The sequence below is a fragment of the Variovorax sp. 3319 genome (assembly GCF_031456585.1).
Taxonomy (GTDB): Bacteria; Pseudomonadota; Gammaproteobacteria; order Burkholderiales; family Burkholderiaceae_C; genus Variovorax; species Variovorax paradoxus_P.
On the sequence record NZ_JAVDUZ010000001.1, the window covers coordinates 225,283 to 335,843 of the forward strand.

Annotated in this window: 111 protein-coding genes and 1 tRNA gene (2 of these 112 only partly in view); 64 read left to right on the forward strand and 48 right to left on the reverse strand. The window is 64.4% G+C overall.

Annotated features, from left to right (window positions below):
• From hisC to J2X67_RS01075, 5 genes are all read left to right on the forward strand, one after another.
• A protein-coding gene (gene hisC, locus J2X67_RS01055; RefSeq protein ID WP_309949713.1) for a histidinol-phosphate transaminase crosses the window boundary here: on the forward strand, window positions 1-687 show its 3' portion. The gene continues 402 nt to the left of window position 1, outside the view; the window shows 687 of its 1,089 coding nt (coding positions 403-1,089); the start codon falls outside the window, past its left edge; it ends in the stop codon at window positions 685-687.
• Window positions 684-1,313 carry an imidazoleglycerol-phosphate dehydratase HisB gene (hisB, locus tag J2X67_RS01060; RefSeq protein WP_309949716.1) on the forward strand — a complete coding sequence of 210 codons (630 nt, stop codon included), beginning with the start codon at window positions 684-686 and terminating at the stop codon, window positions 1,311-1,313. The genes hisC and hisB overlap by 4 nt, the downstream gene beginning before the upstream one ends.
• Window positions 1,314-1,332: 19 nt before the next feature.
• Window positions 1,333-1,989, forward strand: coding sequence for an imidazole glycerol phosphate synthase subunit HisH (gene hisH / locus J2X67_RS01065; protein WP_309949719.1), 657 nt, complete (start codon window positions 1,333-1,335; stop codon window positions 1,987-1,989).
• 63 nt (window positions 1,990-2,052) lie between these two features.
• Entirely contained in the window at window positions 2,053-2,796 is a 744-nt protein-coding gene (gene hisA / locus J2X67_RS01070) for a 1-(5-phosphoribosyl)-5-[(5-phosphoribosylamino)methylideneamino]imidazole-4-carboxamide isomerase (RefSeq protein WP_126745541.1), read from the forward strand.
• Window positions 2,797-2,815: 19 nt separating this feature from the next.
• Window positions 2,816-3,994, forward strand: coding sequence for an AAA family ATPase (locus tag J2X67_RS01075; protein ID WP_309949720.1), 1,179 nt, complete (start codon window positions 2,816-2,818; stop codon window positions 3,992-3,994).
• 12 nt (window positions 3,995-4,006) lie between these two features.
• Here J2X67_RS01075 and J2X67_RS01080 read toward each other — a convergent pair whose 3' ends face one another.
• Both J2X67_RS01080 and J2X67_RS01085 read right to left on the reverse strand, forming a co-directional pair.
• Entirely contained in the window at window positions 4,007-4,924 is a 918-nt protein-coding gene (locus J2X67_RS01080; protein ID WP_309949722.1) for an amino acid ABC transporter substrate-binding protein, read from the reverse strand.
• An 8-nt stretch (window positions 4,925-4,932) separates the two neighbouring features.
• Window positions 4,933-6,240: a dicarboxylate/amino acid:cation symporter gene (locus J2X67_RS01085; RefSeq protein WP_309949724.1), complete on the reverse strand. Its 1,308-nt coding sequence runs from the start codon at window positions 6,238-6,240 to the stop codon at window positions 4,933-4,935.
• A 190-nt stretch (window positions 6,241-6,430) separates the two neighbouring features.
• Between J2X67_RS01085 and J2X67_RS01090 the strand changes: the two genes are divergently transcribed.
• The 9 genes from J2X67_RS01090 (at window position 6,431) to tatC (ending at window position 11,297) form a co-directional block, all read left to right on the forward strand.
• Window positions 6,431-7,267: a D-hexose-6-phosphate mutarotase gene (locus J2X67_RS01090; protein ID WP_309949725.1), complete on the forward strand. Its 837-nt coding sequence runs from the start codon at window positions 6,431-6,433 to the stop codon at window positions 7,265-7,267.
• Between the two features lie 20 nt (window positions 7,268-7,287).
• On the forward strand, window positions 7,288-8,067 hold the full coding sequence (hisF, locus tag J2X67_RS01095; RefSeq protein WP_309949726.1) for an imidazole glycerol phosphate synthase subunit HisF: 780 nt from the start codon (window positions 7,288-7,290) through the stop codon (window positions 8,065-8,067).
• A gap of 28 nt (window positions 8,068-8,095) precedes the next feature.
• A complete protein-coding gene (gene hisI / locus J2X67_RS01100; RefSeq protein ID WP_309950812.1) occupies window positions 8,096-8,494 on the forward strand; it encodes a phosphoribosyl-AMP cyclohydrolase in 399 nt (132 codons plus the stop codon).
• Entirely contained in the window at window positions 8,491-8,871 is a 381-nt protein-coding gene (locus J2X67_RS01105; RefSeq protein ID WP_309949728.1) for a phosphoribosyl-ATP diphosphatase, read from the forward strand. The genes hisI and J2X67_RS01105 overlap by 4 nt, the downstream gene beginning before the upstream one ends.
• A gap of 13 nt (window positions 8,872-8,884) precedes the next feature.
• Window positions 8,885-9,274 carry a hypothetical protein gene (locus J2X67_RS01110; RefSeq protein WP_309949730.1) on the forward strand — a complete coding sequence of 130 codons (390 nt, stop codon included), beginning with the start codon at window positions 8,885-8,887 and terminating at the stop codon, window positions 9,272-9,274.
• Window positions 9,264-9,623 carry a histidine triad nucleotide-binding protein gene (locus J2X67_RS01115; protein WP_281149347.1) on the forward strand — a complete coding sequence of 120 codons (360 nt, stop codon included), beginning with the start codon at window positions 9,264-9,266 and terminating at the stop codon, window positions 9,621-9,623. The genes J2X67_RS01110 and J2X67_RS01115 overlap by 11 nt, the downstream gene beginning before the upstream one ends.
• Before the next feature lie 62 nt (window positions 9,624-9,685).
• Window positions 9,686-9,934 carry a Sec-independent protein translocase subunit TatA gene (tatA, locus tag J2X67_RS01120; protein ID WP_157612539.1) on the forward strand — a complete coding sequence of 83 codons (249 nt, stop codon included), beginning with the start codon at window positions 9,686-9,688 and terminating at the stop codon, window positions 9,932-9,934.
• Between the two features lie 13 nt (window positions 9,935-9,947).
• Window positions 9,948-10,406 carry a Sec-independent protein translocase protein TatB gene (gene tatB, locus J2X67_RS01125; protein WP_157612541.1) on the forward strand — a complete coding sequence of 153 codons (459 nt, stop codon included), beginning with the start codon at window positions 9,948-9,950 and terminating at the stop codon, window positions 10,404-10,406.
• A gap of 75 nt (window positions 10,407-10,481) precedes the next feature.
• The gene (gene tatC / locus J2X67_RS01130) at window positions 10,482-11,297 is read left to right on the forward strand and encodes a twin-arginine translocase subunit TatC (RefSeq protein ID WP_309949732.1); all 816 of its coding nucleotides are present in this window, start codon (window positions 10,482-10,484) and stop codon (window positions 11,295-11,297) included.
• 35 nt (window positions 11,298-11,332) lie between these two features.
• Here the strand turns inward: tatC and J2X67_RS01135 are convergent, their stop codons facing one another.
• A complete protein-coding gene (locus tag J2X67_RS01135; RefSeq protein WP_309949733.1) occupies window positions 11,333-12,493 on the reverse strand; it encodes a trypsin-like peptidase domain-containing protein in 1,161 nt (386 codons plus the stop codon).
• Window positions 12,494-12,779: 286 nt separating this feature from the next.
• On the opposite strand from J2X67_RS01135, the gene J2X67_RS01140 reads away from it, so the two are divergent.
• The 3 genes from J2X67_RS01140 to pdxA are packed head-to-tail and all read left to right on the forward strand — an operon-like array spanning window position 12,780 to window position 15,957.
• Window positions 12,780-14,123: an MFS transporter gene (locus J2X67_RS01140; RefSeq protein ID WP_309949734.1), complete on the forward strand. Its 1,344-nt coding sequence runs from the start codon at window positions 12,780-12,782 to the stop codon at window positions 14,121-14,123.
• Window positions 14,120-14,893 (forward strand): Nif3-like dinuclear metal center hexameric protein, encoded by a 774-nt coding sequence (locus tag J2X67_RS01145; protein ID WP_309949736.1) that lies wholly within the window; start codon window positions 14,120-14,122, stop codon window positions 14,891-14,893. The genes J2X67_RS01140 and J2X67_RS01145 overlap by 4 nt, the downstream gene beginning before the upstream one ends.
• Window positions 14,890-15,957, forward strand: a complete 1,068-nt coding sequence (pdxA, locus tag J2X67_RS01150; RefSeq protein ID WP_309949737.1) for a 4-hydroxythreonine-4-phosphate dehydrogenase PdxA — start codon at window positions 14,890-14,892, stop codon at window positions 15,955-15,957. Before J2X67_RS01145 ends, pdxA begins: the two co-directional genes overlap by 4 nt.
• Here the strand turns inward: pdxA and mscL are convergent.
• On the reverse strand, window positions 15,954-16,388 hold the full coding sequence (mscL, locus tag J2X67_RS01155; RefSeq protein ID WP_309949738.1) for a large conductance mechanosensitive channel protein MscL: 435 nt from the start codon (window positions 16,386-16,388) through the stop codon (window positions 15,954-15,956). The genes pdxA and mscL overlap by 4 nt on opposite strands.
• 188 nt (window positions 16,389-16,576) lie before the next feature.
• Here mscL and J2X67_RS01160 point away from each other — a divergent pair, with 188 nt between their 5' ends.
• The 9 genes from J2X67_RS01160 to J2X67_RS01200 all read left to right on the forward strand — a co-directional run bounded on the left by J2X67_RS01160 (window position 16,577) and on the right by J2X67_RS01200 (window position 27,304).
• Window positions 16,577-17,266, forward strand: coding sequence for a phosphatase PAP2 family protein (locus J2X67_RS01160; protein WP_309949739.1), 690 nt, complete (start codon window positions 16,577-16,579; stop codon window positions 17,264-17,266).
• A gap of 384 nt (window positions 17,267-17,650) precedes the next feature.
• Complete coding sequence (locus tag J2X67_RS01165; protein ID WP_309949740.1) at window positions 17,651-18,814, forward strand: polysaccharide biosynthesis/export family protein; 1,164 nt, start codon at window positions 17,651-17,653, stop codon at window positions 18,812-18,814.
• Entirely contained in the window at window positions 18,811-19,266 is a 456-nt protein-coding gene (locus tag J2X67_RS01170) for a low molecular weight protein-tyrosine-phosphatase (protein ID WP_309949741.1), read from the forward strand. Before J2X67_RS01165 ends, J2X67_RS01170 begins: the two co-directional genes overlap by 4 nt.
• The gene (locus J2X67_RS01175) at window positions 19,263-21,515 is read left to right on the forward strand and encodes a polysaccharide biosynthesis tyrosine autokinase (protein ID WP_309949742.1); all 2,253 of its coding nucleotides are present in this window, start codon (window positions 19,263-19,265) and stop codon (window positions 21,513-21,515) included. The genes J2X67_RS01170 and J2X67_RS01175 overlap by 4 nt, the downstream gene beginning before the upstream one ends.
• 342 nt (window positions 21,516-21,857) lie before the next feature.
• The gene (locus J2X67_RS01180) at window positions 21,858-22,568 is read left to right on the forward strand and encodes a sugar transferase (protein WP_309949743.1); all 711 of its coding nucleotides are present in this window, start codon (window positions 21,858-21,860) and stop codon (window positions 22,566-22,568) included.
• Window positions 22,543-23,730: a polysaccharide pyruvyl transferase family protein gene (locus J2X67_RS01185; RefSeq protein WP_309949744.1), complete on the forward strand. Its 1,188-nt coding sequence runs from the start codon at window positions 22,543-22,545 to the stop codon at window positions 23,728-23,730. The genes J2X67_RS01180 and J2X67_RS01185 overlap by 26 nt, the downstream gene beginning before the upstream one ends.
• An 11-nt stretch (window positions 23,731-23,741) precedes the next feature.
• Window positions 23,742-24,812 (forward strand): glycosyltransferase, encoded by a 1,071-nt coding sequence (locus J2X67_RS01190; protein WP_309949746.1) that lies wholly within the window; start codon window positions 23,742-23,744, stop codon window positions 24,810-24,812.
• The gene (locus J2X67_RS01195) at window positions 24,812-26,074 is read left to right on the forward strand and encodes a hypothetical protein (RefSeq protein ID WP_309949749.1); all 1,263 of its coding nucleotides are present in this window, start codon (window positions 24,812-24,814) and stop codon (window positions 26,072-26,074) included. Before J2X67_RS01190 ends, J2X67_RS01195 begins: the two co-directional genes overlap by 1 nt.
• Window positions 26,075-27,304, forward strand: coding sequence for an oligosaccharide flippase family protein (locus J2X67_RS01200; protein ID WP_309949750.1), 1,230 nt, complete (start codon window positions 26,075-26,077; stop codon window positions 27,302-27,304).
• Window positions 27,305-27,359: 55 nt separating this feature from the next.
• On the opposite strand, the gene J2X67_RS01205 is transcribed toward J2X67_RS01200, so the two are convergent.
• Entirely contained in the window at window positions 27,360-30,407 is a 3,048-nt protein-coding gene (locus J2X67_RS01205; protein ID WP_409050458.1) for a YjbH domain-containing protein, read from the reverse strand.
• Window positions 30,404-31,027 carry a YjbF family lipoprotein gene (locus J2X67_RS01210; RefSeq protein ID WP_309949755.1) on the reverse strand — a complete coding sequence of 208 codons (624 nt, stop codon included), beginning with the start codon at window positions 31,025-31,027 and terminating at the stop codon, window positions 30,404-30,406. The genes J2X67_RS01205 and J2X67_RS01210 overlap by 4 nt, the downstream gene beginning before the upstream one ends.
• 732 nt (window positions 31,028-31,759) lie before the next feature.
• On the opposite strand from J2X67_RS01210, the gene petA reads away from it, so the two are divergent.
• From petA to J2X67_RS01240, 6 genes are all read left to right on the forward strand, one after another.
• Window positions 31,760-32,374, forward strand: coding sequence for a ubiquinol-cytochrome c reductase iron-sulfur subunit (gene petA / locus J2X67_RS01215; RefSeq protein WP_309949757.1), 615 nt, complete (start codon window positions 31,760-31,762; stop codon window positions 32,372-32,374).
• 14 nt (window positions 32,375-32,388) lie between these two features.
• Window positions 32,389-33,825 (forward strand): cytochrome bc complex cytochrome b subunit, encoded by a 1,437-nt coding sequence (locus J2X67_RS01220; RefSeq protein ID WP_309949759.1) that lies wholly within the window; start codon window positions 32,389-32,391, stop codon window positions 33,823-33,825.
• A 29-nt stretch (window positions 33,826-33,854) separates the two neighbouring features.
• Window positions 33,855-34,628, forward strand: a complete 774-nt coding sequence (locus J2X67_RS01225) for a cytochrome c1 (RefSeq protein ID WP_309949761.1) — start codon at window positions 33,855-33,857, stop codon at window positions 34,626-34,628.
• A gap of 95 nt (window positions 34,629-34,723) precedes the next feature.
• Window positions 34,724-35,335 (forward strand): glutathione S-transferase N-terminal domain-containing protein, encoded by a 612-nt coding sequence (locus J2X67_RS01230; RefSeq protein WP_062473683.1) that lies wholly within the window; start codon window positions 34,724-34,726, stop codon window positions 35,333-35,335.
• 41 nt (window positions 35,336-35,376) lie between these two features.
• Window positions 35,377-35,952 carry a ClpXP protease specificity-enhancing factor gene (locus tag J2X67_RS01235; RefSeq protein WP_309949767.1) on the forward strand — a complete coding sequence of 192 codons (576 nt, stop codon included), beginning with the start codon at window positions 35,377-35,379 and terminating at the stop codon, window positions 35,950-35,952.
• A 47-nt stretch (window positions 35,953-35,999) separates the two neighbouring features.
• Window positions 36,000-36,075, forward strand: a tRNA-Thr gene (locus J2X67_RS01240).
• A gap of 94 nt (window positions 36,076-36,169) precedes the next feature.
• Here J2X67_RS01240 and J2X67_RS01245 read toward each other — a convergent pair.
• The gene (locus tag J2X67_RS01245) at window positions 36,170-36,571 is read right to left on the reverse strand and encodes a YXWGXW repeat-containing protein (protein WP_309949768.1); all 402 of its coding nucleotides are present in this window, start codon (window positions 36,569-36,571) and stop codon (window positions 36,170-36,172) included.
• Window positions 36,572-36,728: 157 nt separating this feature from the next.
• Between J2X67_RS01245 and J2X67_RS01250 the strand changes: the two genes are divergently transcribed.
• Window positions 36,729-37,517 carry a YoaK family protein gene (locus tag J2X67_RS01250; protein ID WP_309949769.1) on the forward strand — a complete coding sequence of 263 codons (789 nt, stop codon included), beginning with the start codon at window positions 36,729-36,731 and terminating at the stop codon, window positions 37,515-37,517.
• Here J2X67_RS01250 and J2X67_RS01255 read toward each other — a convergent pair.
• From J2X67_RS01255 to J2X67_RS01265, 3 genes are all read right to left on the reverse strand, one after another.
• Window positions 37,492-38,517, reverse strand: coding sequence for an SDR family oxidoreductase (locus J2X67_RS01255; RefSeq protein WP_309949771.1), 1,026 nt, complete (start codon window positions 38,515-38,517; stop codon window positions 37,492-37,494). The two genes, J2X67_RS01250 and J2X67_RS01255, sit on opposite strands and share 26 nt — an antisense overlap.
• A 127-nt stretch (window positions 38,518-38,644) precedes the next feature.
• The gene (gene recJ, locus J2X67_RS01260) at window positions 38,645-40,366 is read right to left on the reverse strand and encodes a single-stranded-DNA-specific exonuclease RecJ (RefSeq protein ID WP_309949773.1); all 1,722 of its coding nucleotides are present in this window, start codon (window positions 40,364-40,366) and stop codon (window positions 38,645-38,647) included.
• Window positions 40,363-41,340 (reverse strand): hypothetical protein, encoded by a 978-nt coding sequence (locus J2X67_RS01265; protein WP_309949775.1) that lies wholly within the window; start codon window positions 41,338-41,340, stop codon window positions 40,363-40,365. Before J2X67_RS01265 ends, recJ begins: the two co-directional genes overlap by 4 nt.
• An 88-nt stretch (window positions 41,341-41,428) precedes the next feature.
• On the opposite strand from J2X67_RS01265, the gene J2X67_RS01270 reads away from it, so the two are divergent.
• The 3 genes from J2X67_RS01270 to J2X67_RS01280 all read left to right on the forward strand — a co-directional run bounded on the left by J2X67_RS01270 (window position 41,429) and on the right by J2X67_RS01280 (window position 44,053).
• Window positions 41,429-42,685 (forward strand): lipoprotein-releasing ABC transporter permease subunit, encoded by a 1,257-nt coding sequence (locus tag J2X67_RS01270; RefSeq protein WP_309949777.1) that lies wholly within the window; start codon window positions 41,429-41,431, stop codon window positions 42,683-42,685.
• The gene (lolD, locus tag J2X67_RS01275) at window positions 42,678-43,355 is read left to right on the forward strand and encodes a lipoprotein-releasing ABC transporter ATP-binding protein LolD (RefSeq protein ID WP_309949779.1); all 678 of its coding nucleotides are present in this window, start codon (window positions 42,678-42,680) and stop codon (window positions 43,353-43,355) included. The genes J2X67_RS01270 and lolD overlap by 8 nt, the downstream gene beginning before the upstream one ends.
• 104 nt (window positions 43,356-43,459) lie before the next feature.
• Window positions 43,460-44,053, forward strand: coding sequence for an ATP-dependent Clp protease proteolytic subunit (locus J2X67_RS01280; protein WP_309949780.1), 594 nt, complete (start codon window positions 43,460-43,462; stop codon window positions 44,051-44,053).
• A gap of 18 nt (window positions 44,054-44,071) precedes the next feature.
• On the opposite strand, the gene J2X67_RS01285 is transcribed toward J2X67_RS01280, so the two are convergent.
• Window positions 44,072-44,458 carry a RidA family protein gene (locus J2X67_RS01285; RefSeq protein WP_281149377.1) on the reverse strand — a complete coding sequence of 129 codons (387 nt, stop codon included), beginning with the start codon at window positions 44,456-44,458 and terminating at the stop codon, window positions 44,072-44,074.
• A gap of 186 nt (window positions 44,459-44,644) precedes the next feature.
• On the opposite strand from J2X67_RS01285, the gene J2X67_RS01290 reads away from it, so the two are divergent.
• From J2X67_RS01290 to J2X67_RS01330, 9 genes are all read left to right on the forward strand, one after another.
• Complete coding sequence (locus tag J2X67_RS01290) at window positions 44,645-46,219, forward strand: ABC transporter substrate-binding protein (RefSeq protein ID WP_309949781.1); 1,575 nt, start codon at window positions 44,645-44,647, stop codon at window positions 46,217-46,219.
• 43 nt (window positions 46,220-46,262) lie between these two features.
• Window positions 46,263-47,204, forward strand: coding sequence for an ABC transporter permease (locus J2X67_RS01295; RefSeq protein ID WP_309949782.1), 942 nt, complete (start codon window positions 46,263-46,265; stop codon window positions 47,202-47,204).
• Window positions 47,205-47,216: 12 nt separating this feature from the next.
• Complete coding sequence (locus J2X67_RS01300) at window positions 47,217-48,056, forward strand: ABC transporter permease (protein WP_126745583.1); 840 nt, start codon at window positions 47,217-47,219, stop codon at window positions 48,054-48,056.
• Window positions 48,056-49,093 (forward strand): ABC transporter ATP-binding protein, encoded by a 1,038-nt coding sequence (locus tag J2X67_RS01305; RefSeq protein ID WP_309949783.1) that lies wholly within the window; start codon window positions 48,056-48,058, stop codon window positions 49,091-49,093. The genes J2X67_RS01300 and J2X67_RS01305 overlap by 1 nt, the downstream gene beginning before the upstream one ends.
• 79 nt (window positions 49,094-49,172) lie before the next feature.
• Window positions 49,173-50,147: an ABC transporter ATP-binding protein gene (locus tag J2X67_RS01310; RefSeq protein ID WP_309949784.1), complete on the forward strand. Its 975-nt coding sequence runs from the start codon at window positions 49,173-49,175 to the stop codon at window positions 50,145-50,147.
• On the forward strand, window positions 50,144-51,457 hold the full coding sequence (locus J2X67_RS01315) for an amino acid deaminase (RefSeq protein ID WP_309949786.1): 1,314 nt from the start codon (window positions 50,144-50,146) through the stop codon (window positions 51,455-51,457). Before J2X67_RS01310 ends, J2X67_RS01315 begins: the two co-directional genes overlap by 4 nt.
• 14 nt (window positions 51,458-51,471) lie before the next feature.
• Complete coding sequence (locus J2X67_RS01320) at window positions 51,472-52,383, forward strand: MurR/RpiR family transcriptional regulator (protein ID WP_309949788.1); 912 nt, start codon at window positions 51,472-51,474, stop codon at window positions 52,381-52,383.
• Entirely contained in the window at window positions 52,380-53,852 is a 1,473-nt protein-coding gene (locus J2X67_RS01325; RefSeq protein WP_309949790.1) for a D-aminoacylase, read from the forward strand. The genes J2X67_RS01320 and J2X67_RS01325 overlap by 4 nt, the downstream gene beginning before the upstream one ends.
• 94 nt (window positions 53,853-53,946) lie before the next feature.
• Window positions 53,947-54,588 (forward strand): flavin reductase family protein, encoded by a 642-nt coding sequence (locus tag J2X67_RS01330; protein ID WP_309949791.1) that lies wholly within the window; start codon window positions 53,947-53,949, stop codon window positions 54,586-54,588.
• An 18-nt stretch (window positions 54,589-54,606) separates the two neighbouring features.
• On the opposite strand, the gene J2X67_RS01335 is transcribed toward J2X67_RS01330, so the two are convergent.
• The 16 genes from J2X67_RS01335 to J2X67_RS01410 all read right to left on the reverse strand — a co-directional run bounded on the left by J2X67_RS01335 (window position 54,607) and on the right by J2X67_RS01410 (window position 70,233).
• Entirely contained in the window at window positions 54,607-55,404 is a 798-nt protein-coding gene (locus J2X67_RS01335; RefSeq protein ID WP_309949793.1) for a CPBP family intramembrane glutamic endopeptidase, read from the reverse strand.
• Entirely contained in the window at window positions 55,401-55,964 is a 564-nt protein-coding gene (locus tag J2X67_RS01340; protein ID WP_309949795.1) for an isoprenylcysteine carboxylmethyltransferase family protein, read from the reverse strand. The genes J2X67_RS01335 and J2X67_RS01340 overlap by 4 nt, the downstream gene beginning before the upstream one ends.
• A 30-nt stretch (window positions 55,965-55,994) precedes the next feature.
• Window positions 55,995-56,753 carry a glucose 1-dehydrogenase gene (locus J2X67_RS01345; RefSeq protein WP_309949797.1) on the reverse strand — a complete coding sequence of 253 codons (759 nt, stop codon included), beginning with the start codon at window positions 56,751-56,753 and terminating at the stop codon, window positions 55,995-55,997.
• The gene (paaZ, locus tag J2X67_RS01350) at window positions 56,753-58,804 is read right to left on the reverse strand and encodes a phenylacetic acid degradation bifunctional protein PaaZ (protein ID WP_309949799.1); all 2,052 of its coding nucleotides are present in this window, start codon (window positions 58,802-58,804) and stop codon (window positions 56,753-56,755) included. Before paaZ ends, J2X67_RS01345 begins: the two co-directional genes overlap by 1 nt.
• 152 nt (window positions 58,805-58,956) lie before the next feature.
• Window positions 58,957-59,688: an ABC transporter ATP-binding protein gene (locus tag J2X67_RS01355; protein WP_309949801.1), complete on the reverse strand. Its 732-nt coding sequence runs from the start codon at window positions 59,686-59,688 to the stop codon at window positions 58,957-58,959.
• A complete protein-coding gene (locus J2X67_RS01360; protein WP_309949802.1) occupies window positions 59,685-61,598 on the reverse strand; it encodes a branched-chain amino acid ABC transporter ATP-binding protein/permease in 1,914 nt (637 codons plus the stop codon). The genes J2X67_RS01355 and J2X67_RS01360 overlap by 4 nt, the downstream gene beginning before the upstream one ends.
• Entirely contained in the window at window positions 61,595-62,623 is a 1,029-nt protein-coding gene (locus J2X67_RS01365; protein ID WP_309949803.1) for a branched-chain amino acid ABC transporter permease, read from the reverse strand. The genes J2X67_RS01360 and J2X67_RS01365 overlap by 4 nt, the downstream gene beginning before the upstream one ends.
• Window positions 62,624-62,705: 82 nt before the next feature.
• Window positions 62,706-63,851 (reverse strand): ABC transporter substrate-binding protein, encoded by a 1,146-nt coding sequence (locus tag J2X67_RS01370; protein WP_309949805.1) that lies wholly within the window; start codon window positions 63,849-63,851, stop codon window positions 62,706-62,708.
• A 35-nt stretch (window positions 63,852-63,886) separates the two neighbouring features.
• Window positions 63,887-64,981, reverse strand: a complete 1,095-nt coding sequence (gene paaE / locus J2X67_RS01375) for a 1,2-phenylacetyl-CoA epoxidase subunit PaaE (protein WP_309949807.1) — start codon at window positions 64,979-64,981, stop codon at window positions 63,887-63,889.
• Window positions 64,982-64,988: 7 nt separating this feature from the next.
• Window positions 64,989-65,516, reverse strand: a complete 528-nt coding sequence (paaD, locus tag J2X67_RS01380; protein ID WP_409050453.1) for a 1,2-phenylacetyl-CoA epoxidase subunit PaaD — start codon at window positions 65,514-65,516, stop codon at window positions 64,989-64,991.
• Window positions 65,513-66,292, reverse strand: coding sequence for a 1,2-phenylacetyl-CoA epoxidase subunit PaaC (paaC, locus tag J2X67_RS01385; RefSeq protein WP_309949810.1), 780 nt, complete (start codon window positions 66,290-66,292; stop codon window positions 65,513-65,515). The genes paaD and paaC overlap by 4 nt, the downstream gene beginning before the upstream one ends.
• Before the next feature lie 10 nt (window positions 66,293-66,302).
• On the reverse strand, window positions 66,303-66,599 hold the full coding sequence (gene paaB, locus J2X67_RS01390) for a 1,2-phenylacetyl-CoA epoxidase subunit PaaB (RefSeq protein WP_157612645.1): 297 nt from the start codon (window positions 66,597-66,599) through the stop codon (window positions 66,303-66,305).
• On the reverse strand, window positions 66,596-67,609 hold the full coding sequence (paaA, locus tag J2X67_RS01395) for a 1,2-phenylacetyl-CoA epoxidase subunit PaaA (RefSeq protein WP_309949811.1): 1,014 nt from the start codon (window positions 67,607-67,609) through the stop codon (window positions 66,596-66,598). Before paaA ends, paaB begins: the two co-directional genes overlap by 4 nt.
• A gap of 43 nt (window positions 67,610-67,652) precedes the next feature.
• Window positions 67,653-68,969 carry a phenylacetate--CoA ligase PaaK gene (gene paaK / locus J2X67_RS01400; RefSeq protein WP_309949812.1) on the reverse strand — a complete coding sequence of 439 codons (1,317 nt, stop codon included), beginning with the start codon at window positions 68,967-68,969 and terminating at the stop codon, window positions 67,653-67,655.
• 15 nt (window positions 68,970-68,984) lie between these two features.
• Window positions 68,985-69,428 carry a hydroxyphenylacetyl-CoA thioesterase PaaI gene (gene paaI, locus J2X67_RS01405; protein ID WP_309949813.1) on the reverse strand — a complete coding sequence of 148 codons (444 nt, stop codon included), beginning with the start codon at window positions 69,426-69,428 and terminating at the stop codon, window positions 68,985-68,987.
• A 1-nt stretch (window position 69,429) separates the two neighbouring features.
• The gene (locus J2X67_RS01410; protein WP_309949815.1) at window positions 69,430-70,233 is read right to left on the reverse strand and encodes an enoyl-CoA hydratase-related protein; all 804 of its coding nucleotides are present in this window, start codon (window positions 70,231-70,233) and stop codon (window positions 69,430-69,432) included.
• A gap of 149 nt (window positions 70,234-70,382) precedes the next feature.
• Between J2X67_RS01410 and J2X67_RS01415 the strand changes: the two genes are divergently transcribed.
• Window positions 70,383-70,985: a phenylacetic acid degradation protein PaaY gene (locus tag J2X67_RS01415; RefSeq protein WP_309949816.1), complete on the forward strand. Its 603-nt coding sequence runs from the start codon at window positions 70,383-70,385 to the stop codon at window positions 70,983-70,985.
• Between the two features lie 64 nt (window positions 70,986-71,049).
• Window positions 71,050-71,691 (forward strand): TetR/AcrR family transcriptional regulator, encoded by a 642-nt coding sequence (locus J2X67_RS01420; protein WP_309949818.1) that lies wholly within the window; start codon window positions 71,050-71,052, stop codon window positions 71,689-71,691.
• Here J2X67_RS01420 and J2X67_RS01425 read toward each other — a convergent pair.
• Window positions 71,673-72,476: an SDR family NAD(P)-dependent oxidoreductase gene (locus J2X67_RS01425; RefSeq protein ID WP_309949820.1), complete on the reverse strand. Its 804-nt coding sequence runs from the start codon at window positions 72,474-72,476 to the stop codon at window positions 71,673-71,675. The two genes, J2X67_RS01420 and J2X67_RS01425, sit on opposite strands and share 19 nt — an antisense overlap.
• Window positions 72,477-72,618: 142 nt before the next feature.
• On the opposite strand from J2X67_RS01425, the gene J2X67_RS01430 reads away from it, so the two are divergent.
• Entirely contained in the window at window positions 72,619-73,215 is a 597-nt protein-coding gene (locus J2X67_RS01430) for a TetR/AcrR family transcriptional regulator (protein ID WP_309949821.1), read from the forward strand.
• On the opposite strand, the gene J2X67_RS01435 is transcribed toward J2X67_RS01430, so the two are convergent.
• Genes J2X67_RS01435 through J2X67_RS01450 form a run of 4 tightly spaced genes read right to left on the reverse strand, consistent with a single transcriptional unit; the run spans window position 73,199 to window position 77,278 of the window.
• Window positions 73,199-74,236: a VWA domain-containing protein gene (locus tag J2X67_RS01435; protein WP_309949823.1), complete on the reverse strand. Its 1,038-nt coding sequence runs from the start codon at window positions 74,234-74,236 to the stop codon at window positions 73,199-73,201. The genes J2X67_RS01430 and J2X67_RS01435 overlap by 17 nt on opposite strands.
• Window positions 74,233-75,222: a DUF58 domain-containing protein gene (locus J2X67_RS01440; protein ID WP_309949824.1), complete on the reverse strand. Its 990-nt coding sequence runs from the start codon at window positions 75,220-75,222 to the stop codon at window positions 74,233-74,235. Before J2X67_RS01440 ends, J2X67_RS01435 begins: the two co-directional genes overlap by 4 nt.
• On the reverse strand, window positions 75,203-76,216 hold the full coding sequence (locus J2X67_RS01445) for a MoxR family ATPase (RefSeq protein WP_309949826.1): 1,014 nt from the start codon (window positions 76,214-76,216) through the stop codon (window positions 75,203-75,205). Before J2X67_RS01445 ends, J2X67_RS01440 begins: the two co-directional genes overlap by 20 nt.
• A 57-nt stretch (window positions 76,217-76,273) precedes the next feature.
• Window positions 76,274-77,278, reverse strand: a complete 1,005-nt coding sequence (locus tag J2X67_RS01450) for a trypsin-like peptidase domain-containing protein (RefSeq protein ID WP_309949827.1) — start codon at window positions 77,276-77,278, stop codon at window positions 76,274-76,276.
• Window positions 77,279-77,366: 88 nt separating this feature from the next.
• On the opposite strand from J2X67_RS01450, the gene J2X67_RS01455 reads away from it, so the two are divergent.
• From J2X67_RS01455 to J2X67_RS01485, 7 genes are all read left to right on the forward strand, one after another.
• Window positions 77,367-78,227 (forward strand): TatD family hydrolase, encoded by an 861-nt coding sequence (locus J2X67_RS01455; protein ID WP_309949829.1) that lies wholly within the window; start codon window positions 77,367-77,369, stop codon window positions 78,225-78,227.
• Between the two features lie 132 nt (window positions 78,228-78,359).
• Complete coding sequence (locus J2X67_RS01460) at window positions 78,360-78,767, forward strand: hypothetical protein (protein ID WP_309949830.1); 408 nt, start codon at window positions 78,360-78,362, stop codon at window positions 78,765-78,767.
• Window positions 78,768-78,854: 87 nt separating this feature from the next.
• Complete coding sequence (locus J2X67_RS01465; protein WP_309949832.1) at window positions 78,855-79,382, forward strand: DNA-deoxyinosine glycosylase; 528 nt, start codon at window positions 78,855-78,857, stop codon at window positions 79,380-79,382.
• A complete protein-coding gene (locus J2X67_RS01470; RefSeq protein WP_309949834.1) occupies window positions 79,382-80,164 on the forward strand; it encodes a spermidine synthase in 783 nt (260 codons plus the stop codon). Before J2X67_RS01465 ends, J2X67_RS01470 begins: the two co-directional genes overlap by 1 nt.
• Window positions 80,161-81,957, forward strand: coding sequence for an ATPase, T2SS/T4P/T4SS family (locus J2X67_RS01475; protein WP_309949836.1), 1,797 nt, complete (start codon window positions 80,161-80,163; stop codon window positions 81,955-81,957). The genes J2X67_RS01470 and J2X67_RS01475 overlap by 4 nt, the downstream gene beginning before the upstream one ends.
• A gap of 120 nt (window positions 81,958-82,077) precedes the next feature.
• A complete protein-coding gene (locus J2X67_RS01480; protein ID WP_309949838.1) occupies window positions 82,078-82,566 on the forward strand; it encodes a tripartite tricarboxylate transporter TctB family protein in 489 nt (162 codons plus the stop codon).
• A 16-nt stretch (window positions 82,567-82,582) separates the two neighbouring features.
• Window positions 82,583-84,094, forward strand: coding sequence for a tripartite tricarboxylate transporter permease (locus J2X67_RS01485; RefSeq protein WP_309949840.1), 1,512 nt, complete (start codon window positions 82,583-82,585; stop codon window positions 84,092-84,094).
• Window positions 84,095-84,175: 81 nt separating this feature from the next.
• Here the strand turns inward: J2X67_RS01485 and J2X67_RS01490 are convergent, their stop codons facing one another.
• Complete coding sequence (locus J2X67_RS01490) at window positions 84,176-85,102, reverse strand: LysR family transcriptional regulator (protein WP_309949842.1); 927 nt, start codon at window positions 85,100-85,102, stop codon at window positions 84,176-84,178.
• A gap of 97 nt (window positions 85,103-85,199) precedes the next feature.
• On the opposite strand from J2X67_RS01490, the gene J2X67_RS01495 reads away from it, so the two are divergent.
• Genes J2X67_RS01495 through J2X67_RS01510 form a run of 4 tightly spaced genes read left to right on the forward strand, consistent with a single transcriptional unit; the run spans window position 85,200 to window position 89,597 of the window.
• Entirely contained in the window at window positions 85,200-86,177 is a 978-nt protein-coding gene (locus tag J2X67_RS01495) for a tripartite tricarboxylate transporter substrate binding protein (protein ID WP_309949844.1), read from the forward strand.
• Window positions 86,178-86,194: 17 nt separating this feature from the next.
• Window positions 86,195-87,808, forward strand: a complete 1,614-nt coding sequence (locus J2X67_RS01500) for a gamma-glutamyltransferase family protein (RefSeq protein WP_309949846.1) — start codon at window positions 86,195-86,197, stop codon at window positions 87,806-87,808.
• A 21-nt stretch (window positions 87,809-87,829) separates the two neighbouring features.
• Window positions 87,830-88,777, forward strand: a complete 948-nt coding sequence (locus J2X67_RS01505; RefSeq protein ID WP_309949848.1) for a DMT family transporter — start codon at window positions 87,830-87,832, stop codon at window positions 88,775-88,777.
• Between the two features lie 25 nt (window positions 88,778-88,802).
• Window positions 88,803-89,597, forward strand: coding sequence for an SDR family oxidoreductase (locus J2X67_RS01510; RefSeq protein ID WP_309949849.1), 795 nt, complete (start codon window positions 88,803-88,805; stop codon window positions 89,595-89,597).
• Window positions 89,598-89,612: 15 nt separating this feature from the next.
• On the opposite strand, the gene J2X67_RS01515 is transcribed toward J2X67_RS01510, so the two are convergent.
• Window positions 89,613-90,524 (reverse strand): DMT family transporter, encoded by a 912-nt coding sequence (locus J2X67_RS01515; protein ID WP_309949851.1) that lies wholly within the window; start codon window positions 90,522-90,524, stop codon window positions 89,613-89,615.
• Window positions 90,525-90,625: 101 nt separating this feature from the next.
• Between J2X67_RS01515 and J2X67_RS01520 the strand changes: the two genes are divergently transcribed.
• The gene (locus J2X67_RS01520; protein ID WP_309949853.1) at window positions 90,626-91,609 is read left to right on the forward strand and encodes a quinone oxidoreductase; all 984 of its coding nucleotides are present in this window, start codon (window positions 90,626-90,628) and stop codon (window positions 91,607-91,609) included.
• A 129-nt stretch (window positions 91,610-91,738) separates the two neighbouring features.
• Window positions 91,739-92,149, forward strand: a complete 411-nt coding sequence (locus tag J2X67_RS01525; RefSeq protein WP_309949855.1) for a response regulator — start codon at window positions 91,739-91,741, stop codon at window positions 92,147-92,149.
• A 41-nt stretch (window positions 92,150-92,190) separates the two neighbouring features.
• Here J2X67_RS01525 and J2X67_RS01530 read toward each other — a convergent pair whose 3' ends face one another.
• The 10 genes from J2X67_RS01530 to J2X67_RS01575 form a co-directional block, all read right to left on the reverse strand.
• Window positions 92,191-93,852: a Na/Pi cotransporter family protein gene (locus tag J2X67_RS01530; protein ID WP_309949857.1), complete on the reverse strand. Its 1,662-nt coding sequence runs from the start codon at window positions 93,850-93,852 to the stop codon at window positions 92,191-92,193.
• A 63-nt stretch (window positions 93,853-93,915) separates the two neighbouring features.
• On the reverse strand, window positions 93,916-94,776 hold the full coding sequence (locus J2X67_RS01535; RefSeq protein WP_309949859.1) for a phosphodiesterase: 861 nt from the start codon (window positions 94,774-94,776) through the stop codon (window positions 93,916-93,918).
• Window positions 94,773-95,834, reverse strand: coding sequence for an ABC transporter ATP-binding protein (locus tag J2X67_RS01540; RefSeq protein ID WP_309949861.1), 1,062 nt, complete (start codon window positions 95,832-95,834; stop codon window positions 94,773-94,775). Before J2X67_RS01540 ends, J2X67_RS01535 begins: the two co-directional genes overlap by 4 nt.
• Entirely contained in the window at window positions 95,824-96,624 is an 801-nt protein-coding gene (locus tag J2X67_RS01545; RefSeq protein ID WP_309949863.1) for an ABC transporter permease subunit, read from the reverse strand. The genes J2X67_RS01540 and J2X67_RS01545 overlap by 11 nt, the downstream gene beginning before the upstream one ends.
• A gap of 16 nt (window positions 96,625-96,640) precedes the next feature.
• Window positions 96,641-97,462: an ABC transporter permease gene (locus J2X67_RS01550; protein WP_309949865.1), complete on the reverse strand. Its 822-nt coding sequence runs from the start codon at window positions 97,460-97,462 to the stop codon at window positions 96,641-96,643.
• Between the two features lie 117 nt (window positions 97,463-97,579).
• A complete protein-coding gene (locus J2X67_RS01555) occupies window positions 97,580-98,593 on the reverse strand; it encodes an ABC transporter substrate-binding protein (protein ID WP_309949868.1) in 1,014 nt (337 codons plus the stop codon).
• 48 nt (window positions 98,594-98,641) lie between these two features.
• A complete protein-coding gene (locus tag J2X67_RS01560; protein WP_309949870.1) occupies window positions 98,642-99,652 on the reverse strand; it encodes a LacI family DNA-binding transcriptional regulator in 1,011 nt (336 codons plus the stop codon).
• Window positions 99,653-99,809: 157 nt separating this feature from the next.
• Window positions 99,810-100,322 carry a signal peptidase II gene (lspA, locus tag J2X67_RS01565; RefSeq protein WP_309949872.1) on the reverse strand — a complete coding sequence of 171 codons (513 nt, stop codon included), beginning with the start codon at window positions 100,320-100,322 and terminating at the stop codon, window positions 99,810-99,812.
• Entirely contained in the window at window positions 100,322-103,171 is a 2,850-nt protein-coding gene (gene ileS / locus J2X67_RS01570; protein WP_309949873.1) for an isoleucine--tRNA ligase, read from the reverse strand. The genes lspA and ileS overlap by 1 nt, the downstream gene beginning before the upstream one ends.
• A 121-nt stretch (window positions 103,172-103,292) precedes the next feature.
• Complete coding sequence (locus J2X67_RS01575; protein WP_309949875.1) at window positions 103,293-104,330, reverse strand: bifunctional riboflavin kinase/FAD synthetase; 1,038 nt, start codon at window positions 104,328-104,330, stop codon at window positions 103,293-103,295.
• Between the two features lie 166 nt (window positions 104,331-104,496).
• On the opposite strand from J2X67_RS01575, the gene J2X67_RS01580 reads away from it, so the two are divergent.
• Entirely contained in the window at window positions 104,497-105,057 is a 561-nt protein-coding gene (locus tag J2X67_RS01580) for an HNH endonuclease (RefSeq protein ID WP_055804374.1), read from the forward strand.
• An 8-nt stretch (window positions 105,058-105,065) separates the two neighbouring features.
• Here the strand turns inward: J2X67_RS01580 and J2X67_RS01585 are convergent, their stop codons facing one another.
• The 4 genes from J2X67_RS01585 to J2X67_RS01600 form a co-directional block, all read right to left on the reverse strand.
• Window positions 105,066-105,857: an enoyl-CoA hydratase gene (locus tag J2X67_RS01585; RefSeq protein ID WP_309949879.1), complete on the reverse strand. Its 792-nt coding sequence runs from the start codon at window positions 105,855-105,857 to the stop codon at window positions 105,066-105,068.
• Window positions 105,858-105,868: 11 nt separating this feature from the next.
• On the reverse strand, window positions 105,869-107,221 hold the full coding sequence (locus J2X67_RS01590) for an alpha/beta fold hydrolase (protein WP_309949881.1): 1,353 nt from the start codon (window positions 107,219-107,221) through the stop codon (window positions 105,869-105,871).
• 85 nt (window positions 107,222-107,306) lie between these two features.
• Window positions 107,307-108,422: an acyl-CoA dehydrogenase family protein gene (locus tag J2X67_RS01595; protein WP_309949882.1), complete on the reverse strand. Its 1,116-nt coding sequence runs from the start codon at window positions 108,420-108,422 to the stop codon at window positions 107,307-107,309.
• Window positions 108,423-108,434: 12 nt separating this feature from the next.
• Window positions 108,435-109,616, reverse strand: coding sequence for an acyl-CoA dehydrogenase family protein (locus J2X67_RS01600; protein WP_309949884.1), 1,182 nt, complete (start codon window positions 109,614-109,616; stop codon window positions 108,435-108,437).
• A gap of 170 nt (window positions 109,617-109,786) precedes the next feature.
• Here J2X67_RS01600 and purN point away from each other — a divergent pair, with 170 nt between their 5' ends.
• Both purN and J2X67_RS01610 read left to right on the forward strand, forming a co-directional pair.
• A complete protein-coding gene (gene purN / locus J2X67_RS01605) occupies window positions 109,787-110,383 on the forward strand; it encodes a phosphoribosylglycinamide formyltransferase (RefSeq protein ID WP_309949885.1) in 597 nt (198 codons plus the stop codon).
• Between the two features lie 80 nt (window positions 110,384-110,463).
• On the forward strand, window positions 110,464-110,561 hold the 5' portion of the coding sequence (locus J2X67_RS01610) for an I78 family peptidase inhibitor (RefSeq protein ID WP_309950813.1). 178 nt of this gene lie beyond the right edge of the window; the window shows 98 of its 276 coding nt (coding positions 1-98); the start codon lies at window positions 110,464-110,466; its stop codon lies beyond the right edge, outside the window.

Consider the following 110,561-nt stretch of genomic DNA (forward strand, 5'->3'; position numbering starts at 1 on the left):
GTGCCGCTCACGGCCGATTTCGAGCTCGACGAGGCGGCGATGCTCGCTGCCATCGCGCGCGAGAAGCCGGCCATCGTGTACCTGGCTTATCCGAACAATCCGACCGCCAACCTCTGGAACGACGACGTCATCGAAAAGATCGTCGAAGCCCAGGGCAAGCAAGGCGGCTTGGTGGTGATCGACGAGGCCTACCAGCCCTTTGCCGCCAGGAGCTATATCGACCGTATCGCGCGGCACGGGCATGTGCTGCTGATGCGTACGCTCAGCAAATTCGGCCTGGCGGGCATTCGCCTCGGCTACCTCATGGGGCCGGCCGAGCTGATCGCGCAGATCGACAAGGTGCGCCCGCCCTACAACATCAGCGTGCTCAACTGCGAATGCGCTCTGTTTGCGCTCGAGCATGCCGAAGTGTTCGAAGCCCAGGCACGGCAAATTCGCGAAGAGCGTCACCGCCTCATGATGGGGCTGGGCCGGCTCGCGGGCGTGAAGGTGTGGCCCAGCGACGCCAACATGGTCCTCGTGCGGGTACCCGATGCCGCCAAGACCTTCGAGGGCATGAAGGCGCGCGGGATTCTGGTGAAGAACGTTTCTAAAATGCACGAACTGCTCGCAAATTGCCTGCGCCTCACCGTCGGAACGTCCGACGAGAATGCGCGGATGCTCGCGGCACTCGAAGCCTCACTATGACCACCCCACAAACAGCTGACACCGACACCGGCACCGCCGCGCGCACCGCTTCGGTCACCCGCAACACCGCCGAAACCAAGATCACCGTCAGCGTCAACCTGGACGGCACCGGCCGCGCCAAGCTCTCCACCGGCATCGGCTTTTTCGACCACATGCTCGACCAGATCGCCCGCCACGGCCTGATCGATCTCGACATCGATTGCCAGGGCGACCTGCACATCGACGGCCACCACACAGTGGAAGACGTGGGCATCACGCTCGGCCAGGCGGTTGCCAAGGCCGTGGGCGACAAGAAGGGCATTCGCCGCTACGGGCATGCCTATGTGCCGCTGGACGAAGCGCTGAGCCGCGTCGTCATCGATTTTTCGGGCCGCCCGGGGCTGGTAATGCACGTGCCGTTCACCAGCGGCATGATCGGCACCTTCGACAGCCAGCTCACCTACGAGTTCTTCCAGGGTTTCGTCAACCATGCGTTCGTCACGCTGCACATCGACAACCTGAAGGGCGTGAACGCGCATCACCAGTGCGAGACGGTGTTCAAGGCTTTTGCGCGCGCAATGCGCGGCGCGCTCGAGCTCGATCCGCGCTCCGTGGGCGTCATTCCCTCGACCAAGGGTTCGCTCTGAAAATTTCCAGCGAACAGCTATGAAATCTGTAGCAAATACCGTTGCTGTCGTCGACTACGGCATGGGCAACCTGCATTCGGTGTCCCAGGCGGTACGGCATGCAGCCGACCAGGTGGGCGTCGAGGTCTTCGTTACTTCCGACCCCGAGGTGGTGCGCAAGGCCACCCGCGTGGTGCTGCCGGGGCAGGGCGCCATGCCCGACTGCATGCGCGAACTGCATGACTCGGGTCTTCAGGAATCGGTTCTCGAGGCCGCGGCGAGCAAGCCGCTCTTCGGCGTGTGCGTGGGCATGCAAATGCTGCTGTCTCGCAGCGACGAAGGTCCGACCGACGGCTTGAACCTGATTCCCGGCGAGGTCGTCAAGTTCGACCTGGCCGGCAGGCTGCAGCCCGATGGCAGCCGTTTCAAGGTGCCCCAGATGGGCTGGAACCAGGTGCGCCAGGCCCAGCCGCACGCCGTGTGGGCGGGCATTCCCGACCAGAGCTATTTTTATTTCGTGCACAGCTTCTACGCTCGGCCGACGGACTCCCGGCACAGCGTGGGCGAGGCGGATTACGGAGCATGCTTTACCGCAGCCATCGCACGCGATAACATTTTTGCCACCCAGTTCCACCCGGAGAAGAGTGCGGACCACGGGTTGCAGCTCTATCGAAATTTCCTCCACTGGAATCCCTGACCTTATATTTCCGACCGGGCCGAACCTTCCTCAGCCCGGATTCCGCACACTCGCGTCACTTCCATGCTCCTCATTCCCGCCATTGATCTCAAAGACGGCCATTGCGTTCGCCTCAAACAAGGCGACATGGACCAGTCCACCATCTTCAGCGAAGACCCTGCCGCCATGGCACGCAAGTGGGTCGAGGCCGGCGCACGGCGGCTGCACCTGGTCGATCTGAATGGCGCATTTGCCGGAAAGCCGCAGAACCATGCGGCCATCAAGGCAATCCTGCGCGAGGTGGGCGACGACATTCCGGTGCAGCTGGGTGGCGGCATCCGCGACCTGGACACCATCGAGCGCTACATCGACGATGGCCTGCGCTACGTGATCATCGGCACCGCCGCGGTCAAGAACCCCGGTTTCCTGAAGGACGCCTGCGTAGCTTTCGGCGGCCACATCATCGTGGGGCTCGACGCCAAGGACGGCAAGGTTGCCACCGACGGCTGGAGCAAGCTCACGGGCCATGAGGTGGCCGACCTGGGCAAGAAGTTCGAGGACTATGGGGTCGAGTCGATCATCTACACCGACATCGGCCGTGACGGCATGCTCTCGGGCATCAACATCGACGCCACCGTAAAGCTGGCCCAGGCGCTGACCATCCCGGTGATTGCCTCGGGTGGCCTGTCGAACATGGCCGACATCGACCAGCTTTGCGCGGTCGAATCCGAAGGCGTCGAAGGCGTGATCTGCGGCCGCGCCATCTATTCGGGCGACCTCGATTTCGCCGCTGCGCAAGCGCGCGCGGACGAACTCGCCGGCGTCTGAGGCTCTTGTGTAGCGCGGCGTGCTCTCCGCGCTTGCCATTGCCAATTACCGGTCGCTGCGCCAGCTGACGGTGCCGCTCGGGCGGCTCACGGTGGTAACCGGGCCCAACGGCAGCGGCAAGTCCAGCGTGTACCGCGCAATGCGGCTTTTGGCCGACATTGCCAACGGCGGCGTCGTCCGCTCGCTGGTGCGCGAAGGCGGGCTTTCTTCCACACTTTGGGCGGGGCCCGAACGCTTTTCAGCCGCCATGCTGCGCGGCGATGCCCCGGTGCAGGGCACCGTCCGCAGTGAGCCGGTTAACTTGCGACTGGGGTTCTCGGGCGTTGAAGCGAGCGACTTCGGCTACGCCATCGACATCGGCCTGCCACCGCCTGTTCCGGCCACTGCGTTTTCACGCGATCCCGAAATCAAGCGTGAGGCCATCTGGAGCGGCCCGGTGCTGCGGCCCGCCACGCAACTGGTCGACCGCAAGGGCGCCTCGCTGCGGCTGCGAGGCGAACGCAGCGGAAGCTGGGATGCGGTGGGCCGTCCTATCGCCCAGTTCGCCAGCATGATGACCGAGTACGCCGATCCGCTTGCCGCACCCGAGATGCTCACCCTGCGCGAGCAGATGCGCTCCTGGCGCTTCTATGACCACTTTCGCTCCGACGCCGATGCGCCCTCGCGCCAGCCGCAGATCGGTACCTACACGCCAGTGCTTGCCAACGATGGCGCCGACCTGGCCGCCGCGCTGCAGACCATTCGTGAGATTGGCGACAGCGATGCGCTCGACCGCGCCGTGGACGACGCGTTTCCGGGTGCCCGCATCCAGGTGCGGGTGAACGAAGACCGCTTCGAGACGCTGATGCACCAGCACGGCCTGCTGCGGCCGTTGACTGCAGCGGAGCTCTCGGACGGCACCTTGCGCTACCTGCTCTGGATTGCCGCACTGCTCACGCCGCGGCCGCCGGCGCTGCTGGTGCTCAACGAGCCCGAAACCAGCCTGCATCCCGACCTGCTGCCTGCGCTCGGCCGGCTGATTGCGCAGGCGGCGCGCGAGTCGCAGATCATCGTCGTGTCGCACGCCCCGCAGCTGATTGCAGCGCTCGAAGACAGCGAAAACCTGCAATCGGTGGTGCTCGAAAAGCGCTTCGGCGAAACCCGCATCGCCAATCTCGACATGAGCGAGATCCCGCACTGGGCGTGGCCTGCGCGGTGAGCGCGGGCCTGGCTATTCCGCCTTCACCGCCATCGTCTGGATGATCGCCTCCAGCTGCGCGCTCATTGGCAGGTTGATGCTTTCTCCCGTGGGCAGCTTGCGCAGAAACCAGCGCTTGTACTGGCGTTCGATCTCGCCGTCCTGCGCCAGTACCTGGAAGGTGTCGTTGATCACCTTGCCCAGTTGCGCGTCGCCCTTGCGGTACATGATGCCGTAGGGATCGTAGGAGAGGTAGTCGCCCACCACCTCGTAGTCGGCCTTGGCGGCGTCCCGGGCAACCAGGCCGTAGAGCAGCACGTCGTCGGTGGCAAAGGCGTCGGCCTGGCCGCTTTTCACCAGCCCGAACGAATCGGCGTGGTCCCGCGCTACAAGCAGGTCGATGCCGAGCTTGAACTTCTGCGAAAGCTCGCGCAGCGTCTTCTCGTTGGTGGTGCCCGCGGTGACGGCCACCCGTTTGCCGGCCAGGTCGCGAAACGACTTGATCGGCGAGCCCTTCTTCACCAGCACCTTGGTGCCCGAGACGAAAATCGTTGGCGAAAAGCTCACGCGCTTCTGGCGCTCGAGGTTGTTGGTGGTCGAGCCGCATTCGAGGTCGACCGTGCCGCGTTCGACCGCTTCGATGCGCGAATCCGAAGTCACCGGCACCCACTTGACCACGAGGCTCCTGTTCACCGCCTCCTCAATGGCCGTGACCAACTCCCGGCAGAGCTCGATCGAATAGCCGACAGGTTCCTGGCGTGCATTGAGAAACGAAAACGGCACCGAAGACTCGCGGTAGCCAATGGTGATGGCGCCGCTCCCGCGTGCTTTGGCGAGGGTGCCGGTCAGCATTGCAGGAGCTTCTTGCGCCCGCGCGGTGGCCGCCGTGGCAAGGGCAACAACCGCCAGCAGGCCGGCAATGAAAACCGGCAGCATGGCCTTGGGCTTCATGGCGAGCCTCACGCGTGGGCGGGGTGGGCAAGGGTAGCGGCGGCTTCCTCGTCCAGGGTCTTGGCATTGGCTGCTGCGTCGCTTTCCGAGAGCAACTCTCCTTCCCACTTGGCAACCACGGCGGTGGCGATGGAGTTGCCCACCGCGTTGGTGGCCGAGCGCCCCATGTCCAGGAAAGTGTCCACGCCCAAGATCAGCAGCAGGCCGGCTTCCGGAATGTCGAAGTGGTTGAGCGTGGCCGCAATGACCACCAGCGAGGCGCGCGGCACCCCGGCCATGCCTTTGGAGGTGAGCATCAGGATCAGCAGCATGGTGACCTGCGTCGTCAGCGGCATGTGGATGTTGTAGGCCTGCGCAATGAAGAGCACCGCAAAGGTGCAATACATCATCGAACCGTCGAGGTTGAACGAGTAGCCCATGGGCATCACGAAGCTCGAGATCTTGCGCTTCACGCCGAAACGGTCGAGCGCCTGCAGGATCTTGGGGTAGGCCGCCTCCGAACTGGCAGTGGCAAACGACAGCAGAAAGGCTTCCTTGATGAGAACCATCAGCTTGAACACGCGCGGACCCAGGAACGTGAGGCCCGCGAGGATCAGCACGCCCCACAGCACGAACAGCCCCAGGTAGAAGTCGCCCATGAAAACGGCAAACTTGAGCAGGATGCCCAAGCCGTTGGTTGCCACGGTGGCGGCCATGGCGGCCATTACCGCAAGGGGCGCCAGCTTCATCACGTAGCCCGTGATCTTGAGCATGGCGTGCGAGAGCTCGTCGATGGCGGCCACCAGCGTCTTGGCCCTGTCGCCGAGCGAGGCGAGTGCAACGCCGAAGAACATCGAGAACACCACGATCTGCAGGATCTCGTTGTTGGCCATGGCTTCGGCGAAAGACTTGGGCACCATGTGGCTCACGAAGTCCTTGAGCGTGAACTTGGCTGTGGCCAGGTTGGCCGAAGCACCGATGTCCGGCAACGGCAGGCCAAGGTTTTCGCCCGGTTTCAGCACGTTGGCCATCACAAGGCCGATGACCAGCGAGATCAGCGAAGCCGTGAAGAACCAGCCAAGCGACTTGCCGAACACACGGCCCACCGACTTGGCGTCGCCCATGTGCGCAATGCCTACCACCAGCGTGGAGAACACGAGCGGGCCGATCAGCATCTTGATGAGGCGCAGAAATACGTCTGACACGATCGACACGTAGCCTGCAATCTGCGCTGCGGCTTTCTTGTCCGGAAAGCTCGTGAAGATCATGTAGCCGACAAAAATGCCGAGCACCATGGCAACCAGGATCCAGATGGCGGACGGCAGTTTTTTCTTCATGCGTTTCTCTATGGTTATGTATGGTTTTGGAGGTTTGCGCGGGCCTGCCGGCATCTGCGCCTTGTGAGGCCGGCAAAAGGGTATCCAAGAAGACCCCTTGCGTGCAACCAGCAGCACCACTGCCCTGATGAGGTCTTAAGTGTCCAATGCCCGTTTCGGGTGCGGTAATTTCGCTGCCTACAATTCCGGCATGGACATCAATCCAATCGAGTTTCGCGGCCAGCCGGCGCTTCGCGCCACTGGTGCCGATGGCAGTGCCTTTACCGTGTCTCTACACGGGGCGCAGCTGCTTTCCTGGACCACGGCCGATGGGGTCGAACGGCTCTACCTGAGCCCGCGCGCCGTGTTCGACGGAGCTGCCGCAATCCGCGGCGGGGTACCCATTTGCTGCCCTCAGTTCAACCAGCGCGGCATGTTGCCCAAGCATGGATTCATGCGAAATCTGCCTTGGGAAAACCGTGGCGTCGACGCTGCATCGAGCGAACTGACCTTGCGGCTGCGCGACAGCGAGGCCACTCGCAAGTTGTGGCCGCATGCTTTCGAGGCACGCCTGCAGGTCAAACTGGCTCCGGGCATGCTGCGCGCCGCCCTCACGCTGCTCAATGTCGATCATGCGCCATTCAGCTTTGCAGCGGCCTTGCATACCTACTTGCGTGTCGACAATATTGCCGACGTGCGGCTGGAGGGCCTGCAGGGCGCCAACCGCTGGGATTCGCTGCGCGACGACCGCCATGTGGAAACGGCGCCCGCACTGCGCTTCGACGCCGAGTTCGACAGCGTCTACGCCGCTCCCGCCAAGCCGCTGCACCTGGTGCAGCCGGACGGCACGCTCGAAATTACGCAAAGCGCGAGCTGCAGCGAAACCGTGGTCTGGAACCCGGGCGCGGTGCTTGGTGCGAAACTTGCCGACATGCCCGAAGATGGCTACCGGCACATGTTGTGTGTGGAGGCCGCGCGCATCGACGAACAGGTGCTGCTCTTGCCAGGCGCCCAATGGCAGGGCTGGCAGCAGCTTCGCGTTCTCTGATTTTCCATTTACGACCGACCATGCTCGCAAAACGCATCATTCCCTGTCTCGACGTTACCGGCGGCCGCGTGGTCAAGGGCGTCAACTTTCTCGAACTGCGCGATGCCGGCGACCCCGTTGAAATTGCGGCGCGCTACAACGCGCAGGGCGCCGACGAGCTCACCTTTCTCGACATTACCGCCACCAGCGACGGCCGCGACCTCATCTTGCCGATCATCGAGGCGGTCGCCTCGCAGGTCTTCATTCCGTTGACCGTAGGAGGCGGCGTGCGCACCGTTGCCGACGTGCGCCGCCTGCTCAACGCGGGCGCCGACAAGACGAGCTTCAATTCGGCCGCCATCGCCGATCCGCAGGTCATCAACGACGCGTCGCAGAAATACGGATCGCAGTGCATCGTGGTTGCCATCGACGCCAAGCGCCGCAGCCCCGAGGAAGCGGCCACCCGCGGCGCCGGCTGGGACGTGTACAGCCATGGGGGCCGCAAGAACACCGGCCTCGACGCCATCGAGTGGGCAACCGAAATGGTGCGCCGGGGCGCCGGCGAAATCCTGCTCACGAGCATGGACCGCGACGGCACCAAGAGCGGCTTCGATCTGGAACTTACCCGTGCGGTGAGCAACGCCGTGAACGTGCCGGTCATTGCGTCGGGCGGCGTGGGCAACCTCGACGACCTGGCCGACGGCATCCAGACGGGCGGCGCCGACGCGGTGCTGGCCGCCAGCATCTTTCACTATGGCGAGCACACGGTCGGCGAGGCCAAAGCCCGCATGGCCGCGCGGGGCATTCCCGTGCGGACCTGATCTGCTTCAGGCCGCTCGGGGTGGGACAATAGCTTCCATGAATTGGCTTGACGAAGTGAAGTGGGACGCGAACGGCCTGGTGCCCGTGATCGCACAGGAGCAGGGCAGCAACGACGTGCTGATGTTCGCCTGGATGAACCGCGAGGCGCTCGAAAAGACCGCCGAGCTCGGGCGCGCCGTGTATTTCAGCCGCTCGCGCAACAAGCTCTGGTTCAAGGGCGAGGAATCGGGCCACGTGCAAACGGTGCACGAGATCCGTCTCGACTGCGACAACGACGTGGTCCTGCTAAAGGTCACGCAACTCGGCCACGAGCCCGGCATTGCATGCCACACCGGACGCCACAGCTGCTTCTTCAGCAAATACGAGAGCGGCCAATGGACCGCCGTCGAGCCGGTCTTGAAAGACCCGGAGTCGATCTACAAATGACGGCCACAGTGAACACCTCCGACGCTCTTGCGCGCCTTGCCGCAGTCATCGAAAGCCGTTTGCCGGCCCATGGCGGCGACCCCGAAAAAAGCTACGTGGCGCGCCTGCTGCACAAAGGCCCGGACGCTTTTCTCAAGAAGATCGGCGAGGAAGCCACCGAGGTGGTCATGGCGGCCAAGGACGCCGACCACGGCGGCGACCGCACAAAAATAGTGAACGAAGTGGCCGATTTGTGGTTCCACACCATGGTGGCGCTGGCGCACTACGGCTCTTCGCCCGCCGAGGTCATTGCGGAGCTCGAGCGCCGCGAGGGCACCAGCGGCATCGAGGAAAAAGCCCTGCGCAAGGCGCAGGCCCGCGAGGCATCCAACGATTGAAAGGACATCTCCAATGGCCAACGACATCGTGAACGTGGAACCCGACGACTCCCTCAAGACCTGGGGCTGGGTCAGCTATATCCTGCACCTGATCGTGGCCATTTGCGCTGTCCTGCCCGGAGCGCAGGCTTCGGTGGCGCTCTTGCTGGTGGCGCTGGTGATCGACTTCGTCAAGCGCGACAACGCGGCGGGCACCTGGCAGGCTTCTCATTTCAGCTGGCGCATCCGGTCGGTGGTGTGGGCCGGCTTGCTTTACGTGGTCACGTCGTGGCTCTGGCTGCTGTTTCTGGTGCCCGGCTGGATCGCCTGGAGCCTGATTTCGCTGTGGTTTCTGTACCGGATCGTGAAAGGCATGATCCGCATGAACGACGGCCGTCCCATGGAACCCAAAGATGTCATCTGATCCGAACTGCGTCTTCTGCAAAATCATCGAAGGCAAGATCCCCTCGCGCAAGGTCTACGAAGACGACGAACTGTTCGGTTTTCACGATATCGCGCCCTGGGCGCCGGTGCATTTCATGCTGGTGCCCAAGAAGCACATCGCCTCCATGGCACAGCTCACGCCTGACGACGCAGCGCTGATGGGAAAGATCATGACGCTCGCTCCCAAGCTGGCGCTGGAGCAAGGCTGCAGGCCCTATCCGGAGGGCGGCTGGCGCGTTGTCATCAACACCGGCACCGAGGGCGGGCAGGAGGTTCACCATCTCCATGTCCATGTCATGGGCGGTCCCCGCCCATGGCTTCGCGGCTGAACATTAGGCCAAACTGTCACATTTAGCCCGACTAAAATCGGACACATTCTTAGGAGTCTTCCATGGGTTCATTTTCAATCTGGCACTGGCTGATCGTGCTGCTCGTCGTGGTCATGATCTTCGGCACCAAGAAGCTGCGGAACATGGGTTCCGATCTCGGCGGCGCCGTCAAGGGCTTCAAGGACGGCATGAAGGAAGGCGGCTCCTCCGATGCGCCCGCCGCTTCGTCGGCCCCCGCTGCCCAGGTGACCGGCCAGCCGGCCAACAGCGACAAGTCGGCAATCGACGTCGAAGCGCGTCAGAAGTCCTGAGCGCGGGTCCTAAGTGCTCGACCTCGGTATTGAGAAGCTGGCGCTCATCGGCGTTGTCGCCCTGATCGTCATCGGGCCTGAAAAACTGCCTCGGGTAGCGCGTACCGTCGGCACCTTGCTGGGCAAGGCGCAGCGTTACGTGAACGACGTCAAGGCCGAGGTCAATCGCTCGATGGAACTCGAAGAACTGCGCAAGATGAAGACCACCGTGGAGGATGCGGCGCGCGACGTCGAGCACAGCATCCATACCGGTGCGAGCGACCTCGAAAAGCAGTTCTCCGGCTCGGGCGAAACCCTTTCGGCTCTGGCCGAACCCGAGCCCTCGGTGCCCGAATACAGGCACCCGCGCAAGAACTGGCGCCTGAAGCAGGGCGCTACGCCGCAGTGGTACAAGGCCCGCAACGGCGTTCGCACCAAGGCGCTCTCGGGTGCCGCTCGCGTTGCCCGTTTCCGCCCCCACAAGATCAACTAGCGGCTTTTCCAACCGCGTTCCTCGCGCGCCGCACGCCGGCCGAAGCCACGCTTTCTCCTGCTCCCTTTCCTTCCAATGGCCGACTCCGACAACAAGAACAAAGACGCAGAAGACGAATTGGCGGGCACCGAACAGCCGTTCGTGCAACACCTGGTCGAACTGCGCGACCGGCTGCTGTATTGCGTCTACGGCCTGGTGGCCGCGGGCGTGCTGCTGGCCATCTGGCCGGGCCCGGGCGGACTGATCGACCTCATTGCCATGCCGATCCAGGCCCACATGCCGCCGGGCGCCAAGCTCATCGCGGTGGGCGTGTTCTCGCCCTTCTTCGTGCCGCTGAAGGTGCTGGGCATGACGGCCGTGCTGCTGGCGCTGCCCTGGCTCATGTACCAAATCTGGATGTTCGTGGCGCCGGGGCTCTATAGCCATGAAAAGAAATTCGCGCTACCGCTGATCTTGTTCGGCAGCCTGCTGGCCTATGTCGGCATTGCGTTCGTGCAGTTCTTCGTGCTCGACAAGATGTTCGGCTTCATCCAGAAATTCACGCCGCCGAGCGTGAATGCCACGCCTGACATCTCGTCGTACGTGGAGGCCATCCTGTCGCTCTACATCGCATTCGGCGTGGCGTTCCAGGTGCCGATCGTCGTGATGCTGCTGGTGAAGTTCGAAATGGTCACCATCGAAAAGCTGCGCTCTTTCCGCGGCTACTTCATCGTCGTGGCCTTCGTCATTGCCGCGGTGCTCACGCCGCCCGACGTTGTGTCGCAACTCGCGCTGGCGGTGCCGATGTGCCTGCTCTACGAAGTCGGCATCATCGGCGCGCGCTACTTCGCAAACGGCACCAAGAAGCCGTCCGAAGAGGAAGAAAGCGCCGATTCATCGGCGTCTTCCTGATCTGATCGGCTGCTGCCCGGCTCCCGCTTGCCCGGTTATTCGGGCTGGTTCGGCACCTGCCGGACGGGGCTCTTGGGCCTGAGGCCCGGCGTCACGTCCAGTTCCATCTTGTCGGTGCCGCGCTGCAGCGCAAAGCGAGCGGTGCTGCCCGGCTTCAGGCCGGCCACGGCCGTCAGCAGGGCCTGCACGTTGTCGGTCTTCTTTTCGCCGACCGAGGTGATCACGTCGCCCGGGCGGATGCCGGCCTTGGCTGCGGGGCCGTTCTGAAGCACGCCGGTGATGATGACGCCGGTATCTGCCTTCACGCCGAAGGTCTCGGCCAGTTCGGGCGAAAGCTCGTTCGGCTCGACGCCGATCCAGCCGCGGCGCACCTGGCCTTCCTTCACGATGCCTTCGAGCACGATCTTGGCCATGGAGACCGGAATGGCGAAGCCGATGCCCATGCTGCCGCCGGAGCGCGAGTAGATGGCGGTGTTGACGCCTTGCAGGTTGCCGTTGACGTCGATCAGCGCGCCGCCCGAATTGCCCGGGTTGATGGCCGCATCGGTCTGGATGAAGTTCTCGAAGTTGTTGATGCCGAGCTGATTGCGCCCAAGCGCCGAGACAATGCCGCTGGTCACCGTCTGGCCCACGCCGAACGGGTTGCCGATGGCAAGCACCTGGTCGCCCACCTGCAGGTCGTCCGAGTTGCCCAGCACGATGGCGGGCAGCTTGTCCATTTCGATCTTGAGCACGGCAAGGTCGGTGTCCGGGTCGGTGCCGATCACCTTGGCGCGTGTGTGGCGGCTGTCGTTGAGCGTGATCTCGATCTCGTCGGCGCCTTCGACCACGTGGTTGTTGGTGAGGATGTAGCCCTCCGAGCTCACGATCACGCCGCTGCCGAGGCCAACCTGGGGCTGGTCGCCCTGGTCGCCGAAGAAAAACCGGAACCAGGGATCGTTGCTGCGCGGATGGCGCTGCGCTGCCTTGCTGGTGTTGATGCTCACCACCGCCGGAGACGCCTTCTTGGCAGCCGCGCTCAGGCTGCCGGCGGGCGCTACCGCGGGCGCGCCCGCCGGGGTCTCGACTATCGAAACCACGCCGCCGAGCGAAGTGGAGCGCCGGTTGATCCACTCAGGCTTGAGCGTTGCAACGACAAAATAGGCCGCCAGGAGGACGGTCACGGCTTGGGCAAAGAGCAGCCAGGTGCGTTTCATGGAATTGGTTAACGGGTAAGCACGCCGTCCGGTGCGGCGCTATGGATCGATTGTCCCTCAACCCCCGGTCACCGGAAAACCGCACCGCGCGGTCGAGATTGGCCAGGGCTCCGGGCGCCAATACGGGATAACCCTTAGCATCGCGAAGCGAGCCCACACGGCTCCGGACTCCGGCCTTCCGCCACGCCCATCCGGCGCACGCGGCCAGGTGTTTCGCCGGCGCGCTGCCTTTTCCGCTTTCAATCCCTTGGCGGTCCTGCGTGCGGCAACGACTTTCCTGCCAGCCATGACCTCTCAAGCCATTTCTTCGGACGGCGCCCGGCCGCTTCCGGCCCGCACGCTCGACTCCCGCGACTACAAGACCCTTGCCTTGTCCGCTCTTGGCGGAACGCTGGAGTTCTACGACTTCGTCATCTACGTTTTCTTTGCCACCGTTCTGGGCGCGCTTTTCTTTCCGGCGGACATGCCCGACTGGCTGCGGCAGTTGCAGACGTTCGGCATTTTTGCCGCCGGCTACCTGGCCCGGCCGGTAGGCGGCATCGTCATTGCGCACTTCGGCGACCTGCTCGGACGCAAGCGCATGTTCACGCTGTCGATCTTTCTGATGGCTGCGCCCACGCTGGTGATCGGCCTGTTGCCCACCTACGCCAGCATCGGCATTGCCGCACCGTTGTTGCTGCTTGCCATGCGTGTGTTGCAGGGTGCGGCCATTGGCGGCGAAATGCCCGGCGCGTGGGTGTTCGTTGGCGAGCACGTGCCGGCGCAACGCTATGGCTTCGGCATTGGCACGCTGACCTCGGGCATTACGGGCGGCATCCTGCTTGGATCGCTCGTGGCCGTGGGCATCAACCGCTACTACCTGCCGGCGGAGGTGAGCGACTTCGCCTGGCGCATTCCCTTCGTGCTGGGCGGCGTGTTCGGCCTGGTCTCGGTGTACCTGCGCCGGTTCCTGCACGAGACACCGGTCTTCAAGGAACTGGCCGACCGCAAGACCGTTGCGCGCGAACTGCCGCTTCGCACGGTGCTGCGCGAGCATCGCGCGGCGAGCATCTACGTGGGCCTGCTCACCTGGGTGTTGTCGGCCGCCATCGTGGTTGTGGTGCTGTACACGCCCACCTACCTGCAGAAGGTGCACCACATTCCGGCTGCGCTGGCACTGGAAGCCAACGCGCTTGCCACGCTGACGCTGACCATCGGCTGCGTGCTGGTCGGCTGGGCCAGCGACCGCATCGGCACGCGCGCCGTCATGCTCATTGGCTGGGGCGGATTGTTCGCGACTGCGTACCTGTTCTACACCGGGCTGCCAGGTACGCCGGCCACGCTGTTCTGGCACTACGGCCTGGTGGGCTTGTTCGTGGGCACCATCGCCACGGTGCCGATTGCCGGGGTGCGCGCGTTCCCGGCGCCGGTGCGCTTTACCGGCCTTTCGTTTGCCTACAACATGTCTTATGCCGTGTTCGGCGGGCTGACGCCCGTCATCCTGACTGTCTGGCTCCAGCACGACACCATGGCGCCAGCGCATTACGTTGCCGTGCTGGCAGCCTTGGGCTTTGTGCTGGCCCTGTGGCCACTGGCGGCACGCGGCCATGCCATGCGAAACGGCAGCGGGAGCGCGACAATGTCGCGATGAGCACCACCCGCCACGAACTGCTGCACGCCTTCGACCTTCTTCTTGCGCCTTCCCGCTTCAAGGACTACGGACCGAACGGCCTGCAGGTCGAGGGCCGCACCGTGGTGCGAAAAATCGTCTCCGGCGTGACCGCCAGCCGCGCGCTGATAGAAGCCGCCATCCATGCCGAGGCCGACGCCATCTTCGTTCACCACGGCCTGTTCTGGCGCGGCCAGGACGCCTGCGTTACCGGCTGGATGAAGCAGCGCCTGAGCCTCTTGCTCGGCGATGACGTCAATCTGTTCGCATATCACCTCCCGCTCGATGCCCACCCAGAGCTTGGCAACAACGCCCAGCTCGGCTTGCAGCTCGGCCTGCTTGCGCATGCGGGTTCTGCCGGGCGCTTTGGCGAACAGGAACTCGGCTTTCTGGGTGCGCGCGAAAACGGCGAGAGCTTTGCCAGCGCCAAGGAGCTTGCAGCCCACGCCGAAAAGGTTCTCGCGCGGCCCGTCACGCTGGTCGATACCGCCCACAAAGCCATCAAGAACATCGCGTGGTGCACCGGCGGAGCCCAAGGCTACTTCGAGGCCGCCATTGCCGCCGGGGCCGATGCGTTCATCACCGGCGAGATCTCCGAACCACAGGCCCACTATGCACGCGAGATGGGTGTTGCCTTTCTGGCCTGCGGGCACCATGCCACCGAACGCTACGGCGCACCGGCAGTAGCGGCCCACGTGGCGGCCCAGCTTGGGCTGAAGCACGAGTTCATCGACATCGACAATCCCGCATGACCGGCAAGGCTCCCATCACCGCTGCCGGAGCGCCTGTAGCGATCACGCTCGGGGACCCTGCGGGTATCGGTCCGGAAATCATCGTCAAGGCCTTTCGCCAGGCGCCTGATGCCACCCGCGGCACCTTCGTGGCCGGCGACGTGGCCACCATGCGCCGCGCCTCACGGGCCCTTGCGCAGCCCGGGCAGCCGGCGTGGCCGGTGGCCGAAATCGAGCACGCCGCCGAGGCCGCTGAAGCGCCCCCCGGGTGCATTCCCGTGCTGCAAGTGGCTGAGCCGCCGGAAAACATCGTGCCCGGCCACATCAGTGCAGAAGCCGGGCGCGTGGCGGGCGACTGCGTGGTGTGGGCTGCGCGCGCCGCATTGCGGGGCGACATTGCCGCCATCGTGACGGCCCCGCTGCACAAGGAAGCGCTGGCCGCGGCGGGCTTTCCTTATCCCGGACATACCGAGTTGCTGCAGGCCGAGGCTGCCGCGCACGCAGGCGTGGCCGTCGACGGCATGCCGGTGCGCATGATGCTGGCCAACGAAGACTTGCGCACCGTGCTCGTCAGCATTCACATGTCGCTGCGCGACGCCATCACAGCGGTGAGTTTCGGCAATGTGCTCGAGACCCTCCGCATCACGCACCGGGCCTTGCACCGCATGCTCGGGCGGGCGCCGCGCATCGGCGTGGCGGGCCTCAATCCGCATGCGGGCGAGGGCGGCCTCTTCGGTTCAGAAGAGCGCGACATCATTGCCCCCGCCATTGCAGCGGCTCGTGCCGAGGGCATCGACGCCAGCGGCCCGCATGCGCCCGACACCGTCTTCATGCGCGCCCGTGCCAAGGCGGGCGTGCCTGGAAGCGGCGAATTCGATGTGGTGGTGGCGATGTACCACGACCAGGGGTTGATCCCCGTCAAGTACCTGGGCGTGGAGAAGGGCGTGAACGTGACGCTGGGCCTGCCGCTGGTGCGCACCAGCCCCGATCACGGCACCGCGTTCGACATCGCGGGCACAGGCACCGCCGACGCGTCCAGCCTCGTCGAGGCGCTGCGCATGGCCAGGACGCTGGCAGGCGCTTAAGGACGGTTCTTCAGGCTGTCGCGAATCTCGCGCAGCAATGCAATGTCTTCGGGCGGCGCGACCGGCGCAGCGGGCGCATCGGCATGAACCTTGCGCAACTTGTTGATCTGCTTGACCATCATGAAGATGATGAACGCCAGGATGATGAAGTTGACCGCAATGGTGATGAAGTTGCCATAGGCCAGCACCGGCACGCCGGCCTTCTTCAGGTCGGCCAGGTTGTTCGCCACGCCCGCCGGTACGGAACCCAGCACGAGGTACAGATTGGAGAAATCGAGCTTGCCGAACACCAGTCCGACCACCGGCATGATGATGTCTGCCACGAGCGAGTCGACGATCTTCCCGAAGGCTGCGCCGATGATCACGCCCACCGCCAGATCGATGACATTGCCCTTGACGGCAAATTCCTTGAATTCACTGAGGATGCTCATGATTTTGATGTGCTGGGCCGCACGGGTGTTGAAGATGCCGCGAGTATGCCTGTGGAATAATCCGCCCGCCTAGAACTGGATCGACACATGGCTGTAGTCCGAAAGAGTTCCACGTTGGCCAGGCGGCTTTAATAATAACGAATCAATCGCCAGCCCCGTACCGAGAAGGCGCAATTCCATTTCAATCGATGAATAGTTTCTGGTTAATGGTCACCGGATTGGGTGACAGCGGCTTTCTATTGCCCGCCGCATTGTGGATTGCAATTTGGTTGGCGGTCGACCGCAGCACGCGTGCTGCTGCGGTGCATTGGACGCTCCTGTTTGGGGGATGCGGTCTTGCGGTCATGTTGTCCAAGCTGGCATTTCTTGGCTGGGGAATCGGCAGCGCCCGTTTCGATTTCACGGGCTTTAGCGGACACACCGCATTGGCAACGAGCGTGTGGACGGTGGTCTTTTGGCTTGCGGCGCTGCGATTTGCACCATTCTTGCGCATTGCGGCAGCCATTGCGGGATGGGCGTGGGGCGTGGCGGTGGGAGTGTCGCGCCTGGCGCTTGAAGTGCATTCCACCGCGGAAGTGGTAACAGGCGTTGTGCTCGGCACGGTTGTGAGCGCAAGCTTTCTCTGGTTGCAGCGCGACAGGCTGGCCATCGTGTCATTGCGAACGCCTCGCTGGCTGGCAGCAGGGGTCGTGGTGCCGTTGTTGTTTTTCGTCATCGTGGGGCGGCCCGCACCCACTCAGTACGCTCTCGAATCCCTTGCCGCCTGGATGGCCGGCATCGAGCGCCCATACAGGCGCGGCGATCTCCTGCACAACCGCGCGCCGGGGCGTGCGCCCGGCAGCAATTCACAGGTGCTTACAAAAGAGCAAACCTTTTAGGAGCTCTCCCGATATGAGTCAATTGTCGCTTGAACGCCACAATTGATCCCATCAACGGGTTAATTGATAGTTCACATTTGCAAGCCGCACGCGGCGGCTTTGCATGTCCACCGAAGGTTTTCATTTCCCAATGAAAAACGGCCCTTCGGCATTGCGGTCGAAAATTCCCCTGCGCGGCCTCGGGATATTCCACAGATAGACACATTTTTTTCGTCTATTCAACGGAAAACGGGTGATGCGCGGGCAGCGACAATTCGGTCGGCGCGCCTGACGACAAAGCGAAGGCCCGCTTTCACGAACCGTGACAAAAAGGTCGAGCCCAAATGCGTATTGGGCTCGGGCCTTGCATATGAATCACGGAATGTCGAAAAACCAATTTGTGCAATGGGGATCAATTTGACACGCTACGTGCACCCGTCAGTGTGGGGTTTTGCCCTAATCGGCGCGTTATTGCTGCAGGGTTGCGCACCCGGCTTCAGTTCTGTGTCGGCCTACGAGGCCGACCAGAGCCTGCCGCCGGAATTTCAGTACCTGCCAGCCGACGGCGCACCAGACGGGGTAATTACCTCGATTTCGCCTGCACTCATCCGCGCGATGGCCCAGACGCAGCCCACCGCGGTGCCTTCCGAGGTGAAGGCGCTTTTCGGCGAGGCTCCGGTCTACACCATCGGACCTGGCGACGTGGTGGGCGTGATCGTCTACGACCACCCGGAGCTGCTCCCCAACGCGGGCGCAGTGATCACGCAGCAGGCCGACCCCACAGGCATCAGCGTCGCGCCCGGCTTCATCGTCGGTGCCGACGGGCAGATCACCTTTCCCTACATTGGCCGGGTCAAGCTCCAGGGGCTGACCGAGATCGAGGCTTCCGATCTCATCGCAAAGCGCATTGCGGTCTACATCAAGGATCCGCAGGTGACCGTGCGTATCCAGTCCTTCAGAAGCCGCCGCGCCTTTGTCGAGGGCGAGGTGCGAACCCCCGGGCTGCAGATCTTTACCGACGTGCCCATGACGCTGGCCGAAGCCATCAGCCGTGCCGGCGGCATCACTGCAAACGGCGACCGTTCATTCGTCACGCTGCAGCGCGGTGGCAAGTCCACGCTCATCAACCTGACGAATCTCCAGGATGCGGGCGCCGACGCGAGCCAGATCCCGCTGCGCAACGGCGACGTGATCCAGGTGCGGAACCGCGACGAGAGCAAGGTGTTCGTCATGGGCGAAATCTCCCGCCCCTCGGCGCTGCTCATGCACAACGGACGGCTCAGCCTGAACGAGGCGCTCGGCGAGGCGGGCGGGCCCAATTTGGCCTCGGCCAACACCGGGCAGGTCTACGTCATTCGCAACAACGCGAGAGGCTTGCCGGCGATCTTTCACCTGAACGCAAAGAACCCTGCCGCCCTGGCGCTGGCCGAGCGCTTTCCGCTCCAGCCACGCGACGTGGTCTACATCGATTCCGTACCGCTCGTGACCTGGAACCGCCTGGCCAGCCTGATCCTGCCGGCGGCACAAGTCATCAATGCGGGCGACGAGGTCTGGAGCCGCCACAGATGAAATCCATCCTGACAGTCTGCATCGGCAACATCTGCCGAAGCCCGATGGCCGAGGGCATCCTCGCCGCCGGTTTACCGCATCTTCGCGTGGTGTCGGCGGGTACGGGCGCGCTCGTCGGCAAGCCAGCCGACACCACCGCGCAAAGGCTCATGCACCAGCGCGGCATCGACATCTCGGCCCACGTGGCGCAACAGGTGAGCCAACTGCTGTGCCGGCAGGCCGACCTGATCCTCGTGATGGACATGGAGCAGCGCCGTTACCTCGAAGCGGCCTACCCCTTTGTGCGCGGCAAGGTCTTTCGCATTGCCGAAGCCGCCAAGCAGGACGTGCCCGACCCCTACCGGCAGGACGAGGCCGCTTTCGAACATGCACTGGCCCTCATCGACGTGGGCGCCAGGACCTGGATCGATCGCATTCTGAAAATTACAAAACCCGAGCAGCAACCGACATGAACGCACCCCAGCAAGCCGCCCTGCCGATGCCAGCGCTGGAAGAAGAGGGCGAAGGATTCAATCTCGTCGAGTACCTGGACATCCTCGTAGACAACCGCTGGCTCATTGCCATCGTTACCGCGGCGACGTTGTTCCTTGGCTTTGCCTATGCCTTTTTCGGAAAGCCCATGTATGAGGCCAACGTGGCAGTGCAGGTGGAAGACTCAGGCAACTCTGCGGGCAGTTTCCTCGGTGATGCCGCCTCTTCGCTGCTGAGCGTGAAGACGCCCGCAGCGGGCGAAATCGAAATCATCAAGTCGCGCGCGATCCTGGCGCAGGCGGTGGAAAACACCAAGCTCTACATCAGCGCGCAACCTCGCTATGCGCCCGTGGTTGGAAGTTGGCTTTCGCGCCGCGCAACCGAGCTTTCGAACCCCGGCTTCATGGGGTTCTCGGGCTACGTGACCGGAACCGAGAAGATCGTCGTCCCCCAGTTCGACGTGCCGGCCGATCTTGAAGAGCAACAGTTTTCGCTGACTGTGCAGGCCGACAACCGTTACGAACTGGCTCACCCCGGCATCGAAACCCCGCTCAAGGGCACAGTGGGAACCCCCCTGGTCGCCAATCTTCCGGGCGGCAACTTGCGGCTCCTGGTGAGCTCCATCAGCGCCAAACCGGGCGCGCAGTTCCAACTGGTCAGGTTTTCGAAGCAACTGACGCTGCTGTCGTTGCAGGACGGACTCAAGGTTGTCGAGAAGGGCAAGCAGTCGGGCGTGATCGACGTCAGCTGGAAGCATCCGAGTCCTGAAAAGCTGACGCAGCTCCTCAATGAAATTGGCCGCCTGTATGTTCGCCAGAACATCGAGCGCAAGGCTGCCGAGGCAGAAAAGACCTTGGGCTTTCTCGACACCGCGCTGCCGCAGTTCAAGAAGCAACTCGAGCAATCGGAAGACCTCTACAACCGCTACCGGAACGAGAACGGCACCGTCAGTCTCGACGACGAGGCGAAAAACGCCCTGACGCAGACGGTCGACCTTCAATCGAAACTGCTCGAGGCCCAGCAGAAGCGGCGTGAACTCTCGGCACGCTTTACCGACAAGCATCCGAGCATCCAGACGCTGGACACGCAGATTGCCGCGTGGAAGGGCGAAATTGCTTCGGTCGATTCGCGGATCCGCAAGATGCCGCTGCTTCAGCAGAACACCGTTCAGATGCAACGCGACATCAAGGTCAACACCGACCTCTATGTATCGCTTCTCAACAGTTCGCTGCAGATGCGGCTCGCCAAGGAGGGCAAGGTCGGCAACGTGCGGCTGCTGGACGACGCCATCGTTCCGGAAGAGCCCGTCTGGCCCAAGCGGCCGCTGATTCTTGCGCTGGCGCTGCTCGTGGGGTTGATGGCCGGCGTGGCCGCCGCCATTGCCAGGAACTCGTTCTTTGGCGGCATTCGCAACCCGAGCGAGATCGAAATGCACACGGGGCTCAACGTCTACAGCAGCATCCCGCTGAGCGGCGCCCAGCGAATGATCGACAAGAGCATCGAGAACAAGGCGCCGGGCCTGCATATCCTTGCGCTGCAGCATTCGGAAGATCCCGCGGTCGAGAGCCTGCGCAGCCTGCGAACCGCCCTGCAGTTCGCCATGCTGGAAGCGCCCAACAACCGCCTGCTCATCTCCGGCGCGACCCCCGGGGTCGGGAAGACTTTTGTTTCGGTCAATTTCGCGGCAATTACCGCGGCATCGGGCAAGAAGGTTCTCCTGGTCGATGCCGATTTGCGCAAGGGGCGGGTTAATCAATTCTTCTCAATGTCCCGATCTTCCGGGCTGTCCGAACTGATTGCCGGCACATTGAGCCCTGAAAAAGCCATTCGCCCGTCGGTCCTGCCGAATCTTGACGTCATAACAACCGGTGTGCTTCCGCCAAACCCGGCTGAATTGCTTCTGAGCGACTCTTTTTCGCATCTTTTGGAAAAACTGTCGCCAGGCTACGACTTGGTAATCATCGACACGGCGCCCGTGCTGGTGGCTGCAGACACCTCTTCAGTAGCGCCGCTCGCCGGCTCGCTGCTGCTCGTCGCCCGTGCGGAGAAAACCCAGCTCGGCGAATTGAACGAGAGCGTCAGAAGACTGGCGCATGCGGGCTGTGCGGCCAATGGCGTTATTTTGAATGCTATGGACTTATCGCGCCGCCACGCCGGCAGCAGTAGTTATAAATACGGCGGTTACCGTTACATACACTATAAATACAAAAACAACAGGGATACCACCTAGGCAGTGGAAAGATATCTGGGAAAATTAGGACAGAGTGTGGAATTTATCACTTGTCGCACTAATTTGGTGCTTTTGCTCAAAGGCTAATTATAAAGGCCTAGGGTCAAGTACTTCGTTCTTTTGTATTACGTGGTTGAGTCGCTTGGACTGCGCAATGGTTTTTGTGCGCAGCATCCTTCAAGGCTCCCGGGCCAAGCCGTATCGGGCTTGATGCCCGCGCCGCAACTTATCACCGACCCGAGAGGGGCAAGCGTTTGCTTGTAAGACGAAAGGTGCTCCAGCAATGAGAGTTCTTAAGCTGAAAACTTGCTTCCGCTTCAATTGCGAAGGCGGGGAATTCCTATGACAAATTTTCGTCCCGAGGAATTGACCGCCCCAATGAGCGAGGAAATGCATACCGAATTTTCAGATCCGGCGTGGGAAGGAATTCGTCACTCGGCCATGCTGCGGGCCGGTAAAAGAGCGGTCGATATTGCGGCTTCGCTTTTCTTTTTTACCGCTTTCGGTTGGCTTTATGTCTTGCTTGCCATCGGCGTTTTTCTCACTTCCGGAGCCCCTGTCCTGTATTCGCAGCCGCGGTACGGCCGGGGAGGGCGCGTGTTCAAGTTCTACAAGTTCCGCTCCATGCTGCCCAACTCCGCTCAGATTCTGGAGGAGCACCTGAAGAACGACCCTGTGGCGCGCCAGCAATGGGACGACTATCAAAAGCTCGAGAACGATCCCCGCATCACCCGCTTTGGCAAGTTCATCCGCAAGACCAGTCTGGATGAATTGCCGCAGTTCTGGAACGTGCTGGTGGGAGACATGAGCCTGGTCGGGCCCCGGCCCTGCATGCTGGATCAAAAGGGGCTGTATGGCGCCGACTGGTCGTTCTATTGCGCGGTGCGGCCGGGCATTACCGGTTTATGGCAAGTCAGCGGCCGCAACCAGCTGAGCTACAAAAAACGCGTGGCCCTGGACGTGAGCTACGTCGAGACGCTTTCCGTGGGCAGGGATATCGCCATCTTCATCCGCACCATTTGGGTGGTTGCGGTGGGCCACGGTTCGAGATGAAACCGATTTGAAGATGAAAAAGATCCTGATCTGCGCGGTACCTTTCAGCGACAACCTGGGAGACGGGGTAATCGCGGCATCGCTGGCTCATATTGCGGGCATGAAGTATCCGCGCGCCAGCGTCGAGTTTCTGGACATTGCCGGCCGTGTGGGCTTCGAAGAAGAAAACCTGCGGGGTGGGGGCGCTTTCCGTGTCTTCGCAAAGCTGCCCTCACTGCTGCGCTCGCTGATCGTTTTTCTTTACTGCCTCAAGGGCTACTTTCTCGTCTGGCGAAAAAACTGGAAAGCGGCGGTCAGCGATGCGGACCTGATCGTCATTGGCGGCGGCCAGCTCTTTTGCGACGTGGCGCTCAATTTTCCGGCAAAGCTTTTTCTGCTGAGCCGGCTGCTGCGTGGCAAGCGCGTGGTGGTGGTGTCGGTCGGGGTTACCGCACGCTGGTCATTTTGGGGGCGGTTCCTGGTCAAGCGATTCATCGGGAATGCAAGGCCGGTTTTTTACTCCACGCGCGACAAGGAATCGGCGAACAACCTGCATAGGCATTTCGGAATTCCAAGGGGCAGCATCAGGGTCGTTCCCGATCCGGCGCTCGTTTGCGCCGATGCGTTTTCGCAGGAGCTCTCGGCAGAGAAGAACTGGGACATCGGCATCTGCGTCAGCAGCCTCGATGCCCTGGTAATGAACTCCGAATACGCAAACGCCAACTCGACGGAGTCGGCCAGGTTCTTTTCGACGCTCGCCGAATCGTTGCGGGCCGAGGGAAAGCGGGTGCTGTATTTCACCAATGGCGCTTCTGAAGACAACAAGATCCTGAACGAGATTTCTTCGGAATCGAACGCGCCGAAATCCAGCTTCCTGGTTCCACGGCATCCCGATGAACTGGTTTCGCTGATCAGCGCCTGTTCATGCATCGTGGCTCATCGACTGCACGCAAACATCGTTGCCTACAGCCTGAACATTCCTTCCATAGGCATGAATTGGGACAAGAAGGTCGAGTCGTTCTTCGAGCTGACGAAACGCAAGCGCTACCTCTTCGACCTGTCTCCCCGCGTGGAAAAGCTCGAGGCTTCGGTGCTCGGCATGTTGAATGAAAAAACTCCGGACCGGCAAACACTCGATCTGCTCAGAGGCGAAGTGGTTGCCGGAATTCATGCCTTGATCTGACTGCGCAGGCCATGAAAATATTGCACATTGCCGAGACCCTCAAGGGCGGGCTGGAGACTTATCTGCGGATGGTTTCCGGCTTTCAGCAGAACTCCCCCGTGATTACCCAGGCGAAGTTCGTTTTGCCCGGACCGGTGGAATGGCTCAGTTCGCAAGACACCCATGTGGTGCCCACAGCCCGCAGTCCCCTGGCGCTCGCAAATTACGCGGCTGAGGTCAGGAAGATCATCCGGACGGAGCGGCCGTCGGTTCTGCATCTCCACAGTTCGATTGCCGGCGGGGTCGTTCGCGCCATGGCGCTGCTCGGCCAGGTGCCGCAAGAGACAAAAATCGTCTACTGCTCCCATGGCTGGGCTTTCGACCAGATCGGTCCTTCGTACAAGAAGTCGATCTATCGCTGGGCCGAATGGCTGCTTTCTTATTGGACGGACGCAATCATCTGCATCAGCGACCACGAACTGCGCATCGCAGAAAAATTCGGCATCAAGCGGTGCCGGTGCATTCCGAACGGAATCACCCCCGCGGCGCTTGGCCACGAGCAACCGGCCGCTGCAAAGGAAATCTCCACGCGGCAAAGGCAGATCTTGTTCGTCGGTCGTCTCGACCGGCAAAAGGGCATCGACTTGCTGCTTGATTCTTATGCCCGTGTGCGGCCGAAGTTCAAGCTGACAATTGTCGGAGGTGCTGTTCGCAACGATCTTTCCCTCGCTCATTCGAGCGAGATCGAGTTCAAAGGGTGGCTCGAGAAAGATGATCTCGATGCCGCGTACAGGTCTTGCGACGCAGTGATCGTGCCGTCCAGATGGGAAGGCTTCGGCTTTGTGGCGGTGGAGGCAATGGCGCGGAGCAAACCGGTTTTTGCCTCCGCTGTGGGCGGTCTGGTCGACATCATCGAAGACACGAAAAACGGCCGGCTGTTTCCGCTCGATCGCCTGGATGAAGCGCTGCGCGAAATCGATCAGATCCCGAGCGAAGACCTGGTGCGTATGGGGCAGACCGGGCGCGAGATCTTCGAGAAGAAATACACCGCTGACCGCATGAACTCGGCGATTGTCGATCTCTACAAGGAGTCGGTGTTGTGATGACGATTTCATCCATGCGCGAAATCGCCAGGCTGTTCTGCACACTGGCTGTGCTTGCTGCGGTTTCGCTCCCGGCCCAGGCGCGGGGCGTGAGCGAACTGAGCACCGAATACCCGACGGCACTCAGTGTGCAGATCGATCCGAGCGACATCTCGGACGAAGACCTGAACGAAATCCGGGCGGCGGGGTTCGAGTTTGTGCGGTTCGGGGTTCGGCCACCGCTGAAGAGCGTCAACCCCGCAATGATCGACTACTCGAAGCTGATCCGGCGCGTGCGCAATGCCAGGCTCGAAGCCATCGTGACGCTGTTCGGCGGCAAGGAAATCTGGGGACATGACCAGTCGGACATGCGGGCCGGCGGCCAGAGAGAAAAGCTGTTCGCAACTTTTGCGGCCGAGTTCATGAACGCGCATTCCACCGATGTGGCGGTGTGGGAGCTTTGGAACGAGCCCGATCACAAGACCTTTTTGAACCCGGCGCTTTTTTCGAACTTTGAAACCGCCACCGCCGAGTTCTGCCGCAGCATCGCGCAGCTGAAGAATCCGCCCAAAGTCGTCATGGGTTTCGGCTTTGCGAAGCTTCCCTTCAACCAGGGGCAGGTTCCACCGCAACTTGAAAACGCTTTTGTCTCGGGTGCCAAGGCCAATTGCCTGACGGACGTCTCGATCCATCCATACCGCTCCGTTCCCGAGACAGCCATTGCCGACTACGAAAAGCTGCGCGCGAAACTGGACCAGCTGCAACTCGGCAAGGTCGGCATCGTCGCTTCGGAATGGGGCTATGCGTCTTACTTGCCGGTGCGAGACCGCAACGCACAGGCTTCGCTGATCTTGCGCGAGTACCTTACCAATGTTGCCGCCGGCATCAAGCTATTGAATCTCTATGCCTGGAAGGACCGCGGAACGTCGGTCGTTTCGAGAGAAGACAACTTCGGGCTCAAATCCAAGGGGGGTGAAAAAAAAGAAGCCTTCTCCAGCCTTTCCGAATTTCTCAAGATCGCCAGAAACTCCAGGAAGGTTTCTTACGACAGCGCCTCCGGCCTGAACAAGCTGGTGCTGAGCCGAGGAAGTTCGTTGCTGCATGTGGTGTGGACGCAGAGCTCGGAGCAAAACGTTCTGATTGCTGCCGAGAAGGGCAAGAAGTGCACGCGCGTCGACTTCTTTCCGCAAGTGCGGCACGGCAGTTGTGGCAGTCCGGTCGATGGGGGCTTTGCCGCCAAGGCAAGCGCTTATCCGGTCCTGTTCTCGCTGTCGGACCAGTGAATGGCGTCGTTCGCGGGAATTCGAAAACGCCTGGGCGGTCCGATCTATGCAGTTGCAGACCAGTGCATCTATAGCGCGAGCCAACTGCTGCTGAGCTTTGCCTTGGCGCGGGCGCTGTCGCCCTCGGACTTTGGCATTGCTTCGGCGTTCCTCGCGATTGTCAGCTTCCAGTACATCCTGCATACAGCGGTGGTGCACGAGCCGCTGCTGATCAAGCGCTATTACGCGAGTCGCTCCGCGGCCTGGTGGAGCTGGGTGCTGGTTGCAGCGGTGTCGATGGCGGGCTTTCTGGTGTGGCAGTTCGCCGGCTTTCCAGGCCCGCTCAGTTGGGCCGGCGTGGCCCTGATCATTGGCTACGAAATTTTCTGGATCTCTCGCAGCATCCTGCTGGTGGGGCGCAGGTTCGCCGTGCTTTGCATATCGGGCGTGTTGATCGGCATTGGCTATGTAGCCGTGCTGATCGGCCTGAAACCCGCTTCATGGACGCAGGCCCTGATTTGGATTGCCATTGTCCAGTTGCCGTTTTCGGTTCTGATTGCCGGCAGCCTGAAGAACGTGATTGCGCCGCTGCCGCCAGCCGCCGATACGCAGGCACTGACCCTCAAGGAGGCGTCTGCCTATGGGTGGAAGGCGAGCCTGTCGCAGCTCATGAGCTGGATCATGACCGGGGGCGCCATTCTGCTGCTGGGCTCTTCGGCGGATTCCGCGCAGGGCGGTTTGCTGAAGATCTACATCACCTTTTTACTGCCCATGCAGTACGTGCTCCTCGCACTCGGCTACTACATCCTGCCCAAGCTCGCGGCCACGTGGAAGTCGGACCATCGGCAGGACGCTTTTCGGCTCTTCATCAAGTTTGTCGTCTTCGGATTCGTGGTCGCGGAAATCGGTGGCGTCTTGCTGGGCCTGCTGGGACCGCACCTGGTGGTGCTGGCATTCGGCAAGAACTACGGTGGAATGGACTTCTCGCCGTTTTTCTACGCGCCCGCGATCTTCGGGCTCACGATGTGCCTGCGGACAGGGTTCAGGGCCGCGGCTCGGCCGGGCGCTCTTTTGTGGTGCTCGATCTTCGGCGCGCTGGTGTTCGCTGCCTGCATGCTCATGGCCAAGCCGCCAATCTCTTACATCCAGACCATCAACGCCATGACGCTGGGCTTTGCCTGCATGGCGGTGGCAATGATCACGTGGCTGTTTTTCATCATGCGCGGGCCCGCCGCGCCGCAGACTCGCTGAACCTGGCGGCGCAAGCAGCGGAACAGGGAGCGGAGCAAGCGGAAGGGCGCGAGCCCTAGCGCCGTTCGAACTTCAGGATGTTGTCGCCTGTGCCCGGAGCGCCGCTGTCGGGCGGCGCGAACTTGAAGGCGCTCGGGTCGCGAGCGGATGTCATTTCGTAAAGCGGGTGGATGCGGCCGAGGCGCGCACCGCCGTCGCGCACCAGCGGCGCCCATGCGAAGTTGGCGGTGAACTTGTTCGAGCGCGGCAGCAGCGCATCGAAGGGCACCGAGATGTAGATACCCTTGTCGAAGCTGCCCTCGCCGAACTGCCTTGCCGATATGTTGGTCTTGGTGGCGTAGGCGCCGAGCACCACGCCGTTGTCGAAGCGGCGGCTGATGTCGATGGTGACCCCGCGATCGCCCGCCAGGTACTGCCCCGCGCTGATCTTGGCCAGGATGCCGTTCCAGCCGGTGTCCCAGTAGAGCGTGGCATGCCCTGTGTTCACCTTGTAGTCGCGCAAGCCGAAGTCCTGCTCGAAGTCGCGCTGCCGCACATGGTTGAAATCGACGCCCACGGCCAGCCGGCTGCGCCATGGCCGATAGAGCCATTCCGCGCCGACGCCCGCATACATGCTTTCGAGCGCACCGCCGTACACGCTGTAGTACTGGTTGTCCGTCAGCCGGCCAACGTGCGTCAGCTGCAGCACCGGCATGGTCAGGCGCTTTGTAGTGACGTACTCGCGCTGGAGCGTTCGTACCCGGGGCAGGTTGCTGGGCGCCGTGTAGGTGAACTTGTCGAAGTTGTCGAGCAGGCGCAGGTTCAGCGCACCATTCACCCACGTGCTCGGCGTGAAGCGGTATTCGGCAACCGCCTGCACGCCGATCTGGTACAGCACGAAAGCGTTGGGGCCGCCCAGGATCTGGCCGAGGCTGGGCGTCAGGCCGATGCTGAATTTCGACGTGTTGCGCTCCCACGGTGCCAGTGCCTTGTTGTCGTCAGCAATGCCGGGTGCGTCCCTGGACGCAATGGCCGCATTGGCGTTCGGAATATTAGCGGGCTGAAAGTCGGCGCCGATGGGAGGGGGGGCGTAGTCGCGCTGGCTGGCTGCGCGAGCCTCGCTCGGCGTCTGCGCCTGGTAGTGCGCCGTCACCCATTCGTTGCGGTCGACCACTTGCGCATGCATCGGCAAGCCGCGTTCGGAGTAGTGCAGCACGAAGTTCTTGATCGAACCAGGCGCATCGCGATGCAGCACGGCAATGATCTGCTCGACACGCGCGTTGCGGTAGACGGTGGCGCTCTCGGTGATCCACACGTGCAGCATCTGGCCCTGGGGGGCAATGCGCTGAATGGTCCACTCGGTGCGGCTCTCGATGTCGGCAGCGGTGGCTGCCCAGCCTGGAGAAGTGGCGGGTGGCGTCGGCGAAAAGCGAGGCGGCGGTGCATCCGCCGTCTTGGGCATCTGCATGATCGCCAGGTTGGTCTGCAGCGTAAGGCCCACCATCACCTTGTTGCCGCGCTCCAGGCCCGCTGAAAAGGTGACGCCGGGGGCGTAGCGGTACTCGAGACCGAAGTTGATGGGCGAGCGCCGCGGCTGGTCGTTGTTGAGCGGCTCGTTCTTGTAGTTGTTGCCCTCGAATTCGAGCTTGAGCGTCAGCGGGTCCCAGGGCGTGCGCCATTGCACGCCGCCAAAGAGTGCGGTGGGTCCGCGAAAGAGCCGGCCGAAGTTGGCGCCACCCCACGTCGTCTCGCTGACGCGAGTCTTGAAGCGGCTGCTCAGCACGCCGAACGGGTTGCTGATGTTTCCACTGCTGCCCATGTAGCCCCAGCCGATGCCGAGGCTGAAGTCCAGGTCGCCATGCCGCTTGCTTGCCACGAGGTATTCGGACGAAAAGAGACCGGTACCGCCGATGTCGCGAAAGCCCAAAGCCACCTCGGGAAGGTAGGCCGACTCTTTCCAGAGCCGCGCCTTGAAGTCGATGCTCTTGTCCTTGTAGTCCTGATTGCTCAGGCCGATGCCGTAGATGCGGTTGCCGATGGATGTGTAGCGGAACCCGGCTTCCAGCCAGTCCAGCGGCTGGAACATCACGTTCAGCCGCGTATAGGGCGAGACGTGTGTGATGGACGTGCGCATGTCGCCTGTCTGGCCCATGCGCGCAGAAGGCGTTTGCAGCAGGCCGGTTTCACCCCAGTCGTTGCCGCTGGGCTGCAGCGGGCGGTACTGCGGTGCCGCCTCGGGGCGCACCGAAACGGCGGTGGGCTGGAAGGGCGCAGCTGGCGGTGCGGGCTCGGCCGGCGGAGTGGCCGCAGCTTCGGGTGCGGGTGCCGCAGGGGCCGCAGTAGCAGTGCCTTGCGGCGACGGTCCCTGCGTAGCCAGGAACTTGATCAGCCCTTCCGAGGCTGCCTCGAGGTCGTCCATGCCGCGAGGTGCCGCCCACACCCAGGCACCGGGTGCCGGCTCATCGGACGGATGTGCGTTCCACGTTGCCATGCCGACACGCGCGGTGCGCCCGTCGGGCTGTGCCACCCATGCCCAGTCATGCTTGCCCTCAGGCGCGCAAGCAGCCACATAGTCCCACGCCGTGCGGCCAGGTTCATGGGCCACCTGGCAGAGCCGCCCGTCGGGCTGCACTACCGAAATGGTGTTCAAGAGCGGCGGTGGCGCAACAAGTTGCTGGCCGGCCGTGAGCACCGGGTCTTCTTCAGGGTGCGCCTCGAGCCAGCGAGGGTCCACGATGCCGAGTGCAACGCGCCCTGTGACGGGTAGGTTCTGCAGCCATGCAATCAGCTGCTGGCGTGGTGCCTGCTCCTGCCTCGGTGCGCGCCGCCTTGCGGCCTCTAGCCGCAGCAGCACCTGGTTCTTCAGGAATTGCTGCGCAAGCCGCTCCTGCGGAATGCGCCAGGACAGGCCTGGGGCGGCCGTTTCCTGCGGCTGCCGCAGCAGCCAGGTGCTCAGGCGCTCGCCCGGGCGAATGTCGCTGTCGTTGACGGGGGGCTTGTTGTCGACGGGGCCGCTGCCCAGCGGTTGGGCTGAGGCTGCGCAACTCGCCGCGAGCGCGCAAGCCGCCACAGCGCGAAGGGGCCAGGGGTGTTTGCCGAAGCCACGAAGAAGCAGGCCGCTCATGTACCAGCGCTCGCCGCTGCGACGGGTGCTGGAGAAGAAGGCGTCCACTGCTCGAAGCTCATACACAGATCATTGGAAATACATTGCTCGGAATAAACGACCCGAGGTGTGCCGCCCGCTTGCGAGACGCCGAAGCGCGCGGGAGGCAGCGAGGCGCTTGCCGGACGAGAAATGCTGCGCTCTTCATACCAGCGCAGGGAAGCAGCAGCCGTGCCAGCCAAGGCGGTTTGCTGCGGCGCGGCAATCGGCGCCAGCACGACCTCGTCGCGAACGCCGAACCGGTAGCCGGGCATCATGTCGCGCTGGCGTTGATAGGTTTTTACAGACGACGTGGCGGCGGCATCTGCGCTCCAGGCGGGCAGGCCTGAAAACCGCACCTCCCGCCAGTCGGTGGAAAGTCCGGTGGTTCCGACCAATCGTCCGTCGAGCAGCCTGACAATCTCGCCGCTGCCGCTATACCAGACCTCGACCGCGCCCTCCGGGCGCTTGTCGATATAGCCGAGCACCATGAAGACCGTCTGGTCGCCGGTGGCGACGCGCAAATAGCGGTAATTGGGATTAAAGGCCGGCGGGGGCGCCGAAGCAGGGCCACTGTAAATATGCCGCGCTGTTGCCAGCATGGCAGAAGATCCGGAAGAACAGCCGCCAATGCCCAAAAGAAATGCCGCCAAAAGACAGCATTCAACAAGTCGCGTGGCGAGGCCAGCGCGCGGACTATTCAGCGAATGCCCTCCCTTCCGGAGGGCGCCCACGACTAATTCGTGCCGGTCGTACCTGTGCCGGTGCCGCCCGTGCCGCCGGTGCCACTGCCACCACCGCTGTTGCCTCCGTTGCCACTGGCCACAGCCGCTGCCAAGCCAACGCTCGCAGCAACGCCGCCAGCCTGCCCGGCGGTAATACGGCCGAATGCGGAGTTGGTTGCGCCAGTAGCGCTTGCCGGCTGGGCAACGGGTGTTTGAACGGGGGGTGTCGGGGTCGGGGCCGGGGTTTGCGCCAGAGCCGAAGAAATGCTCAAGGCTGCAATGACGGTTGCGAACACCAATGGCTTAATTCTCATGGCAAACTTCCTCTCAAATTGACGATTAACAGTTGAGAGAAGATTAGCAGCTAGCGAAGTGTGCCGCAACTAATTTAGCCTTTTGCAACCATTTGCCGTGCAAATCGTTGTGACGAAATGTCGTCTAAATAAGTTGCAAATAAATACTAATTAATTGTTCTTAGTTGATCTTCCCAAGCGTCTGGCGGCAGCGCATTCGCACGTGCTCCAGGCTGGCGGCGTTGAATATGCCCGCAACAGCCCGCTACAATCGCCGGTTGACCCTGCTCCAGCGAAGAAGACTTAGAGGATCCCCATGAGTGACATGACCTCCGGTTCCCCCCGGATCGACACAAGCAAGCGGACGTGGTTAATCGCATCCAGCTGTGCCGGCGTAGCGGGAGGCGTGGCCACCGCGATTCCCTTCGTAAGTACTTTCCAGCCCTCCGAAAAGGCCAAGGCCGCGGGCGCTGCGGTCGAGGTAGATATTGCCGGCCTCAAGGTCGGCGAGAAGATCACCGTCGAATGGCGCGGCAAGCCGGTTTGGATTCTCAAGCGTTCGCCCGAGCAGGTGGCCGAGCTCGCCAAGCTCGACGGCCAACTGGCCGATCCGCTCTCCAAGCGGCATCCCGACGAGTTCACCCCCGAATACGCGCAAAACCAGCACCGCTCCATCAAGCCCGAGGTGCTGGTGGTCGTGGGTATCTGCACCCACCTCGGCTGTTCGCCTGTCGACCGCCTCCAGGCCGGGCCGCAGCCTTCGCTGCCAAACGACTGGGAGGGGGGCTTCCTGTGCCCCTGCCATGGCTCCACGTTCGACCTGGCTGGCCGCGTCTTCAAGAACAAGCCCGCGCCTGACAATCTGCCGGTGCCTCCGCACATGTACGTGTCAGACACCAAGTTGCTCATTGGCGAAGACAAGAAGGCCTGAGGCAGAAGAAGAACATGGCTGAATTCCACGAAATTTCCCCCAACGCGCCTGCCGGCGAGAAGCTGCTCAACTGGGTTGACAACCGCTTCCCCCTGACCAAGCTCTGGAACGACCAGTGGGGCAAGTACTACGCGCCGAAGAACTTCAACTTCTGGTACATCTTCGGCTCGCTCGCGATGCTGGTCCTCGTGATCCAGATCGTGACCGGCATCTTCCTGGTGATGCACTACAAGCCCGACGCGAACCAGGCGTTCGCATCGGTCGAGTACATCATGCGCGACGTGCCCTGGGGCTGGCTCATCCGCTACATCCACTCGACGGGCGCCTCGGCGTTCTTCATCGTGGTGTACCTGCACATGTTCCGCGGCCTCATGTACGGCAGCTACCGCAAGCCGCGCGAGCTGATCTGGGTCTTCGGCTGCGCGATCTTCCTGTGCCTGATGGCCGAAGCCTTCATGGGCTACCTGCTGCCGTGGGGCCAGATGTCGTACTGGGGCGCCCAGGTCATCGTGAACCTGTTTGCCGCCATTCCGTTCGTCGGCCCTGACCTCGCGTTGCTGATTCGCGGCGACTATGTGGTGAGCGATGCAACGCTCAACCGCTTCTTCAGCTTCCACGTGATTGCTGTGCCGCTGGTGCTGCTCGGCCTCGTGGTGGCCCACCTGATCGCGCTGCACGAAGTGGGTTCCAACAACCCCGACGGCATCGAGATCAAGGCAAACCGCGGCCCCGATGGCCATCCGCTCGACGGCATCCCGTCGCATCCGTACTACACGGTGCACGACATCTTCGGCGTGGTGGTGTTCCTCACCATCTTCTCTGCGGTGATCTTCTTCGCGCCGGAAGCCGGTGGGTACTTCCTCGAGTACAACAACTTCATTCCGGCCGACTCGCTCAAGACGCCCAACCATATTGCGCCGGTCTGGTACTTCACGCCGTTCTATTCGATGCTGCGTGCAACCACCGACGACATGGTCAACGTGTTCGCGCTGATCATCGGCCTTGCCGCCGTCCTGAACTTCATCAAGGGCAAGTCGGGCACCGCGCTGAAAATCGCGGCCATCGTTGCGGCGGCCGTGGTCATCTTCCTGCTCAAGGCTTTCGACGCCAAGTTCTGGGGCGTGGTCGTGATGGGCGGCTCGGTCATCATCCTGTTCTTCCTGCCCTGGCTGGACAAGAGCGAAGTCAAGTCGATCCGCTATCGTCCGAGCTGGCACAAGTACGTCTACGGCGTCTTCGTGTTCTTCTTCCTGATCCTGGGCTACCTGGGTATCCAGGCACCCGGCGTCTGGGGCAACCTGGTCATCGGCTCGTTCGTGCTGGACATCGCGCAGACCATTTCGCAGATCGGCACGCTTCTCTACTTCGGTTTCTTCCTGCTCATGCCCTGGTGGAGCAGCAAGGGCGAGTTCAAGCCTGTGCCTGACCGCGTGACCTTCGCCGCCCATTGAGAAGCCCAAGAGAGCTCGAGAGAAACACGATGAAGAAAAGCATTTCTGGCTGGCTCGCGGTTGTGGGCCTGGCACTTGGCCTGACCTTTTCCGCAGGTGCATCGGCCGAATCCGGCGGTATTGCCTGGGACAAGGCGCCCAACAAGACCACCGACGTGGCCTCCCTGCAGAACGGCGCCAAGCTGTTCGTCAACTACTGCCTCAACTGCCACTCGGCAGCCTTCATGCGCTACAACCGCCTGAAGGACATCGGCATTACCGAGCAGCAGATCAAGGACAACCTGCTGTTCTCGACCGACAAGGTCGGCGAGACCATGAAGGCCAACATCGACGCACGCCAGGCCAAGGACTGGTTCGGCACCACGCCGCCCGACCTTACGCTGGTCGCGCGCTCGCGCGCCGGCCACGGCGGCACCGGTGCCGACTACCTGTACACATACCTGCGCACCTACTACCGCGACGACACCAAGGCCACGGGCTGGAACAACCTCGTGTTCCCGAGCGTTGCCATGCCCAACCCGCTGTGGGAGCTGCAAGGCGAACGCCGCCCGGTCTACGCCAAGGTCGAGCAGCACGGCCACGCCACCGAAGTGTTCAAGGGCTGGGAGCAAGTCACCCCCGGTACCATGACGCCGCTGCAGTTCGACAATGCCGTGGGCGACCTGGTGAACTACCTGCAATGGATGGCCGAACCGGCACAGAACACGCGCATTCGCATCGGCGTGTGGGTGTTGCTGTTCCTGGGCCTGTCGTTGGTTTTTGTGTGGCGACTGAACGCCTCGTACTGGAAAGACGTCAAGTAGTTCCGTCCACGCCGACCGGTCGCCCCGCGCGTCCGGTCCCACAGAGTGGGTTGCCAACGCGACCCACTCTTTTTGATTTTTAGGAGTCTCTCGCCATGATGGTCTTGTATTCAGGAACGACCTGCCCCTTTTCCCACCGCTGCCGCTTCGTGTTGTTCGAAAAGGGCATGGACTTCGAAATCCGCGACGTCGACCTCTACAACAAGCCCGAAGACATCAGCGTGATGAACCCGTACGGCCAGGTGCCCATCCTGGTCGAGCGCGACCTGATCCTGTACGAGTCGAACATCATCAACGAGTACATCGACGAGCGCTTTCCGCACCCCCAGCTGATGCCCGGCGACCCGGTCGACCGCGCCCGCGTGCGCCTGTTCCTGCTCAACTTCGAGAAGGAACTCTTCGTGCACGTGGCAACGCTCGAGAACCGCACTGCCAAGGGCAACGAAAAGGCGCTCGAAAAGGCCCGCTCGCACATTCGCGACCGCCTCACACAGCTTGCGCCCGTGTTCCTCAAGAACAAGTACATGCTGGGCGACAACTTCTCGATGCTCGACGTGGCCATTGCACCGCTGCTCTGGCGCCTCGACTACTACGGCATCGATCTCAGCAAGAATGCCGCTCCGCTTCTGAAGTACGCTGAACGCATCTTCTCGCGCCCGGCCTATATCGAAGCACTGACCCCGTCCGAAAAGGTCATGCGAAAGTAAGTAAGCTGCGTGCCTGCTTCCATCGCTTTTCGCCGTCTTTCATGATCAACGCGCTCGAGTCGTCCTCCACCCGCCCGTACCTCATTCGGGCGTTGTATGAATGGTGCACCGACAACGGCTTCACGCCCTATGTCGCGGTGCAGGTCGACGACACCGTCCAGGTGCCGCGCGAATACGTGAAGAACGGCGAGATCGTGCTGAACATCAGCTTCGACGCGACCAGCTCGCTCAAGCTCGGCAACGACTTCATCGAGTTCAAGGCCCGTTTTGCCGGCAGCGCGCGTGAAATCATCGTGCCCGTGGGCCGGGTGATTGCGATCTATGCACGCGAAAACGGCCAGGGCATGGCTTTTCCTGCGCCGGTGCCCACAGGCAGCGGCGCCGAAGGCGGCGCTGCTGGTGACGCGGCGCCTTCGCCGCAAGGCCCTGCACGCATGCCGCTGCGCGATGCGTCGCGCGGTACTGAAGGCGACGCCGGCAAGATCGTGCACCTGGTAACGGGCGAAGACTCGGACGAAATGGTCGACGTTGGCGACGACCCCGACTCCCCCACGGACGAACCGCCGCGCCCCCCGGCGGGTGGCGGTAGCCGCCCCTCGCTCAAGCGCGTGAAATAGGCGCGTAGATAGGCGCGTTTTTGCGCCGCTAGAATCCCAGGATTCGTGCCGCTTTAGCTCAGTTGGTAGAGCACCCGCCTTGTAAGCGGAAGGTCGTCAGTTCGATTCCGACAAGCGGCACCACATCGAAGATCCCGAACAGGGCAATTGCCTTGGCCGGCAATAAAAAAGGGGCGATCTCTATCGCCCCTTTTTTTATTCCTGCGGCCGATAAAAATCAGCAGCGGCCCTTCTTGGCTTGTCCCGGAGGGCAGTGCTGGTGTCCGCCGCCGCCATGATCGCCGCCGTGGTCGGCGTGGCGCGGTCGCTCCGCCCGGCGCCAGTCGCCGTCGATCCATCGCCATCCGCCGTCCGCCTGAACCCAGCGGCCGGGCGCATACGCGTAGTCGGGCCGTGCGGCTTGCCAGAAGCCGGCACGCCAGACGTAGGCGCGCTGATTCCATTGCCAGTGCCCCGGCACCCACACCTGGCCCGCCCTGGGGCCCGGCATGGGCTCATAGCGCGGCGCGGGAGGCGCAACCTGGACCAGAGGCAGGTTGATGTTGACCGAGACCTGTGCCGCGGCGGGCAGGGCAGGCGCGATGAACGCGGCGGCCATCAGAAGAACTGAGATTTTCATCGGAACCCTCTTTTGAATATGTGAACACGTATGCACAACGCAGACCGGCGCAAAGTGTAATCAGCGCATTCCTCAGGTCGTGCCGCAACGAAAGCGTGCTAGCCCCGGCGCCGCCGCTCCTGCCGGGTGCTAGAGTCGAAGTGCAAGTTGCACGCTGATGCGCAGACTCCGCTTTCTTACCCACCGGCACCGCGCCCCTTCAACGAACCGGGTGCTCGGCCTTCTGCTGGCCTTCAATGCCGGTGCGGTCAATGCGGGCGGCTTTCTGGTGCTGCACATGTATACCTCGCACATGACGGGCTTTGCATCGCAGTTCGCCGACGGCCTGGTGCTTGGCAATACCAGGCTGCTGCTGAATGCGCTCGGCGCCATTCTGGCTTTTGTCTCAGGCGCAGCCGTCTGCGCGATTCTCGTGAACTGGGGTCGCCAGCATCGCTTGCGCAGCGTCTATGCGGTACCGCTGCTGCTCGAAGCGGCGCTCATGTTTCCGTTCGGGCTGATGGGGGCCATCACGCTCACATGGCCCACGCCGTTTGCGGTGCCGCTCACGGTGCTGTTGCTATCTTTCATCATGGGCTTGCAGAACGCTGTCGGCTCCAAGACTTCCGGAGGCAGCATTCGCACGACGCACATGACCGGCAACATCACCGACCTGGGCATGGAACTGGGCAAGCTGCTCTACTGGAACCGCCATGCAACGCCCAAGCAGGCGATGGTGCGCCACAACCGCCGCAAGATGCAGGCGGCGGGTGGGCTGATCGGCATGTTCGTAGCGGGCGGAATTGTCGGCGCGCTCGGTTTCAGCTACCTCGGCTTCGTATGCGTGGTGCCTCTCGCGGCATTGCTGCTGGCCGTCTCGGTGCCGCCCCTTGTGCAAGACGTGCCGCGCTCCAGAACGCTGCAGAAACTCCTGGCTGCATTCAGACGGCGCCCACACTGCCCGTGATTGGCAGCACGATGCCCGTGATGTAGCTCGCGCAACTCGGCGCCGCCAGAAACACATAGGCCGGAGAGAGTTCCTCGGGTTGTGCCGGTCTTTGCATGTCGGTGTTCTTGCCGAAGTCCTTCACCTTTTCGGGCGGGCTGTCCGCCGGGTTCAACGGGGTCCACACCGGCCCTGGTGCCACCGCATTCACGCGGATGCCCTTGGGCAACAGGTTGCTGGCCAGCGACTTGGTGAATGCGTGAATGGCGCCCTTGGTGGTCGAATAGTCGAGCAGGTGCGCGCTTCCCTCCAACCCCGTGACCGACCCGGTGTTGATGATCGACGAGCCCTGGCCCAGGTGCGGCACCGCGGCCCGCGCCATCTGAAAGTAGCCGAACACATTGGTCCTGAGCGTCAGGTCGAATCGCTCGTCGGTAATGTCCTCGATCGATGACGCATGCAACTGGAAGGCCGCGTTGTTCACCAGGATGTCGAGCTTGCCGAAGGCTTCGACCGTCTTGTCGACCGCCTCGCGGCAGAACGCCGGATTGCAGACGTCGCCCTTGATCACGATGCATCGCGTGCCTTCGTTCTCTACATGCCGCCGTGTTTCCTCTGCGTCTTCGTCTTCATCGAGATGCACGATGGCCACGTCGGCGCCTTCGCGCGCATAGAGCAGCGCCACGGCGCGGCCAATGCCGGAGTCGCCTCCGGTGATCAGCGCAGTCATGCCTTCGAGCTTGCCGCTGCCCTGGTAGTCGGGCGCTTCGAACCGGGGGCGCAGCGCCATGTCCGCTTCCTGGCCGGGCTTGCTCAGGTGCTGCGCCGGCATCGGGTTGACCGGCTGCTGATGCGAGCCCGCCTGCGCGGGCTGGCTGGATTTTTTCGCAGCGGGTTTTCCGCTTTCTTGCGCACTGTCCTTTGCATCCTGTGCGCGTTGAACCTCGCGCTGCTTCTCAGCGGTATGGGCTGTTCCTGCGGATTTGGCGGATTTGGGGGGTGATGAAGTGGTCGATTTCATGGTGCCTGGGCTCCTCATGTAAACGACCACCGTAAAACTCCGCGGGCCTGACGGCGTAGGAATCCGTCCCGACCACATGCCCGCCGTGTCGCGCGAAGTTGTTTGTCCCGCGAGCGGAGGAGGCAAGCTAGATTTCCGCGCCCTCGACGAGGAAGCGCACGCGGCGCACACCCTGCCACTCATCCGCATCGAGCCTGAAAGCGAGTTTCACGCGCGCAGGCAGCGGGTCGGTGTGGCCGAACCAGATGCCGTCGACGGGGTGGCCCTGGTGCCGCAGCTTCAGGGCCAGGTGCTTCTCGCCAACCAGGCGTTGCGACACCACCTCGACTTCCTCGCTGAACGTGGGCGGCGCAAAGCCCTGGCCCCATACCTCGCGATGCAATGTGTCGACCAGGTCGATGCGCATGTATTCGCGCTCCAGCGGGCCGTCGGTGTCGAGGCGCCGGGTCAGCGTGGCTGCGTCGAGCCACTCCCGCGCCACCTCGGCCAGCGCGCGTTCGAACACCTCGAACTTCTCGCGCGCCACGGTGCAGCCCGCTGCCATGGCATGCCCACCAAAGCGCAGCAGCACGCCCGGATGCCGCTTGGCCACCAGGTCGAGCGCATCCCGCAGGTGAAAGCCCGGAATCGACCTGCCCGAGCCCTTGAGTTCGTGCTCCTTGCCCGGCGCGCCGCTGGCCGCAAACACGAAGGTCGGGCGATGGAAGCGGTCTTTCAGGCGCGATGCCACGATGCCGACAACGCCCTCGTGAAATTCCGCATCGAAAACGCTGATGGCGGCCGGCGGCGCTTCGCCGCCCGCGGCATCGGGGCCGAAGAGCGATTCGGCCAGCATCAGCGCCTGGTCGCGCATGCCGCCCTCGATGTCCCGACGCTCGCGATTGATGCCGTCGAGCATGCGCGCGAGTTCGTCGGCGCGGCCGGCGTCGTCGGTCAGCAGGCATTCGATGCCCAGCGTCATGTCGGCGAGCCGTCCGGCCGCGTTGATGCGCGGACCGAGCGCAAAGCCGAAGTCGAAGGTGGTTGCCACTGAGGCGTTGCGACCGGCTGCCTTGAACAGTGCCGCAATGCCCGCCGGCAGCGCGCCGGCGCGAATGCGCCTGAGGCCCTGCGCAACCAGGCGGCGGTTGTTGGCGTCGAGCTTCACCACGTCGGCCACGGTGCCAAGCGCCACCAGCGGGAGCAGCACGTCCAGCTTGGGCTGCGTGGCCGCGGTGAAGACACCGCGTGCGCGCAATTCGGAGCGCAGCGCCAGCAGCACATAGAACATCACGCCCACGCCGGCAATGCTCTTGCTCTCGAAGCCGCAGCAGGGCTGGTTGGGGTTCACCAGCACATCCGCGGCCGGCAGTTCCGGGCCGGGCAGGTGGTGGTCGGTTACCAGCACCTGCAGGCCGCGCGCCTTGGCGGCTGCCACGCCTTCGACGCTGGCAATGCCGTTGTCCACGGTAATCAGCATGTCGGCGCCGCTGTCGGCCACGCGCTCGGCAATGGGCGGCGTGAGGCCGTAGCCGTCGACCACGCGATCGGGCACCAGGTAGCTCACGTTTCTTGCGCCGAGCAGTCGCAGGCCGCGCACGGCAACGGCGCATGCGGTGGCGCCGTCGCAGTCGTAGTCGGCCACGATGCAAAGGCGCTTGTCCTGCGCCATGGCATCGGCGAGCAGCACTGCGGCCTCACGCGTGCCGTGCAGCGTGTCGGGCGGCAGCAGGCGCGCCAGGCCGTCGTCGAGCTCGTCCTTGGCCAGCACGCCGCGCGCGGCAAAGAGGCGGGCCAGCAAGGGGTGCACGCCGGCCTGCTCCAGCGCCCAGACCGTGCGGGGCGGAATTTCCCTGGCGATGATTTTCATAGCGCCTCGAGCACGTTGGCGGCGCGAGGCCGGTCGAACAGGCTCTTGGCCCAACCCACCAGGCCGCGCTGCTGCACCGCATAGCGCTGCGCCGCACGGTCGCCGCACAGCGTGAGCACGATGTCGGCACCAGCGGTGTAGTCGGCCAGCAGGGTGGCAATGGCACCTGCGTCCAGTGCTTGCCACGCCTGCGCCCAGCCCGGGCCGTCGTCGCGCAAGGCGGCAACGCGCAGCGCGTCGCTCACGGTGGGCTGGACGGACGGGGGTGTGGCGGGCGAAAGCATGTCGCCTTGCAGCGCGCCGGTGCCGCTGAGCCAGAAGGAGTTGATCGGCGGCACGCCGCGGGCGGCGCGGTCGTCGTTCACGCGCTGGGTATAGAGCAGCATCTGCATTTCATTCTGCAAGCGGCGCAGCGGCCGTGCGGCTTCGGCCAGGGGCGACCACTGCGAAATCGGGTGGCCCACCGCGCGGTCGATCGATGCCGTTGCCAGGCCGTTGAAGATGCGCGCACGCGCAAGCCACCGGCCCGGCGTGGCAGAAGGGTGCAGTGCAATGCCGTCTTCCTCGAAGAAGGGATGGGCGGCGGCCAGAAGGGCGGCCGATTCGGCGGGGTCGATCTCGATGGCGGCCGGGTCGCCCAGCACCACGTCGTCGATGCCCACCTGCCAATTGCAAAGCGACACCAGTCCCCAGCCTTCGCTGTCACCGGGCCCGGCGATGCCGAGTTGCCTTGCTTCGAGCGCGGCCCAGGGAATGCAGCCGTCGGCTGCCGCAATACCAAGTGCCGCGGCCAGCGCCCGCTCATGGGGCGGCGAGCGCGTGCTTTCGTCCTGGGTATCGGTCTGCACGATCGAGAGCCGGGAGAGCAGGGACTCGAGGTTGGGCAGCCGGAGCGATGGCAGCGCGGCGCGGCATGCAGGGGAACCGCGGCCGGCAAAGGGAATCAACAGATGACGTGGGAGAGGTTCGGCCATTCCCCTATTGTCCGGGAATGCCACAATCCCGGGGATGAAACGCCCCGAAGCGCCCTTGGCGCCGGAAGCGCGTCAAACAACTGAAAATATGCGACTTCCTTATGAACTGCAACTCGGCTGGCGTTATACGCGCGCAGGCCGGGCGACACGGCGCAACGGCTTCATCTCCTTCATCTCGGGCGTGTCGATGCTTGGCATCGCATTGGGAGTGGCGGCGCTGATCATTGTGCTCAGCGTAATGAACGGCTTCCAGAAGGAAGTGCGCGACCGCATGCTCGGCGTGGTGTCGCACATCGAAATTCTTTCGCGCGACGGCCAGGCCCTGCCCGACATCGACGCCATCACGGCAGCCGCCCGCAAGAACCCCGAAGTCATCGGCGCTGCTCCCTTCATTGCTACGCAGGCGCTCATTGCGCGTGGCGAAGACATGAAGGGCACGCTGGTGCGCGGCATTGTGCCCAAGCTCGAACCCGAGGTCACCGACATTGCCACTACCGCACAAAAGGGCACGCTCGACAAGCTGGTGCCGGGCGAATTCGGCATTGTGCTCGGCGGTGAGCTGGCCCGGTCGCTCTTTGTGCAGCCGGGCGACCAGGTCACGCTGGTGGCGCCTGGCGGGCAGGTCACGCCCGCGGGCGTGGTGCCGCGGCTCAAGCAGTTCACCGTGGTGGGCACCTTCGATTCGGGCCACTACGAATACGACTCGGCGCTGGCAATGATTCATGCCGAAGACGCGCAGCGCGTGTTCCGGCTCGACGGGCCCACCGGTATTCGCATCAAGCTCAAGGACCTGAACGAGGCACGCGACGTGGCCGACCAGATGGCCGTAACGCTGCCGGGCCAGTTTTTGATTCGCGACTGGACGCGCCAGAACAAGACATGGTTTGCGGCCGTCCAGGTCGAGAAACGCATGATGTTCATCATCCTCACGCTCATCGTGGCCGTGGCTGCCTTCAACCTGGTGTCCACGCTGGTAATGACCGTGACCGACAAGCGCGCGGACATTGCCATTTTGCGTACGCTGGGCAGCTCGCCGCGCAGCATCATGGGCATCTTCGTGGTGCAGGGCGCCATGGTCGGCGTGATCGGCACCGTGGCTGGCCTGCTGCTGGGGCTGGGCATTGCGTACAACATCGACGTGATCGTGCCCGCGCTCGAGCAGCTCTTTCATGCGAGCTTCCTGCCCAAGGACATCTACCTGATCAGCAAGATGCCGAGCGATCCGCAGCGCAGCGACATCATGCCGATTGCAATCATTTCCCTTGTCCTGGCCTTCCTGGCCACGCTGTATCCGAGTTGGCGCGCGAGCCGCGTCAACCCCGCCGAGGCCCTGCGCTATGAGTGATGTCGTCCTGAAGGCCCGCGGCCTCACCAAGCGCTTTCATGAGGGGCGCATCGACCTCACCGTGCTGCACGGCGTCGACCTTGACGTGCGCGCCGGCGAAACGCTGGCCATTGTCGGCGCCTCGGGTTCCGGCAAGAGCACGCTGCTGCACCTGATGGGCGGGCTCGACGCGCCCACCTCCGGAAAGGTCGAGCTGCTGGGCAAGGACATCGCCCATGCCGATGCGGCCGAGCAGGGGCGGCTGCGCAACCAGCACCTGGGCTTCGTCTATCAGTTTCACCACCTGCTGCCCGAATTCAGCGCGCTCGACAACGTGGCAATGCCGCTAAAAATCCGGCGCACCGAGCCTGCGCAAGCGGCAGCCGCCGCCACCAGGATTCTCGAAAGCGTGGGGCTTGGCGGCCGTCTGCATCACCGGCCGGCCGAACTGTCCGGCGGCGAGCGCCAGCGTGTGGCCATTGCGCGCGCACTGGTTACGCAGCCGGCCTGCGTGCTGGCCGACGAACCCACGGGCAATCTCGACCGCAACACGGCCGACACCGTGTTTGCGCTGATGATCGAACTCGCTCACAAGCACCGTACGGCCTTCGTGATGGTCACGCACGACCAGGGGCTCGCAAAGCGCTGCGACCGCGTGTTGCAGCTGGTGGCGGGGCGGCTCGCAGGCTGACTGGGCGGGTCTTTCGGTGCCGCTTGCCACGGCCCATGCAAATGTCGCGAAACTGTTCGCCTGTCCGGCAAGATGCCGGTCAATCACAGGAGTGCTTCTTCATCATGGAAACCGACGACGACACCAAGCCCGCTGCCACTGCCGAGCCGCGCAACTCCTATCTGGAAGAGAAAGCCTTCAAGTCGCGCACGCTGCTGATCTTCGGCAGCATTACCGATTCTGTGGCCGCCGACGTGACGCGCAGGCTCATTGCTCTGGACGCCGACAGCGCCGAAAAGCCCATCGACATTCTCGTGAGCTCGCCCGGCGGCCACCTCGAGTCGGGCGACGCCATTCACGACATCGTACGTTTCATTTCGGCGCCGGTGAACATGATCGGCACCGGCTGGGTCGGCAGCGCCGCCACGCATCTCTACCTGGCCGCGCCGAAAGAACGGCGCGTGTGCCTGCCCAACACACGATTCCTGATTCACCAGCCCAGCGGCGGCGCCGGCGGGCAGGCGACCGACATTGCCATCCAGGCGCAAGAGATCATCAAGGCCAGGCATCGCATTGCGCACGAAATTGCGCGCGAAACCGGCAAGCCGATCGACGTGGTGCTCGCCGACATCGAGCGCGACCGCTGGCTCTCTGCCGAGGAGGCGGTCGAATACGGCCTGGTCTCGCGCATCATCCAGCGCAAGACCGAGCTGCGGTAATTCAGCGGCGCTGGTGACTTACTTGGGCTTGTAGGCCACCACGTCGATCTCGACCTTGGCGTCGACCATCAGGCGTGCCTCGGTGGTCGAGCGCGCCGGCTTGTTTTCACCGAAATAGCTCATGTAGATGCGGTTGAAGGCACCAAAGTCGCGCGCGTCGTGCAGCCACACGGTGCTCTTGCACACGTCGTCGAGCGTGGCGCCGGCCAGTGCGAGCACCTTCTTCAGGTTTTCCATTACCTGGCGCGTTTGCGCCTCGATGCCGCCCACCACGATCTCACCCTCGGCATTGGCGGGCACCTGGCCCGACACGTAGATGAAATCGCCTGCGCGCACGGCCGGGGAGAAGGGGCGGGCCTGGCGGTCCGAGGCAACGGGCGGGGCGCCGAGGTATTCGAGCGGCATGGGAAAACTCCTGAAGTGAAAAGAAGAAGAGAGAGGATCGCAAGTATCGATCCAATCTGAAAATTAGTTTCAGAAAACCCTCAAAACAAGGGTTAACACGGATGATTTGGCATGAATACTGCTTCAAAGTCCGGGCCGAAAAGAAAATTTCTTTCACAACCTGCCCGCCCCATGAAGGAGTTCCCCATGCCTCACGCCGGTCTTGTCCAGCGCCTGCCGCACCTGTCCAGGCGCAGCCTGCTGGGCGCTTCCCTGCTTGCGCTGCTGTGCGCAGCGCTGCCTCACCAGCAGGCACAGGCCCAGGGCCCGCGCAACTTTGCCACCCTGGCAATGGTGGCCGAGCCGCAGACGCTCGACCCGATGGCCTCGACGGCCGACCTGGTCGGAACCATCATGCAGCACGTGTACGAAACGCTCTACACCTTCGACGCCAAGTGGAACGTGGTGCCCATGCTGGCCGAGACCATGCCGAAGATCTCCGCCGACGGCAAGACCTACGCCATTACCCTGCGCAAGGGTGTAATGCTGCACAACGGCCGCGAACTCACGGCTGACGACGTGGTTGCCAGCCTGCAGCGCTGGATGGACCAGTCGCCGCGCGGCAAGGCCGTGGGCAAGGAAATCGAAAGCCTCAAGGCCAAGGGCCCGCTGGGCGTGGAAATCGTGCTGAAGGCGCCGTATGCGCCGCTGCTGTCGCAGCTTGCGCTGCCGAGCGGCATGGCCGCCATCATGGCAAAGGACTCCATCGCTTCGCCGCTGAAGGATTTCGTCGGCACCGGCCCCTACAAGTTCAAGGAGCGCCGGCCCGACCAGTTCGTGCTGCTCACGCGCTTCGACAAATACGCGGCGCGCAAGGAGCCCGCAAGCGGCTACGGCGGCAAGCGCGAAGCCGCCATCGAAGAACTTCGCTTCGTGCCCGTGCCCAACGCCAGCACGCGCGTCGAAGGCGCCCTGGCCGGCCAGTACGACTTTGCCGACCTGTTGCCCGTCGAGGCACTGCCCCGGCTCGAAAAAGCTGGCGGCAAGACCGTGCCGATCATGACCCCGTCGTTCGGCTTTCCGTACCTCGTGCTCAACACCAAGGAAGGCGTCGCCGCCAACCAGGCCGTCCGCCAGGCCATTCAAGCCGCGCTGGGCGAGGGCGAGATGCTTGCGGCCGGCTTTGGCGACACGCGCTTCTTCGTGGCCGAAGGCAACCACTTTCCGAAGGGTTCGCCGTTCTATTCGGCGGCCGGTGCCACGCTTTACAACGAACGCAACGCACCCAAGGCCAAGGAGGCCGCAGCCAAGGCCGGCTACAAAGGCGAGCCGATCCGCGTGCTCACCAGCCGCCAGTACGACTTTCACTACAACATGTCGCTCTTGATGGCCGAGCAGCTCAAGCGGGCCGGTTTCAAGGTGGACCTGAACGTGGTCGACTGGGCCACGCTGGTGCAGCGCCGCAACGACCCCAAGCTCTGGGACATCTACGTCACCCATTCGGGCCAGTTCCCCGAGCCGATGCTCTCGCCGCCGCAACTCGGCGACGGCGCGCCCGGCTGGTGGGACTCGCCCGCCAAGAAGGCGGCGCTGCAGGCCTTCAACGTCGAGAGCGATCCCGCCAAGCGCGGTGCGCTGTGGGGCAAGGTGCAGCAGGTGGTCTATGAAGAGGTGCCGTACATCAACGTGGGCAAGTTCAACGGCCTCTCGGCCAAGAGCCCGGCGCTCGACAACTACCAGCCCGCCACCTGGCCTTTCTTCTGGAACGCACGGATCAAGTGATGGGGCAGTTCGCTTGCGCATCGCCTCGACAAGACCGCACCCCATGATCCGCTACATCGCCTCCCGCGCCGCCGGCATGCTGGTGGTGCTCGCCATCGTGGCGGTGCTCGTCTTCGTGCTCACGCGCGCGGCCTCGGGCGACCCGGTGTCGGTGCTGCTGGGCGACCAGGCCACGGCCGCCGACATTGCGCGCGTGCAAAAGGAATACGGCCTGGACAAGCCGCTGCCCGTGCAGTTCGGCTACTGGCTGCGCGAGGTGCTGCAGGGCAACCTGGGTACTTCCATCTTCCTGCAGCGGCCGGTTACGCAGGCGCTGTGGGAGCGGGCCGAACCGACCACGCTGCTCGCGCTCATGGCCGTGGCCATTGCCGCGCTGATCGGCGTGCCCTGCGGCATTGTTTCGGCCGTGTTCCGCGGACGGGTCGTGGACCAGCTGTTCACCGGCATTGCCATGCTCGGCGCCAGCATTCCGAGCTTCTGGCTCGGCATCGTGCTGATCCAGATCTTTGCGGTGTCGTTCGGCTGGTTTCCGGTGTCGGGCTACGGCGCGCCCGATGCGCCGCTTGCCGAGCGCCTGCATGCGCTGGTGCTGCCGGCCACGGTGCTCGGCCTCCTGAACTCGGCGCTCATCATCCGCTTTACGCGCGCTTCGATGCTCGACGTGCTCGGCGAAGACTATGTGCGCACCGCTCGCTCCAAGGGCCTCAGCGAAAGCAAGGTGGTGCTCAAGCACGCGCTGCGCAATGCGCTGGTGCCCATCGTCACGGTGATCGGCCTCACGGTGGCGTTGATGATCGGCGGCGCCGTCATTACCGAAACCGTGTTCGGCCTGCCCGGCGTCGGCAACCTGGTGGTGAGCGCGGTGCTGCGGCGCGACTATCCGGTCATACAAGGTGCGCTGCTCGTGATTGCGGCGATCTACGTGCTGATCAATTTCTCCATCGACCTGCTGTATGCCGTGGTCGATCCGCGCGTGAAGGTTTGAGAGAACAACAACATGCAAATGCCCCGAATGCTCCGCCAGCTGATGCACCGACGCATCGTGATGGTCTCTGCGCTGGTGCTGCTGGTCATCGCGGTCATGGCCATCGGCGCGCCGCTGTTCGCCTCCATCGATCCCAACGACACGGCCGTGCTGCAACGCCTGAAGGGCCCGAGCGCCGAGCACCTGCTGGGCACCGATGAGCTTGGCCGGGACATGTACTCGCGCATCGTGCACGGCGCGCGCTACTCGCTGGCCATTGCCGCGCTCACCGCCCTTGGTGCGGTGGTCGCCGGCACGGTGCTGGGCCTCATGGCCGGTTTTTTCCGCCGTCTCGATGCACCGCTGATGCGCGTGGTCGACGCGATGATGTCGTTCCCCGACATCCTCCTGGCCATTGCGCTGGTCGCGATACTCGGCCCCTCGCTCATCAACACCGTGCTTGCGCTGGTGCTGGTCTACACGCCGCGCGTGGCGCGGGTGGTGCGGGCCTCCACGCTGGTGGTGCGCGAGCTGTTGTTCGTCGAGGCCGTGCGCGCGTTGGGCGTGCGCACGTCGCGCATCCTGTGGCGGCACATCCTGCCTAACCTGATGTCGCCGATCCTCGTGCAGGTGTCGTTCATCTTTGCGTACGCCATTCTTGCCGAGGCGGGGCTTTCGTTTCTCGGCGTCGGCGTGCCGCCTGAAATTCCGACTTGGGGCACCATGGTCGCGGGCAGCCAGCAGTATGCGCACCAGGCCTTCTGGGTGGTGCTGTTCCCGGGGCTTGCCATCATCTTTACCGCGCTCTCGCTGCAGCTGCTGGGTGACGGCGTGCGCGACCTGCTCGACCCCAAACTCAAGAAGACGCTGTGATGACGAACGCCACGAACACACCGCGCCTCCAGGTCAGCAACCTGAGCACCAGCTTTCCCACCGAAGACGGCCTCATCCGCTCGGTGGCCGATGTGAGCTTTTCAATACAGCCGGGCAAGACGACGGCGCTGGTGGGCGAATCGGGTTCGGGCAAGTCGGTGACCAGCCTCACGCTGATGCGCCTCCTGCCCAAGACGGCCAACGCACAGGTCAGCGGCTCGGCCTCTTTCATCACGCGCGAAGGCAAGACGCTCGACCTGCTGCAGATCGGCGAGCGCGACATGCGCAGCCTGCGCGGCAACCAGCTGTCGATGATCTTCCAGGAGCCGATGACCAGCCTGAACCCGGTCTTCACCATCGGCGAGCAAATTGCAGAGAGCGTGCGCCTGCACAAGGGGCTCGACCGCAAGGCCGCACTCGCGCATGCGCTGCGCATGCTGGAGCTGGTCGAGATTCCCGCCGCGGCGCAGCGCATTCACGAGTACCCCCACCAGCTCTCCGGCGGCATGCGCCAGCGCGTGATGATTGCGCTGGCCATGGCCTGCGACCCGACGCTGCTGATTGCCGACGAGCCCACCACGGCGCTCGATGTGACCATCCAGGCGCAGATCCTCGAACTCATGCGCCGGCTGCAGGCCGAGACGGGCATGAGCATCCTGTTCATCACCCACAACCTCGGTGTGGTTGCGCACCATGCCGATGACGTGGTGGTGCTGTACGCAGGCCGCGTGGTCGAAAGCGCGCCGGTGCGGCCGCTGTTCGCGCAGCCTGAGCATCCCTATACGCAGGGCCTCCTGGCTTGCCTGCCGGGCAAGGCGCGCCTGCCTGGGCAGCCCAAGCCCAAGCGGCTGTTCGCCATTCGCGGCCAAGTGTCGAGCCCGCTCGCGCCGCCGCCGGGCTGTGCTTTCGAGCCGCGCTGCGACCATGCGGTGGCTGGGTGCAAGGAGGCGATGCCTCCGCTCATCGGCATCCGCGAGGACCGCCAGGCGCGCTGCATTCGCGTGCAGCCGGATGCGCAACTTGCGAGGGTTGCATGAGACGCGCGCTGTTGTCCCCGCCTTGCCCCCACCCCAACCCTCCCCCGAAAGGGGAGGGAGCCAACACAACATCCCCACAATGACCGCCGCCCCTCTCATCGAAGTCCGCAGCCTCAAGAAATACTTCGGCAGCAGCGACCGCCCGGTGCGCGCAGTCGACGATGTGTCGTTCGCCATCCGCCCCGGCGAAACACTGGGCCTCGTCGGCGAATCGGGCTCGGGCAAGAGCACCATCGGCCGCACCGTGCTGCGCCTGGTGGAACGCACGGCGGGCCAGGTGCTCTACCGCGGCGACGACATCGGCACGCTCTCGGGCGAGCGCATGCGCAAGCTGCGCAGCAAGCTGCAGATCATCTTTCAAGATCCGTACGCAAGCCTGAACCCGAAGATGCGCATCAGCGCCATCCTCGGAGAGGCGCTGTCCACGCACGGCCTGCACAAGGGCGCCGCCGCACGCGACAAGCGCATTGCCGAGCTGCTCGAAACCGTGGGCCTGCGTGCGGAGCATGCCAGCCGTTTTCCGCATGAGTTCTCGGGCGGGCAGCGCCAGCGCATCGGCGTGGCGCGCGCACTTGCGGTAGAGCCGGAGTTCATCGTGGCCGACGAGCCGCTGTCGGCGCTGGACGTCTCCATTCAGTCGCAGGTCATCAACCTGCTGGCCGACTTGCGCGAACGGCTCGGGCTCACCATGCTCTTCATCTCGCACGACCTGGACGTGGTCGAATACCTGTGCGACCGGGTGGTGGTGCTCTACCTCGGCAAGGTAATGGAGGTGGCCGAGACCGACGAGCTGTTCGCACGGCCTTCGCACCCCTACACCCAGGCGCTGCTGGCCGCGAGCCCCAAGCCCGATCCGACGCTCGCTACCGAACGCATCGCACTCAAGGGCGACATTCCCAGCCCCATCTCTCCGCCTTCGGGCTGCGTGTTCCGCACCCGCTGTCCGCATGCCATCGAGGCGTGCGCGCAGGCTGTGCCGCCGCTCGACGAAATATCTCCTGGACACTACAGCGCCTGCATCCGAAAAGAGCTGCTTTCCAATATTGCCGCATGAACACCATCACCGACACCTCCGCCGACCAGGAATTCAACGATCCGCTGCTGGGCAGCAACTTCAAGGGTTATCCGCGCACCCAGCCGCCGCGCCGCCGCAGCGAGGTGGGCGCCGCAGGGTGGAACGTGCTCGCCGGCGACCTGCCGCTGCCGCTGGCCGTGCTCAAGCGCGAGGCGCTCGAGCACAACCTGGCCTGGATGCAGTCGCGCGTGCGCGAGTGGGGCATCGACCTTGCGCCGCACGGCAAGACGACCATGTCGCCGCAGCTCTTTCAGCGCCAGCTCGATGCCGGTGCCTGGGGCCTGACCTTTGCCACCGTGACGCAACTCGCGGTAGGCGTGGCGGCCGGTGCGCGCCGCACGCTCATTGCCAACCAGGTGGTCAGCGACGAAGACCTGGCCGGCATCCAGCTGCTGCTGCACGCGCATGCCGACCTTCGTGTGGTGTTCCTGGTCGATTCGCTGGCACAGCTTGCGCTGATCGAAGACTGGTCGAAGCGCCACCCCGAGAGCGTGCCCTTCGAGGTAATGCTGGAGATTGGCGTTGAAGGCGCACGCACCGGCTGCCGTACCCATGAGGAAGCGGTGGCCCTTGCCACGCGGCTGCGTGCGAGCGATGCGGTCAAGCTCGTGGGCATCGAAACCTACGAAGGGCAGGGTGCCACCGGCGCGAGCGAACCCGATACGGCCTATGCCACCACGCTGATGGACCGCGTGGAAGCCATTGCGCGCCACTGCGATACGCAGCAGTTGTTCGAGACCGCCGAGGTGCTGGTCTCCGCCGGCGGCTCGGCCATCTTCGACCTGGTGGCCGGCCGGCTCAAGCCTGCGTTGGGCTCGCCCGTGCGCGGCCTGCTGCGCTCGGGCTGCTATGTCACGCACGACCACGGCTTCTACAAGCGCATGGTGAGCGCGGTGGACGAGCGGCTGGGTTGCGATTGCGGCGAGAGCCTGCGCCCCGCCATGGAAGTATGGGCCACGGTGCAATCGCGGCCTGAAAAGGGCCTGGCAATTCTTGCGGTTGGCAAGCGCGACATTTCGTTCGATCTCTCGATGCCGGTGCCCATTGCGCGCGCCGCCCGCGGCATGCTCGAAGCGCAGGCGGTGCCCGCCGGCTGGAAGATCACGGCGCTGAACGACCAGCACGCCTACCTGCGCTGGGACGCATCCGAAGAGGCCCAGGCGCCCGTGGTCGGAGACCGCGTGGGCCTGGGCATTTCGCATCCCTGCACCACCTTCGACAAGTGGCACTGGATGCCGGTGGTCGAAGAGAACTACCGCGTGAGCGACGCCGTCGCCATGCACTTCTGAACAACGCGAACCCGATGACACCCTCATTGCTTCAGAAGATCGGCGAGATCCGCAGCAGCGCACCCGCCACGCGCCGCGCAATTCTCGACCTGATCCTCGAGGACCCGGACCGCGCGCTCGAAGAGAGTTTCGAGCAACTGGCCGAGCGCTCGGGCAGCTCGGTGCCCACCATCATGCGCACCTGCCGCGACCTGGGCTTTGCGGGACTGCGAGAGTTCAAGCTTGCGCTCGCGCAAGAGCTCGCGCTGGGCGGCTCGCCACTGCACCGCCGCGTGAACATCGAGGACGCGGCAGACGAAGTGGTCAGCAAGATCGCGCGCAGCGCCGCGGCTTCGGTCTCTGGCGTGCGCGGGCAACTCGACATGCAGGTGCTCAAAGGCGCGGTGGCAGCCATTGCGGCCGCACCGCACGTCGACCTGTACGGCGCGGGCGCCACGTCGTGGTTCATGGCCAACGACCTGCAGGCGCGGCTCTTCAGGCTCGGCCTCTCGGCCAACGCCTGGGCCGATTACCACCTGCAGCAGGTGGCGGGCGCGGCGCAGCGCCCGGGCGGCGTGGTCATTGCCATATCGCACGTGGGCGGCATGCCTTCGCTGCTCGACGCGGTGGACATTGCGCGCGGGCAGGGCGCCAAGGTGGTCGCGCTCACGCGGCCAGATACCCCGCTGGCGGCCAGGGCCGACTTTCTGCTGGGCCTTTCGGTACCCGACGACGCCGTGATGCACGTGGGCATCGATGCCTACCTGACGCATCTCACCGCCATAGAAATTCTTACCGTGCTGGTGGCGCAGCGGCGTGGCGAGCCCGCGGTGCAGCGGCTGCAGCGCGCTCGCGAAGCGTTTCAGCGCCACGGCATCGACGCCGCCACGCACCCGTTGCAAAGCTGGGATGGCGGCGGCATCAACACAGGGGGCCGCGCATCGTGAGCGGAGAAGCCAAAGCCATATTGCTCGAAGCCGGCCTCGTGGTCGACGGCTCGGGCGGGCCGTCGTGGACCGGAGATGTGCTGCTGCAGGGCGATCGGATCGTTGCGCTCGGCGACGGCCTGCGCGGGCGGCTGCCCCACGGCCTCACGTTGGCCGACGTGGAGACCATCGACTGCCGCACGAAAGTCATTGCCCCCGGTTTCATCGACGCGCACACGCACGACGACGCCATCGTGCTGCGCGACCCGCTCTGCCTGCCCAAGGTGTCGCAAGGCATTACCACCGTGGTAACCGGCAACTGCGGTATCTCGCTCGCGCCGTACCGCACGCCGCAATCCAGGCCACCGCTCACGCTGCTGGGCGCCGAGTCGTTCAGGCATGCCACCATGGCCGATTACCGCGCGGCCGTCGATGCAACGCAGCCCGCGCTCAACGTTGCGGCGCTGGTGGGCCACACCACCTTGCGCTTCGCGGCGATGGAAGCGCTAGACCGCCCGGCAAGCAGCGATGAATTGGCGCGCATGGCGGCGCTGCTCGACAGCAGCATGGCCGAGGGCGCGCACGGCATGTCGTCGGGCCTGTTCTATGAAGAAGCGTTTGCCGCCCCTGCCGAAGAAGTGACGGCGCTCGCGCGCGTGGTGACAAGGCACGGCGGCGTCTACGCAACGCATCTGCGCAGCGAAATGCAGCAGATCATCGAGGCGCTGCATGAGGCCGGTGACACGGCCTTCAGCGCCGGTGTGCCGCTCGTAATCTCGCACCATAAATGCGCCGGCCCCGCCAACTGGGGCCGCACGAAGGAAACGCTGCCGCTGATCGAGGCGCTGGCCGAGCGGCAGAAAATTTCGATGGACGTGTACCCCTATGTGGCCGGCTCCACCGTATTGCGCGAAGACCTGGTCGACGGTGTCATCGACGTGCTTCTGACCTGGTCCGACCCCTACCCGGAGATGACGGGGCGCCTTGTTTCCGACATTGCACGCGAATGGGGCACCACCGAACAGGAGGCGTGCCTGCGCCTGAAGCCCGGCGGCGCCTGCTACTTCCAGATGCAGGAAGAAGACGTGGAACGCGTCATCGCGCATCCGCTCACCATGATCGGCAGCGACGGCCTGCCGCACGACCGCCATCCGCACCCGCGCCTGTGGGGCGCATTTCCGCGCGTGTTTGCGCGCTACTGGCGCCAGCGCCGCCTGTTTACGCTGGAGCAGGCCGTGCACAAGATGACCGGCATGACGGCGCGCAACCTGCGCATTGCCGACCGCGGCTTGCTGCGCGTGGGCGCCATGGCCGACGTGGTGGTGTTCGACCCCGAGACCATTGCCGATACCGCCACGTACGACAAGCCGCACGGCGTGAGCCTGGGCGTGGAGCGGGTGTTCGTGAACGGCGTGCTGGCGTACCGCGGCGGCGGCGCCGAGGCGAAGGTGCTGGCTCGGGCGGGGCGGATGCTCAGCCGGGGGGCGTAGGGACGCACCTGTTCGGGCGCTTTTGTTCAGGGCACGCTCCTGGCGGCCCTGAACAGCGCGTGCGGAGAGCCGCAAGGCGTGGCATGCTGCCCGCATGACTCGTTCCTCCTCCGCTAGTCCCAACGTATCTTCGTCTTCGTACCGCCTGCCGGTGCCACTGGCCAAGGCCTACCGTCTCCTCAACCACGGCCCCACCGTTCTCGTGAGCGCGGCCCACGGCGGGCAGCGCAACATCATGGCGGCCGCCTGGGCCATGCCGCTGGACTTCGACCCGCCCAAGGTGGCCGTGGTGCTCGACAAGACCACTTGGACCCGCACGCTGCTCGAAGGCGCAGGCACCTTTGCGCTGCAGGTGCCCTCTCGCGCGCAGCTCGATCTGACGGAAGCCCTGGGCAACAGCTCGGGGCGTGAGATCGTCGAACGCGATGGGCACGACAAGTTTGCGGCGTATGGGTTGGAGACTTTCGCCGGCACCGCCGTTTCGGCGCCCTTGCTCGAAGGCTGCGTGGCATGGCTCGAATGCCGGCTATTGCCCGAGCCGCACATTCAGCAGCGCTATGACCTGTTCCTGGGCGAGGTGATCGCCGCGCAGGCCGACTCGCGCGTGTTTGCCGAAGGGCGCTGGAACTTCACCGGGCACGACGAACTGCGCACGCTGCATCATGTGGCGGGCGGCCACTTCATCGTCGATGGCGAGGCGGTCGATGCGCAGCCGTTTCGGCCGGTGCAAACCTAGTTTTTACCGGGGCCGGCGTCAGGGCGCCTGCCTGCGCGCAATGGGCGCGACCAGCAGGTGCCGCAAAGCCAGTACGCCGCACACGGTTGCAAGCAAGATGGCCAGCAAGGCCAGCGCAGTGTCCGCGAGCGAAATGGTCTCGGGCAAATCGGCCACGAAAATGGTGCCGGTGTTGTAGGCCGCGTGCAGCGCGATGCACGGAATCAGCGACCGGGTGCGCTCATAGAGCCATCCAAGCACCGTGCCCAATACCAGGCCAACCAGAAATTGGTAGATATTCATGTGCGCCACGCCAAAAAGCAGCGCCGAGCCCAGGATGGCCTGCCACCGCGAATAGCGCTGCAAGAAACCGCGCAGCACGATGCCGCGGAACAGCATTTCCTCCAACAGGGGCGCCATCACGCAAACCGCGAGCGTGGCTGCAACGCTGCCGTCGGCCATGCGGCTGAACATCGATTCCTCCCAGGCGGAAAGCGGCGCAACCAGCACCAGCAGGTTCATCGCGGTCACCATCACCACCATCAGCCCCGGCACCAGCAACAGCACCGGCGGCACGATCAGCACCAACGTGGCCCGGGCGGAGGCCGGGGATTGGTGAAACAGCTCCCGGTAAGTGAGCTGCTGAAAGTGCATGACCCCGGCGAATACGCAGCCGTTGCCCAGCACGGCGGAAAGCACGCCAAGCTGCATGTCGTTGAGCCCGAGCCAGCGGTTGGCATCGCGCAGTGCTACGGCAATGACGAACTCGCAAAGGAACAGCGCCAGGAACAGGAGGGCGGCTTGCGGCCCGCTGGGAAAGCCCGGGCTCTTTTTCACAGCACGAACGGAATGAAGCGCCGCGTGCGGCGCATGTATTCGCGGTAGGCATCGCCAAAATGGGCAATGCACTCTTTCTCGTCGCTGCGGGCCGTAAGAAACAACAGCACCGTGGCCGCCAGCACCAGCGCAAGGGTCAGCCAGGTGAACTGCTTCAGGAAGGCACCCCAGGCCAGCAGCATCAGTGCCGTGTACATGGGGTGGCGAATGTAGCGGAAGGCGCCCGTGGTAACGATGGACGATGTTTTCTCGAAACCGTAGAGCGCCGGGTCGTCATTGCGCGCCTCGGTCGGCTTGCCCTGGGCCTTGAGCAGCTTTACCGCGTGGATCGGCAGCCAGATCGACAGCGCCAGCAACACGCAGGAGAGCAGTTGCGTGAACGACAGCGGGTCGACATGCCACACCGGCAGGTTCACGATGATGAGCACCAGCATGCACTCCCACGCAAAAAAGCGGTAGAAGCCGTGCGAACCCGGCTGGCTCAGCGGGCCGCGCGACACGTACAGCAGCGCTGCCGTGCCGGCGACAAAAAGAAAAACCTGAAACCAGAGAAGGAGCATGGCGGCCGAATTTACACGGCCCGCCCGACTTCAGCCAGAGATTGAAAAACCGCCGTCCACCGGAATCGCAGTGCCGGTCACGTAATCGGAGGCCTGGCTCGCCAGAAACACGGCCGTGCCGGCAATATCGGCCGGCTGGCCCCAGCGGCCGGCGGCGGCCCGGGCCACCACGCGGTCGTACAGGCCCGGAATCTGGCTCCGGGCACCGTCGGTCAGTTCGGTTTCGAACCAGCCCGGGAGAATTGCGTTCACCTGGATGTTGTCGGCCGCCCACGAGAGCGCGGTCGACTTGGTGAGCTGCACGATGCCGGCTTTGCTCGCGGCATAGGCCGGGGCGTAGGGCGCGCCAAAAATCGACATCATCGAGCCGATGTTGATGATCTTGCCGCCGCCCGCCTTCTTCAGGTGGGGATGCGCGGCCCGGCTGCACAGGAATGCGCTGGTCAGGTTGGTGTCCATCACCTTGTGCCACTCGTCCAGCGCCAGCTGGTCCACGGGCTTGCGCACCGTGGTGCCGGCGTTGTTGATGAGGATGTCGAGCCTGCCGCAGCGCGCGGCCGCTTCGTCGAAGGCTTTTTGCACCGAGGTTTCATCGGCCACATCGACTTCGAGCGCAAAGCTGTCGCTGCCCAGCGCCTTGAGCGACTCGACCGCGGAGGCCGACTTTTGGGCGTTGCGTGCAGCAACGATGACGCGGGCGCCGGCCTTGGCAAGGCCTTGGGCCATACCCAGGCCGATGCCGCCATTGCCGCCGGTGACGAGTGCAGTTTTTCCTGTGAGATCGAACATCAGGTGGTTTCTGGTTTCTTGGAGACGAGGGTCAGGATATCGTAGCTCGCGACCAGCTCTCCGTCCTGGTTGGTTACCTCGACGTCCCAGGCCACCACGCCCTGGCCCTGGCCGCTCGCGTCCTTCTTGTTGCGGTCGATCTTGCGCTTGCAGGTAAGCCGCGCGCGGATGGTGTCGCCAATACCCACAGGCTTGACGAAGCGCAGCGTATCCAGCCCGTAGTTGGCGAGCACCGGGCCCGGCGCGGGCGACACGAAGAGGCCCGCCGCCGCGGACAGCACGAAGTACCCATGCGCGATTCGCTTGCCGAAGGGCGATTCCTTCGCCGCCACCTCGTCGAAGTGCATGTAGAAATAGTCGCCCGAAATACCGCCGAAGGCCACGATATCGGCCTCGCCGACCGTGCGGCGGTGCGTAAGCAACGAGTCGCCGATGCGCAGGTCTTCGAAATGGCGGCGGAAGGGATGCACTTCGCTCTCGCGCACCGCCGCGCCGCGCACGTGCTCGCCGGTGATGGCGGCCAGCATGGTGGGCGAGCCTTGCACCGCGGCGCGCTGCAGGTAGTGCTTGACCGCGCGCAGCCCACCGAGCTCTTCGCCGCCGCCCGCGCGGCCAGGGCCGCCGTGCTTGAGCTGCGGCAGCGGCGAGCCGTGGCCGGTGGACTCGGCAGCGGCCTCGCGGTCGAGCACCAGCAAGCGGCCATGCCATGCGGCAGCCACCGGAATGGCCTTGGCCGCAATGGCCGCGTCGCGCGTGACCAAGGTGCCCACCAGGCTGCCGCGACCGCGCGCGGCCAAAGCCAGCGCTTCGTCGATGCCGTCATAGGGCATCAATATGCTGACGGGGCCGAAGGCTTCGACATCGTGTGCGGCGTCGTGTTCGAGCGGCTTGCGGCTCAACAGCAGCGTGGGCGCGAAGAAGGCGCCTTCGCTCACGCCTTCGCCCACCGGCGAGAAGCCGTCGCGTTCGCCATAGACCAGTTCGGCGCCTTGCAGCAGCGTGGCAACGCGGTCGGCCACGTCGGACCTTTGCGCATGCGAGGCGAGGGCGCCCATGCGCACCTCTTCGCGCGAAGGATCGCCGATGACCGTCTTGGCGAGCCGCGCGCGCAGGCGCTCGGCCACCGCGTCGAGGTGCTGGCGCGGCACGATCGCGCGGCGGATGGCGGTGCACTTCTGGCCGGCCTTGATGGTCATCTCGCGCGCCACCTCTTTCACGAAGAGATCGAACTCCTCGTCGTCGGGCGTCACATCGGGCGCGAGGATTGCGCAATTCAGCGAGTCGGCCTCGGCGTTGAACGGAATCGACTGCCGCACCAGGTTCGGGTGCACGCACAGCTTGGCGGCGGTGTCGGCCGAGCCGGTGAAGGTAACCACGTCCGCACCCTCGAGCCGGTCGAGGAGGTCGCCAGTGCCGCCGACCACGAGTTGCAGGCTGCCCTCGGGCAAGATGCCCGACTGCACGATGAGCCGCACCAGCGCCTCGGTCACGTAGCTGGTGGCGGTGGCTGGTTTGCCGATGCAGGGCATGCCTGCGAGAAAGCTGGGCGCAAACTTTTCGAGCAGGCCCCACGCCGGAAAGTTGAACGCGTTGATGTGCACCGCCACGCCCCCGCGCGGCACCAGGATGTGCGTGCCGGCAAAGCCACCCTTCTTGCCGAGTGGAAAGGCCGGGCCTTCATGCACCAGGTTGCCGGAGGGCAGCTCGTTGGTGCCGATGCCCGCATAGGCGCTGAGGGTGCCGGCGCCGCCCTCGATGTCGATCCAGCTGTCTGCGCGGGTCGCACCGGTGTGGGCCGATATGGCGTAGAGCGTTTCCTTGTTTGCAGCAAGGTATTTGGCCAGCGCCTTCAGGCGTTCGGAGCGCTGCTGGAAGTCGAGCGACGTCAGCGCCGGCAGGCCGACCTTGCGGGCATGGTTCAGCGCCTCGGCGAAGTCGATGGCCTCGGCATGCGTGCTGGCCACGGCCTGGCCGTTGACGGCGCTGCGCAGCTGCTGCGCGCTTTCCTTGCCGATCCAGCGGCCGGCGATGTAGCTTTGAAGAGTGGTCATGGTGATGTCCTTTGGCTTTGTATTGGCTCCTTCCCCTTCCGGGGGAAGGCTGGGATGGGGGCAAGCGGCGCTGGTTCGGCGCGGTGCTCTATCAAGTGCCGTCGTGCCCCACGCCGACCCTCCCCCGGGAGGGGAGGGAGAAAAAGTCGGGGTCAGTGCTTGTTGCCGATGCCCAGATAGGTATCGATGATTCGCTGGTCGTGCAGCAGGTCGCCGGCGGCACCTTCGAGTGCGATGGCGCCCATTTCGAGCACATAGGCCCGGTCGGCCACTTGCAGCGCAGCGCGTGCGTTCTGCTCCACCAGCAGCACCGAGACGCCATGCCTGCGCAGTTGCGAAACCACACGCAGCACTTCGCGCACCACCAGCGGAGCCAGTCCCAGCGAGGGTTCGTCGAGCATCAGCAGGCGCGGCCGCGCCATCAGCGCCCGGCCAATGGCAAGCATCTGCCGTTCACCGCCCGAGAGCGTGGAGGCCAGCTGCGGCTTGCGCTCGCGCAGGCGCGGAAAGATCTCGAACACTTCTTCCATGCGCGCACGCTGGTCGCGCTTGCCCTTGCGCCACTGGTAGAAGCCGCCGAGCAGCAGGTTGTCCTCGACGGACATGTCGCCGAACAGCTCGCGCCGTTCGGGCACCAGCGCCACGCCGCGCGCCACCATGGTCTCGACACCGGGCCGCGCGATGCGCTCGCCATGCAAGGCCAGTGTGCCGGTGGAAGGCAGCAGGCCCATGGCCGCGCAAAGCAGCGTGGTCTTGCCCGCACCGTTGGGCCCGATGACAGTGACGATCTCGCCTTCGTTCACATGCAGGCGCACGCTGTGCACTGCCTCCACGGCGCGGTAGGCGACGCAGAAGCCGTCGAGTTGCAGAAGCGGATGGCTCATCGTGCGTCCTCCAGCAACTCGTCGTCGGCGCCGCCCAGGTAAGCCTCGAGCACGCGCGGATTGGCTTGCACCTCGGCCGGCGTACCGGTTGCAATGACGGTGCCGAACTCGAGCACGGTAATGCGGTCGGCAAGGCTCATCACAAATTCCATGTCATGTTCGACCACGAGAATGCCGAGTCCTTCGGCGCGCAGCTGGCTGAGCAGCACGGAGAGAGCGCGCTTTTCGAGGTGGCGCAGGCCGGCTGCGGGTTCGTCCAGCAGCAGCACCGAGGGCTGGCCGGCAAGCGCACGCGCAATTTCGACCACGCGCTGCTGGCCGAGCGAGAGCGATGCGGCCGGCGTATCGGCGTGCGCGCCAAGGCCGCAGCGCTCGATCTGCCGGCGCGCTTCGGCCATCAGCGCGGCCTCTTCCGCACGGTCCAGCCGGAGCATGGCGGCGAGCCAGCCGCGCCTGGCACGCAGGTGCGCGCCCAGCGCCACGTTCTCGACCACGCTGCGTTGCCCGAGCAGCCGCACATGCTGGAATGTGCGCCCCAGGCCAAGCGCGGCAAACACGCGCGAGGGCCTGGCCGCCATCGGCTGGCCGGCAAGGCGCACTTCGCCGGAGCTCGGATCGTCCACGCCCGAGATCATGTTGAAGAAGGTGCTTTTTCCCGCACCGTTCGGCCCGATCAGCGCGTGGATCTCACCGGCCTTCAGCGTCATCGAGATGTCGTTGTTGGCCACGAGGCCGCCGAATCGCTTGCTCACGTTGACGGCCTGCAGCATGACCTCGCCCTTGGCGGGCAGGCTGCGCTGCGCCAGTTGCATTGCAGGCGCGGAAGACTGCGAAGCCTTGGCTTCGGCACCCGCATGCGGGCGCACCCAACGGCTTGCAATACGCGCCAGCGTCGGCCAGAGGCCGTCCGCAAAGCGCTGCAGCACAAAGAGCATGAGCAGGCCGAAGACGATCACCTCGAAGTTGCCGCTGCTGCCCAGCAGCGAGGGCAGCACGTCTTGCAGCTTTTCCTTGAGCAGGGTGATGAGCGCAGCCCCCAGCACCGCGCCCCACAGGTGCCCCGCGCCGCCCACCACCGCCATGAACAGCAGCTCGATGCCGATGTTCAGGTTGAAGGGCGTGGGGTTCACGAAGCGCTGAAGGTGCGCATACAGCCAGCCCGATACGGCCGCCAGCAGGGCCGCAAGCACGAAGAGCTTTACCCGGTGGCGCGCCGTGTCCACGCCCATCGATTCGGCCATGAGCCGTCCGCCCTTGAGCGCGCGAATGGCACGGCCCTCGCGTGAATCGAGCAGGTTGTGCATGGCCCAGAGCGACAGCAGCAGCACGCCCCAGATCACCACCCCAAGCGCGCGCGGCGTGGCCAGTGAGAAACCTGCAATGACCAGCGGCGGCACGCCGGTGATGCCGGTTTGCCCGCCAAGAAAATCCATGTTGCCGAACAGGTAGTAGAGGCTCAGGCCCCAGGCAATCGTGCACAGCGGCAGGTAGTGCCCCTGCAGCTTGAGCGTGACCGCACCGAGCGCCCACGCCAGCGCGAATGTCAGCAGCAGGCCCAGCAGCAACCCGGCCCACGGCAGCAGGGCGGGGCCGACGAAGCTGCCCATCCATGCCGCCGCCGCTGGCGAAGTGCAGATCCATGCGGTGGCGTAGGAGCCGACGCCCACGAAGGCGGCCTGGCCGAACGACGTCATGCCGCCCACGCCGGTGAGCATGACCAGCCCGACTGCCACCAGTGCATAGAGCCCGATGTTGCTGAGCACCGATACGGTGAATTCAGGCAGGAAGCCCCAGGCCAGCGCAAGCAGCACGACGAAGCCGAGCGTGAGCTGCCTCGGGGTGGCCAGCGCGCGGCCGGCAGGTGCCGGCGCGGAGTTGGCGATGTTGTTGTTGGCGGAGGCGTCGTTCATTCCTCGTCCTCCACGTGGTGGCTGTGCAGCGAGCGCCACCACAGCACCGGGATGATCAGCGTGAAGACCAGCACCTCCTTGAAGGGGCTGGCCCAGAACGATGCAAAAGCCTCGAGTTGCCCCACCAGCAGTGCACCTGCCAGCGCCAGCGGATAGCTCGCCAGCCCGCCCACGATGGCGGCGACAAAGCCCTTGAGGCCGATCAGGAAGCCGGTGTCGTAATACACCGTGGTGAGCGGCGCAATCAGCAGGCCGGAGATTGCGCCGATGAGCGCCGCGAGCGCAAAGCTCAAGTCGCCCGAAAGTTCAGTGGGAATGCCCGACAGGCGAGCGCCCACCCGGTTGATGGCCGTGGCGCGCAGTGCCTTGCCGATCATCGAGCGGCCGAAGAAAAGGAACATTGCAACCACCAGGAGCAGTGTGACACCCACCACGACCAGCGACTGGCCGCTGACGGGGATGCCGCCCAGGTCGAAGCGCTCTTCAGAGAACGCCGCGGTGCGATAGCCCTCGGCACCGAAGAAGAGCAGCCCCAGGCCCACCAGCACGCCGTGCAGCGCCACCGAGACGATCAGCAGCATCAGCACGCTGGCATCGGCCAATGGCCGGTAGGCAAGGCGATAGAGCAGCGGTCCGAGCGGAGCGATCAGCACCAGCGTTGTGACGGCTTGAGCCGCCATCGAGCTTGGCTTGAGCAGCAATACCAGTGCGGCGGCGGCCAGCGGCAACACGACGCACCACGCAGCTGCGGAGGCCCAGTCGACGACCGCTCCGCGCTTCCAGCGCCAGAACTCGACCACCAGCACCATCGCCGCGAGCGCAATCAGCAGCCACAGCGTGGCCGGCACGCGGCCCGTTTGCAGCATTGCCATCGACAGCGCCCCGAAGGCGACAAACTCGCCCTGGGGAATGAAGATGACGCGCGTGACCGAGAACACCAGCACAAGAGCGAGCGCCATCAATCCGTAGACGGCACCGTTCACGATGCCGTCCTGCCCCAGCAAAAGGGCGATCTGCAGATCCATAGAAAACCTTCGGGCTCGGCCCTTGTATCGAATCAGTGTCCGCGTTGCTCCTTCCCCTAGAGGGGAAGGCAGCAAGACCAGGTCAGGGCTGGTATTTCCAGGCGCCGTTTTCGATCTTGACCATGACGCGGGCGCGCTGGTCCAGGCCCAGGTGGTCGTTGGCGGTCATGTTGAACACGCCGTGCGCGCCTGCCACGTCCTTTACCTGTTCGAGTGCATCGCGCAGCGCGGCGCGGAATTCGGGCGTGCCGGGCTGCGCCTTTTTCAGGGCAACGGGAACGGCCGACGTCATCAGCAGGCCTGCGTCCCATGCATGCGCGCCGAAGGTCGACACGGTGTTCTTGCCGTTCGCGCCCTCGTAGGCGGTCACGTAGGCCATGGCCGATTTCTTTACCGGGTGGCTGGCCGGCAGCTGCTCGGCAACCAGCACGGGGCCGGCGGGCAGGAAGGTGCCTTCCACGTCCTTGCCGCCAACGCGCAGGAAGTCGGCGTTGGCCACGCCGTGGGTCTGGTACATCTTGCCGGTGTAGCCGCGCTCCTTGAGCGTTTTTTGCGGCAGTGCGGCCGGCGTGCCCGAGCCCGCCACCAGCACCGCATCGGCCTTGGCCGACATGATCTTCAAGGCCTGGCCGGTCACCGAGGTGTCCGTACGCGCATAGCGTTCGTTGGCCACGATCTTGAGCTTCTTCAGCTCGGCTGCCTTCGCAAACTCTTGCGACCAGCCTTCGCCGTACGCGTCGGAAAAGCCGATGAACGCCACCGTCTTCACGCCGTTGGCGGCCATGTGTTCTGCAATGGCCAGGGACATCATGATGTCGTTTTGCGGCGTCTTGAAGACCCACTGCTTCTTGGCGTCCATCGGCTCGACGATGCGGGCCGAGGCGGCGATGGAAATCATCGGCGTCTTCGCTTCGCTCACCACGTCGATCATTGCGAGCGAGTTGGGCGTGGTGGTGGAGCCCAGCACGATGTCGACCTTGTTATCGGCAATGAGCTTGCGCGTGTTGGCCACCGCGGCCGTGGTGTCGGAGGCGTCGTCCAGCACGATGTAGTTGATCTTCTGGCCGCCGATGGTCTTTGGCATCAGGGCGATGGTGTTCTTCTCGGGAATGCCGAGCGAGGCGGCCGGGCCGGTGGCCGAAAGCGTCACGCCGACGTTCACATCGGCCCATGCCAGGGCGGCAGTGGCGCACAGCGCGGCAATCGCCAGGGGCTTGAAGAATTTCATTTTGGTTTGTCTCCGGGTTGAAAAATCGTTGTGTGTCAGCGCTCGTCGAACGAAAGGGTGACGCGTTCGGTGAGAGGGTGCGCCTGGCAGGTCAGCACGAATCCTGCGGCCACTTCATTCTTGTCGAGCGCAAAGTTTCTTTCCATGCGGACTTCCCCCTCCACCAGCTTGGCGCGGCATGTTCCGCACACGCCTGAGGTGCATGAAAACGGCACTTCGAGGCCCGCGGCCGAGGCCGCATCGAGAATGCTCGGCTGGCCTTCGGTAAAGGCGATCTCGCGCTGCAGGCCGTCGCGCACGATGGTGATGCGCGCCTGCTTTGCATCGCCGGGCAAGGCCTCGTGCACCACTGCACCCACCTGGCCCGCCGACGTGGCGGAGGGCAGTGCAACGCCGAAGCGCTCGATGTGGATGCGCTCCTCGGGCACGCCCGCGGCAAGCATTGCCGCCTCGGCCTCGTCGTTCATCTGGAACGGCCCGCAAACGTAGGCGTGGTCGATGCTCCCGGCGGGAACCACCGTCTGCAGAAACTCGCCGATCTTTTCGCGGTTCATCACGCCGTGGCCCAGCGGCGAATCGGTGTGCTCGTCGGAGAACACATGGTGCAGCACCAGCCGCGTCATGTAGCGGTTCTTCAGGTCTTCGATTTCTTCCTTGAACATGGTGGACTGCAACTGCCGGTTGCCGTAGATCAGCGTGAAGCGGCTGTGGGGCTCACGCGCCAGCACGGTCTTCATGATCGAGAGAATCGGCGTAATGCCGCTGCCGCCCGCTATGCCGACATGATGGCGGGCGGAGCCGGGTTCGATGGGCACGAAGAAGCGGCCCTGCGGCGCCATGACCTGCACGGTGTCGCCGGGCTGCAGGTGCGCGTTGATCCAGTTGGAGAACACGCCGCCGCGCACCTTACGCACGCCAACGCGCAACTCGCCGTCGTCGAGGCCGGCGCAGATCGAATACGAGCGGCGCAGATCCTGCCCGTCGATGTCACGGCGCAGCGTGAGGTACTGGCCCTGTGTAAACCCGAAGGTCTCCTGCAGTTCGACCGGTACTTCGAAGGAAACGATGACGGCCTCGGTCGTGTCGGGCTCGATGGCCTTCACGCGCAGCGGGTGGAAGAGGGTGCTCATCGCTTTGTCAGATCGGCTTGAAATGTTCGAAGGGTTCGCGGCAGGCCATGCAGCGGTAGAGCGCCTTGCATGCGGTGGAACCGAAGGCCGAAAGGCGTTCGGTGCGCTCGCTCGCGCAGCGGGGGCAGGCAATGTGTTCGCCGCCGGCCATGCGGCCGAAGAGGCGGATGGGCATTGCCGTATGGGCTGCCGCCTCGGGCGTGAGATGCGCTGGCGGCGCGATGCCGTACGCCTTGAGCTTGGCGCGGCCTTCGTCGCTGATCCAGTCGCTGCTCCATGCGGGAGCGCGGCGCAGCGTGGCGCGTGCGCGGCCAAGGCCTGCCTGCTCGATGGCGGCGAGCACGTCATGCTCGATGGCCTCGGTCGCGGGGCAGCCCGAGTAGGTGGGGGTGAGCACCACTTCGAGCCCGTCGTCGTGCTCGATCACCTCGCGCACGATGCCCAGGTCGCAGACCGAGACGGCCGGCACTTCGGGGTCGGGCACGGTGTGGAGCACGGCCCACGCTGCATCGATGCGCGATGCGACGGCGTTCACCACACGCCTCCCGGAAAGGAGCGCTGCAGGTGCTGCATCTCGGCCAGGATGTAGCCCATGTGCTCGCTGTGGACGCCGTGCTTGCCGGTGCTTCGAAAGGCAGCTTCCTGCGGCATTGCAAGGCCGGCAACATCGAGCACCTGCTGCATTTCGGCAAGCCAGGGTTCGCGCAACTCGCTCCACGCCGGGCCAAGTCCGCTGGCGCTTGCTGCTTCGTCGACCGCATCGCTTTCGAAGAGTTCGGGCATGTAGAGCCAGAGCTGCTTCAAGGCCCGCTCGGTGCGGCGGCGCGATTCATCTGTGCCGTCGCCGAGCCGAACGACCCAGTCGCCCGAATGCTGCTGGTGATAGCGCGCCTCCTTCACTGCCTTGCCGGCGATGGCAGCTACCTCCGCATCGCTCGAAGCGGCAAGTCGTTGCCACAGCAGCTTGAGCAGCGTGGCGACCATGGTGTTGCGCACCACGGTAAAGGCGAAGTCGCCGCGCGGCAGCTCGACCAGCGTGAGGTTGAAGTAGTCGCGCTCGTCGCGCAGGTAGGCGAGTTGGTCTTCGTCATGCGCGCGGCCTTCGCCTTCGAGCTTGCCGGCATGCGTGAGCAGCGCGCGGGCCTGCCCGACGAGATCGAGCGCGATGTTGGCCATGGCGATGTCTTCTTCCAGCACGGGCGCATGGCCGCACCATTCGCCCAGCCGCTGTGCGAGCACCAGGCAGGTGTCGCCGATGCGCAGCAGGTATTGCACTGCGGGGGTGCGGTTCAGTTCGATAGAGGCTTGCATGGCGTGGCGCTTACATGTGGTCAACGGACTTCGGCAGCGCGTAGAAGGTCGGGTGGCGGTACACCTTGTCTTCCGCCGGGTCGAAGAACATGTCCTTGTCCCCTGGGTCGCTCGCCACGATCTGGTCCGAGCGCACCACCCAGATGCTGCTTCCCTCTTGCCGGCGCGTGTACACGTCGCGTGCCATCTGGATTGCCATCTTGGGGTCGGCCGCGTGCAGGCTGCCGCAATGCTTGTGATCGAGCCCTGCCTTGCTGCGCACGAACACTTCCCACAGCGGCCACTCTTGTTTCTGTTCGGCGCTCATGCGGCCTCCTTCATCGGTTGCTTGTTGGCGTGGGCCATGGCGGCCTCGCGCACCCATGCGCCTTCTTCCCAGGCGTCGACGCGGGCCTGCAGGCGCTCCCGGTTGCAGGGGCCGTCGCCTCCCACCACGCGCCAGAACTCGCTCCAGTCGATGGTGCCGAAGTCGTGCGCCTGGCGCTCTTCGTTCCACTTCAGGTCGGGGTCGGGCAGGGTCACGCCCAGAATGCGCGCCTGCTCCACGGTGGCGTCGACGAATTTCTGGCGAAGCTCGTCGTTGCTGAAGCGCTTGATGCCCCAGCGCATCGACTGCGCGGAGTTGGGCGACTGGTCGTCCGGCGGGCCGAACATCATGATCGAGGGCCACCACCAGCGGTTAACTGCGTCTTGCACCATGGCCTTCTGCGCATCGGTGCCGCGCGTCATCATCGTGAGCAACGCTTCGTAGCCCTGGCGCTGGTGAAAGCTCTCCTCGCGGCAGATGCGCACCATGGCGCGCGCATACGGCGCATAAGAGCAGCGGCAGATCGGCACCTGGTTCATGATGGCCGCGCCGTCGACCAGCCAGCCGATGGTGCCCATGTCGGCCCAGGTGAGCGTGGGGTAGTTGAAGATCGAGCTGTACTTGGCCTTGCCGCTGTGCAGCGCGTCGAACATCTGGTCGCGCGAGGTGCCCAGCGTTTCGGCGGCGGCGTACAGGTAAAGGCCGTGGCCGCCTTCGTCCTGCACCTTGGCCAGCAGGATGGCCTTGCGCTTGAGCGTGGGGGCGCGGCCGATCCAGTTTCCTTCGGGCAGCATGCCGACGATCTCGGAATGCGCGTGCTGGCTGATCTGGCGCACGAGCGTCTTGCGGTAGTGCTCGGGCATCCAGTCTTTCGCCTCGATGAATTCACCGGCGTCGATGCGCTCATCGAAGCGTTCTTCGAGCCGCATTTCGTCGGCGGAGCGCACGGCTTTTTTCTTGCCGTCGTCGCCTGCGTCCTTGCCCATGGTGTCCATTGCCTGGGTGTACATGTGCGTGTCCTTTGTCTGCAAAGAGAATGAAAACGGCCCGCGTTCAGCGCGGCCGTGTGTCGATCACGCGGCGGGCCTTGCCGGTCTGCGTGCGTTCGATGGAATCGGGGTCGAACACGCGCACCGTCGTCGAAATGCCGACCAGCGTCTTCACGCGGTCCTGCACCCAGCCGGCGATGGCCTTGCGTTCGGCTTCGTCGATGGCGCCGTTGCGGTGGTCGAGTTCGCAATGCACCTCGACCTCGTCGAGCAGGCCCTCGCGGCGCACGTGCACCTGGTAAAGGCCCGAGAGGCGTTCATGCGCGAGCACGACCTCTTCCACCTGCGTAGGAAACACGTTCACGCCGCGAATGATCATCATGTCGTCGCTGCGCCCGACGATCTTGCCCATGCGGCGGAACGACCGCGAGGTGGGCGGCAACAGCCGCGTGAGGTCGCGCGTGCGGTAGCGCACGATAGGCATGGCCTCTTTGCTCAGCGATGTGAAGACCAGTTCGCCTTCTTCGCCATCGGCCTTGAGTTCGCCGGTGTCGGGATCGATGATCTCGGGGTAGAAGTGGTCTTCCCAGATTACAGGGCCGTCTTTGCTTTCGACGCATTCGCTGGCCACGCCGGGGCCCATCACTTCGGACAAGCCGTAGATATCTACGGCGTCGAGGCCGGCCTTGCCTTCGATGTCGCGGCGCATGGCCTCGGTCCAGGGCTCGGCGCCGAAGATGCCTATCTTGAGTGAGCTGTTTTTTGCATCGAGGCCCTGGCGCTCGAACTGCTCGATGATCACCTGCATGTAGCTGGGCGTGACCATGATGATGTCGGGCTTGAAGTCCTGAATCAGCTGCACCTGCTTTTCGGTTTGCCCACCCGACATCGGAATGACGGTGCAGCCCGCGCGCTCGGCGCCGTAGTGGGCGCCCAGGCCGCCGGTGAAGAGGCCGTAGCCGTACGACACGTGCACCATGTCGCCCGGCCGTCCGCCCGCGGCGCGGATCGAACGTGCGACCAGGTCGGCCCAGGTGTCGATGTCTTTCAGCGTGTAGCCCACCACGGTGGGCTTGCCGGTGGTGCCCGACGACGCGTGGATGCGCGCCACTTGCGTGCGCGGCACTGCAAACATACCAAAGGGATAGTTGTCGCGAAGGTCGCTCTTTACCGTGAACGGAAATTTCGACAGGTCGGCAAGCGACTTCAGGTCTTGAGGATGCACGCCCTTGGCATCGAAAGCCTTGCGGTAGTGCGGCACGTTGTCGTATGCCCGCTGCAGCGTGGCGCGCAGGCGGCTGAGTTGCAGCGCGGCAATTTCGTCGCGGCTCGCGGTTTCGATGGGATCGAGCTCGCCGAGGGCGGGGTGTCTGGCTGTCATGGTGCTTGTGTCTCCTCAGGCGGCAACGGCGGGGCGGCCTTTGGCGGTGTATGAACGTCCGCGAAAAATTGCTATGCGCTCGCCGCGCTGGTTGGTAATTTCGGTGTCGTACACGCCAGTGCGCCCGGCCTTCGAAACTTCGAAGCAGCGCGCGGTGAGCACATCGCCTTCGCGTGCCGGCGCGATGAAGTCGATGGAAAAGCCCGACGCCACCGTGAGCTCGTTGTACGAGTTGCAGGCGAAGGCAAAGGTCGAATCGGCCAAGGTCGCCATGAATCCGCCATGGCAGATGGCGTGGCCGTTGAGCATGTCCTGGCGCACCTGCATCTGCAGGGTCGCCTGCCCGGGGGCGACTTCGACGATGCGCATGCCCAGCGCCTTGCTGGCGTTGTCGTTCGCGAACATGCCGTCGCGGACGTGTTCGGCTGTCTGTTGGGGGGTGCGGGTGGTGTCGGTCATTTCAGCGGTCCTTGAACACCGGTGCACGCTTGGCACGGAAGGCTTCCACGCCTTCGCGGTAGTCGGCGGCGTTGCCCAACTCGCGCTGGATGCGAGCTTCTTCGGCGAGGGCCGTGTCCAGGTTCATGTCCTGGGCGGCGGCCATGGCCTGGCGGGTGGCAACCAGGGCGCGGGTCGGCATTGCGGCGAGCTTCGATGCGAGTGCGGCCACTGTGTCGGCCAGTGCCGCGTCGTCCACGCATTGCCATATCAGCCCGATGCGCGCGGCTTCTTCGGCAGGGAGCTTGTCGCCCAGCATTGCGATGCCCAGTGCCCGCGCCGGGCCCACGAGGCGGGGCAGCAACCAGGTGCCGCCCGTGTCGGGTACGAGACCGATCTTGGTGAAGGCCTGGATGAAGCTGGCCGAACGCGCGGCCACAACCATGTCGCAGCACAGCGCAACGTTGGCGCCGGCGCCGGCGGCCACGCCGTTGACTGCGGCCACGACCGGCACCGGCATCGACCGCAGGCGCGCGACGAGTGGGGCGTAGTAGGTGGAGATGACGTGGCCGAGATCCTTGGGGCCGGCGCCAGGAGAAAGGTCGGGCGCGACCGAGGGATCGGCAAGGTCTTGCCCGGCGCAAAACGCACGGCCGGCGCCGGTGAGAACCACGCAGCGCACGCTTTCGTCCCTGGCTGCGAGTTCCAGTGCCGCCAACAGTTCGCTGTGCAGTTCCGTCGTGAAGCTGTTGAGCGCGGCAGGCCGGTTGAGGCTCAGCGTGCGAACGGCGGCGGCATTGCTGGTGAGAACTAAAGGTTCTGGCATGGGCTTGTCTCTCATCCTTCTTTTGACGAAATCGGCGTGCAAACACTATTGACCGACCGGACGGTAGATTTTAGGATCGAGCACGGTTCCGGCACAAGCGGGTTGATTCAGGGCAAACCCTGAGCCCCGGAGAAAAGGAGACTGACCGAATGCCCAGCTATTCCATCGACGGCGTCATACCCGTCGTCGACCCCACGGCCTATGTGCATCCCAGTGCCGTATTGATCGGCGATGTCATCGTGGGCCCGAACTGCTATGTGGGTCCGTGTGCCAGCCTGCGCGGGGACTTCGGGCGCATCGTGCTGGAAGAGGGCTCGAACGTGCAGGACCACTGCTGCATCCACGGTTTTCCCGACCAGGACACGGTGGTCGAGGTCAACGGCCACATCGGCCATGGCGCCATCCTGCACAGCTGCATCGTGCGGCGCGACGCGCTCGTGGGCATGAACGCGGTGGTGATGGACGAGGCTGAAATCGGCGAGCAGGCGATCGTGGCGGCCTGCGCCTTTGTGCCGGCGGGCATGAAGGTGCCCGCTCGCTCGCTGGTGGCCGGCATTCCCGCCAAGGTAAAGAAGATGCTGAGCGAGGAAGAAATTGCCTGGAAGCTGGAGGGCACGCAGACCTACCAAGCACTCACGGTTCGCAGCCTTGCCAGCCTGCACGAGGTGACGCCGCTGCGGCAGATGGAGCCTGATCGGCCGCGCCTGCCTGCCACTGAGGTGCGTTCGCTCATCGCGACTCGGCGCGGCTAGCCGGCGCGCTTCATGCAAGATCGCAGGTTGCCCGCAACTCCAATCAAGGAAGAAAGAAGACCCGATGCCGCGTGGAAGATCCGCCACCTACGACGACCAGCGCGAGTTCATCCTGGCGCAGGCCGCCCAGCTGTTCGCGCGCCGCGGCTATCCCGCCACCTCGATGAACCAGGTGGCCGAAGCCTGCAACCTCTCCAAGGCCACGCTCTACCACTACTACAAGGACAAGAGCAGCCTCCTGATCAGCATCGCCGAGACGCACGTCTCGAAGCTCGCGGCGCTGGTGGCCGAGGAAGAAGCGTCGACGCACACCGATGAAGAACGGCTACGCCGCTTCATCTACCGCATCGTGGAGGAATATGCCGGCGCGCAGGACGCGCACCGAGTGTTGACCGACGACGTGCGCTTTCTCGAAGAGGAAGACCGCGAGCGCGTGCTCGACAAGGAGCGCGAGGTGGTCGCGGGCTTTGCGCGTGCCGTGTCGGCGCTCCGGCCCGGCGCGCCGAGCGACGACCTCGCCAAGCCGTTGACCATGCTGCTGTTCGGCATGATCAACTGGATGTTCACCTGGATGAAGCCCGGCGGAAAGCTCGACCACGCGGCGATTGCACCGATCGTGGCCGATCTCTTTCTTGGGGGTATTGGCGCGGTGAAGTCGCCGGACCAGGCGGCTGCCGCCGAGGCCGATCAGGCCGTTGCCAAGTAGCGCGCGGCCGGCTTGCCGGTCTGCGAAGCGCCGAACAGCTTGGCGCTCGCATCGGTAAAGCCGGTGAGCAGTGCGGCGTCGTTCACCGACGGCAGCGTGATCGGCTCGCCCAGGTCGAGGCCGGCCAGGGCGGCGTCCACGCAGGCTTCAGCCTGCATGACCGTGCCTTCGGCAAGCGCAGATACCGGCACACCCGAAAGCTCCCAGATGTCGGTGGCAGTGGCGGCGGGCAGCACCAGCTGCACCTTCACGCCGGTGCCTGCCACCTCTTCCTGCAGCCCGCGCGTGAATGCGACCACAAAGGCCTTGGTACCGCTGTAGATGCTGCTGATTGGCAGCGTGTAGAAGCCGAGCACCGAGCCGATGTTCACCAGCGTGCCGCGGTTGCGCGACTTGAACGCGGCCAATGCAGCGTGGCTCAGGTGGGCGAGGGCGTTGATGTTCACGTCGAGCATGCTCTGCAGCTGCGCGCTCGTGGTCAGCGCAACGGGGGCGAGCGTGGAGAGGCCGGCATTGTTGATCAGCAGCGTGATCGACGGGTCGGTGGCCACGGCTTTGGACACGCGCTCGAGGTCATCGGTGGAGGCGAGGTCGGCTGCGAGCGTTTGCACCTTTACGCCGTACTTGGCGCGCAGGGCGGTGGCCACTTCTTCCAGCAGGTCGGCACGGCGTGCCACCAGCAGCAGGTCGTGGCCGCGGCGGGCCAGGCGGTCTGCGTAAATCTTGCCGAGGCCGGCCGAGGCGCCGGTGACGACCGCGGTGCCGAGGGTTGCTTGTTCGCTCATTTGGAATCCGTTCAAAAGGTGGGTTGTAGGTCTGGCTCACTGCAAGCATGATGACCATCATGTTTGAGGTGTCGAAGCATGATGGGTATCATGCTTAGCGTCAAGCCATGCCTTGAAGTACCCCGGAACAGAAAGAGGTCACATGCGATACCCCGCAGCAGAAACCGCTGAAAAGCACGAGAAGATCCTTGCCGAGGCCTCGCGCCTCTTCAAGGAGCGCGGCTTCGACGGCGTGAGCGTGAGCGAGATCATGAAAGCCACCGGGCTCACGCACGGGCCGTTCTATAACCACTTCGAGTCGAAAGAGGCGCTGATGGCGGAGTGCATTGCGCATTCGGGCGAGGCCGCGCTCGCCTACCTCGACGAAACCGGCAAGACGCCCGAAGGCATGCGCGCCTATGTGCGCAGCTACCTGAGCCCGGAGCACCGCGACAGCCGCGCCGATGGTTGCCTGGTGGCGGCATTTGCGGCACACGCGGGCCACCCCGGAAGCGAGCGGGGAATCGGTGCGCCGCTGACGGCTTACTTCAAGGTGCTGATCGACCGGTTCGCCAGCAAGTTTCCGTGGCGATCGAAGAAGAACGCCCGCGGCGACGCGATTCGCATATTGGCGTCGATGTATGGCGGAGTGGTGCTGGCCCGCGCCATGGACGACGAGGCCTTGTCCGAAGAAATCTTGCGCGAGGTGCTCGCCGGCCTGCCGGTTGCGGCCGGGCCCTCCGCTAAAGAATTCGGTTGAACCAGAGAAGCGAGAGCCCCGCTGAAAGCAGCGTAAGAATGGCCGCGCCCAGCGCAAACAGCGCCGAGATCTCGGTTTCCTTCTTTTCCACAGTGAGCTTGGAGCTCAGAGTTTCATACACCTTCTTCAGGTCGGCGGCGGTGCCTGCGTAGAAGTACTCGGCATTGGTCTTGTTGGCCACGGCCTTGAGCGTTTCCTCGTCGAGCCGAACGCGCATCGACCAGCCTTCGAAGCCGATGGTCTCGCCGTCGACCGTGCCCACGCCCACCGTGTAGATGCGCACCCCGCGGTCGGCCGCCGCCTTGGCCGCATCGAGCGGATCGACGCCGGTGGTGCGCTGGCCGTCAGTCAGCATGATCACTGCGGCAGAGGTGTAGGAGCCCGGTGCCACCGGCGTGAACTCCTTCGCCTGCTTTTCGGTCTGGTCGATGGGCGTGCCGCGTTGGCGGCTGGGCGCACTGAACTGCGAAACGTCGATGCCCGCGTCGGGAAACAGTGTGGCCAGCGACACCACGATGGCGTTGCCCGTGGCCGTGGCGCGCTGCAGCTGGAAGCTGTCGATGGCGGTCACAAGATCGTCGTGATTGGTGGTGGGCAGTTGGGCCACCTGCGCACTGCCGGCAAAGGCCACGATGCCCACCTTCACATGGCGCGGCAGATCCTTGATGAAGCTCTTGGCGGCCTCCTGCGCAGCCACCAGCCGGTTGGGCAGCACGTCGGCTGCGCGCATGCTTCCGGACACGTCCATCGCAAGGATGATGGTCTGCTGGTTGGAGGGCAGCAGCACCACGGCCATGGGCCGCGCGGCGGCCACGAGCATCGCGGCCATCGCCAGGAGGAAGAGAAGGGGCGGAATGTGCCGCCTGATGCTCTGGCCCGCGCCCATGGCCTCGCGCACGATGGAGAGGCTGGCATAGCGCACGGCCAGCTTCTTCTTGCGGCGGATCAGCCAGACGTAGAGCAACACCAGCAGCGGCAAGGCTGCCAGCAACCACAGGAATTGAGGCCACAGAAATGTCATGCTGCCACCGCCTTCACTCCGCTGGAGCCGATGCGCGTGCGGCGCTTGCGCAGGTCGGCAAAACGTACGATGGCTTCCACCAGGTCGTCGCTGGTCGAAAGCTCGAGTGCATCGACGCCGGCCTTCGCAAGCGAGGCGCGCAGCGTTGCTTCGCGTTCGGCCGCCAGCCGGGCGAAGCGCTTGCGAAAACCGGCATCGTGGGTGTCGACCCATAGCTGCTCGCCGGTTTCGGCGTCGCGCAGCGGCACCAGGCCGAGGTCTGGCAGTTCGAGTTCGAGCGGATCGAACAGGCGCACGGCAATCACTTCATGCCGCTGCACCAGTTGCCCGAGCGGGCGCTCCCAACCGGGCTCGCTCAAGAAGTCGGACACCACAAAAACCGTGGAGCGGCGCGGCATCAGCGTGGCCGCCGACTTCAGCAGGTCGGCCAGCCGTGTCATGCCTTTTTGCGTGGGCGCTTTTTCGACCTTGTCGGCCCGCCGCTCCATGGCGTGCAGCAGGTGCAGCACATGCCGGCGGCCGCTGCGAGGGGGAATCACCGCTTCGAGGTCGCTGCCGTAGACCAGCGCCCCAACCCGGTTGCCGTGGCGCGTGAGCAGGCGCGCGAGCACGCCGACGAATCCGGCCGAGATTTCGCGCTTGGCCTTCAGGCCGGAACCGAAGTCGACCGAGCGGCTCAGGTCGAGCACGAACCACGCGGACATCTCTCGGTCTTCGGTGAACACGCGCACGTGCGGTACCTGCAGCCGCGCGGTCACGTTCCAGTCGATGTGCCGCACATCGTCGTGATGCTGGTATTCGCGCAGGTCGGCCAGGTCGAGCCCGGTGCCGCGCATCAGCGTGCGGTAGTCGCCTTGCAGCAAACCGTCCAGCCGGCGGATGACCGTCCATTCGAGCCGGCGCAGCGCGCGTTCCGCTCCGCCGGCTTGCGCGTTGAGCCGTTCGTCGTTGGCGGCCGCAGGGGCCTTACGCCACCAGCTTTTCATGTTCGAGCGGTTTTGGGGGAGCGGGAACGGCCTTCATGATCTTCTCGATCAGGCCATCGGGTGTGAGGCCTTCGGACAGGCCCTCGTAGGAAAGCGTGACGCGGTGGCGCAGCACGTCGGGCACCAGCGCGGTCATGTCTTCGGGCAGGGCGTAGCTGCGGCCGCGCAAGAGCGCAAGAGCTCGCGCGCCTTCGGTCAGGCTGATGCTCGCGCGCGGGCTGGCGCCAAACGTGATGAAGCGGTGCATGTCCTTCAGGCCGTGCTTGTCGGGCGTACGCGTTGCCGATACGAGCTTTACCGCGTACTGGATGAGCGAAGGGTCTACATATACGCGCCGCGCTTCGGCCTGCAGGGCTGCGAGCTGTTCGGTGGTTGCCACAGGGTTGGCTTCGACCAGGGGGCCGATCACCCGCTGGACGATGACGAACTCTTCCTCGTCGGTCGGGTAGTCGACCAGCACCTTCATCATGAAGCGGTCGACCTGCGCCTCGGGCAGCGGATAGGTGCCTTCGGTCTCGATGGGGTTTTGCGTAGCCATGACGAGGAACGGGCGCGGCACCCGGTGCGTTTCGCCGGCAATGGTGACCTGGCGCTCCTGCATGACTTCGAGCAGCGCGCTCTGCACCTTGGCCGGCGCACGGTTGATTTCGTCGGCCAGCAGCAGGTTGGCGAACACCGGGCCTAGCGAGGTGCTGAACTCGCCCGTCTTCTGGTTGTAAATGCGCGTGCCTACCAGGTCGGCGGGTACCAGGTCGGGCGTGAACTGGATGCGCTTGAACTGGCCGCGCACGGTGTCGGCCAGCGTCTTGACTGTGAGGGTTTTTGCGAGACCCGGCACGCCTTCGACCAGCAGGTGGCCGCCTGCGAGCATGGCGACCATCACGCGCTCCAGAAAGCGGTCCTGGCCCACCACCACCCGCTTGACCTCGTAGAGGATCTGCTCCATCAACTCGGCCGTGGCGGAAGACGTGGAAAACGGGGTCTCGGTGCTCATGCGACGGCCTCTCTGTAAACAATCGAAGAATGCATGCTGCGGTTTTTCTGGATCGCGCTAGAACGGCGGCGAGCCGGCGGCGGAGGCCGCGTTCTCTATGGGCACGGCAAAACCGATGCCTATGAAGGTGCGCTGCTGCGTCGGATTGAGGATGGCGGTGACGATGCCGAGCACCTCGCCGTCCATGTTGATCAGCGGCCCGCCCGAGTTGCCGGGGTTGGCCGCCGCGTCGAACTGGATCAGGTTGCCCAGCTCCTGCTTGCCCTCGGGCGACCGGAACGAGCGCTTCAGGCCCGACACCACGCCGGCAGATACCGATGGACCAATGCCGAACGGAAATCCGACAGCGGCCACCTGGTCGCCCGATTGCAGGTCGGCGGTCGAGCGCATCACTGCGGGAATGAGGTCGTCGGGAATCTTTTGCGCCTGCAGCACCGCAAGATCGTTCTCGGGCTGCACGCCGGTAATGGTTGCCACGGCCTCGAGGCCGTCGGAGAAGGTGACCTTGATGGTCTCGGCGCCGGCTACGACGTGCAGGTTGGTAAGAATGACGCCCTTGTCGACAATGACCACGCCGGTGCCTACGCCGCGTTCGGTTTCGCCCGGCGGCGGGTCGGCTTCAGGCGACTTGCCCTTGGCGAGATTGCGTCCGCGCTTTTGCGTCTTGGCCTCTGGCGTGGCCTTTTCAGGCCCGTAGCCGACCACGCGAACCACCGAGGGCCGCACGATCTCGGCGGCCTTGGCGGCGGGCGAGGGAAGCGTGTTGGTCTGCAGGGTGCGCAGCACGGCGGCATCGATGTCTTTTTGGGTCAGCGCCTTGGCGCCGTGCCGGGGCCACCAGGCGGCGCTGCCGACGGCAACGGCGCTGAGGACCACCAGAAACGCGAAACTGCGTCGGCCGGGCTGCCAGCGCGGCTTGCCTTGCGGCGGAGAAACAGGTGAATCCGGCGGCGCGCCATTGCCTCCGCCCTCGGGCGATGGCACGGCCTGATCGGCGGCCGCGGAATCGGCCGCTTGAGGCAGCGTGCGGGGCGAACGGCTGTAGAAAGCGGGCCTGCGCATCGAAACACCTCCGGCAAGGGATGACGGGTGAGGGGTTCACAGTAGCACGCTTTCTTCTGCCTTGCATCCCTTCGGGCATCATCTCGCCATGGCTGTATTCATCGACACCCACTGCCATCTGGACGCGCCCGAATTCGGTGCGGAAATGCCGCTCATCCGTGCCCGCGCCGCTGAACGGGGCGTGGCGCTGTGCGTCATTCCGGCTGTTGCGGCATTCAACTTTGCAACCGTTCGCGAGTTGGCGCACGTGCAGCGCGACGCCTACGCGTTGGGAATCCACCCGCTTTGCACCGGCAACGCGCAAGACTCAGACCTGGAGGCGCTCGATGCCGAACTGTCCACTCGCCTGGGCGATCCGCGGCTCGTTGCGGTCGGCGAGATCGGCCTCGACTATTTTGTGGAGGGGCTGGACAGCGAGAAGCAGCAGCACTTTTTTCACACTCAGTTGCAACTCGCGCGCAAGTACAACCTGCCGGTGCTGATTCATGTGCGCCGTTCGGTGGACAAGGTGCTCAAGCACTTGCGCCAGACGGCGGGCGGCCGGCCCTGGGAAGGTATTGCGCATGCGTTCAATGGCAGCGAGCAGCAGGCCAGGGCCTGTATCGACATTGGCCTGAAGCTCGGCTTCGGCGGTGCCGTGACCTTCGACCGCGCGTTGCAGCTGCGCCGTCTGGCGGCGACGCTGCCGCTCGAATCGATGGTGATGGAAACCGATGCGCCGGACATCCAGCCGCACTGGATCTACCGCACGCAGGCACAGCGCGCGGCCGGCGAGGCCCAGGGGCGCAACGAGCCAGGCGAGCTCCCGCGCATTGCACAAGTGGTGGCGCAGTTGCGCGGTATCGGCGTTGATGAACTTGCCGATGCCACGACGCGGAATGCGCTGAAAGCGATGCCACGGCTCGAAAGCCTTCTCCCGTTGTCAGAGCAGGGGCCGCAGAGCGCGTAGGCCGACGCCCCGACTTGCGTTTGCGCAAGCGGGGGCTGCATTTTTGCTGTCATCCTCGGCGTTCGAAGTGGCGTTGTCTCTTCAGTGGCAAGTTCGTCACTCCGACACTTCATTCAAAAAAGGAGTCTTTACATGACCGCATCTTTCATTCGCACCGTGCCCGTCGTACTTGCTCTCGCGCTTGCTTCCATCGGCGTTTCCGCCGTGGCACAAACCGCGACAACGGCTGCACCCGCAACGACCACCGCCGAGCCAACCACCACCGAAAAGGTGAAGGAAGCCGGCAGGGACGCGGTCGATGCGACCAAGACCACGACCAAGAAGGCAGTGAACGCCACCGAACGCGGCACCAAGAAGGCCTGGGCCGCGACCAAGCGCACCACCAAGAAGGCCACCAACGCCACCAAGAACGTGGCCGCCAAGACCGGCGATGCTGTTGAAACCGCGGGCCACAAGACGGCCGACGGCATGCGCAGCACCGGCAAGGCCATCGGCGAAAAGGTGCCCGGCACCGCCGAACACGAAGCTGCCAAGAAATAACCGGCGCTCGCTTTCAGCACAAACCCGCTTCGGCGGGTTTTTTCATGGGCGATCGACAGTGCGACAGTGCCAAGATAGAGGCTGTTCATGAAACCAACCAACGTACCCGACACCAGCGGCGCGGTGCTGACGGGCCTTGCGCCCGTCGTGTCGCCTGCCACAGTGGTGCTGATTCTCGGAAGCTTTCCGGGCGTTCGCTCGCTCGAGCAGCAGCAGTACTATGCGCATCCGCAAAATCAGTTCTGGAAAATCTTGCAAGCCGTTTGGCCCCAACACCCGCTCCCGATTGGCGCAGACAGCTATCCCGAAAAGAAGAAGTGGCTGCTTGCGCGCGGGCTCGGCGTCTGGGACGTATACGCCGCGTGCGAACGCGAAGGCAGCCTCGATTCGGCCATTCGGGCACCGGTTGCCAACGACATTGCCGGACTGCACCTGCCCAAGCTCGCCGCCATTGCCCACAACGGCGGCGAGAGCTTCAAGCATGCGCGCCATACGCGCACGCTGGGGGTGCCCGTCTACCAGCTGCCTTCCACCAGCCCCGCCAACGCGTCGTGGAGCTTCGAGCGCAAGCTCGCAGCCTGGCGCGAGGTCTTCGAAGCCCACCAACTCACCTGATGGCCACGAGCAAAACTCCCGTCCTCCCCGAAGTCAATTTTTCCGACTGGGGCGACATCCGCTACCTGCACCTGGGCACCGAATGGGTTCAGGGCTCGATGAAGATCGATGCGCCGTTCGAGATCGAGCTCGAATACGTGCAGCGCATGATGGCCTGGCTGCTGTTTGCAGATCCGAAAAGCGTGGCTAGCCGACATGCAATGCAACTCGGCCTCGGTGCGGCCACGCTCACCAAGTTTTCCCGCAAGACCCTGCGCATGCGCACCACCGCGGTCGAGCTGAACCCGCAGGTGGTGTCGGCGTGCCGCGGCTGGTTCAAGCTGCCGGCGGACGATCCGAAGCTGCGCGTGGTCATTGCCGATGCGGCGCTCGAAATTCGCAAGCCCGAGTGGCAGGGCACGGTCGACGCGTTGCAGGTCGACCTGTACGACCACGAGGCCGCCGCACCGGTGCTCGACAGCGAAGATTTCTACGCCGATTGCCGCGCATTGCTCACTGAAGACGGCAGCATGACGGTCAATCTCTTCGGCCGGTCGTCGAGCTACGAACGCAGCCTCGAAAAAATTGCCGGCGCGTTCGGCGCCGATGCAGTGTGGGCCTTCAAGCCGACGCGCGAAGGCAACACGGTGGTGCTGGCGCAGCGCACGCCAAGCCGTCCGAAGCGCGAAGCCCTTGCCGAGCGCGCCCAAACGATCCAGACTCGATGGGGCCTGCCCGCGCCTAAATGGCTGCGTGTGTTCAAACCGCTGAATCCCACTCTCACCCGACCTTCCGGCCCATGAGCGCTGTTCCCGCTGCTTCCACATCCAAACCTTCGCATCCTCCCCACGAAGGCCCGCTCGACCTTCGCCGCTTGATCGAATGGCTCGCCGCCGACGGCGTGATCTCGCCGGTGGAAGCCAAGCGCACCATTGCGCGCTGCGCCCAGGCCGAAAGCCGGCAGGCACCGCTGGTGCGCCTTGCCAACGTGGCCATGACGCGCGAGAGCGACGGCAAGCCTCTCGATCTTGAAATGCTCACGCAGTGGCTCGCCGGCCGTGCGGGGCTCGGCTACCTGCGCATCGATCCGCTCAAGGTCGACGTGGGCAAGGTGGCCGACACCATGAGCGCGGCCTATGCCGAGCGCCACAAGGTGCTGCCTGTGCAAGTGCTACCCACCGAAGTGGTTGTGGCCACGGCCGAGCCGTTTCTTACCGACTGGATTGCCGAGGTGGAGCGCCAGGCGCGCCGCACGGTGCGCCGGGTGGTGGCCAACCCGGCCGACATCCAGCGCTACACGGCCGAGTTCTTTGCGCTCGCCAAGTCGGTGCGCGCAGCGCAAAAGGCCGGGGGCAACACCGGGGGCGCGAGCTTCGAGCAATTGGTAGAGCTGGGCAAGAGCACCAAGCAACTCGACGCCAACGACCAGAGCGTGGTGCAGGTGGTCGACTGGCTCTGGCAATACGCCTTCGACCAGCGCGCAAGCGACATCCACCTGGAGCCGCGCCGCGAGCAGGGCGTGATCCGCTTTCGCATCGACGGCATCCTGCACCCCGCATACCAGATGCCGATGGGCGTAATGAACGCGATGGTGTCGCGCATCAAGCTGCTGGGCCGCATGGACGTGGTCGAAAAGCGCCGTCCGCTGGACGGCCGCATCAAGACCCGCAACATGCGTGGCGACGAAGTCGAAATGCGGCTGTCCACCTTGCCGACCGCTTTCGGCGAGAAGATGGTGATGCGGATCTTCGACCCCGACACCGCGGTGAAGGATCTCGACGCGCTCGGCTTCTCGCAGCACGACGCGCACCGCTGGGAGCAACTGGTCACGCGGCCCAACGGCATCATTCTGGTGACCGGGCCCACCGGCTCGGGCAAGACGACCACGCTGTACTCCACGCTCAAGCGGGTGGCAACCGAAGAAGTCAACGTGAGCACGGTCGAAGACCCGATCGAAATGATCGAGCCTTCGTTCAACCAGACGCAGGTGCAGCCGCAGCTGGATTTCGGTTTTACCGAAGGCCTGCGCGCGCTGATGCGGCAGGACCCGGACATCATCATGGTCGGGGAAATCCGCGACCTTGCCACGGGCGAAATGGCGGTGCAGGCCGCGCTCACCGGCCACCTGGTGTTCAGCACGCTGCACACCAACGATGCGCCGAGCGCCATCACGCGGCTGATGGAGCTTGGCGTGCCTTCGTACCTCATCAACGCCGTGATGCTGGGCGTGCTCGCGCAGCGGCTGGTGCGCACGCTGTGCCCCAACTGCAAGCAGCCCGACGACACGATCACGCGCGAGAAGCTCGAAGCCATCGTCAAGCCCTGGCAGATCACCGGCTCGGTGCGTGCGTACAAACCGGTGGGTTGCGTCGATTGCCGCATGACGGGCTACATGGGCCGCATGGGGCTGTACGAACTGCTGAGCATCAGCGAAGACTTCAAGTCCCAGGTCAACAAGGAGCCGAACCTCGCAGGGCTGCGGCGGCAAGCCGTGATCGACGGCATGCGCCCGCTGCGCCTTGCAGGTGCATTGCGCGTGGCCGAGGGCGTAACGACCATCGAAGAGGTACTGAGCGCCACGCCGCCGCTCGAATGAGCCTTGGCGCTGTGAAGTCTTTCGGGTTATCCCTAGGCGCTCGGTTAGTGGAATCCACATCAGCCTGACCGCCAGCTGACTCGACAATCTCGCATCGAAATTTGTTCGAGGAGACTGTTCGTGAAGATCAAGAGTCAGAAAGACTTTTTCTCGGGCCTGATGTTTACGGTCGTGGGCGTGGCGTTCGCATGGGGCGCCACCACCTACAGCGTAGGCACCGGGGCCCGCATGGGGCCGGGTTACTTCCCGTTGATGCTGGGCATTCTCATGGCCTTCATCGGCCTGGGAATCATGTTCAGCGGCCTGACCGTTGAAACCACCGATGGCGAAAAGATCGGCAAGTGGGCCTGGAAGCAGGTGGTGTTCATTCTGGGCGCCAACCTCGCATTCGGCATCTTGCTGGGCGGCCTGCCGAGCCTTGGCGTACCCGCCATGGGAATGATCATCGCCATCTACGCGCTGGTGATCATCGCAAGCCTCGCCGGCCACGAGTTCAAGCTGCCAAGCGTGCTGATCCTGGCCACTGTGCTGGCCATCGGCAGCTATATCGCGTTCATCTGGGCGCTCAAGCTGCAGATCCAGGTCTGGCCGACCTTCATCACCGGTTGAGAAGAAAGCTGCTCACATGGAATTGTTTGAACACCTCTCGATGGGTTTTGGCGTTGCCTTTACCTTCACGAATCTGCTGTACTGCCTGGTCGGCTGTATTCTGGGCACGCTGATCGGCGTGCTGCCGGGCATCGGCCCGGTTGCAACCATTGCAATGCTGCTGCCCGCCACGTATGCGCTGCCGCCCGTGTCGGCGCTGATCATGCTGGCCGGCATCTACTACGGCGCGCAATACGGCGGCTCGACCACCGCAATTCTGGTGAACCTGCCGGGCGAATCGTCGTCGGTGGTGACCGTGATCGACGGCTACCAGATGGCGCGCAAGGGCCGTGCAGGTCCGGCGCTTGCCGCAGCAGGCCTGGGCTCGTTCTTTGCCGGCTGCGTGGGCACGCTCATCCTGGCTGCCTTTGCACCGCCGCTGACCGAACTGGCCTTCAAGTTCGGCCCGGCCGAATACTTCTCGCTGATGATCCTGGGCCTGATCGGCGCCGTGGTGCTGGCTTCGGGCTCGCTGCTCAAGGCAATTGCCATGATCGTGCTCGGCCTGTTGCTGGGCCTGGTGGGCACCGACGTGAACTCGGGCGTTGCGCGCTACAGCTTCGACGTTCCTGAACTGACTGACGGCATCGGCTTTGTGGCCATTGCCATGGGCGTGTTCGGCTACGGCGAAATCATTGCCAACCTTTCGCGTCCCGACGACGAGCGTGAAGTGTTTACCGCCAAGGTCTCGGGCCTGTTCCCGACCAAGGAAGACTTCAAGCGCATGATTCCTGCCGTGCTGCGCGGCACTGCGCTGGGTTCGTCGCTGGGCATCTTGCCGGGCGGCGGCGCGTTGCTGTCGGCCTTTGCTGCCTACACGATCGAAAAGAAGACCAAGCTGCACCCGGGCGAAGTGCCCTTCGGCAAGGGCAACATCCGCGGCGTGGCAGCACCCGAGGCAGCCAACAACGCCGGCGCGCAGACCTCCTTCATTCCGCTGCTCACGCTGGGTATTCCGCCCAATGCCGTGATGGCGCTGATGGTGGGCGCAATGACCATCCACAACATCCAGCCGGGCCCGCAGGTGATGACCAGCAACCCCGAGCTGTTCTGGGGCCTGATCGCCTCGATGTGGCTCGGCAACGCGATGCTGATCGTGCTCAACCTGCCGCTCATCGGCATGTGGATCAAGCTGCTGTCGGTGCCGTACAAGTTCCTGTTCCCCGCCATCGTGCTGTTCTGCGCCATTGGCGTGTACTCCACGAACAACAACACGTGGGACATCTGGATGGTCGGTGTCTTCGGCTTCGTGGGCTACACCTTCTTCAAGCTGGGTTGCGAGCCTGCACCGTTGCTGCTGGGCTTTATCCTGGGGCCGATGATGGAAGAAAACCTGCGCCGCTCGCTGCTGCTCTCGCGTGGTGACTGGAGCGTGTTCGTCACGCGTCCGATCTCGCTTGGCCTGCTGCTCGCCGCTGCGCTGCTGCTGGTAATCGTGCTGTTGCCCGCGGTGAAGGCGAAGCGCGAAGAGGCTTTCGTCGAAGACTGATTTCCGTCTTTGTGCTTTTTCTGAAAACGGCGCCTTTGGGCGCCGTTTTTCATTTCGGCGGCTCCGTTGGCGCAAGAGGGCCTACGGCTTGCCGGCCCTCGCCGGTTTCATGTGCTGCCGAGCCATTGCCAGGAAAGCCAGGGCTGCAGGGCTGAGCGGGTGCTTGGCAAGCCTTACCGCGACCACCGGATATTCAAGCGTGGGACGCGTGACCGCCACCGCGCGCAGATTGCCCGGCATCAACACTTCCACATAGCGCGGCAGCAGCGCCACTCCCGCGCCTGCCTGTATCAAGCCGAACGCGGTCGACAACATCGACACGTGGTGGGCCACCTGCGGGTACACGTTCGCCACGCTCGACAGTTGCCGGCTGACCGAGCGCCACACATTGGCGTCGGGGTTGACGTGAATGAAAGGCAGCGCCTCCAGGTGCCTGGCATCGACCACCACGCGCTGCGCCAGCGGATGGTCTTCGCGTACGAAAAGCGCCATGCGTTCCGTAAACAGTGGTTCGGTTGCCAGTTCGGAATGCTTCTGCCCGATGTCCGAGCCGAAGCCCAGATCGGCCTCCTGCGAAAGGAGCCGCGAAATCATCTGCTCCGCAGTGCTGTCGAGCAGCGTGGTCGCCAGTGTGGGGTGCTTCTGCGAAAAGCGGCCGAGCATCGGCGGCAGCAGCGCACCCGCCGTGAGGTGCCCGACCGCCAGCACCACCCGCCCTTCGCGCAACTGCGACTGCGAGCGGCATGCCTCTACCGACTCATCGATGAGTCGGAGCGCGCGCACGGCCGTTTCAACCATCACCTGGCCCGCACTCGTCAGCTGGATACGGCGGCCCCGCACCACCAGCGGTTGGCCGAGTTCTTCTTCCATGCGCCTGACCAGGTGGCTGATTGCGGGCTGCGTCAGCTGCAGGCTTTCCGCCGCGAGGGTAAAGCTGCCCGTTTCGGCCACTGCCGCCAACGCCCGCAATTGCTGCAGCGAAACCTCATCCGGGGCGTTCTTTGCCATAAACCCTGTTCATAGTTGAATAAGGTGGATTATCTGGCTTGATGCGTCACGGCTGCATAGCATGCAAGGTTTCTCTACCGGGCCAGAATCCAGCACCATGAAACGAATCCAGTTCCTTCAAGGGGTTGCCGCGGCGCTTTGCCTGGCTGCATCGAGCACCGCCAGCTTCGCGCAGGGCTATCCCACCAAACCGGTGCGGCTTGTTGTGCCGTTTCCTGCAGGCGGCGCCACCGATCTCTTTGCCCGCACGCTGGGCCAGAAGATGGGCGACAAGCTCGGCGCCATGCTGGTCATCGACAACAAGCCGGGTGCCGGCGGCGCCATCGGTTCCGACCTGGTGGCAAAGGCGCCTGCCGACGGCTACACCCTGCTGCTGGCCACCACCAGCACGCATTCGATCGGCCCGGCCATCACCAGCAAGCTGCCTTACGACACGGTGCGCGATTTTTCGCCCATCGCGCATGTGGGCGATGCACCCAGCATCATGCTGGTGCCGGTCAATTCACCCGCGAAGACCGTGCGCGAATGGATCGACCATGCCAAGAAGAACCCGGGCAAGCTCAACTACGCTTCGAGCGGCAACGGCACCATCGTGCAGCTCACGGCAGAGCTCTTCAAGGCGCAGGCCGGCGTGTTCGTCACGCACATTCCCTACAAGGGCACGGCGCTTGCCATTCCCGACCTGATCAGCGGAAAGATCGACGTGCTGTTCGACTCGCTGCCCACCGGCATGCCGCACGTGCGCGACGGTCGCTTGCGCGCGCTCGGCGTTACCACGCTCAAGCGCAGCCCCCTGGCGCCGGAGCTGCCACCCATCGCCGACACGCTGCCGGGATACGAGTCGAACACCTGGTTCGGCTTCTATGGGCCGAAAGGGCTGCCCGCGGACATCGTGGCGCGCGTCAACAAGGCGGCCAACGAAGCGCTGGCAGACCCCGAAGTGAAAGACAAGCTCTCGCGCCTGGGCATCGAGCCCGCCACCGCCGGAACGCCCGAGCAGTTCGCAAAGATGGTGGCGGCCGATGCCGCCAAGTGGAAAAAAATCGTGGTCGACCGCAAGATCACCAACGACTGACGACGAGACAAACCGACATGAACTTCGATTTCAACAATCCGTACCTCTCCACACGCATTCCGATCTTCGCGCGCAATGTGGTGTCGACCTCGCACCCGCTGGCTTCGCAAGCCGGGCTGCGCATGCTCCAGCAAGGCGGCAACGCCGTCGATGCGGCCATTGCCACGGCGGCCGTGATGACGCTGGTCGAGCCGGTGAGCAACGGCCTCGGCAGCGACGCGTTCTGCATCCTGTGGGACGGCAAGGAACTGCATGGCCTCAACGGCTCCGGTCCTGCGCCCAAGGCCTGGACGCCTGAATACTTCAAGGCCAAGTACGGCGCCGATGCCGCCACGCCGCCAATGCGCGGTATCGATTCGGTCACGGTGCCGGGCGCGGTGCGCAGCTGGGTGGCGCTGAGCGATCGTTTCGGCAAGCTGCCTTTCGCCGACTTGCTGGCACCGGCCATCGACATTGCCGAGCGTGGCTACCTTGTGCCGCCGGTGGTGCAGGGCAAGTGGGTCGCGGCCACTGCGCTGCTCGAGTCGCAGCCGGGCTTTGCGCAGGCGTTTCTGCCTTGGGGCCGCGCACCCGAGATCGGTGAGCTGTTTCGTTTTCCGGCCGCCGCGCGCGCGCTCAAGGCCATTGCCCGCACCAAGGGCGAGGCCTACTACAGCGGCGAAATCGCCGAAGCGCTCGCCAGGTTTTCGAAGGAGCAGGGCGGCTCGCTCACCGTGGCCGACCTGTCGGCGTACCAGCCCGAATGGGTCAAGCCGATTTCTCGCGACTACCGCGGCCACACGCTGCACGAAATTCCGCCCAATGGCCAAGGCATTGCCGCGCTGATCGCGCTCGGCATTCTCGAAAAGTTCGACATCGCTTCGCTGCCGGTCGACTCGGTCGCTTCGCAGCATTTGCAGATCGAGGCCATGAAGCTCGCCTTTGCCGACGTGTACCGCTACGTGTCGGAGCCATCGTCGATGACGGTGACCCCCGCGCAAATGCTCGATGACGCATACCTTGCATCGCGTGCGAGACTTATCGACGTGAAAAAGGCGCAGGACTTCAAGGCCGGCAACCCCGTAAAGGGCGGCACCATCTACCTCACGGCTGCTGACGAGAGCGGCATGATGGTGAGCTTCATCCAGAGCAACTACATGGGCTTCGGCTCGGGTTGCGTTGAACCCGAGTTCGGCATCAGCCTGCAGAACCGCGGCCACGGCTTCAGCCTGAAGGCCGAGAGTCCCAACGTGGTGGCACCGGGAAAGCGGCCCTTCCACACCATCATTCCGGCCTTCCTTACCAAGGACGGCCAGCCGGTCATGAGCTTTGGCGTGATGGGCGGCAACATGCAGCCCCAGGGCCATATGCAAACGCTGGTGCGCATGCTCGACTACAAGCAGAACCCGCAGGCCGCGTGCGATGCGCCGCGCTGGCGCTTCAACGCGGGGCTCGAGATCAACGTCGAGGCGGCAATGAATCCGAACACCGTGCAGGGCCTGCGCGACCTCGGCCACAAACTGGACGTGATCAACGACTCCTACCAGGACTTCGGCGCCGGCCAGTTCATCTGGCGCGCTGGCGATCCGTCGGTGGAAGGCTATGTGGCCGCCAGCGATCCGCGCCGCGATGGCGTGGCTGCAGGCTATTGAAGACCACGCGATGATCGAGGGATGACCAAGTCCGCCGTACAGACCGGCATTCCCTCTGCCCAGGGCAGCGCAAAGAGCATTGCGCCCGGCCTCATCCTCGCTTCGCTGGGCGCCATCGCGTTCAGCGGCAAGGCCATCATCGTCAAGCTGGCGTATCGCCACGGCGTGGATGCCATTACGCTGATCATGCTGCGCATGCTCTTTGCGCTGCCGCTTTTTGCGGTCATGGCGTGGTGGGCGGGGCGCGGCAAGCCTGCGCTCACGTTTCGCGATTGGCTTGGAGTGATCGGGCTCGGCTTCTCCGGCTACTACCTTGCAAGCTTTCTCGACTTTGCAGGGCTTGCCTACATCTCGGCCAGCTTCGAGCGGCTGATTCTTTATCTCAACCCTACGCTGGTGCTGCTCTTCGGCTGGCTGCTGTACGGGCGCCGAGCAACGCGGCCGCAGGTGCTGGGCATGATCGTGAGCTACGCCGGCGTGCTGCTGGTGTTCGGGCATGAGCTCTGGACCGGCGGCGGCGGCAAGGGCGGCGGGGCGGCAGCCTGGGGCGCTTTTCTGGTGTTCCTGAGCGCGGTGAGCTATGCGGGCTATCTGGTCTACAGCGGTGAGTTCGTCAAGCGGCTCGGCTCGCTGCGGCTCGTGGGCCTGGCCACCACCGTGGCCTGCGTGCTGTGCATCCTGCAATTTGTGCTCACGCGGCCCATGAGCGTTGCAATGCAGGCGGCGCCCGAGGTCATCTGGCTGTCGGTGCTCAACGCAACGCTTTGCACGGCGGTACCTGTCCTGATGGTCATGATGGCCATCGAGCGCATCGGCCCCGCCATGGCTGCGCAAACCGGCATGATCGGGCCTCTTTCGACCATCCTCATGGGGGTGGTCATACTCGGCGAGCCGTTCACCGCGTGGATTGCGGCCGGCACGGTGCTCGTGATTGCGGGCATCTTCGTTTTCACACGCACGGGGCGCTAGCGCCCCTGCAGTACAGGAGAAAAACATGGATCTGGGCATTGCAGGCAAGACCGCGCTGGTGTGCGGCGCGAGCAAGGGGCTCGGCTACGGCTGCGCCGAAGCGCTGGTGCGCGAGGGCGTGAACGTGGTGATCGTGGCGCGCGGCGCCGAGGCGCTCGAAGCAGCGGCTGCCAAGCTGGTCGCGGCGGCAGCAGGCTCGCCGGCACCCTTCGTCAAGCATGTGGCGGCGGACATCACCACCGAGGCAGGCCGCGCGGCCGTGTTCGCGCTGGGCCATGAGTTCGACATCGTGGTTACCAATGCCGGCGGCCCGCCGCCAGGTGACTTTCGCAATTGGGACCGCGAGGCATGGATCAAGGCGGTCGACGCCAACATGCTCACGCCCATCGAGCTCATCAAGGCCACCGTCGACGGCATGGCCAAGCGCGGTTTCGGGCGCATCGTCAACATCACGTCCAGCTCGGTGAAGTCGCCTATCGACATCCTGGGCCTGTCGAACGGTGCGCGCAGCGGGCTTACAGGCTTTGTTGCCGGCGTGGCGCGCACTGCCATTGCGGCGCAGGGCGTAACCATCAACAACCTGCTGCCCGGTTCCTTCGATACCGATCGCCTGAAGGGCACGATGGCCGGCACGGCCCAGAAGACCGGCCAGGACTTCGACACCGTGTGGGAAGCCCGAAAGAAGAACATTCCTGCCAAACGCTTCGGCACGCCGGCGGAGTTTGGTGCCATCTGCGCTTTTCTTTGCAGCCTGCAGGCAGGCTACATGACGGGGCAGAACGTGCTGGCCGACGGCGGGGCTTATCCGGGCACTTACTGACCCCGCCTCATGGTCTCAACGTCTGGATGACGACGAGACCACGATGCCGCCCACGATCAGCAAGAAGGCCGCGCCGTGGTACCAATGCGGCGGCTCGCCGAGAAACGCCGCGGACATCAAGGCTGCAAACAGCGGCGTGAGGTTCATGAAGAAACTCGCCGCCTGCGGCCCGGCCTTCTGCACGCCGCTGCCCCAGCAGCGGTAAGCCACCACGGCGGGGCCGATGCCGATGAACGCCAGGGCAGCAAAAAGGGGCCAGCCCAGCACGATGTGTGCATCGGTCAGCGTCCACTCTCCCGCCGCAAATGCGCCTGACCACGCCAGGCCGAACACCAGTTGTGCCATGAGAAAAGCGGCCCAGTCTTGCCGCACGCCTTGCGGCTCGCGCGTGCGAACCAAAACCCAGCTGTAGAACGCCCAGGCGATGGTGCCCAGGATCATGTACAGGTCGCCCGGCACCAGGCGCAGCCCCAGCAACTGCTGCCATTCACCCCGGCTCAGCACCAGCAGCACGCCAAGCATCGAGAGCAGCGAACCGCCAATTTCTCGCCCGCTGACCCGGGCACCGAAGAAGATGGCGCCCGTTGCAAGCATCCACAGCGGCAGGCTGGAGCCCACGAGCGTGACGTTGATTGGCGTGGAGGTTTGCAGCGCCAGGTACTGAAAGGCGTTGTAGCAGCCGATGCCGAGCAGCCCCAGCACGGCGTAGCGCTTCCAGTGCGGCCACAGGGGGCTGGCCGGGCGCAGTACGGGCCATGCGAGCGGCAGCAACAGCACGAAGGCAATGGCCCACCGCACAAAGTTCAGCGTGATCGGCGAAACCAGATCGCGCACCATGCGGCCGACCACGGCATTGGCGGCCCACAGCAGCGGCGGCACGGTGAGCAGGAAAACGGTCGAAGGCGTGAGGCGCTGCTGGATCTGCATGGCCGCCGACTCTACCGGGCATTGCCCGTCGCCGCCGCGGAAAGGCCAAACGTGGCACGATGCGCGTCTTCTTTTTCGCGAGCCTGGAGACTATAAAGATGATGAGCAAAGCCGTCCGTATCGACCGCCATGGCGGTCCCGAAGAACTGAAGATCGTCGATGTGGAGGTCGGCGAGCCCGGGCCCGGCGAAATACGCATTCGCCACAAGGCGGTGGGCCTGAACTTCATCGACACCTATCAGCGCAGCGGCCTCTACCCGTTCCAGATGCCTTTGCAACTGGGCATGGAGGCCTCGGGCGTTGTAGAGGCGGTGGGCGAGGGCGTTACGCACCTGAAGGCGGGCGATCGCGCCGCCTATGCCAGCCAGCCTCCGGGCGCCTACTGCGAGCTGCGCGTAATGCCGGCCAAGTGCGTCTGCAAGCTGCCTGACGCCATTTCGTTTGAAACAGGCGCGGCCATGATGCTCAAGGGCCTCACGGCGCAATACCTGCTGAAGAAAACGCTGCCGGCGGAAGGCCTGCAACCGGGCGACTACGTGCTGTTTCACGCCGCGGCCGGCGGTGTCGGGCTGATCGCCTGCCAATGGGCCAAGGCGCTGGGCCTGCAGCTGATCGGCACGGCCGGAAGCGACGCCAAGTGCAAGCTTGCGCTCGAGCACGGCGCCGCGCACGCCATCAACTACAGCACCGAGAACTTCGCGGCCCGGGTGAAGGAGATCACGGGTGGCAAGGGCGTGAAGGTGGTGTACGACTCGGTGGGCAAGGACACCTGGGAGGCCTCGATCGAATGCCTGCGCCCCTTCGGCCTGCTGGCGGTGTTCGGCAATGGCTCGGGCCCGGTGCCGCCGATCAGCCTTGGCACGCTGGCCTCGAAGGGCTCGCTCTACGTGACGCGCCCGACCTTGTTCACGCACATTTCCACGCGCGAGAGCACGCAGGCCATGGCGGACGACCTGTTTGCCGTGGTGCAGAGCGGCGCGGTGAAGATCCCGATCGACCAGCGCTATGCATTGGCCGACGTGCAGCAGGCCCACCGCGACCTGGAAGCGCGCAAGACCACAGGCTGCACGATCCTCACGCTCTGACGGCGGGCAGCGGCCGGCCTTGCGGCGGCCAGCCTTGTCCTACCCGCGATGGGGTGTCATGCCTTCGTCTTGTGCGGAGCGCACTTTGTAGCCTGCTACAAAGCTCGAGAAACGCCAGTAGACGCCATCATGGACACCGTTAGAACCTTTGTTGTCGAAGACAACCCCACCATCCGCGAAAACCTGCTGGGCACCTTGCGCGAAGTGGCCAGGGTCGACCCGGTGGGACAGGCGGAATCGGAGCGGGAAGGCACCCGTTGGCTGACGAGCAACCTGTCTCAATGGGACCTGGCCATCGTCGACCTGTTCCTGAAAGACGGCACCGGCTTCAGCGTGCTCGAGGCCTGCCGCAACCGTGAGCCCGCGCAGAAGATGGTGGTGCTCAGCAACCATCTCACCCCCGAGATGCGCCGGAAATGCAAACAGCTGGGCGCCGATGCGGTGTTCGACAAGGCCACCGAGATCGACGACCTGATCGACTTCTGCCTGCGCCGACGGCAGGAGCAGTTCATGAGCTCGCTTTATTCGATGGCGCACTGACAAACTTGCCTTTGCGCTTTGCGGCCTGCTTCGCAGGCTGATCAGCTCTCGATCTTCCCCAGCCTCGATTCGCGCAACCGGCTCGGTGCCAGCGCACCGGCCGATTCGAGGATCGGGTAGGCAATGGAGCAGATGTGCGAGTTGATGCGCTTGAGATCGCTGATCAGGTCGATGTGCAGCGAACTGGTCTCGATGCTCAATGTGGTGCGGTCGGACAGCCGGTCGAGGTGAGTGGTGGCATATGCGCGTTCAAGGTCGCGAAAGCGTGCTTTTTCTTGCAGCAGCTTTTGCGCATCGCGCACATTGCCGTTCAGGAACACGCTCATGCTCAGCCGCAAGTTGGCCACCAGCCGGCCATGCAGTTCCACGATTTCCGCCATGCCGGCAGCCGAGAAGTTGCGCTGCGGCTTGATCTTCTTGTCTTCAATGTCGATGATCACGCGCTCGATGATGTCGCCGATCTGCTCCATGTTGATGGTGAAGCTGATGATGTCGGTCCAGCGCCGGCTTTCTTCTTCGCCCAGCGCTTCGCGCGAGATGCGCGTCATGTAGTACTTGATGGCCGAGTAGAGCTCGTCCACCGTGTCGTCGAGCTGCCGCAGCTCCTGCGACAGGCGAAGGTCGTTGTGGCGGATCACGTCGAGCGTGCCGATGAGCATGGTTTCGACAATGTCGGCCTGGTGCAGCGCCTCGCGCGCGGCATTCGAAATGGCGAGCGAAGGCGTTGAAAGCGCCGAAGGGTCCAGGTGATGCGGCCGCGTGGACGTGGCCGGCTGCTGCGGCACCGGCAGCATCTTGGTGACCAGCGTTGCAACCCACTGTGTGAGGCCGATGAAGCCCACGCTGATCACTACGTTGAACGCCAGGTGAAACAGCACCACGCCGTGCGTTGCGTTGGGCACCTGGGGCTGCACATAGCGCAGCCAGAGCCCCACGAACGGCGCGACGATGGCCACGCCGAACGCCTTGAAAAGCAGGTTGCCCACCGTGACCTGCCGCACCGGTACGGCCGACTTGGCGGTAGTGAGCACAGCCAGCAAGCCGCTGCCAAGGTTGGCGCCGAGCACCAGCCCCAGCGCCACATCCAGCGGAACCACGTTGGAGCTTGCCATGGCCGCCACCAGCAGCACCACCGCCAGGCTCGAATACGCCACGATGGCCAGCGCAGCGCCAATGGTTATTTCAAGCAGCACGTCGCTGTTGAGCGAGGCCAGCAACGCGCGCACCGCCGGCGCCGAGAAGAGCGGCTCGGTGGCCTCTACCACCAGCTGCAGCGCGAGCAGCATCAGGCCCAGCCCGATGAGCACGCGGCCAACCCGGCCGGCCACGCTGGCCGAGCGCGAAATGAACAGCACCACGCCCACGAAGATGAACATCGGCGAAAGCCACGACAGGTCGGCCGAGAACAGCACCGAGATGAGGGCTGTGCCGATGTCGGCTCCGCGCATCACTGCCAGCGCGGCGGGCAGCGTGACCAGGCCCTGCCCCACGAAGGACGAAGTCATCAGCGAGGTGGCCGTGCTCGACTGCACCAGCGCCGTCACGCCAATGCCCGAGAGCGCGGCCGTGAAGCGGTTGCGCATGCTCTGCACCAGGATCTTGCGCAGGTTGGCCCCGAACACGCGCAGCACGCCCGTTCGAACGAGGTGCGTGCCCCACACCAGCAGTGCGACGGCGGCGAGCAGGTTCAGAAGATGCTTCATGGGTGCCGGTTTCTATCCTTTTCGTTTTGATTCGTTTGCGACCCCATTTTCCACACTATGGACTCAATCGATCAGTGCTCCGTTGTCATGGAAAGGAAAAGGGCCTTCGAAAGTGCCAGAGGCCGCCAGATGGGTGACCAGCCGTCCGTTGCGCGGAAACCAGGCGTGCACCCGGAACCCGGGCGGCTCCAGCATCCAAGCCGAGGCAGCATCGGGCGCCAGGTCCAGGCAGACCTGGTGCGCCGGGGCAGGCGAAGTGGAGGCGATGGTGCCGCCGAAGCGTACGTCGATGGCGCGGTGCAGGTGCCCGCAGATCACGCGTTCGACGTTGGGGTGCCGCGCGACCAGCGCTTCGAGCGCCTGCGCACCCTGCAGCAGGCCGATCTCGTCCATGTGGCCGATCAGCGTCTGGAAGGGCGGGTGGTGCATGGCAATGACCACCGGTTCGCCGCGGTGAGCCTCTAGCTGTTGATCCAGCCAGGCCAGCCGCTGGTCGCACAGCGCGCCGTGGCTCTCGCCTGGCACGCAGGTGTCGAGCGCCAGCAAGCGCAGCGCGCCCACGCGAACCGAGTACTGCACAAAGCCGGCAGAGCCCACGCCCGCTGCCAGGTAGCCGTGGTCCGGAAAGCTGCGTCGCAGCTGGTCGCGGTCGTCATGGTTGCCCGGCATCAGGTAGACCGGCATGGTGAGTGGAGCGAGAAGGCGCGCCAGGTGCTCGTATTCGGCCGCACGGCCAAAGTCGCTCAGGTCGCCGGTGATCACCACTGCGTCGGGCTGTTGCGGCAGCCGCAGCACCGACTGGACGGCGCGCTCCAGATACGGCGCGGTGTCGATGCGGCCATACGCCAGCCGGCCGGGCTCGCGGATGTGCAGGTCCGTCAGCTGGACCAGGACAGTGGTGTGCTCTGTGGTTGTTGTCGTCATGCGCTGGTTTCCTGCGACGTCATCAGGCGATCGGGTTGAAGGCGAAGGCCGACCGGATCCCCCGGGCCGAAAGGCGTGTCGCGGCCTACATCGGCAACCAGCAAGGACTGGTCCTGCGTGCGCAGGTGCAACTGCACGCGGTCGCCGAGAAAGGTGCGGCGTTCGACGGCGGCAAGGCCCCAGCCAGGCTGGGGTGCGCCCACCTCGACGTCTTCGGGTCGCGCCAGAAGCATCGCATGGTCCCGCCATGCGGGTGGGCAAGGCAGTGTGCTTCCGCCGAGTCGGACAACGCCTTGCGCAATGGCTTCGGGCTCGCGCGACAGGCGGTTCACCCGGCCCAGGAACTCCGCCACGAACGGGTGGGAGGGCGCGCGGTACAACTCTTCGCCGCGGCCGATCTGCACGATGCGCCCGGCGCTCATCACTGCCAGGCGGTCGGCAATGGCCATTGCCTCCTGCTGGTCGTGCGTCACGTGGATGGCCGTGATGTGCAGGCGGCGCAGCAGTTCGGCGAGCTCGTCGCGCAGCGACTCCTTGAGCTTGGCGTCGAGCGCGGCCAGCGGTTCGTCGAGCAGCAGCACGCGCGGGCGCACGGCAACCGCGCGCGCCAGGGCCACGCGCTGCCGCTGGCCGCCGGAGAGCTCGGCGGGGCGCTTGTTTTCAAGGCCGCCGAGCCGAGTCAGGTCGACCAGCTCGCCCACGGCGCGCTTTTCTTCTTCGGGCGACACACCGCGAATGCGAAGGCCATAGCCGATGTTTGCGGCCACCGTCATCTGCGGAAAAAGCGCGTAGCTCTGAAAGACCATGCCCACGCCGCGATGTTCCACCGGCCGCTGTGTCACGTCTTGCCCGCCGAACACGATGCGGCTGCCTTCGTCGGGCGCCTCGAGCCCTGCGATCAGCCGCAGCAGCGTGGTCTTGCCGCAGCCGGAGGGGCCGAGCAGCGCGAGCACCTCGCCCGCCTCCACGTGCAGGTCGGTTGGCAGCAGGCCGCGCGTGCCGTCGGCGTAGGTTTTTGCGCAGTTCGCGATTTCGATAGGAATGCGTTCAAGTTCCATGGCGTTTCTGCATGACGTTGGCGAGATATTGGAGGCCCCACAGGACCGGAAGGATCACGGCGAAGAAGACCAGCGTGTAGGCCGAGCCGATCTCGATGCGCATCGACGCATAGCTGTCGGCCAGGCCCACAGGCAGGGTGCGCGTGAGCGGTGTGTGCAGCATCCACGTAAGGTTGAACTCGCCCACCGAGAGCGTGAACACCATCAGGCTGCCGGCCACGATGGCGGGGAACACGGCGGGCACCAGAATGCCCATGAAGCGCTGGCGGAAGTTGGCGCCCAGCGAGCGCGCCGCTTCTTCGAGCGCGAGCAGGTCGTCGCGCTGGAACGCCGAGCTCACGGTGCGCACCATGAACGGCAGCGTGAACACCATGTGGCCCACGAGAATGAAAGCGAAGCTCTGGCGAAAGGCCGTGAGCTGGCCGTAGGCAAGGATGAGCGCGAGTGCGGTCGCAAGCCCCGGCACTGCAACGGGCAGCGTGAGCAGCTCTTCAAAGATATGCGCCGCGCGCGAGCGGCTGCGCGCCAGCGCATAGGCGCAGGGCACGCCCAGCAGCACGGTGCCTATCACGCAGGCCGTCGCCAGCGCGAGCGACCAGCCCACGGTGCCGCCGTAGTTCTCCCACACCTCGCCCAGCCAGCGCAGCGTGAGTCCGCTCTTCAGGCCCGCGCTGTAGTTGTTGACCAAGCCGGCCATGACGGACAGCAGCATCGGCGCGATCATGAAAATGCTCACGAGCACTGTGATGACCAGCAGGAAGGGCGCCTTGGGTTGCGTGATCTTTCGCATGAGCGGTTCCCTCGATTCAGCGCGCGACCGGGTTGGCGCCGAAGCGGCGCGCAACGAACAGCACCAGCCAAGTGACGAGGCCCAGCGCAATAGAGAGCGACGCGGCGAGCGCGAAGTTGGCGTAGTTGGTGAACTCGTTGTAGATGGTGATGGGGATCACCTCGAACTTGCTGGCAAGGGTGAATGCGGTGCCGAAGGCGCCCATGGAGGTGGCGAAAAGAATGGCGCCGCAGGCCAGCGTGGTGGGGGCGAGCTCGGGCATCCACACATCGCGCGCAACGCGGAGGCGAGAGGCCCCGAGCGATCGCGCGGCTTCTTCGAGCTGCACGTTCATGGCTTCTGCCGCGGCGGCATAGGTGGCAATGGCGCGTGGCAGCGAAAAGTACAGGTAGGCCAGGAACAGGCCGAGCAGGCCATAGGCAAAGGTAATGCGTTCACCGAAGAGGCTGTCGCCGATGTCGGCCACCAGGCCTTGCCGCCCGCCGAGCAGGATGACGAAGAAGCCGATGATCACGCCCGGAAAGGACAGCGGCAGCGTGAGCAGCGACAGCAGCATGCGCTTGCCGGTGAAGGCATGACGTGCAAGATAAATGCCGACGGCCGCTCCGAGCACCAGCGTTGCAAGTGTCACGGCCACCGAAAGCACCACAGTGTTGACCATGCTCTGCAAGTAGCGCGAGTCGGTGAGCACTGCGAAGTAGGTGGACCAGCCCTTGGTTGCGGGCAACGTGAGAAGGCGCACCACCGGCAGTAGCCAGAAGGCGGCGAAGAACACGGCCGCGGGGGCTGCGCAGGCCAGCAGGCGCCAGCGTGGGTTCCAGGCGTTGGGTTGCTTCATCTCAGATTTTCAGTTCGCGCTATGTTGCGGGGCGCCATTGTTCAGGGCGCGTGCACAGGCCACCGGGTACTCCCCTCCGCGAATGTCCCCCGGGGCTGCGCCCCCTGAACAAAGCACTTAGCGCACTTCCTTCAGATAACGATCAGAAAACGCCCGCTGCGCCTCAGCCATGCGTGCGTAGTCCACGCTCTTTGCGCGGGCGTACTCGGTAGCCGGCAGGAACTGCGCCTCGACGTCCTTCGGCATCGCACTCGCGCGCACCGGTCGCAGGTAAGCCTTGGCCCAGATGGCCTGGCCTTCGTCGGAGAGTACGAAGTCGAGCACCTTCTTGCCCTCGGCTGCGTGCGGCGCCTTGGCGACGAGGCTCATCACGTAAGGCACGGCCAGCGTGCCTTCGCTTGGAATGACGAATGCCACGTTGGCCTTGTCCTTGTACTTGGCGCGGTAGGCGTTGAAGTCGTAGTCGAGCAGGATCGCGATTTCGCCCGACAGCACCCGCGCGTAAGAGGTCTGCTTGGGCACGATGGGTTCGTTCTTCTGCAGCGCCTTGAAGTAGTCGATGGCCGGGCCGAAATTGTCGAGCGTGCCGCCGCGTGCTTCGTTCACCGCCACGGCACCCACGTAGCCGACGAAGGCCGATGCGGGATCGAGGTAGCCGATGAGGCCCTTGTATTCGGGCTTGAGCAGGTCGGCCCACGATTTGGGAACCGGCTTGCCCTTGAGCGCATCGACGTTGACCATGAAACCGAGCGTGCCCGAATGAATGGTGAACCAGTTGCCTGCGGGGTCCTTCAGGCCGTCTGGAATGTCTTTCCATGCTGCCGGCTTGTAGGGCTCGACCACGCCGTCTTTCTGGGCTTGTACCGCGAAGGTCACGCCCAGGTAGGTGACGTCGGCCACGGGGCTCGCCTTCTCGGCAACGAGTTGCGCGAGCGACTGGCCCGAGTTCTTGTTGTCGGCTGGCACGGTGACGCCGGTCTTGGCCTTGATGGCCTTGAGCTGCGTGCCCCAGTCGGCCCATTCGGTGGGGCAGTTGTAGCAAATGGCGGTCTGCGCCATGGCACTGCCGGCGGCAACGAGCGCGGCGGCAAGCAGGCCAAGGCGGGCTATGCGAGAGATGCGGAGGGACATGAAAGAACTCCTTGATGGATGTGAGGGTGGGATGGGTGAGAGGGGTGATCAGTCGTCGGCGATATCGCTCGCGGATGCGCACGACTCGCCATCGCGAAAGAAGCAGGGCAGCAGCAGGCTCGCTTCGGGTTGCAGCGCGGTGCCGTCGGCCATGGCCTGGATCAGCAACTCGACGCTGCGCCGGCCGATGTCGCTGTTGGGCTGTGCAACGGTGGTGAGCGCCGGCGTGAGGTCTTCGCCGAGTGCAATGCCGTCGAAGCCCACCACGCTGAGATCGTCCGGCACGGCCAGATCGCTCAGGTGTGCGGCGCGAATGCTGCGAATGGCGAGCAGGTCGTTCGAACAGACGAGCGCTGTAGGCCGACTCCTGGCTTGCAACAGCTGCGTAAGCATGTCGACTGCGCTTTCGACAAAGGGCACCTCGATGAGCGGCGGCGCATTCAGGCCGGCATCGGCCATGCCTTTTTGATAGCCCCGGTAGCGCTGCTGCGCCCGGTCGGAGGCGGCCAGCGTGCCGCTGACCATGGCGATGCGGCGGTGCCCGAGCAGTACAAGGCGTGAGACGGCGTCTGCCACTGCGGCTTCGCCGTCGACGGTGACGCAAGGGTGATCGGGGTGCCGGTTGTAGGCCAGCACATAGGGCGTGCCGCTGGTGCGAAGCCGTGCAAGGGCAGCCGAAGTGGACGGGTTGGACACCACGAGGATCAGCCCGTCGACGCTGCCCGCCAGCAGCAGATGGACCGCGCGTTCTTCTTCGTCCAGCCGGTAGCCCGTGGTGACCGGAATGATGGCGTAGCCACCCGCAATGGCAGCACGCGCAATGCCTTGCAGGCACTCGGCGAAGGTGGGGTTCAGGAGCGTGGGAAGCACCACGCCCAATGCGCGGCTGCGCTGTGTGCGCAAGGTGCGCGCGCTGGCGTTGGGCACGTAGTGGAGCTCGCGCGCCACGCGTTCCACCAACTCACGCGTGGCTGGCGTGACCTTGTCCGGGAAGTTGAACGCCCGGGATACGGTGGCCACGGAAACCCCGGCCTTGGCTGCAACGGATTGAATGCTCATCGTGCGGTGCTATGTAAACGATTACATTGCACCGCGGCAGTATGACCCCGCTATGACAGGCCAAGAAAGTCGGGAAAAACCCTCGCGTCGGGTTTGCTCCCTCGCCCTGTGGGAGAGGGTTGGGGCGAGGGCAGAAAGCCCTCTAACGAACGACCAATTACTTCCCGCGGCGAACGCGCCTGATCTCATCCAGGATCAAGCAGATCGCGCCCAGGGTGATGGCGCTGTCCGCTGCATTGAAGGCCGGAAAGTACCAGTTGCCCGCATGAAAGCTCAGGAAGTCGACGACGTAGCCGTGCATCATCCGGTCGATCACGTTGCCGATGGCGCCGCCCAGAATGCACGCCATTGCAAACGAAAACAGCTTTTGCCCCGCGTGCGATTTCAGCATCCACACGATGAACACCGCAGCCGCCAAGCCAATGGCTGTGAAGAACCAGCGCTGCCAGCCCGAGTGGTCGGCCAGGAACGAGAACGCGGCGCCCGTGTTGTGCGCGCGAACCACGTTGAAGAAGCTCGTCACGTAGGTTGCGTCACCAAGCTTGTAGTAGCCCAGGATCAGCGTCTTGGTGAACTGGTCGATGATCAAGATGATCACCGCCAGGCCGAGCCATGGCCAGATGCTCGCGCTGCGCGAACGCGATGCCGGCATCGAGCGTGCGGCCGCCATCAGGCAAAGCTCCGCGGCTCGCCGGCGCCGAACAGGTTGCTTGTGCAACGGCCGCAGATCGTCGGGTGCGCCGGGTCGTGGCCCACGTCGTCGCGGTAGTGCCAGCAACGGTCGCATTTTTGCGCGGCGCTTGGTGTTACCACGGTAGACAGCGCCTCGCCCGCGGCCAGCTCGATGGCCGACGTGATGAAGACGAACTTCAGGTCATCGCCCAGCGACCCCAGCAGCGCGAAGTCTTCGGCCGGTGCGCTGAGTTGCAGGTTGGCCTGCAGCGACGAGCCCACCTTGCCTTCGGCGCGCACGGCTTCGATGTCCTTGTTGACCACGTCGCGGATATCGCGAATGCGGCTCCACTTGGCGAGCAGTGCCTCGTCGGGCGCGGCAAATTTGCTGAACGTCTGGGCAAAGATCGATTCGCCCGGCTTGCCCGTGCTCACGAACTTCCAGGCTTCTTCGGCCGTAAAGCTCAGGAACGGCGCCATCCAGCGCAGCATGGCTTGCGAGATGTGCCAGAGCGCGGTCTGCGCACTGCGGCGCGCAAGGGAGCCAGGCGCGGTCGTGTAGAGCCGGTCTTTCAGGATGTCGAGGTAGAAACCGCCCAGGTCTTCCGAGCAGTAGATCTGCAGCTTGGCCACCACCGGGTGGAACTCGTACACCTTGTAGTGCGCGAGGATTTCGGCCTGGAACTGCGAAGCGCGCGCGAGTGCATAGCGGTCGATCTCGAACAGCTGGTCGAGCGGCACCGCGTCCTTGGCAATGTCGAAGTCGCTGGTGTTGGCCAGCAAGAAGCGCAGCGTGTTGCGGATGCGGCGGTAGGAGTCGACCACGCGCGCGAGGATCTTGTCGTCGCCTGCGATGTCGCCGGAATAGTCGCTTGCAGCCACCCAGAGGCGGATGATCTCGGCGCCCAGCTTGCTGCTGATTTCCTGCGGGTCGATGCCGTTCTTGAGCGACTTGCTCATCTTGATGCCCTTGGCATCCACCGTGAAGCCGTGCGTGAGCAGGCCGCGGTACGGCGCGCGGTCTTCCAGTGCGCAGGCGATCAAGAGCGACGAATGGAACCAGCCGCGATGCTGGTCGTGGCCTTCCAGGTACAGGTCGGCCTCAGGGCCTGCAGCGTGGTGCACGTTCGGGTGCGTCCCGCGCAGCACGTGATAGAAGGTCGAGCCCGAGTCGAACCACACCTCCAGGATGTCGGTGCTCTTGGTGTAGTGGGGCGCGTCTTCGGCGCCGAGGATTTCTTCGACGGTGACACGGCTCCACGCCTCGATGCCGCCCTTTTCGACAATGTCGGCGGCCTGGTCGAGGATTTCCATGGTGCGCGGATGCAGCTCGCCCGAATCCTTGTGCAGGAAGAACGGGATCGGCACACCCCAGCTGCGCTGGCGGCTGATGCACCAGTCGGGCCGGTTGGCGATCATGTCGTGCAGGCGCGCCTTGCCGTTCTCTGGATAGAAGCTCGTCTTTTCGATGGCTTCGAGCGCGGTCTGGCGCAGCGTCTTGGGCGCCTTGTCCTTGGTGAACACGCCTTCGCCTTCGTCCATGCGCACGAACCACTGCGCCGCGGCGCGGTAGATCACCGGCGTCTTGTGGCGCCAGCAGTGCGGGTAGCTGTGCGTGATGGTCTCGGTGGTGAGCAGGCGGTTGGCGTCGCGCAGCGCCGAGATGATGACCGGCACGGCCTTCCAGATGTTCTGGCCGCCGAAGAGCGGAAAGTCGGGCGCGTAGCTGCCGTTGCCCTGAACCGGGTTCAGGATGTCGTCGTACGCCACGCCATGGGCGATGCAGGAGTTGAAGTCGTCCACGCCATAGGCGGGCGATGAGTGCACGAGGCCGGTGCCGTCGGTGGCGGTGGCGTAGTCGGCCAGGTACACCGGCGAAAGGCGCTTGTAGCCGGCATCGACGTCGTACAGCGGGTGCTCGAACTCGAGCCCGCCGAGCTTCTCGCCCTTGACCGTGGCCAGCACCTTGCCGTCGAGTGCGTAGCGCGTCATGCACATCTCGACCAGAGAGTTGGCCAGGATGAGCAGGCCGCGCTCGGTGTCGACCAGCGAATACTCGATCTCGGGGTTCAGGTTGATCGCCTGGTTGGCCGGGATGGTCCACGCGGTGGTGGTCCAGATCACGGCGAAGATGTCGCCAAGGATCGTGTGGTCGGTCTCGAAGGCCTTCAGTACCTTTTCGCGGTCGTGTGCCTTGAAGGCCACGTCGATGGTCTGGCTCTTCTTGTCGGCGTATTCGATTTCGAACTCGGCCAGCGACGAGCCGCAGTCGAAGCACCAGTACACCGGCTTCAGGCCGCGGTAGACAAAGCCGCGCTCGATCACGCGCTTGAAGGCCCGCAGCTCGCCGGCCTCATTCGCAAAGTCCATCGTCTTGTACGGATGGTCCCATTCGCCCAGCACGCCCAGGCGTTGGAAGTCGGCCATTTGCTGCGCGATCTGTTCCGTGGCGTAGGCGCGGCTCTTGGCCTGCATTTCGTCGCGGCTCAGGTTGCGGCCGTACTGCTTTTCGATGGCGTTCTCGATCGGCAGGCCGTGGCAGTCCCAGCCGGGCACGTAGAGCGCGTCGAAGCCTTCGAGCTGGCGCGCTTTGGTGATCATGTCCTTCAGGATCTTGTTCACCGCGTGGCCCATGTGGATCTGGCCGTTGGCGTAGGGCGGGCCGTCGTGCAGGATGAACTTGGGCGCGCCGTGGCGGGCGTCGCGCAGGCGGTGGTAGCGGCCTTCGTCGTTCCATTCCTTTACCCAGCCCGGTTCGCGCTTGGGCAGGTCGCCGCGCATCGGAAAGGGGGTGTCGGGCAGGTTCAGCGTGGAACGGTAGTCGGTGGTGGAAGCGGCGTCAGACATGTTGGGGTGCGAAACAGAGGGGCTTCGACAGGCTCAGCCCGAACTGCATTGAGCGGTCGGTGCGGAAGAAAAGCCGTTCGCCCTGAGCTTGTCGAAGGGCGGCAGCACGGTGCGTGCAGGGCTAAATTCGATCGCGTGTCGTCTGGCGATGGGTTTCGGCGTGGGTCGATGCAAAGAACGCGCGCGCGTCGCGCCCATCCTTGGCGATGCCCGCAGTGAGGGCCTCGAGGCTGGTGTAGCGCAATTCGTCGTGCAGTTTGTGCAGGAGTTCCACGCGGACGATTTTACCGTAGGCACCTTCGGCTCCCAGATGCGAGGGCCACTCCAGGCAATGTGTCTCCAGCAAAACGCGGCCGGCGTTGACGTCGTTCGCGTCCAGGGAGGGGCGCACGCCAAGGTTGGCCACGCCGGGCAGGGGCTGGTCGGCCAGGCCATGCACCAGCACCGCGAAGATGCCGCTGGCGGCCGGTTTCCAGTGCTTGAAGCGCAGGTTGAGCGTGCGAAATCCGTCGTCCTTGCCGGGTTCGGAGGCGCCCAGCGCGCGGCCGAGCTTGCGGCCATGCACCACATGGCCTGAAATTGTGTACGGCCGGCCGAGCAGGTGATGGGCGTCGGCCATGCGGCCCTCGGCCAGCGCCTCGCGCACCGCCGAACTGGAAACGCGCAGGCCGTGCACTTCGTAGCTGTTCATGCGCGCGACGTCGAAGCCGTGGGCGTCGCCAGCCGCATCGAGCATGGCGTAGTCGCCCGCCCGCTTGGCGCCAAAGCGGAAGTCGTCGCCCACCAGCACGTAGCGGGCGCCAAGGCCGTCGATCAGCACGTGCTGGATGAAGTCTTCGGGCGACTGGGACGCCAGCCGGCCGTCGAAGGGCAGCACGACCGTCTGCGCCACGCCACAGGCAGCGAGTTCGGTGAGCTTGTCGCGCAGGGTGCCGATACGCGCCGGCGCCAGGTCGGGTTTTTTGGTGACGGCGGCGAAATAGTCGCGCGGGTGCGGCTCGAACGTGAGCACGCAGCTGGGCAGCCCGCGATGGCGCGCCTCGGTCTGCAGCAGTGCCAGCATGGCCTGGTGGCCACGGTGCACGCCGTCGAAATTGCCTATGGTGAGGGCGCAGGCCGGAGCCACGCCCGGGTGCCGGAAGCCGCGGAAAACCTGCATTGGTGAGTATCTTTTTGATAGCGCCTTGCGCCCGTCGATTGGGCGAATCAGGCCGTTTTGTCACAAAGCCGGTATATTGTGACTCAGTGCGTCGCCTGAAGTGGTCTCCGGCGCGCTCCGTGTCCCTGGTCTTTCCGTGATTCTTCCCTTTTTGAGGAGGCGTGTGGTGAAGGTCTTGAAGCTGTCGGCCCAAGGGCTGCCCCAGTCATGGATATCGCTCGAACAGGCGGTTATCCACTATGCGGCGGACGAAGTTCGCTGGGAAGTGGGCGCGCAGGTGGCTGTGTTCCGTGGCGGCCACAACGCCATCACGGGCGAGCAATCGCAGATTGCGATCAACAGCATCATCGGCACCAAGGGCGTGCCGCGCATCAACCCCTTTACCCAGCGCCCCGGGCTCACCAACAGCAAGCTTTTTGCGCGCGACCGCAACGTCTGCGCCTATTGCGGCGGGCACTTTCACGAAGACGAACTCACGCGCGAGCACATCATTCCGTTCGCGCAAAAGGGCATCGACACCTGGATGAACGTGGTCACGGCTTGCAAGCCGTGCAACCACCGCAAGAGCAGCCGCACGCCGGAGCAGGCCAACATGCCGCTCTTGTATGCGCCTTATGTGCCCAGCCTCTGGGAAGATTTCATTTTGCGAAACCGCCGCATCCTGGCGGACCAGATGGAATTCCTGATGGCGCACCTGCCGCAAAGCTCGCGGCTGCACGACTCCTAGCGCTCGCTTCAGCGCTTCCAGCCGGGCGCGCGTTTTTCGATGAAGGCCTGAACGCCTTCGAGTGCGCTCTCGTCCATCATGTTGCAGGCCATCGTCTGGCTGGCGTCGGCCAGTGCGGCCTCGATGCCGGTTTCGAGCTGGCGGTAGAAGAGGGCCTTGCCCAGCGCAAGCGCCGTTCGGGGCTTGGCGACGATGCTGGCGACCAGCGCCTCGACCGCGGCATCGAGTTCGGCCGGCGCGGCCACCCGGTTGACCAAGCCCTTCTCCCGGGCCTCCTGGGCGCTGATGAATTCACCGGTCACCAGCATTTCGAACGCTTCCTTGCGGCCGAGGTTGCGCGAAAGCGTGACGCTCGGCGTGGCGCAGAACAGGCCCACGTTCACGCCGCTGACCGCAAAACGCGCCTCGCTGGAGGCAACGGCCAAATCGCAGACTGCTACCAGCTGGCAGCCCGCGGCAGTTGCGATGCCATGCACGCGCGCAATCACGGGCACGGGCAGGCGCTGGATCGACAGCATCATCGCGCCACACCGTTCGAAGAGCTGCCGGTAGTAGGCGAGCGATGGCTCTGCGCGCATTTCCTTCAGGTCATGGCCCGCGCAGAAGGCCTTGCCTGCCGCCGCGATGACCAGCGCTCGCACGCTCTCGTCTGCGGCAATTTCCGCAATGCTCTGCTCGAGCGCGCCGAGCATGCCCTCGGAAAGCGCGTTGAAAGAGGCCGGGCGGTTAAGCGTCAGCGTGACCACGCCGCGTTCATCGCGCGTGTTCAGTACGAAAGGGGAGGGGGCCGCATCGTTCATGCTGTTGGCTCTCAATAGGTCAGTTCGAGCACGGTCACGTGTTGCTGCGCCGCCGGCCATGTCAGGCCGGTGATGCGCTCGCCGTTGAACTCACCGGTTACGGCGCGTTGGGGCTCCGCAGCGGCAACGCGCAGCCGCGAGCTGGACACGCCCGAGCCCTTGGGCGGCACACCGGGTGGCGGGCTCTGGCCGTCGAAGCGCATGGTGTCGCGCTGCGCATCGAAATACCCGCGGGGGCGCGTGAAGACGACGACCGCACCGGCACTGGCGTCCGCCGGTGCAAGGCGCTCAGGGCGCAGGTTCACCACGCTGCTGCTGCGCGGAAACGCGCTGCGGTAGATGTGCGTGACGCCAGAGCCCGGTGTGTTGAGGACGAATTCGTAGGCCGTGTCTCCACGAGCGCTGAAGGGGCCCCAACGGCCATCTGCGCCAATATTCTTGCTGTGCACTGCGTTGCCGCGCCGGGCGCTCGTAGCGGCGTCGACCGCATACACAGTGACTTGGCCGCCGTTCAGCGAAAGGTTTTCTGCGCCGACAGCGCGGCCGTCGAGCACGACATTGCTTTCGGCTGCAATTGCGGTGCCGCGCGGCGCCTCGCCTGTCAAGAACTGCCAGGTTGCTGCAAAGGCGGCGGGCGAGAACGAGGTCTCGCGATGGTCCACGCGGGGCAGAACGACGTTTGTCGCGCCCTTGAGTGCCGGCCCGTCGAAGCCGATATTGGTCGGCTGGCCCGGCGCACCGATCCACAGCCCGTCGGGCTGCGCATATTTGTCGTTGTTGTCTGAGCGCAGCGTGAGCCACTTCACGCCCGGAGTGACCTCATCGCCGTTCGCTCCCTTGGGCGAGTTGAGCTGCTGCATGAAGGCGGACAGCCCCGAAAACTCGTTGTTCTCGCGAAAGCCCTTTACCGCCCAGATGCCGTGCGCCGGATTGCCGCCGAGCACCACATGGCTCACCGCAGCCGAGCCGCCGCCGTTCTGCACGTAGTTTCGAATGGTGTTGCCACCACGCGAATTGCCGATCAGCACGACTTTGCTGGCCCCTGTGGCCTTCAGCACCTTCTCGACTTCTGCTTTAAGGAAGGCCGCTGAATCGGCGGTCGAACTGCGGCCTGGCTGCGCCACTGCGTCGTCGTCGCGCGCCAGTGGATAAGGCTGGTCGACTGCAAAGAGCCGGTTGCGTGGCCAGCCGTTCGATTCGAATCGCCAGATGGTCGTTTGCCAGAGCGCTGCCGAATCGCCATTGCCATGCATGAAGACGATCGGCGGGCGTTCGCTGAACGAAGGCGAAGGGGTGGTGGCGCAGGCGGTCAGCATGGCGGTCAATACGAGCCCGAGGGCAAGAAGAGTGCGACGTGATGGCATGTTTTGTTCCTGGCTGAGTCCAAGTAAAAACGCCCGCCGGCGCAAGGCGGGCGGGCGGGCGTTGGATGCTATGGGAAAAACATCGTCAGGCGAAGACGCCGGCAGTGTCCTGCATGCGGGCCGACACTTCGCCCAGGTGGTGCAGCGTGTCGCCGAAGGTCATTTCAAGCTGCGTCAGCTTGCGGAAATAGTGGCTGCCGATGTATTCGTCGGTCACGCCGATGCCGCCGTGCAGCTGCACCGAATTGGCTGCGACATAGCGCATGGAAACGCCCAACTGGTACTTCGCCCGCGCCAGCGCCTGGCGGCGCTCGTCGGCCGGCGCGTTGAGCTTGAGCGTGGCGTAGTAGCTCATCGAGCGTGCAAGCTCGAGCTGCATCTTCATGTCTGCCACGCGATGGCGCAGCGCCTGGAAGGTGGAAATGACAACCCCGAACTGCTTGCGCTGGTTCATGTAGTCGACCGTGAGCGCCACGGTCTTGTCCATGACGCCGACCGCTTCGGCGCAGGTGGCCGCAATGCCCACGTCGACCGCGTACTCGAGTGCAGCCAAGCCGTCTGCGGCGATCAGCGTGGCGTCTGCCTTGTCGAACACGACTTCCGCCGCGCGGCTGCCGTCCTGCGTGCCGTAGCCGCGTGCCTCGACACCGCTGGCGCTGCGCTCGACCAGGAAGAGGGCGATCTTGCCGTCAGCCTGCGCGGGCACGATGTAGGCGTCGGCTTCGTCGCCCACGGGCACCACGCTCTTCGCGCCGGTCAGCGACCAGCCATCGCCAGCTTTCACGGCCCTGGCTTCGCACACATCGAGCCGGTAGCGCGACTTGCGCTCTTGATGGGCCAGCACAACGATGGCCTGGCCTCCCGCGATGCGCGGCAGCCAGTTGTCCTTGAGTTCAGCGCCGGCGTAGCCGCTGAGCACCGCGCCTGCAATCAGCGTCTGGGCAAAGGGCTCCAGCACGATGCCGCGGCCCAGTTCTTCCATCACGACCATGCCGGCCACCGGGCCCATGCCCAGCCCGCCGTCCTCCTCGGCGATATAGAGGCCGCCCAAGCCGAGCTCGGCCAGTTCGTCCCAGGCTTCGCGCGAGAAGCCGCCCTTGGCCTCGATGCCCCGGCGGCGTTCGAAGTCATAACCTTTGTCGACCCACTTGCGGACGGCGTCGCGCAGTTGTTCCTGGTCATCAGAAAAATTGAAGTCCATGTTCTTGTCTCCTCAGCCCAGAACCGTCTGCGCGACGATGTTGCGTTGCACTTCGTTGGAGCCGCCGTAGATGGTGGTCTTGCGCATGTTGAAGAAAGTGGATGCGAGCGGCGCAAGCGCCGGGTTGCCGCCCGGGAAGTTGCCTTGCCAGCCGGCTTCCATTGCTTCGCGGACGAGGGGCAGCGAATAAGCGCCGCCAGCCAGCATCATCAGTTCGCTGTAGCGCTGCTGGATTTCGCTGCCGCGGATCTTGAGCAGGCCCGCAACGTCCAGCGAGTTCTTGCCCGAGGTGGCGGCCGAAAGCACGCGCAGCACCATCATTTCGAGCGCGACGATGTCGACTTCGAGCTTGGCAATCTCGTCGCGGAAGCGCAGGTCGTCGTACACGCCTTCGCTCTTGGCAATGCGCTTCAGGCGCTCGAGTTCGCGCTTGGCGCGGTTCACGTCGGCAATGTTGGTGCGCTCGTGCGAAAGCAGGTGCTTGGCGTAGGTCCAGCCCTTGTTCTCTTCGCCGATCAGGTTCTCGGCCGGCACTTCGACGTTGTCGAAGAACACCTCGTTCACTTCATGGCTACCGTCGAGCAGCTTGATCGGCCGCACCGTGACGCCGGGCGACTTCATGTCGAGCAGCAAAAAGCTGATGCCGGTCTGCGGCTTGCCCTCGTTGCTGGTGCGCACGAGGTTGAACATCCAATCGCCATACTGGCCGAGCGTGGTCCAGGTCTTTTGCCCGTTGACGATGTACTTGTCGCCTTTGCGCTCGGCCTTGGTCTTGACCGAAGCCAGGTCGGAGCCCGAACCCGGTTCGCTGTAGCCCTGGCTCCACCACACTTCGCCGCTGGCGATGCCGGGCAAAAAGCGCTTCTGCTGCTCGGCGTTGCCAAAAGCCATGATCACCGGGGCGACCATCACCGGCCCGAAAGGCACGATGCGCGGCGCGCCGGCAAGGGCGGTTTCTTCCTCGAACAGGTGGCGCTGGATGGCGGTCCAGCCCGGGCCGCCAAATTCCTTTGGCCAGCCGTAGCCCAGCCAGCCCTTCTTGCCGAGGATCTTGGCCCAGCCCTGCAAATCGTCGCGCGTGAGTTCGAGCGCGTTATGCACCTTGTGCGAAATCTCTTTGGGGAGGTTGTCCTTGACCCAGGCGCGAATCTCTTCGCGGAACTTCTGTTCTTCGGGCGTGAAGCTCAAATCCATGCGTGCCTCGCTGTGTTGATCGGTCTACCGTCATCGCGCCGATGGCGGTGTGTCTCCGGAACTTCGAGTTTTAGCACGGTCGTGCTGTGAATCGGTGTCCGCGCGGCGACAAGTTGGCGGCCCGCTGCTTTCCGGCCCGATGGAGCCGAGCACAGATAATCCCGCGTCCCATGAAGAACATCGTGATCCTTATTTCCGGCGGCGGCTCCAACATGGAGGCCATCGTGCGTGCCGCCGAGCGCGACCTCTGGGCCGAGCGCTTTGGCGCCCGCATTGCGGCGGTGGTCAGCAACAAGGCCGAGGCGGGGGGGCTTGCAATCGCCGCCGCGCACGGCATTGCAACCGCCGTGGTCCCGCACAAGGAATTTCCGACGCGCGAAGCTTTTGACGAGGCGTTGGCAAAAGTCGTCGACGCGCACGCGCCGGCGCTGGTGGTGCTGGCGGGCTTCATGCGCATCCTGACGCCGGGCTTCGTTGGCCGCTACGCCGGCCGGCTGGTCAATATCCACCCTTCGCTGCTGCCGGCGTTTCCGGGCCTGCACACGCACCAGCGGGCCATCGACGCGGGCTGCAAGGTGGCGGGCGTCACTGTGCACCAGGTAACGACCGAACTCGATCACGGGCCCATCCTGGCGCAGGCGGTGGTGCCGGTGCTGCCCGACGACACGGCCGCCACGTTGGCCGGCCGCGTGCTGGCGCAAGAGCATCAGTTGTATCCACGCGCCATTGCCGGATGGCTTGCAGATACATCAGGTCACATTCGTTAAAGTTGTTTATATTCGCGGGTTTTCGGGAGAGAGAATTGAAAACCCAATCGCTACTGTTCATCGTTGCCGGCGCTGTCTTGATGACGGCTTGTGCCGCACCAGCTTCTACGCCGACACCTGCCGCATCCGCCGCCCCGGCACCTGAACCAGTATTCCAGTGCAACGCCGATGGCGCGCG

Bases quoted from the DNA above. Each gene is read 5' to 3' on its own strand.
- hisB (WP_309949716.1), top strand. From the start codon at position 684: ATGACCACCCCACAAACAGCTGACACCGACACCGGCACCGCCGCGCGC.
- J2X67_RS01575 (WP_309949875.1), bottom strand. From the start codon at position 104,330: ATGCAGGTTTTCCGCGGCTTCCGGCACCCGGGCGTGGCTCCGGCCTGC.
- J2X67_RS01590 (WP_309949881.1), bottom strand. From the start codon at position 107,221: ATGCCATCACGTCGCACTCTTCTTGCCCTCGGGCTCGTATTGACCGCC.
- J2X67_RS01330 (WP_309949791.1), top strand. From the start codon at position 53,947: ATGACTCGTTCCTCCTCCGCTAGTCCCAACGTATCTTCGTCTTCGTAC.
- purN (WP_309949885.1), top strand. From the start codon at position 109,787: ATGAAGAACATCGTGATCCTTATTTCCGGCGGCGGCTCCAACATGGAG.
- paaC (WP_309949810.1), bottom strand. From the start codon at position 66,292: ATGCAAGCCTCTATCGAACTGAACCGCACCCCCGCAGTGCAATACCTG.
- tatA (WP_157612539.1), top strand. From the start codon at position 9,686: ATGGGTTCATTTTCAATCTGGCACTGGCTGATCGTGCTGCTCGTCGTG.
- J2X67_RS01310 (WP_309949784.1), top strand. From the start codon at position 49,173: ATGACCGCCGCCCCTCTCATCGAAGTCCGCAGCCTCAAGAAATACTTC.
- ileS (WP_309949873.1), bottom strand. From the start codon at position 103,171: ATGTCTGACGCCGCTTCCACCACCGACTACCGTTCCACGCTGAACCTG.
- hisA (WP_126745541.1), top strand. From the start codon at position 2,053: ATGCTCCTCATTCCCGCCATTGATCTCAAAGACGGCCATTGCGTTCGC.
- J2X67_RS01345 (WP_309949797.1), bottom strand. From the start codon at position 56,753: ATGTTCGATCTCACAGGAAAAACTGCACTCGTCACCGGCGGCAATGGC.
- J2X67_RS01195 (WP_309949749.1), top strand. From the start codon at position 24,812: ATGACGATTTCATCCATGCGCGAAATCGCCAGGCTGTTCTGCACACTG.
- J2X67_RS01320 (WP_309949788.1), top strand. From the start codon at position 51,472: ATGACACCCTCATTGCTTCAGAAGATCGGCGAGATCCGCAGCAGCGCA.
- J2X67_RS01505 (WP_309949848.1), top strand. From the start codon at position 87,830: ATGACCAAGTCCGCCGTACAGACCGGCATTCCCTCTGCCCAGGGCAGC.
- J2X67_RS01520 (WP_309949853.1), top strand. From the start codon at position 90,626: ATGAGCAAAGCCGTCCGTATCGACCGCCATGGCGGTCCCGAAGAACTG.
- J2X67_RS01090 (WP_309949725.1), top strand. From the start codon at position 6,431: ATGGACATCAATCCAATCGAGTTTCGCGGCCAGCCGGCGCTTCGCGCC.
- J2X67_RS01430 (WP_309949821.1), top strand. From the start codon at position 72,619: ATGCGATACCCCGCAGCAGAAACCGCTGAAAAGCACGAGAAGATCCTT.
- J2X67_RS01495 (WP_309949844.1), top strand. From the start codon at position 85,200: ATGAAACGAATCCAGTTCCTTCAAGGGGTTGCCGCGGCGCTTTGCCTG.
- J2X67_RS01585 (WP_309949879.1), bottom strand. From the start codon at position 105,857: ATGAACGATGCGGCCCCCTCCCCTTTCGTACTGAACACGCGCGATGAA.
- J2X67_RS01230 (WP_062473683.1), top strand. From the start codon at position 34,724: ATGATGGTCTTGTATTCAGGAACGACCTGCCCCTTTTCCCACCGCTGC.
- J2X67_RS01435 (WP_309949823.1), bottom strand. From the start codon at position 74,236: ATGACATTTCTGTGGCCTCAATTCCTGTGGTTGCTGGCAGCCTTGCCG.
- lolD (WP_309949779.1), top strand. From the start codon at position 42,678: ATGAGTGATGTCGTCCTGAAGGCCCGCGGCCTCACCAAGCGCTTTCAT.
- J2X67_RS01300 (WP_126745583.1), top strand. From the start codon at position 47,217: ATGCAAATGCCCCGAATGCTCCGCCAGCTGATGCACCGACGCATCGTG.
- J2X67_RS01540 (WP_309949861.1), bottom strand. From the start codon at position 95,834: ATGGAACTTGAACGCATTCCTATCGAAATCGCGAACTGCGCAAAAACC.
- petA (WP_309949757.1), top strand. From the start codon at position 31,760: ATGAGTGACATGACCTCCGGTTCCCCCCGGATCGACACAAGCAAGCGG.
- J2X67_RS01515 (WP_309949851.1), bottom strand. From the start codon at position 90,524: ATGCAGATCCAGCAGCGCCTCACGCCTTCGACCGTTTTCCTGCTCACC.
- recJ (WP_309949773.1), bottom strand. From the start codon at position 40,366: ATGAAAATCATCGCCAGGGAAATTCCGCCCCGCACGGTCTGGGCGCTG.
- J2X67_RS01220 (WP_309949759.1), top strand. From the start codon at position 32,389: ATGGCTGAATTCCACGAAATTTCCCCCAACGCGCCTGCCGGCGAGAAG.
- J2X67_RS01205 (WP_409050458.1), bottom strand. From the start codon at position 30,407: ATGAGCGGCCTGCTTCTTCGTGGCTTCGGCAAACACCCCTGGCCCCTT.
- J2X67_RS01500 (WP_309949846.1), top strand. From the start codon at position 86,195: ATGAACTTCGATTTCAACAATCCGTACCTCTCCACACGCATTCCGATC.
- lspA (WP_309949872.1), bottom strand. From the start codon at position 100,322: ATGGCGGCCGCACGCTCGATGCCGGCATCGCGTTCGCGCAGCGCGAGC.
- J2X67_RS01305 (WP_309949783.1), top strand. From the start codon at position 48,056: ATGACGAACGCCACGAACACACCGCGCCTCCAGGTCAGCAACCTGAGC.
- mscL (WP_309949738.1), bottom strand. From the start codon at position 16,388: ATGAGCATCCTCAGTGAATTCAAGGAATTTGCCGTCAAGGGCAATGTC.
- J2X67_RS01135 (WP_309949733.1), bottom strand. From the start codon at position 12,493: ATGAAACGCACCTGGCTGCTCTTTGCCCAAGCCGTGACCGTCCTCCTG.
- paaZ (WP_309949799.1), bottom strand. From the start codon at position 58,804: ATGACCACTCTTCAAAGCTACATCGCCGGCCGCTGGATCGGCAAGGAA.
- paaB (WP_157612645.1), bottom strand. From the start codon at position 66,599: ATGAGCGCCGAACAGAAACAAGAGTGGCCGCTGTGGGAAGTGTTCGTG.
- J2X67_RS01270 (WP_309949777.1), top strand. From the start codon at position 41,429: ATGCGACTTCCTTATGAACTGCAACTCGGCTGGCGTTATACGCGCGCA.
- J2X67_RS01410 (WP_309949815.1), bottom strand. From the start codon at position 70,233: ATGCCAGAACCTTTAGTTCTCACCAGCAATGCCGCCGCCGTTCGCACG.
- J2X67_RS01165 (WP_309949740.1), top strand. From the start codon at position 17,651: ATGGGGATCAATTTGACACGCTACGTGCACCCGTCAGTGTGGGGTTTT.
- J2X67_RS01145 (WP_309949736.1), top strand. From the start codon at position 14,120: ATGAGCACCACCCGCCACGAACTGCTGCACGCCTTCGACCTTCTTCTT.
- J2X67_RS01510 (WP_309949849.1), top strand. From the start codon at position 88,803: ATGGATCTGGGCATTGCAGGCAAGACCGCGCTGGTGTGCGGCGCGAGC.
- J2X67_RS01285 (WP_281149377.1), bottom strand. From the start codon at position 44,458: ATGCCGCTCGAATACCTCGGCGCCCCGCCCGTTGCCTCGGACCGCCAG.
- J2X67_RS01555 (WP_309949868.1), bottom strand. From the start codon at position 98,593: ATGTCCCTCCGCATCTCTCGCATAGCCCGCCTTGGCCTGCTTGCCGCC.
- paaE (WP_309949807.1), bottom strand. From the start codon at position 64,981: ATGAGCACCCTCTTCCACCCGCTGCGCGTGAAGGCCATCGAGCCCGAC.
- J2X67_RS01355 (WP_309949801.1), bottom strand. From the start codon at position 59,688: ATGAGCCATCCGCTTCTGCAACTCGACGGCTTCTGCGTCGCCTACCGC.
- J2X67_RS01280 (WP_309949780.1), top strand. From the start codon at position 43,460: ATGGAAACCGACGACGACACCAAGCCCGCTGCCACTGCCGAGCCGCGC.
- J2X67_RS01455 (WP_309949829.1), top strand. From the start codon at position 77,367: ATGGCTGTATTCATCGACACCCACTGCCATCTGGACGCGCCCGAATTC.
- J2X67_RS01110 (WP_309949730.1), top strand. From the start codon at position 8,885: ATGGCCAACGACATCGTGAACGTGGAACCCGACGACTCCCTCAAGACC.
- paaK (WP_309949812.1), bottom strand. From the start codon at position 68,969: ATGACAGCCAGACACCCCGCCCTCGGCGAGCTCGATCCCATCGAAACC.
- J2X67_RS01545 (WP_309949863.1), bottom strand. From the start codon at position 96,624: ATGCGAAAGATCACGCAACCCAAGGCGCCCTTCCTGCTGGTCATCACA.
- J2X67_RS01175 (WP_309949742.1), top strand. From the start codon at position 19,263: ATGAACGCACCCCAGCAAGCCGCCCTGCCGATGCCAGCGCTGGAAGAA.
- J2X67_RS01365 (WP_309949803.1), bottom strand. From the start codon at position 62,623: ATGGATCTGCAGATCGCCCTTTTGCTGGGGCAGGACGGCATCGTGAAC.
- J2X67_RS01525 (WP_309949855.1), top strand. From the start codon at position 91,739: ATGGACACCGTTAGAACCTTTGTTGTCGAAGACAACCCCACCATCCGC.
- J2X67_RS01080 (WP_309949722.1), bottom strand. From the start codon at position 4,924: ATGAAGCCCAAGGCCATGCTGCCGGTTTTCATTGCCGGCCTGCTGGCG.
- J2X67_RS01440 (WP_309949824.1), bottom strand. From the start codon at position 75,222: ATGAAAAGCTGGTGGCGTAAGGCCCCTGCGGCCGCCAACGACGAACGG.
- paaA (WP_309949811.1), bottom strand. From the start codon at position 67,609: ATGTACACCCAGGCAATGGACACCATGGGCAAGGACGCAGGCGACGAC.
- J2X67_RS01425 (WP_309949820.1), bottom strand. From the start codon at position 72,476: ATGAGCGAACAAGCAACCCTCGGCACCGCGGTCGTCACCGGCGCCTCG.
- J2X67_RS01595 (WP_309949882.1), bottom strand. From the start codon at position 108,422: ATGGACTTCAATTTTTCTGATGACCAGGAACAACTGCGCGACGCCGTC.
- pdxA (WP_309949737.1), top strand. From the start codon at position 14,890: ATGACCGGCAAGGCTCCCATCACCGCTGCCGGAGCGCCTGTAGCGATC.
- J2X67_RS01535 (WP_309949859.1), bottom strand. From the start codon at position 94,776: ATGACGACAACAACCACAGAGCACACCACTGTCCTGGTCCAGCTGACG.
- J2X67_RS01180 (WP_309949743.1), top strand. From the start codon at position 21,858: ATGACAAATTTTCGTCCCGAGGAATTGACCGCCCCAATGAGCGAGGAA.
- J2X67_RS01450 (WP_309949827.1), bottom strand. From the start codon at position 77,278: ATGCGCAGGCCCGCTTTCTACAGCCGTTCGCCCCGCACGCTGCCTCAA.
- J2X67_RS01295 (WP_309949782.1), top strand. From the start codon at position 46,263: ATGATCCGCTACATCGCCTCCCGCGCCGCCGGCATGCTGGTGGTGCTC.
- J2X67_RS01465 (WP_309949832.1), top strand. From the start codon at position 78,855: ATGAAACCAACCAACGTACCCGACACCAGCGGCGCGGTGCTGACGGGC.
- J2X67_RS01190 (WP_309949746.1), top strand. From the start codon at position 23,742: ATGAAAATATTGCACATTGCCGAGACCCTCAAGGGCGGGCTGGAGACT.
- J2X67_RS01315 (WP_309949786.1), top strand. From the start codon at position 50,144: ATGAACACCATCACCGACACCTCCGCCGACCAGGAATTCAACGATCCG.
- paaI (WP_309949813.1), bottom strand. From the start codon at position 69,428: ATGACCGACACCACCCGCACCCCCCAACAGACAGCCGAACACGTCCGC.
- J2X67_RS01140 (WP_309949734.1), top strand. From the start codon at position 12,780: ATGACCTCTCAAGCCATTTCTTCGGACGGCGCCCGGCCGCTTCCGGCC.
- J2X67_RS01360 (WP_309949802.1), bottom strand. From the start codon at position 61,598: ATGAACGACGCCTCCGCCAACAACAACATCGCCAACTCCGCGCCGGCA.
- J2X67_RS01200 (WP_309949750.1), top strand. From the start codon at position 26,075: ATGGCGTCGTTCGCGGGAATTCGAAAACGCCTGGGCGGTCCGATCTAT.
- J2X67_RS01530 (WP_309949857.1), bottom strand. From the start codon at position 93,852: ATGAAGCATCTTCTGAACCTGCTCGCCGCCGTCGCACTGCTGGTGTGG.
- J2X67_RS01600 (WP_309949884.1), bottom strand. From the start codon at position 109,616: ATGGATTTGAGCTTCACGCCCGAAGAACAGAAGTTCCGCGAAGAGATT.
- tatC (WP_309949732.1), top strand. From the start codon at position 10,482: ATGGCCGACTCCGACAACAAGAACAAAGACGCAGAAGACGAATTGGCG.
- J2X67_RS01085 (WP_309949724.1), bottom strand. From the start codon at position 6,240: ATGAAGAAAAAACTGCCGTCCGCCATCTGGATCCTGGTTGCCATGGTG.
- hisH (WP_309949719.1), top strand. From the start codon at position 1,333: ATGAAATCTGTAGCAAATACCGTTGCTGTCGTCGACTACGGCATGGGC.
- J2X67_RS01235 (WP_309949767.1), top strand. From the start codon at position 35,377: ATGATCAACGCGCTCGAGTCGTCCTCCACCCGCCCGTACCTCATTCGG.
- J2X67_RS01475 (WP_309949836.1), top strand. From the start codon at position 80,161: ATGAGCGCTGTTCCCGCTGCTTCCACATCCAAACCTTCGCATCCTCCC.
- J2X67_RS01160 (WP_309949739.1), top strand. From the start codon at position 16,577: ATGAATAGTTTCTGGTTAATGGTCACCGGATTGGGTGACAGCGGCTTT.
- J2X67_RS01560 (WP_309949870.1), bottom strand. From the start codon at position 99,652: ATGAGCATTCAATCCGTTGCAGCCAAGGCCGGGGTTTCCGTGGCCACC.
- J2X67_RS01420 (WP_309949818.1), top strand. From the start codon at position 71,050: ATGCCGCGTGGAAGATCCGCCACCTACGACGACCAGCGCGAGTTCATC.
- J2X67_RS01115 (WP_281149347.1), top strand. From the start codon at position 9,264: ATGTCATCTGATCCGAACTGCGTCTTCTGCAAAATCATCGAAGGCAAG.
- J2X67_RS01370 (WP_309949805.1), bottom strand. From the start codon at position 63,851: ATGAAATTCTTCAAGCCCCTGGCGATTGCCGCGCTGTGCGCCACTGCC.
- J2X67_RS01490 (WP_309949842.1), bottom strand. From the start codon at position 85,102: ATGGCAAAGAACGCCCCGGATGAGGTTTCGCTGCAGCAATTGCGGGCG.
- J2X67_RS01470 (WP_309949834.1), top strand. From the start codon at position 79,382: ATGGCCACGAGCAAAACTCCCGTCCTCCCCGAAGTCAATTTTTCCGAC.
- J2X67_RS01415 (WP_309949816.1), top strand. From the start codon at position 70,383: ATGCCCAGCTATTCCATCGACGGCGTCATACCCGTCGTCGACCCCACG.
- J2X67_RS01210 (WP_309949755.1), bottom strand. From the start codon at position 31,027: ATGCTGGCAACAGCGCGGCATATTTACAGTGGCCCTGCTTCGGCGCCC.
- J2X67_RS01460 (WP_309949830.1), top strand. From the start codon at position 78,360: ATGACCGCATCTTTCATTCGCACCGTGCCCGTCGTACTTGCTCTCGCG.
- J2X67_RS01265 (WP_309949775.1), bottom strand. From the start codon at position 41,340: ATGGCCGAACCTCTCCCACGTCATCTGTTGATTCCCTTTGCCGGCCGC.
- J2X67_RS01290 (WP_309949781.1), top strand. From the start codon at position 44,645: ATGCCTCACGCCGGTCTTGTCCAGCGCCTGCCGCACCTGTCCAGGCGC.
- J2X67_RS01170 (WP_309949741.1), top strand. From the start codon at position 18,811: ATGAAATCCATCCTGACAGTCTGCATCGGCAACATCTGCCGAAGCCCG.
- J2X67_RS01550 (WP_309949865.1), bottom strand. From the start codon at position 97,462: ATGAAGCAACCCAACGCCTGGAACCCACGCTGGCGCCTGCTGGCCTGC.
- J2X67_RS01340 (WP_309949795.1), bottom strand. From the start codon at position 55,964: ATGCTCCTTCTCTGGTTTCAGGTTTTTCTTTTTGTCGCCGGCACGGCA.
- J2X67_RS01255 (WP_309949771.1), bottom strand. From the start codon at position 38,517: ATGAAATCGACCACTTCATCACCCCCCAAATCCGCCAAATCCGCAGGA.
- J2X67_RS01445 (WP_309949826.1), bottom strand. From the start codon at position 76,216: ATGAGCACCGAGACCCCGTTTTCCACGTCTTCCGCCACGGCCGAGTTG.
- J2X67_RS01105 (WP_309949728.1), top strand. From the start codon at position 8,491: ATGACGGCCACAGTGAACACCTCCGACGCTCTTGCGCGCCTTGCCGCA.
- hisF (WP_309949726.1), top strand. From the start codon at position 7,288: ATGCTCGCAAAACGCATCATTCCCTGTCTCGACGTTACCGGCGGCCGC.
- J2X67_RS01250 (WP_309949769.1), top strand. From the start codon at position 36,729: ATGCGCAGACTCCGCTTTCTTACCCACCGGCACCGCGCCCCTTCAACG.
- J2X67_RS01225 (WP_309949761.1), top strand. From the start codon at position 33,855: ATGAAGAAAAGCATTTCTGGCTGGCTCGCGGTTGTGGGCCTGGCACTT.
- J2X67_RS01485 (WP_309949840.1), top strand. From the start codon at position 82,583: ATGGAATTGTTTGAACACCTCTCGATGGGTTTTGGCGTTGCCTTTACC.
- J2X67_RS01245 (WP_309949768.1), bottom strand. From the start codon at position 36,571: ATGAAAATCTCAGTTCTTCTGATGGCCGCCGCGTTCATCGCGCCTGCC.